Source organism: Chitinophaga sp., from assembly GCF_035761305.1.
In the GTDB taxonomy this organism is placed as follows: Bacteria; Bacteroidota; Bacteroidia; order Chitinophagales; family Chitinophagaceae; genus Chitinophaga.
The window spans coordinates 1-109,568 of sequence record NZ_DASTRI010000050.1; the positions used below are offsets into that span (position 1 = coordinate 1).

101 protein-coding genes, 2 tRNA genes and 1 riboswitch are annotated in these 109,568 nt (G+C 48.7%); of the genes, 61 read left to right on the forward strand and 42 right to left on the reverse strand.

The genetic code is table 11. From position 1 onward, the window contains the following. Positions 1–238: 238 nt before the first annotated feature. A complete protein-coding gene (locus VFS25_RS04725; protein ID WP_326460969.1) occupies positions 239–1,063 on the reverse strand; it encodes a class I SAM-dependent methyltransferase in 825 nt (274 codons plus the stop codon). 440 nt (positions 1,064–1,503) lie between these two features. Between VFS25_RS04725 and VFS25_RS04730 the strand changes: the two genes are divergently transcribed. The 4 genes from VFS25_RS04730 to VFS25_RS04745 all read left to right on the forward strand — a co-directional run bounded on the left by VFS25_RS04730 (position 1,504) and on the right by VFS25_RS04745 (position 10,776). Next, positions 1,504–3,078 (forward strand): hypothetical protein, encoded by a 1,575-nt coding sequence (locus VFS25_RS04730; RefSeq protein WP_326460970.1) that lies wholly within the window; start codon positions 1,504–1,506, stop codon positions 3,076–3,078. A gap of 569 nt (positions 3,079–3,647) precedes the next feature. After that, the gene (locus VFS25_RS04735; RefSeq protein ID WP_326460971.1) at positions 3,648–5,543 is read left to right on the forward strand and encodes an ABC-F family ATP-binding cassette domain-containing protein; all 1,896 of its coding nucleotides are present in this window, start codon (positions 3,648–3,650) and stop codon (positions 5,541–5,543) included. Positions 5,544–5,809: 266 nt separating this feature from the next. Continuing rightward, positions 5,810–6,976, forward strand: coding sequence for a glycoside hydrolase family 2 TIM barrel-domain containing protein (locus tag VFS25_RS04740; protein WP_326460972.1), 1,167 nt, complete (start codon positions 5,810–5,812; stop codon positions 6,974–6,976). 17 nt (positions 6,977–6,993) lie between these two features. Then, positions 6,994–10,776, forward strand: a complete 3,783-nt coding sequence (locus tag VFS25_RS04745) for a glycosyltransferase (protein ID WP_326460973.1) — start codon at positions 6,994–6,996, stop codon at positions 10,774–10,776. A gap of 65 nt (positions 10,777–10,841) precedes the next feature. Here VFS25_RS04745 and VFS25_RS04750 read toward each other — a convergent pair whose 3' ends face one another. After that, positions 10,842–11,165, reverse strand: a complete 324-nt coding sequence (locus VFS25_RS04750; protein ID WP_326460974.1) for a hypothetical protein — start codon at positions 11,163–11,165, stop codon at positions 10,842–10,844. 189 nt (positions 11,166–11,354) lie between these two features. Here VFS25_RS04750 and VFS25_RS04755 point away from each other — a divergent pair, with 189 nt between their 5' ends. Further along, positions 11,355–12,341, forward strand: a complete 987-nt coding sequence (locus VFS25_RS04755; RefSeq protein WP_326460975.1) for a polyprenyl synthetase family protein — start codon at positions 11,355–11,357, stop codon at positions 12,339–12,341. Between the two features lie 22 nt (positions 12,342–12,363). Here VFS25_RS04755 and VFS25_RS04760 read toward each other — a convergent pair whose 3' ends face one another. Continuing rightward, positions 12,364–12,825, reverse strand: coding sequence for an SRPBCC domain-containing protein (locus tag VFS25_RS04760; protein ID WP_326460976.1), 462 nt, complete (start codon positions 12,823–12,825; stop codon positions 12,364–12,366). A 90-nt stretch (positions 12,826–12,915) separates the two neighbouring features. After that, positions 12,916–13,821, reverse strand: a complete 906-nt coding sequence (locus VFS25_RS04765; protein ID WP_326460977.1) for an AraC family transcriptional regulator — start codon at positions 13,819–13,821, stop codon at positions 12,916–12,918. A gap of 115 nt (positions 13,822–13,936) precedes the next feature. Here VFS25_RS04765 and VFS25_RS04770 point away from each other — a divergent pair, with 115 nt between their 5' ends. The 3 genes from VFS25_RS04770 to VFS25_RS04780 all read left to right on the forward strand — a co-directional run bounded on the left by VFS25_RS04770 (position 13,937) and on the right by VFS25_RS04780 (position 16,252). After that, on the forward strand, positions 13,937–14,731 hold the full coding sequence (locus VFS25_RS04770) for a PhzF family phenazine biosynthesis protein (protein ID WP_326460978.1): 795 nt from the start codon (positions 13,937–13,939) through the stop codon (positions 14,729–14,731). A 4-nt stretch (positions 14,732–14,735) separates the two neighbouring features. Then, positions 14,736–15,524, forward strand: a complete 789-nt coding sequence (locus VFS25_RS04775) for a PhzF family phenazine biosynthesis protein (protein ID WP_326460979.1) — start codon at positions 14,736–14,738, stop codon at positions 15,522–15,524. Positions 15,525–15,766: 242 nt separating this feature from the next. Next, the gene (locus VFS25_RS04780; RefSeq protein ID WP_326460980.1) at positions 15,767–16,252 is read left to right on the forward strand and encodes a hypothetical protein; all 486 of its coding nucleotides are present in this window, start codon (positions 15,767–15,769) and stop codon (positions 16,250–16,252) included. Positions 16,253–16,255: 3 nt separating this feature from the next. On the opposite strand, the gene VFS25_RS04785 is transcribed toward VFS25_RS04780, so the two are convergent. Next, positions 16,256–16,834 (reverse strand): TetR/AcrR family transcriptional regulator, encoded by a 579-nt coding sequence (locus tag VFS25_RS04785; protein ID WP_326460981.1) that lies wholly within the window; start codon positions 16,832–16,834, stop codon positions 16,256–16,258. A 230-nt stretch (positions 16,835–17,064) separates the two neighbouring features. On the opposite strand from VFS25_RS04785, the gene VFS25_RS04790 reads away from it, so the two are divergent. Together VFS25_RS04790 and VFS25_RS04795 are read left to right on the forward strand one after the other, a co-directional pair. Continuing rightward, positions 17,065–17,430: a GntR family transcriptional regulator gene (locus VFS25_RS04790; protein WP_326460982.1), complete on the forward strand. Its 366-nt coding sequence runs from the start codon at positions 17,065–17,067 to the stop codon at positions 17,428–17,430. A 4-nt stretch (positions 17,431–17,434) separates the two neighbouring features. Further along, complete coding sequence (locus tag VFS25_RS04795) at positions 17,435–18,310, forward strand: slipin family protein (RefSeq protein ID WP_326460983.1); 876 nt, start codon at positions 17,435–17,437, stop codon at positions 18,308–18,310. Positions 18,311–18,406: 96 nt separating this feature from the next. Here VFS25_RS04795 and VFS25_RS04800 read toward each other — a convergent pair. Both VFS25_RS04800 and VFS25_RS04805 read right to left on the reverse strand, forming a co-directional pair. Then, positions 18,407–18,478, reverse strand: a tRNA-Arg gene (locus VFS25_RS04800). Between the two features lie 85 nt (positions 18,479–18,563). Then, on the reverse strand, positions 18,564–19,133 hold the full coding sequence (locus tag VFS25_RS04805) for a MarC family protein (protein WP_326460984.1): 570 nt from the start codon (positions 19,131–19,133) through the stop codon (positions 18,564–18,566). A 133-nt stretch (positions 19,134–19,266) separates the two neighbouring features. Here VFS25_RS04805 and VFS25_RS04810 point away from each other — a divergent pair, with 133 nt between their 5' ends. The 3 genes from VFS25_RS04810 (at position 19,267) to VFS25_RS04820 (ending at position 21,892) form a co-directional block, all read left to right on the forward strand. Beyond that, entirely contained in the window at positions 19,267–19,851 is a 585-nt protein-coding gene (locus tag VFS25_RS04810; RefSeq protein ID WP_326460985.1) for an XRE family transcriptional regulator, read from the forward strand. Positions 19,852–19,988: 137 nt separating this feature from the next. After that, complete coding sequence (locus VFS25_RS04815) at positions 19,989–20,558, forward strand: phosphonate degradation HD-domain oxygenase (protein ID WP_326460986.1); 570 nt, start codon at positions 19,989–19,991, stop codon at positions 20,556–20,558. 23 nt (positions 20,559–20,581) lie between these two features. After that, positions 20,582–21,892 (forward strand): DUF5690 family protein, encoded by a 1,311-nt coding sequence (locus VFS25_RS04820; protein ID WP_326460987.1) that lies wholly within the window; start codon positions 20,582–20,584, stop codon positions 21,890–21,892. Here the strand turns inward: VFS25_RS04820 and cobC are convergent. The 7 genes from cobC to VFS25_RS04855 form a co-directional block, all read right to left on the reverse strand. Further along, positions 21,875–22,432, reverse strand: coding sequence for an alpha-ribazole phosphatase family protein (gene cobC / locus VFS25_RS04825; protein ID WP_326460988.1), 558 nt, complete (start codon positions 22,430–22,432; stop codon positions 21,875–21,877). The genes VFS25_RS04820 and cobC overlap by 18 nt on opposite strands. Next, a complete protein-coding gene (gene cobS / locus VFS25_RS04830; protein WP_326460989.1) occupies positions 22,417–23,190 on the reverse strand; it encodes an adenosylcobinamide-GDP ribazoletransferase in 774 nt (257 codons plus the stop codon). The genes cobC and cobS overlap by 16 nt, the downstream gene beginning before the upstream one ends. Before the next feature lie 30 nt (positions 23,191–23,220). Then, entirely contained in the window at positions 23,221–24,258 is a 1,038-nt protein-coding gene (gene cobT, locus VFS25_RS04835; protein ID WP_326460990.1) for a nicotinate-nucleotide--dimethylbenzimidazole phosphoribosyltransferase, read from the reverse strand. Positions 24,259–24,287: 29 nt separating this feature from the next. Next, complete coding sequence (locus VFS25_RS04840) at positions 24,288–24,794, reverse strand: bifunctional adenosylcobinamide kinase/adenosylcobinamide-phosphate guanylyltransferase (protein WP_326460991.1); 507 nt, start codon at positions 24,792–24,794, stop codon at positions 24,288–24,290. A gap of 132 nt (positions 24,795–24,926) precedes the next feature. Beyond that, entirely contained in the window at positions 24,927–25,550 is a 624-nt protein-coding gene (locus tag VFS25_RS04845; protein ID WP_326460992.1) for a DUF6580 family putative transport protein, read from the reverse strand. A gap of 83 nt (positions 25,551–25,633) precedes the next feature. Continuing rightward, positions 25,634–27,571 (reverse strand): TonB-dependent receptor plug domain-containing protein, encoded by a 1,938-nt coding sequence (locus VFS25_RS04850; RefSeq protein ID WP_326460993.1) that lies wholly within the window; start codon positions 27,569–27,571, stop codon positions 25,634–25,636. 123 nt (positions 27,572–27,694) lie between these two features. Next, a riboswitch (cobalamin riboswitch) is annotated at positions 27,695–27,898 on the reverse strand. A 210-nt stretch (positions 27,899–28,108) separates the two neighbouring features. Then, the gene (locus tag VFS25_RS04855; RefSeq protein ID WP_326460994.1) at positions 28,109–28,759 is read right to left on the reverse strand and encodes a hypothetical protein; all 651 of its coding nucleotides are present in this window, start codon (positions 28,757–28,759) and stop codon (positions 28,109–28,111) included. A 554-nt stretch (positions 28,760–29,313) separates the two neighbouring features. Here VFS25_RS04855 and VFS25_RS04860 point away from each other — a divergent pair. Both VFS25_RS04860 and VFS25_RS04865 read left to right on the forward strand, forming a co-directional pair. Continuing rightward, positions 29,314–29,994, forward strand: coding sequence for a FadR/GntR family transcriptional regulator (locus tag VFS25_RS04860; protein WP_326460995.1), 681 nt, complete (start codon positions 29,314–29,316; stop codon positions 29,992–29,994). A gap of 32 nt (positions 29,995–30,026) precedes the next feature. Then, the gene (locus VFS25_RS04865) at positions 30,027–31,259 is read left to right on the forward strand and encodes an MFS transporter (RefSeq protein WP_326460996.1); all 1,233 of its coding nucleotides are present in this window, start codon (positions 30,027–30,029) and stop codon (positions 31,257–31,259) included. Between the two features lies 1 nt (position 31,260). Here VFS25_RS04865 and VFS25_RS04870 read toward each other — a convergent pair whose 3' ends face one another. From VFS25_RS04870 to VFS25_RS04885, 4 genes are all read right to left on the reverse strand, one after another. Next, entirely contained in the window at positions 31,261–32,733 is a 1,473-nt protein-coding gene (locus tag VFS25_RS04870) for a sulfatase (RefSeq protein ID WP_326460997.1), read from the reverse strand. After that, positions 32,730–33,266, reverse strand: coding sequence for a DUF488 domain-containing protein (locus VFS25_RS04875; protein ID WP_326460998.1), 537 nt, complete (start codon positions 33,264–33,266; stop codon positions 32,730–32,732). The genes VFS25_RS04870 and VFS25_RS04875 overlap by 4 nt, the downstream gene beginning before the upstream one ends. Positions 33,267–33,583: 317 nt before the next feature. Next, positions 33,584–34,495 (reverse strand): bestrophin family protein, encoded by a 912-nt coding sequence (locus tag VFS25_RS04880; protein ID WP_326460999.1) that lies wholly within the window; start codon positions 34,493–34,495, stop codon positions 33,584–33,586. A gap of 26 nt (positions 34,496–34,521) precedes the next feature. Then, positions 34,522–35,007, reverse strand: coding sequence for a hypothetical protein (locus VFS25_RS04885; RefSeq protein WP_326461000.1), 486 nt, complete (start codon positions 35,005–35,007; stop codon positions 34,522–34,524). A gap of 245 nt (positions 35,008–35,252) precedes the next feature. Between VFS25_RS04885 and VFS25_RS04890 the strand changes: the two genes are divergently transcribed. Then, a complete protein-coding gene (locus tag VFS25_RS04890; RefSeq protein WP_326461001.1) occupies positions 35,253–36,518 on the forward strand; it encodes an ABC transporter permease in 1,266 nt (421 codons plus the stop codon). A gap of 1 nt (position 36,519) precedes the next feature. On the opposite strand, the gene VFS25_RS04895 is transcribed toward VFS25_RS04890, so the two are convergent. Together VFS25_RS04895 and VFS25_RS04900 are read right to left on the reverse strand one after the other, a co-directional pair. Continuing rightward, positions 36,520–37,887, reverse strand: a complete 1,368-nt coding sequence (locus VFS25_RS04895; protein ID WP_326461002.1) for a HAMP domain-containing sensor histidine kinase — start codon at positions 37,885–37,887, stop codon at positions 36,520–36,522. After that, positions 37,871–38,563, reverse strand: a complete 693-nt coding sequence (locus VFS25_RS04900) for a response regulator transcription factor (protein ID WP_326461003.1) — start codon at positions 38,561–38,563, stop codon at positions 37,871–37,873. Before VFS25_RS04900 ends, VFS25_RS04895 begins: the two co-directional genes overlap by 17 nt. Before the next feature lie 291 nt (positions 38,564–38,854). On the opposite strand from VFS25_RS04900, the gene VFS25_RS04905 reads away from it, so the two are divergent. From VFS25_RS04905 to VFS25_RS04915, 3 genes are all read left to right on the forward strand, one after another. Continuing rightward, positions 38,855–39,397: a YceI family protein gene (locus tag VFS25_RS04905; protein ID WP_326461004.1), complete on the forward strand. Its 543-nt coding sequence runs from the start codon at positions 38,855–38,857 to the stop codon at positions 39,395–39,397. A gap of 192 nt (positions 39,398–39,589) precedes the next feature. Beyond that, complete coding sequence (locus VFS25_RS04910; protein ID WP_326461005.1) at positions 39,590–39,895, forward strand: hypothetical protein; 306 nt, start codon at positions 39,590–39,592, stop codon at positions 39,893–39,895. A 122-nt stretch (positions 39,896–40,017) separates the two neighbouring features. Continuing rightward, on the forward strand, positions 40,018–41,346 hold the full coding sequence (locus VFS25_RS04915; protein WP_326461006.1) for a sigma-54 dependent transcriptional regulator: 1,329 nt from the start codon (positions 40,018–40,020) through the stop codon (positions 41,344–41,346). Here VFS25_RS04915 and VFS25_RS04920 read toward each other — a convergent pair. Continuing rightward, a complete protein-coding gene (locus VFS25_RS04920; RefSeq protein WP_326461007.1) occupies positions 41,288–43,939 on the reverse strand; it encodes an ATP-binding protein in 2,652 nt (883 codons plus the stop codon). The genes VFS25_RS04915 and VFS25_RS04920 overlap by 59 nt on opposite strands. A 270-nt stretch (positions 43,940–44,209) precedes the next feature. Here VFS25_RS04920 and VFS25_RS04925 point away from each other — a divergent pair, with 270 nt between their 5' ends. From VFS25_RS04925 to VFS25_RS04935, 3 genes are all read left to right on the forward strand, one after another. After that, the gene (locus VFS25_RS04925; protein ID WP_326461008.1) at positions 44,210–45,082 is read left to right on the forward strand and encodes a hypothetical protein; all 873 of its coding nucleotides are present in this window, start codon (positions 44,210–44,212) and stop codon (positions 45,080–45,082) included. A gap of 180 nt (positions 45,083–45,262) precedes the next feature. Beyond that, positions 45,263–45,937 carry a chitosanase gene (locus tag VFS25_RS04930; protein WP_326461009.1) on the forward strand — a complete coding sequence of 225 codons (675 nt, stop codon included), beginning with the start codon at positions 45,263–45,265 and terminating at the stop codon, positions 45,935–45,937. An 18-nt stretch (positions 45,938–45,955) separates the two neighbouring features. After that, a complete protein-coding gene (locus VFS25_RS04935) occupies positions 45,956–47,197 on the forward strand; it encodes an SGNH/GDSL hydrolase family protein (protein ID WP_326461010.1) in 1,242 nt (413 codons plus the stop codon). 62 nt (positions 47,198–47,259) lie between these two features. Here VFS25_RS04935 and VFS25_RS04940 read toward each other — a convergent pair whose 3' ends face one another. Then, positions 47,260–47,889: an NAD(P)H-dependent oxidoreductase gene (locus tag VFS25_RS04940; protein WP_326461011.1), complete on the reverse strand. Its 630-nt coding sequence runs from the start codon at positions 47,887–47,889 to the stop codon at positions 47,260–47,262. A 106-nt stretch (positions 47,890–47,995) separates the two neighbouring features. Beyond that, positions 47,996–48,688, reverse strand: coding sequence for a DsbA family oxidoreductase (locus VFS25_RS04945; protein ID WP_326461012.1), 693 nt, complete (start codon positions 48,686–48,688; stop codon positions 47,996–47,998). Positions 48,689–48,816: 128 nt separating this feature from the next. Between VFS25_RS04945 and VFS25_RS04950 the strand changes: the two genes are divergently transcribed. From VFS25_RS04950 to VFS25_RS04985, 8 genes are all read left to right on the forward strand, one after another. Further along, a complete protein-coding gene (locus VFS25_RS04950) occupies positions 48,817–49,212 on the forward strand; it encodes a helix-turn-helix domain-containing protein (RefSeq protein ID WP_326461013.1) in 396 nt (131 codons plus the stop codon). A 69-nt stretch (positions 49,213–49,281) separates the two neighbouring features. Continuing rightward, entirely contained in the window at positions 49,282–50,250 is a 969-nt protein-coding gene (locus tag VFS25_RS04955; protein WP_326461014.1) for a GlxA family transcriptional regulator, read from the forward strand. A 66-nt stretch (positions 50,251–50,316) separates the two neighbouring features. Further along, positions 50,317–51,108: a DJ-1/PfpI family protein gene (locus VFS25_RS04960; protein ID WP_326461015.1), complete on the forward strand. Its 792-nt coding sequence runs from the start codon at positions 50,317–50,319 to the stop codon at positions 51,106–51,108. 156 nt (positions 51,109–51,264) lie between these two features. After that, positions 51,265–52,407: an ATP-binding protein gene (locus VFS25_RS04965; protein ID WP_326461016.1), complete on the forward strand. Its 1,143-nt coding sequence runs from the start codon at positions 51,265–51,267 to the stop codon at positions 52,405–52,407. 263 nt (positions 52,408–52,670) lie between these two features. Further along, complete coding sequence (locus VFS25_RS04970) at positions 52,671–52,961, forward strand: hypothetical protein (RefSeq protein WP_326461017.1); 291 nt, start codon at positions 52,671–52,673, stop codon at positions 52,959–52,961. 161 nt (positions 52,962–53,122) lie between these two features. Continuing rightward, positions 53,123–53,323 (forward strand): KTSC domain-containing protein, encoded by a 201-nt coding sequence (locus VFS25_RS04975; RefSeq protein WP_326461018.1) that lies wholly within the window; start codon positions 53,123–53,125, stop codon positions 53,321–53,323. A gap of 64 nt (positions 53,324–53,387) precedes the next feature. Further along, the gene (locus VFS25_RS04980; RefSeq protein WP_326461019.1) at positions 53,388–54,371 is read left to right on the forward strand and encodes a GlxA family transcriptional regulator; all 984 of its coding nucleotides are present in this window, start codon (positions 53,388–53,390) and stop codon (positions 54,369–54,371) included. Between the two features lie 31 nt (positions 54,372–54,402). After that, positions 54,403–55,386 carry a GlxA family transcriptional regulator gene (locus tag VFS25_RS04985; protein ID WP_326461020.1) on the forward strand — a complete coding sequence of 328 codons (984 nt, stop codon included), beginning with the start codon at positions 54,403–54,405 and terminating at the stop codon, positions 55,384–55,386. Between the two features lie 9 nt (positions 55,387–55,395). On the opposite strand, the gene VFS25_RS04990 is transcribed toward VFS25_RS04985, so the two are convergent. Both VFS25_RS04990 and VFS25_RS04995 read right to left on the reverse strand, forming a co-directional pair. Further along, a complete protein-coding gene (locus VFS25_RS04990; protein ID WP_326461021.1) occupies positions 55,396–57,567 on the reverse strand; it encodes a xanthine dehydrogenase family protein molybdopterin-binding subunit in 2,172 nt (723 codons plus the stop codon). 77 nt (positions 57,568–57,644) lie between these two features. Then, a complete protein-coding gene (locus VFS25_RS04995; RefSeq protein WP_326461022.1) occupies positions 57,645–58,418 on the reverse strand; it encodes a helix-turn-helix transcriptional regulator in 774 nt (257 codons plus the stop codon). 332 nt (positions 58,419–58,750) lie between these two features. On the opposite strand from VFS25_RS04995, the gene VFS25_RS05000 reads away from it, so the two are divergent. The 3 genes from VFS25_RS05000 (at position 58,751) to VFS25_RS05010 (ending at position 61,902) form a co-directional block, all read left to right on the forward strand. Further along, a complete protein-coding gene (locus tag VFS25_RS05000; protein WP_326461023.1) occupies positions 58,751–59,782 on the forward strand; it encodes a hypothetical protein in 1,032 nt (343 codons plus the stop codon). A 34-nt stretch (positions 59,783–59,816) separates the two neighbouring features. After that, on the forward strand, positions 59,817–61,265 hold the full coding sequence (locus tag VFS25_RS05005) for an MBOAT family O-acyltransferase (protein ID WP_326461024.1): 1,449 nt from the start codon (positions 59,817–59,819) through the stop codon (positions 61,263–61,265). A gap of 193 nt (positions 61,266–61,458) precedes the next feature. Next, complete coding sequence (locus VFS25_RS05010; protein ID WP_326461025.1) at positions 61,459–61,902, forward strand: VOC family protein; 444 nt, start codon at positions 61,459–61,461, stop codon at positions 61,900–61,902. Here VFS25_RS05010 and VFS25_RS05015 read toward each other — a convergent pair. Beyond that, positions 61,899–62,519, reverse strand: coding sequence for a class I SAM-dependent methyltransferase (locus tag VFS25_RS05015; RefSeq protein WP_326461026.1), 621 nt, complete (start codon positions 62,517–62,519; stop codon positions 61,899–61,901). The two genes, VFS25_RS05010 and VFS25_RS05015, sit on opposite strands and share 4 nt — an antisense overlap. 139 nt (positions 62,520–62,658) lie before the next feature. On the opposite strand from VFS25_RS05015, the gene VFS25_RS05020 reads away from it, so the two are divergent. From VFS25_RS05020 to VFS25_RS05035, 4 genes are all read left to right on the forward strand, one after another. After that, complete coding sequence (locus VFS25_RS05020) at positions 62,659–63,510, forward strand: SMP-30/gluconolactonase/LRE family protein (protein ID WP_326461027.1); 852 nt, start codon at positions 62,659–62,661, stop codon at positions 63,508–63,510. Positions 63,511–63,662: 152 nt separating this feature from the next. Beyond that, positions 63,663–64,217 (forward strand): sigma-70 family RNA polymerase sigma factor, encoded by a 555-nt coding sequence (locus VFS25_RS05025; RefSeq protein ID WP_326461028.1) that lies wholly within the window; start codon positions 63,663–63,665, stop codon positions 64,215–64,217. Further along, a complete protein-coding gene (locus VFS25_RS05030) occupies positions 64,195–64,845 on the forward strand; it encodes a hypothetical protein (RefSeq protein ID WP_326461029.1) in 651 nt (216 codons plus the stop codon). Before VFS25_RS05025 ends, VFS25_RS05030 begins: the two co-directional genes overlap by 23 nt. Positions 64,846–64,849: 4 nt before the next feature. Beyond that, positions 64,850–65,953 (forward strand): hypothetical protein, encoded by a 1,104-nt coding sequence (locus tag VFS25_RS05035; protein ID WP_326461030.1) that lies wholly within the window; start codon positions 64,850–64,852, stop codon positions 65,951–65,953. A 23-nt stretch (positions 65,954–65,976) separates the two neighbouring features. On the opposite strand, the gene VFS25_RS05040 is transcribed toward VFS25_RS05035, so the two are convergent. Next, a complete protein-coding gene (locus VFS25_RS05040; protein ID WP_326461031.1) occupies positions 65,977–66,417 on the reverse strand; it encodes an ester cyclase in 441 nt (146 codons plus the stop codon). Positions 66,418–66,533: 116 nt separating this feature from the next. Between VFS25_RS05040 and VFS25_RS05045 the strand changes: the two genes are divergently transcribed. From VFS25_RS05045 to VFS25_RS05060, 4 genes are all read left to right on the forward strand, one after another. Then, positions 66,534–67,337: a carboxypeptidase-like regulatory domain-containing protein gene (locus tag VFS25_RS05045; protein ID WP_326461032.1), complete on the forward strand. Its 804-nt coding sequence runs from the start codon at positions 66,534–66,536 to the stop codon at positions 67,335–67,337. A gap of 652 nt (positions 67,338–67,989) precedes the next feature. After that, positions 67,990–69,066 (forward strand): efflux RND transporter periplasmic adaptor subunit, encoded by a 1,077-nt coding sequence (locus VFS25_RS05050; RefSeq protein WP_326461033.1) that lies wholly within the window; start codon positions 67,990–67,992, stop codon positions 69,064–69,066. A gap of 40 nt (positions 69,067–69,106) precedes the next feature. Beyond that, on the forward strand, positions 69,107–72,274 hold the full coding sequence (locus tag VFS25_RS05055) for an efflux RND transporter permease subunit (protein WP_326461034.1): 3,168 nt from the start codon (positions 69,107–69,109) through the stop codon (positions 72,272–72,274). Further along, positions 72,267–73,703 carry a TolC family protein gene (locus VFS25_RS05060; protein ID WP_326461035.1) on the forward strand — a complete coding sequence of 479 codons (1,437 nt, stop codon included), beginning with the start codon at positions 72,267–72,269 and terminating at the stop codon, positions 73,701–73,703. The genes VFS25_RS05055 and VFS25_RS05060 overlap by 8 nt, the downstream gene beginning before the upstream one ends. A gap of 135 nt (positions 73,704–73,838) precedes the next feature. On the opposite strand, the gene VFS25_RS05065 is transcribed toward VFS25_RS05060, so the two are convergent. Then, positions 73,839–75,158 (reverse strand): ATP-binding protein, encoded by a 1,320-nt coding sequence (locus VFS25_RS05065; protein WP_326461036.1) that lies wholly within the window; start codon positions 75,156–75,158, stop codon positions 73,839–73,841. 89 nt (positions 75,159–75,247) lie between these two features. Then, positions 75,248–75,919 carry a hypothetical protein gene (locus VFS25_RS05070; protein ID WP_326461037.1) on the reverse strand — a complete coding sequence of 224 codons (672 nt, stop codon included), beginning with the start codon at positions 75,917–75,919 and terminating at the stop codon, positions 75,248–75,250. Positions 75,920–76,218: 299 nt separating this feature from the next. Here VFS25_RS05070 and VFS25_RS05075 point away from each other — a divergent pair, with 299 nt between their 5' ends. Continuing rightward, positions 76,219–79,287 (forward strand): lantibiotic dehydratase, encoded by a 3,069-nt coding sequence (locus tag VFS25_RS05075; protein ID WP_326461038.1) that lies wholly within the window; start codon positions 76,219–76,221, stop codon positions 79,285–79,287. A gap of 63 nt (positions 79,288–79,350) precedes the next feature. Here VFS25_RS05075 and VFS25_RS05080 read toward each other — a convergent pair whose 3' ends face one another. The 3 genes from VFS25_RS05080 to VFS25_RS05090 are packed head-to-tail and all read right to left on the reverse strand — an operon-like array spanning position 79,351 to position 82,635. Next, positions 79,351–79,977 carry a hypothetical protein gene (locus VFS25_RS05080; RefSeq protein ID WP_326461039.1) on the reverse strand — a complete coding sequence of 209 codons (627 nt, stop codon included), beginning with the start codon at positions 79,975–79,977 and terminating at the stop codon, positions 79,351–79,353. 31 nt (positions 79,978–80,008) lie between these two features. Next, the gene (locus VFS25_RS05085) at positions 80,009–82,219 is read right to left on the reverse strand and encodes a TonB-dependent receptor (protein ID WP_326461040.1); all 2,211 of its coding nucleotides are present in this window, start codon (positions 82,217–82,219) and stop codon (positions 80,009–80,011) included. Between the two features lie 38 nt (positions 82,220–82,257). Then, positions 82,258–82,635, reverse strand: a complete 378-nt coding sequence (locus VFS25_RS05090; RefSeq protein WP_326461041.1) for a hypothetical protein — start codon at positions 82,633–82,635, stop codon at positions 82,258–82,260. Positions 82,636–83,149: 514 nt separating this feature from the next. On the opposite strand from VFS25_RS05090, the gene VFS25_RS05095 reads away from it, so the two are divergent. From VFS25_RS05095 to VFS25_RS05170, 16 genes are all read left to right on the forward strand, one after another. Beyond that, on the forward strand, positions 83,150–84,262 hold the full coding sequence (locus VFS25_RS05095) for a sensor histidine kinase (RefSeq protein ID WP_326461042.1): 1,113 nt from the start codon (positions 83,150–83,152) through the stop codon (positions 84,260–84,262). A 2-nt stretch (positions 84,263–84,264) separates the two neighbouring features. After that, entirely contained in the window at positions 84,265–84,996 is a 732-nt protein-coding gene (locus VFS25_RS05100; RefSeq protein WP_326461043.1) for a LytTR family DNA-binding domain-containing protein, read from the forward strand. Positions 84,997–85,249: 253 nt separating this feature from the next. Beyond that, positions 85,250–85,879, forward strand: a complete 630-nt coding sequence (locus tag VFS25_RS05105; protein ID WP_326461044.1) for a hypothetical protein — start codon at positions 85,250–85,252, stop codon at positions 85,877–85,879. Between the two features lie 434 nt (positions 85,880–86,313). Further along, complete coding sequence (locus VFS25_RS05110; protein ID WP_326461045.1) at positions 86,314–86,721, forward strand: hypothetical protein; 408 nt, start codon at positions 86,314–86,316, stop codon at positions 86,719–86,721. Continuing rightward, a complete protein-coding gene (locus VFS25_RS05115) occupies positions 86,714–88,117 on the forward strand; it encodes an AMP-binding protein (protein ID WP_326461046.1) in 1,404 nt (467 codons plus the stop codon). The genes VFS25_RS05110 and VFS25_RS05115 overlap by 8 nt, the downstream gene beginning before the upstream one ends. Then, positions 88,114–88,722, forward strand: coding sequence for a hypothetical protein (locus tag VFS25_RS05120; protein ID WP_326461047.1), 609 nt, complete (start codon positions 88,114–88,116; stop codon positions 88,720–88,722). The genes VFS25_RS05115 and VFS25_RS05120 overlap by 4 nt, the downstream gene beginning before the upstream one ends. Further along, positions 88,719–89,174 (forward strand): 3-hydroxyacyl-ACP dehydratase FabZ family protein, encoded by a 456-nt coding sequence (locus tag VFS25_RS05125; RefSeq protein ID WP_326461048.1) that lies wholly within the window; start codon positions 88,719–88,721, stop codon positions 89,172–89,174. Before VFS25_RS05120 ends, VFS25_RS05125 begins: the two co-directional genes overlap by 4 nt. Then, positions 89,171–90,346 (forward strand): beta-ketoacyl synthase N-terminal-like domain-containing protein, encoded by a 1,176-nt coding sequence (locus VFS25_RS05130; RefSeq protein ID WP_326461049.1) that lies wholly within the window; start codon positions 89,171–89,173, stop codon positions 90,344–90,346. The genes VFS25_RS05125 and VFS25_RS05130 overlap by 4 nt, the downstream gene beginning before the upstream one ends. 10 nt (positions 90,347–90,356) lie before the next feature. After that, positions 90,357–91,106 carry an SDR family NAD(P)-dependent oxidoreductase gene (locus tag VFS25_RS05135; protein ID WP_326461050.1) on the forward strand — a complete coding sequence of 250 codons (750 nt, stop codon included), beginning with the start codon at positions 90,357–90,359 and terminating at the stop codon, positions 91,104–91,106. A 39-nt stretch (positions 91,107–91,145) separates the two neighbouring features. Then, a complete protein-coding gene (locus tag VFS25_RS05140; RefSeq protein ID WP_326461051.1) occupies positions 91,146–92,357 on the forward strand; it encodes a beta-ketoacyl-[acyl-carrier-protein] synthase family protein in 1,212 nt (403 codons plus the stop codon). 14 nt (positions 92,358–92,371) lie between these two features. Continuing rightward, positions 92,372–92,647: a hypothetical protein gene (locus VFS25_RS05145; protein ID WP_326461052.1), complete on the forward strand. Its 276-nt coding sequence runs from the start codon at positions 92,372–92,374 to the stop codon at positions 92,645–92,647. A 38-nt stretch (positions 92,648–92,685) separates the two neighbouring features. Then, the gene (locus VFS25_RS05150; RefSeq protein ID WP_326461053.1) at positions 92,686–92,808 is read left to right on the forward strand and encodes a hypothetical protein; all 123 of its coding nucleotides are present in this window, start codon (positions 92,686–92,688) and stop codon (positions 92,806–92,808) included. A gap of 521 nt (positions 92,809–93,329) precedes the next feature. Further along, positions 93,330–94,550: a M50 family metallopeptidase gene (locus tag VFS25_RS05155; RefSeq protein ID WP_326461054.1), complete on the forward strand. Its 1,221-nt coding sequence runs from the start codon at positions 93,330–93,332 to the stop codon at positions 94,548–94,550. Continuing rightward, a complete protein-coding gene (locus VFS25_RS05160) occupies positions 94,535–95,317 on the forward strand; it encodes an alpha/beta fold hydrolase (protein ID WP_326461055.1) in 783 nt (260 codons plus the stop codon). Before VFS25_RS05155 ends, VFS25_RS05160 begins: the two co-directional genes overlap by 16 nt. Next, positions 95,283–96,419, forward strand: coding sequence for a hypothetical protein (locus tag VFS25_RS05165; RefSeq protein ID WP_326461056.1), 1,137 nt, complete (start codon positions 95,283–95,285; stop codon positions 96,417–96,419). The genes VFS25_RS05160 and VFS25_RS05165 overlap by 35 nt, the downstream gene beginning before the upstream one ends. Before the next feature lie 40 nt (positions 96,420–96,459). Beyond that, on the forward strand, positions 96,460–96,879 hold the full coding sequence (locus VFS25_RS05170; RefSeq protein WP_326461057.1) for a DUF2141 domain-containing protein: 420 nt from the start codon (positions 96,460–96,462) through the stop codon (positions 96,877–96,879). On the opposite strand, the gene VFS25_RS05175 is transcribed toward VFS25_RS05170, so the two are convergent. After that, the gene (locus VFS25_RS05175; RefSeq protein ID WP_326461058.1) at positions 96,863–97,528 is read right to left on the reverse strand and encodes an alpha/beta family hydrolase; all 666 of its coding nucleotides are present in this window, start codon (positions 97,526–97,528) and stop codon (positions 96,863–96,865) included. The two genes, VFS25_RS05170 and VFS25_RS05175, sit on opposite strands and share 17 nt — an antisense overlap. A gap of 75 nt (positions 97,529–97,603) precedes the next feature. Here VFS25_RS05175 and VFS25_RS05180 point away from each other — a divergent pair, with 75 nt between their 5' ends. Both VFS25_RS05180 and VFS25_RS05185 read left to right on the forward strand, forming a co-directional pair. Continuing rightward, positions 97,604–98,554, forward strand: coding sequence for an AraC family transcriptional regulator (locus VFS25_RS05180; RefSeq protein ID WP_326461059.1), 951 nt, complete (start codon positions 97,604–97,606; stop codon positions 98,552–98,554). Positions 98,555–98,616: 62 nt separating this feature from the next. Beyond that, positions 98,617–99,255, forward strand: a complete 639-nt coding sequence (locus tag VFS25_RS05185; RefSeq protein ID WP_326461060.1) for a hypothetical protein — start codon at positions 98,617–98,619, stop codon at positions 99,253–99,255. 40 nt (positions 99,256–99,295) lie between these two features. Here VFS25_RS05185 and VFS25_RS05190 read toward each other — a convergent pair whose 3' ends face one another. The 3 genes from VFS25_RS05190 to VFS25_RS05200 are packed head-to-tail and all read right to left on the reverse strand — an operon-like array spanning position 99,296 to position 102,937. After that, positions 99,296–100,858 (reverse strand): FAD-dependent monooxygenase, encoded by a 1,563-nt coding sequence (locus tag VFS25_RS05190; protein WP_326461061.1) that lies wholly within the window; start codon positions 100,856–100,858, stop codon positions 99,296–99,298. 40 nt (positions 100,859–100,898) lie between these two features. Further along, positions 100,899–101,714, reverse strand: coding sequence for a helix-turn-helix domain-containing protein (locus tag VFS25_RS05195; RefSeq protein ID WP_326461062.1), 816 nt, complete (start codon positions 101,712–101,714; stop codon positions 100,899–100,901). A gap of 26 nt (positions 101,715–101,740) precedes the next feature. Then, positions 101,741–102,937, reverse strand: coding sequence for a hypothetical protein (locus tag VFS25_RS05200; protein ID WP_326461063.1), 1,197 nt, complete (start codon positions 102,935–102,937; stop codon positions 101,741–101,743). A 228-nt stretch (positions 102,938–103,165) separates the two neighbouring features. On the opposite strand from VFS25_RS05200, the gene VFS25_RS05205 reads away from it, so the two are divergent. Beyond that, positions 103,166–104,326 (forward strand): hypothetical protein, encoded by a 1,161-nt coding sequence (locus VFS25_RS05205; protein ID WP_326461064.1) that lies wholly within the window; start codon positions 103,166–103,168, stop codon positions 104,324–104,326. A 105-nt stretch (positions 104,327–104,431) separates the two neighbouring features. Here the strand turns inward: VFS25_RS05205 and VFS25_RS05210 are convergent, their stop codons facing one another. The 6 genes from VFS25_RS05210 to paaN all read right to left on the reverse strand — a co-directional run. After that, complete coding sequence (locus VFS25_RS05210) at positions 104,432–104,659, reverse strand: DUF433 domain-containing protein (protein ID WP_326461065.1); 228 nt, start codon at positions 104,657–104,659, stop codon at positions 104,432–104,434. Between the two features lie 117 nt (positions 104,660–104,776). Then, positions 104,777–104,848 (reverse strand) — tRNA-Arg (locus VFS25_RS05215). A 231-nt stretch (positions 104,849–105,079) separates the two neighbouring features. After that, on the reverse strand, positions 105,080–106,864 hold the full coding sequence (locus VFS25_RS05220) for a long-chain fatty acid--CoA ligase (RefSeq protein ID WP_326461066.1): 1,785 nt from the start codon (positions 106,862–106,864) through the stop codon (positions 105,080–105,082). A gap of 24 nt (positions 106,865–106,888) precedes the next feature. Next, on the reverse strand, positions 106,889–107,179 hold the full coding sequence (locus VFS25_RS05225; protein ID WP_326461067.1) for a 2TM domain-containing protein: 291 nt from the start codon (positions 107,177–107,179) through the stop codon (positions 106,889–106,891). 73 nt (positions 107,180–107,252) lie between these two features. Continuing rightward, the gene (locus VFS25_RS05230) at positions 107,253–107,906 is read right to left on the reverse strand and encodes a YceI family protein (RefSeq protein WP_326461068.1); all 654 of its coding nucleotides are present in this window, start codon (positions 107,904–107,906) and stop codon (positions 107,253–107,255) included. Positions 107,907–107,928: 22 nt separating this feature from the next. After that, positions 107,929–109,568: phenylacetic acid degradation protein PaaN (gene paaN / locus VFS25_RS05235; protein WP_326461069.1), on the reverse strand; the 1,640-nt coding region annotated here is incomplete at its 5' end.

The window sequence follows — 109,568 nt, forward strand, 5'->3', positions numbered from 1 at the left end:
TTATTTTCATTTCAGCAGTAACGCTCGGGAAGTACTAGCCTACACTCAATTCTTAGGACTGCTTTTCCCCTCCTTGGTAGCTGTTGATAACGAACCTGTTCAAATATCTGCAGTAACCTGGCAGGGATCAATTCGAAGAGATAGTGATAAATTTTAACTTCGGAAATATAAATAAGGGGCTGACAGCCCGGTCAGCCCCTTATTTAAGTTAATTTTTTATACTCTGTAGAACCAGAGATTATTGCTTGATAGCTTTTATAACTACCTGCCAGTACATAGGCCTTAAAAAAGGAATATACCACAGTACATTGTCTACAACAGTAAAAGTTTTCATTGCTAATTTGTACAAAAAATTCATTCTTATTAATTTAAAAAAAAGGGAGCCTGCTTTAAGGAATTCAAACTCTCTCTTTTCAATATTCCCAAATATCCTTTTCAATAATCTAATGTCCTTCGGAACTATTGGATGCTCAGTAGGAGTTCTTGAATCTTCATCATTTTTTATAAACCTTCTACCTATCTCAACAAAGGGATTATATTTTTGAGGCTCTACTACTAACAGGAACCCTCCTTTTTTCAGACATCTTTGTGCTTCTTTATAAAATTGTTCCAAATTGGGAAGGTGGTGAATGGTCCTGAAACCAAGAATAATATCGAAGGTATTATCTGCAAATTCCAGTTCACAGGCATTCATTACCCTGAAATCTACATCTAGCTTATTTATCTGAGCCCGGTGTTTACAACCTTCAATCAATTTAGGCGCAATATCAATACTGGTTACAATAGCACCTTTTACTGCGAGGTTAAGGGCCGTATTTCCATGGCCGGAACCTATATCCAGAATCTTCTTTCCTTTGACATCTCCAAGCATCTTTCTGAAATAATCCTCAACAGGCACTCCATACTCATCACGCTCATAGCTAAGTGTTTCGGAAATATTTTCATTCCAGTTAAGCCCTTCAGCGTACCTATCATGAAAATCGCGCTCGATTAATAGAAATTCTTCTTTTGAAAGAGTATTTCTTTTTGCTTCACTATAGGGCTTAATAATTTTTTTATCCATGATTTAATGAAAAATGCTGTAATGAAAAAGAATTCTAAATGTATAACCTGAATTTAGTGGACAAATGTATGAAAAACAGCACTGTTTGGAAAATAAAGTTTAAGGTTAGCTTGGCTAATATTCTCAAAATCTGTTATATTTAATCCCTCATTGGTAAACAAGTTGAGTTAGATCATTTTATAAATGAAAACAGCTTCTGCTAAAATGAGCTTTGAAACTCCCCAATTATATAGCTGCCAGATTACTGTAAACTATCATAAGGCTTATAAAATGTATGTCCGTAATAGCATACTATTCGTCCATCGACTCACGGTGAGTAACACATTTGAAGCAGGGTATTTGTGGACCAGATACCGGTAGTGCCCCTAACCGGTTGGGCCAAAGAATAACCATCCTCCTACTTTTACTATCTTTGCTCCCAATTGTACAATCCTCCAACTATGCTCAAAAAACTCCAGGCATCTGCCCTGCTCCTGCTGGGTGGTCTTACTGCAACACACACCTCAAACGCACAAAGCGCCGGCCGCCAATACTCCATAGGCTTTTACAAACCGGTGGCAGATACCGGCGGTTACAGCTACCACTCCTCCCTGCGGGATTACATGGTACAGCCCACGTTTACCCTGCCGGAAGATACCACCCGTAAAAGAAGCTGGTTCCACCGCAAGCTGTTCCAGGAGCACCTGCTGGAGTATAAAGGGGACGACTATAGCTTTTATGCCAGCTTTTTGCCGGATTTCCAGGTAGGCCATAGTAACTGGAACAGCACTACCTGGCTGAATACACGCGGCGTAATAGCCGGCGGTAAAATAGGCGAGCGGCTTACCTTTTATACGGAGTTTTACGAGAACCAGGGCAAGTTTCCCAAATACATAGATGATTTTGGCCGGGCCAACCAGGTGATACCCGGACAAGGACAATGGAAAAACTTCAGCAACGGCAAAGCCTTCGATTTTGCCTACGCCTCTGCCCTCATTAATTACCACGCCAGCCGGCACTTTGACTTCCAGCTGGGCTACGATAAAAACTTTATCGGCGATGGTTACCGCTCCATGCTCCTGTCGGATGTACCGTTTAACTATCCCTTTTTTAAGATCATTGCCAATGTAGGCCGTATTCAGTATACCACCATGTGGGCCCAGTTCATAGACCTGCAATATCCTAAAGCCTCTTACGATAACGGCTACCGGAAAAAGTGGGGCGTGTTCAATTACCTGGATTGGAACGTCAGCAAAAAAATATCTCTGGGCCTGTTTGGAGCGGTGATCTGGCAGGATTCCGATTCCACCGGCAAGCGCGGGTTTGATGTAAGTTACCTGAATCCTATCATCTTCCTGCGGCCCGTGGAGTTTTCCGTAGGATCGGCAGATAATGCGCTCATGGGGTTGAACGCCAAATACGCCGTAAGCCAAAACAGTACTTTTTACGGGCAGTTCCTGCTGGACGAGTTCAAGCTCAGGGAAATGACAAAAGGCCGTGGGTGGTGGGGCAACAAATTCGGTGGCCAGGTGGGCTTCCGTTCCAATAATATCTTTAATGTAGAAAAGCTGAATGTATTGACTGAAGTGAATGCGGCGCGTCCCTTTACCTATTCGCAGCGAACCACCCTGAATAACTACGGGCATTATAACCAGCCGTTGGCCCACCCCTTTGGCGCTAACTTCGTGGAATGGGTAAGCATAGCGGATTACCAGTACAGGCGCTGGTTTTTCCGGGGAGAGCTGATGCTGGCAAAATATGGACTGGACACCGCCAATACGAATTATGGAAAGAACATATTTAAATCATATGAAACACGTACCCTTGAATACGATAATCATATAGGTCAGGGACTATCTACTCATCTCACCTATCTGCAGGGTACAATTGCCTATCTGCTGAACCCAAAATACAATCTTCGTTTGGAGTTATCCGTAGCCGCCCGCCGGGAAGGAAATGATGTATGGAAGTTTAATGAGTACATTTACCAGGTAGGCCTGCGCAGCACTTTCCGGCAGTTGTATTACGATTTTTAGCAGCGCAATAATCACACGAAATGGTAGGCACAATTTGCCATGAAATAGGTTATCTTAGTAAGGTAGCACATTCAACACGTCAAATTATGCCGATACTCGTCTTACATTGCATCGTAATGGTGGAAATTACCGCGCTGTACATGCTGGTGAACAATGTTATGAAAAAAGCAGGTAAATAAAGTTGTAAACCGATATACACTATTTGCGGCACCTGCTTTTTGAAAGCCACTTAGAAATCTGTTTTCAGCCAGCCAAAAAAAGACAAAAGCGTTTTGGCCCTCCCGTGTGTTTAACGGGAGGGTTTTTTTACGCCCTCAGGGTACATGCTCTAATTGGAAAATAAGAAATGAACCAATGGATAAAGGCCGATCCCGTATAGCCCTGTTAGGATGTAAAACCCCTGACAGCATACACTATACTACAGTCAGAACCTGTGACTTAGCTGGCAAGCTATAGTTCCTAAATCAATATACGGATTTTTTCGGGGATGAAAGCCAATAAAATAGGGCGCTGCAGGCGCCACAGCCCAATTTGCCGCTTATTAGCGGGCCAATTACTATCTTCGCCCCATGCATTACGTAACGGTTGAAGGGATTACAAAATCATACGGCGAAAAACCGCTGTTCAGGAATATTTCTTTTCATATTGAAGAAGGTGATAAAATAGCGTTGGTAGCGCTGAATGGTACCGGCAAATCCACCCTGCTGCGCATACTTTGCGGCAAAGAGTCGGTAGATGAGGGCAAGGTGTGGGTACACAAAGAGGTGACCGTGGTAATGCTGGAACAACAGAATGCCTTTGACCTTAATAAAACCATACTGGCCAATATATTTGCCCAGGACCACCCGGTATTAAACGCCATCCGCGACTACGAGCGGCTAACAGATGAGGACGGTGACCCCGATCCGGCGCTGCTGGCGGCAGCTATTGCTAAAATGGATGAGCTGGGCGCCTGGCATTTCGATGCCAAGGTAAAGCAGATCCTGGGCAAGCTGAATATTCACCGCCTGGATCAGCACATGGGCACCCTCTCCGGCGGACAGCTGAAGCGCGTGGCCCTGGCAAAAGTGCTCATTGATATCGGGTTTGAGCACAAGCATACCCTGCTTATCATGGACGAACCTACCAACCACCTGGACGTTTCCATGATCGAGTGGCTCGAAAGCTTCCTGAACCAGGAAAATGTAACCCTGCTGCTGGTTACCCACGACCGTTACTTCCTCGACAGCGTTTGTAATGAGATCATAGAACTGGATCAGCAGCAGCTGTTCATCTATAAGGGCGATTACGAGAACTACCTGGAAAAAAAGGCTGCCCGGGAAGAAAGTGATAAAGCCAGCGTGGAAAAGGCCCGTAACCAGTACCGTAAAGAGCTGGAATGGATGCGCCGCCAGCCCAAAGCCCGTACCACCAAAGCAAAATCCCGTATAGACGCTTTTTACGATGTAAAGGAAAAAGCCAGTGTACGCATAGAAAAACAACAGCTGGAGCTGAATGTTAAAATGACCCGCCTGGGCGGAAAAATACTGGAGCTCAAAAAAGTGTATAAATCCTTCGGCGACCTTGCCATCCTCAAAGGGTTTGACTATACCTTTAAAAAAGGAGAACGTATAGGCATAGTAGGAAAGAACGGGGTGGGTAAATCTACCTTCCTGAACATGCTGCTGGGCATAGAGCCGCCCGACTCCGGAAAAATTAATGTAGGCGATACCGTAGTATTCGGCAACTACAACCAGCAAGGCCTGGTGCTGAAGGAAGACATGCGCATCATTGAATTTGTGAAAGGCATTGCAGAACATTTTCCCCTGGCCGACGGCACCAAAGTAAGCGCTGCCCAGTTCCTGCAGCTGTTCCTTTTCCCGCCGGAAAAACAATATACCTACGTGTCTAAACTAAGCGGGGGAGAAAAGCGTCGCCTGCACCTGTTAAGTATTTTGTTCCGCAACCCCAACTTCCTGGTGCTGGATGAGCCTACCAACGATCTTGATTTGCCTACCCTGAGCATACTGGAAGATTTTCTGCAGGAATACCAGGGCTGTATTATCATTGTAAGCCACGACCGCTATTTTATGGATAAGCTGGTAGATCACCTGTTTGTATTTGAAGGCGGCGGCGAAGTGCGCGATTTTCCCGGTAACTATACCCAGTACCGGGAATGGGAAAAGGAGGAAAGCCGCAGCCAGAAGCAGGAGGTTGCAGCACCGGCAGCCAATACCAGTAACACTGCAACAGCGCCGGAACCGGCTAAGGCCCGTAAGCTGTCCTATAAAGAAAAGCGGGAGCTGGAGCTGCTGGAAAAAGAGATTGCCCGGCTGGAGGCGGAAAAGAAAGAGATTGATGAAAAATTATCCGGCGGCGCCCTGCCCTACGAGCAGCTGGAACCGCTTACCCGCCGTGTAGGGGAGGTAATGCAGCTGCTGGATGAGAAAGGAATGCGCTGGCTGGAGCTGAGCGAAATGGAATAACAATAAGGGTTGGCCTTAAAAATCCGGATGTTAGCCCCGGGGAACTGTATTTTTTTTCGTAATTTAATACAGGACCACCCTTTATTTTAAAGCACAACGTTATTTAATGAATTAACATGAAAAGCGGGGATGATGTGCGGAGGGCTGCCCGGCTGCCAAAAGCATTAATTAGCTTAATCCTTTTAACTGTTTTTATTCATTGCCGTAATACTACATTCCCTCCTCAGGACCGCAAGGTATTTATTAAAAAAGAAGGCAGGCAGTATGTGCTTTACCGCAATGGGCGGCCTTTTGTAGTAAAGGGCGCATCGGGGTATACACATCTTGAAGTGCTCAGGCAAATGGGAGGTAATACCATACGCACCTGGGACACTTTAAATCTGGCCGCTATACTTAATGAAGCACAGCGCAATAATCTTGCGGTTATTGTGGGTTTGCCCATGCCCGGCAGCAGTTACCTTAGCTACTTTTATAAAGATACGGCTAAGGTAAATGCGCAGTACCGCGCATTACAGCAGGTGGTTGAGCAATATAAACATCATCCCGCGCTGCTGATGTGGTGCCTGGGCAATGAGCTTGAATTCAAGGCCAGCCCTGCCCAGCGGCCCTTTTATAAAGCATTTAATAACCTGCTGGATATGATCCACGCAGCTGACCCTGACCACCCGGTAACCACTACCATGACTAATTTTAGTGTAATACAAGCCATGCTTATGCAATGGCAGCTACACCACCTGGACCTTATTTCCATTAATGCTTTTGGTGAGCTGCAGGTATTGGACAGCAAACTGCAGCACTATGCACGATGGTGGAGCGGACCTTTCCTGGTTACAGAATGGGGAGCCTACGGTCCATGGGAGGTACAGCAAACAGCCTGGGACGCACCCATTGAAAATACAAGCACTAAAAAAGCCGAGCACTACCAGCAGCTATACCGGCAGCTGCCGCTGAAAAATCCCCGGTGCCTGGGCGCATTGGTATTTTACTGGGGGCAAAAGCAGGAAACCACACCTACCTGGTTTAGCCTGTTTGATGAGCAGGGCAGGCGTACCGAAGCGGTAAATGTAATTCAGCAATTGTGGACCGGCCAACCTGCAATGGGCAGCGCACCGGCCGTCCGGTACATGCTGTTGAATAAAAAAGGCGCCGCCGATAATATTATACTAACTCCCCGCAGCCTGCAAACAGCAGAACTGTTGATGGAAAGTCCGCCCCGGGACAGCCTGGTGTTCCAATGGCAGGTGATGCAGGAAGACTGGTTCAGCGAGCTGGGACAAAATCCGCGGCTGCTGCTGGACACTGTTATTACCGGCAATACAGCCTGCTTATTCCGCACACCTGCAAAGGAGGGCCCTTATCGTATATATGTGAAAGTATCAGACGGTCATGGCCAGATTGCAACAGCCAATACACCATTCTATATAGTTAAATAACCTGGGAGAATGTGAATATGCAAATTGCCAAGTATGCACCGGCGCCTACCGGCCTTGAGCTATGGACTTTAAGGGTAATGATATTCATTGGCACTGCGGCAATGGGGTATTTCCTGTATTGCCTGCTGGCCCCCCAGCAGGTGGGGTATGCACCCTTCTACTGGCTGCTGATAGGCGCTACCATTTTTAACTGTTTGCGCGTGCTGCATGAGTGGTACCACTACCTGTTTATAACAGTGCCGCCTACGCCGCCCCTTGAGCGCCATTTTACCGTTGATATACTTACCACCTTTTGCGCGGGTGAACCTTACAGCATGATCATTGAAACGCTGAAAGCCATACAGCGCATACATTACCCGCATACCACGTATTTGTGTGATGAAGAAAATGATCCCTTCCTGAAAAGCGAATGCGAACGGCTGGGAGTACGTCATGTTACGCGCACCAATAAAAAAGATGCAAAGGCAGGTAACATTAATAATGCGCTGCAGCAGGCTACCGGCGAGCTGTGTGTGGTGCTGGACCCCGATCATGTGCCGCTGCCCAACTTCCTGGATCCTGTTATACCGCATTTCAATAACGATAAGGTAGGCTTTGTACAGGTGGTGCAGGCTTATGACAACCTGGGCGAGAGCTTAATTGCCAAGGGCGCCGCACAGCAAACCTTCCAGTTCTATGGTCCTATGATGATGACCATGAACCATTATGGCACTGTGCTGGCCATTGGCGCCAACTGTACCTTCCGGCGGGCAGCCCTGGATTCAATAGGCGGGCATGCAGCCGGCCTTTCGGAAGACATGCATACTGCCATGCAGCTGCATGCCAAAGGCTGGAAGTCGGTATATGTACCGGCAGTGCTCACCTATGGCCTGGCGCCTTCCACCCTGTCGGCCTATTACCGGCAGCAGCTGAAATGGGCCAGGGGCACCTTTGAGCTGCTGGTAACCACCTTCCCGGCGCTGTTTAAAAAATTTACCTGGCGGCAACGGCTGCATTACGGCACCATTCCCTTTCATTACTTTTCCGGTGTTATATTCCTGATCAATTTCCTGGTGCCCATATTGTCGTTAACCCTGGGACTGATTCCCATTCGCATGGACCTGGTTTCCTTTGCGCTGATTGGCATGCCTTTCATCAGCGCTACCCTGGCTATCCGTCATTTTGTGCAGCGCTGGGTAATGGGGGAAGATGAAAGAGGGAACCACGTGGTGGGAGGCCTGTTGCTGATAGGCACCTGGTGGATCTATATATTGGGACTGTTTTATACGATTATCCGTAAAAAGGTGCCTTATATACCTACGCCAAAAGATGATAGCGAACCGGATAACTGGCGGCTTAATATTCCCAATGGCATCATTGCCGTGGCATCTGTGGCTGCTGTTTTTTACGGGCTGCATGTTGACTGGAACCCCTATGCCTGGGTAATGGCGGGCATTGCCGGTATTAACTGCTGCATTATGCTGCTCAACATTGCCATTAGCCGGCAAAAAGACCTGAAGCGCATCAGGGAAAGATTTACACTGATAAAGCGGATGTTCGCCTACTGGCTGGTGTTCAAACAGCAGATGTGGTTTTTCCGGCATGGCCTGTATACCGGTATTCGCCGGTTTGCCTTGCTGCTGATGCTGGGCATATGCTTTACAGTTGTATATCTTTTGGGAGGCGCATCCTGGGGGCCTTTACCGCCTGCAGGCCCCGCCACGGGGCAGCCTGTTTTTTACTCCGGCATATTCAGCCCTGGCACCACTAACGGGCTTACGGAAATGCGGCGGGTGAGCAGTTATCAACAGGCATATCATACGCATTTTGGTATTGTCGCATTGTACATTCCCTGGGGAGATGAAGAGCGTTGTTACCTGCCGCAGGCATTGGTTGACACTATTTACCGGAACGGCTCTTACCCCCTTATTACCTGGGAGCCGTGGACGCATCTTTTCCGCCAGGCGGCAAACAATAAAGCGCTTGGCATGGAAAAGAAGGTGTGCAGCTATATTGTAAAAGGCGCCTTTGATGCTTACCTGGAAAAGTTTGCTGCGCAGCTGCGCGCCCTGCACCGGCCGGTATACCTGCGGTTTGCACACGAGCCGGATAACCCCTTTTACCCCTGGTCGTACAGCGGAGGAAATACCCCGCAGGAATATATAAGCGCCTGGCAATATGTACACGACTTTCTTGCCCGCCGGCATGTACAGCATGTAATATGGGTATGGAACCCCTGGAAGGCGACAGCGGTAAACGACTACTTTCCCGGTACTGCTTATGTTGACTGGCTGGGCGTTACCTGCCTTAATTACGGACCCTATAACAGTAACGGTAAGTGGTATGGGTTTAAGGCATTGTATGCGCCTTTTCATAACCAGCCTGTTTTTCGTGCAGGGCTACCTGTTATGGTGGCAGAAGCAGGCTCCCTGCAAACAGCGGCTAACCAGCAGCAGTGGCTGTCCGGTATGTTTGATGATATTGACAGCTCATTCCGCGAAATAAAGGCTGTTGTGCTGTTTAATTCCGCTGTTGATAAAAATGTGCCTGCCGCCGGGGGCCATGATGTGCTGAACTGGCAGCTGGGTGCTCCGGGCTCCTATTTTACAGCGCTGGCCCGTTATCAGTCTGTAGCCGGCAACAGGGAGGAAAAGCCCGCCGGACCTGTTGCCGCACTGCCGGAAACTGAGAACCTTGCAACCGCAAAACGAAGGCTGGCAGATACGGTAAGAGGCATTAATTACCAGAAGGGACAGGAGTGGTATGGGAACTTTTATGCCCTTACCCGGCGTGAGGTAGCCAGGGATTTCAGCACCATGCGGCAACTGGGCATCAATACTATCAAACGGGCCGGTCCCGGCGTATATGACCGCAACATACTGGCAGTAGCTGAACAGTATAATATGCGTATATACTACAGTTTCTGGATGCCTGCAGTGCATGACATGCTGGATGACCGTCATAAGCTGGATGAGGCGGCGAAAAGGGTACTGGCCACGGTAAAAAAGCTGAAAGATAATAAACGCATTGTGGCCTGGAATTTTAATGATACCCTGTGGCAGGCACTGGGCGAACATTTCTATAAGCCGGCATTGCTGTACCAGCAGCAAGCTTATATTACCTGGCTTAAAAAGCTGGCAGGCCGCATAAGGGCAATTGACCCCGTACGGCCGGTAACAATGGATATAGGAGTAAACGAACGCCTTGCCGTTAATGTGCAGCTATTGCAGCAACAGCTGCCTGAAATAGATGCTTTTGGGCTTATTCTTCACACAGATACTGCCGGTGTATCGCAGATCAGCGGGCTGCGGGCGCCCTGTTTTATAAGCCAGGTGCCGGTAGCGCGCTATGTGCAGCTGACCGGCCTGCACAAAGGCGCCTTTATTACCCGTTGGCAGGATGCCGGGGAGCGTGATTATCTCACCTTTGACGGGCTGCTGGATCATTGGGGCCGTTATAAGCCTTCTTATTACCAGCTGGCGGAAAAATGGAGCCGGTACACCTATGAAAAAACAGTGTTCCCCGAACTGCATATATTACGGCCGGCGAAGCTCACCAAAAAAGATGAACAGCTTACCTACAGGGCCATTGTTAATAATGGTCATGGGTGGACGCTGCAGGTGCAGCCGTCGTTGCATTATGAATGGCACCTGGTAAAAACAGATGCCTGGGGTAATGCGGTGTATATGAAAAAACTTGGCCAGGGGCCGGAGGTAACAGTGCGTATACCGGAAGAAGCTGCCAGGTACAGTTTGTACCTTACTGCCAGTAATGGGAAAGATGTTATCGACGCACGGTCGCCGTTAAATATTCCGCTTTAATTGTAAAGGTTGTTAAAATTATAAAGGCGCCGTTAAGCGCCTTTATAAAACATCATGCGGAACAATTACTCTTCCGGCTTATCCCTTATTTCGGACCGTTTCAGGTAAACTTTTTTACCCTTGTCGTTCACAATGTATTTATGGTCTTGTTTGTCAATATAAACGGTTTCCCCGTTAGGTCCCTGTTTGCCTTTATACACTTTGTCTTTAACTGCCGATGCGCCTTTTACCGCTACAGAAGCGGTTTTTTGTCCTACTTTTTTGCCGGTATGCCCTACTTTTTTAATAACAGTGTCCACCTGCGCGTAGCTGGTGGTAGTGATCAGGGTGCCTGCAATGCCAATGGCAGCTGCAAACAAAAAAGTTCGGATATTTTTTATCGTGCTCATAATTGTGAAGGTTTTACATAGGAGTTCCAAGAATAATGCCAGCACATTCCTTCCAGTTATTGCCTGTAACGGCAGGCATGCGGCTAAGCGGCCGCTGCCGCTGAAGCGTCCATCTTTCACATGCATCCAAACTTCTTACTGCTATGGTATTTCAGGACAGATGGGGTACATTGGTAAAAATCCGAAGCTATGGAACCCCTTCTCCCTGCTGAAAATACAGCTGCGGCTGCTCACTCTTTTGATGTGCTGCAGGCTGCCTTTGAAAACCAGTTCAATGACCACCTTTTTCCTCCAACACCCGCCAACCTGTATAATGCTATTGACTACCAGTTAAAAAGCGGCGGCAAACGCCTGCGTCCGGTATTATGCCTGATGGGCAATTTGCTTACGGAGCCGCTGCACCTGGATGCTTTCCTGGCAGCCAATGCCCTGGAGCTGTTTCATAATTTTACCCTGGCGCATAGTGATATAATGGCCGCCGCTCCGCTCCACCGCCGCAGGCCAGCCCTGCACGTAAAATATAATGTGCCCACCGCCATTCTCACCGGCGATACCTTGCTGCTGTATGCCTATGACTACCTGAACCGCATTCAGGGCCGCTATAAGCCAAAGATCATACAGCTGTTTAATGATGCGGCACATGCTGTTTGTGAAGGTCAGCAAATGAGCTTTGACCAGGAAAACAGGACCTTGAATTCCCTTTCGTATACAGATTACCTGCATAAGGTAATCCTGGAAAATGCCGTTCTGCTCGCCGTTAGCCTGCAAATGGGCGCTATCATCGGCGGTGCAGGTATTGCGGACCAGGAGCATATTTACAGCTTTGGTAAAAATACGGGCGTAGCCTTGCAACTGCAGGAAGATTACCGGCAGGCCTTTGGGGCAACGGAACAGGAGGCGCCTCTTCAATACCCAAAGAACAGCCTCCTGGTAAAAACCTACGAGTGGAGCAACCCGGAGCAACGCAGCCGGCTGCAGGCGCTGCTAACCTTACCGGCAGCAGAAGCAGCAAACGGCCTGGCGCAATTATACAAAGCCTGTAAGGCTGATGCATGGGTATTGAAAGAAATAGCACGGTTACAGCAAATGGCGCGGCAGCACCTGGGCCAGATTTCGGTGCCTGCCGTTAATAAACAGCCTTTGCTTAAGCTTACAGATCTGTTGTTTGATAAATAGGGATGTGCGTACCGCCCGGTTTTCAGCTTACATGCCCTTTCTCCACCAGCTTTTTAATCTCTTCCAATATTGACTGCCAGCCGCCGCCGGCCATGGCCTCCTCATATCTTTTCTGTCCTTCTTTTACTTTGGAATAATCTCCCTGGGTAACGGTAAAGGTGGTAACGCCGTTATTTTCACTCAGTGTATACGTAACCGTTAAATAGTTTTCCGGTACGTCGGCATAGCTGCCGTTAGGATCAATGGTGGTGTACACCAGGCGTTTTTCAGGCTGCAGCTCCAGGATAGCGCCTTTTACGGCCACTATTTCAACACCGTTAAAAACGCCCTTCCACAGCAGCTCGCTGCCCGGTTTCCAGTCAGATACGGTTTCGCAGCCGAACATGTACTTTTTTGTTTGCGCAGGGTTCACCAGCGCGTCCCATACTTTTGCAGCAGGTGCGTGAATGTTGATGGTATTTTTTATGATTAATGGCGTGTTCATAATGTTAAGGTTTAAAATAATAATTGTACGGGTGTCCGGCGCCGTTAACGCTACAATATTAGCAAGATAATACTGCCAGGTAATTGCGTTTTACGGATTATTTCTAACGGAAAAAGGAGTGATGCCGAATTTTTTCTTGAAGGCATTGTTGAAGTGCTGTGGGGTGGCATATCCCAGCTCAAAGGATATTTCGGCGGCAGTCTTTTGTGTGTCGCGCAGGTACTGGTGCGCCAGGTGCAGGCGCTGTTCGGTAAGGTAGCCGAATATGGTGGTATTGAACGTTTCCTTGAAGCCGCGTTTCAGCTTGTATTCATTCATGCCTACGGTTTTGGCAATTTCCGACAGGTTGGGAGGGCAGTGCACGCGCTCATTGATAAGGTCGCGCACGGCAATTATTTTTTCCTGGTCGGTTTTATTCTTCAGGAAAACATTTTTCGGCTTATTGGCGTATATGTAAGACTCTGCGCATAGCACCAGCAGCTCTATGCTTTTAGAAAGCAGGAACAGTTTTTTAAGATCGCCGCGGTATTTACAATGGATAATTTGCTGCAGCACCTGCTGTATGGGCGCATCAATGCTGCCCCAGTTATCGGACAGCATTACATTTTTGTCTTGCATAATACTGGTTGCAAAGCGCTGCAAATGCTCATTGGCATTTTGCGTAAACTGTACAAACAGGGCTTTGGGGAACTGTATGCCAAAGGTTTCCAGCTCCAGGCTTTTATTATGCACTTCAATGTCAAACCCCTTTGAGTACATAATGTTATGATGCCCGCCAATGAGGTCGTAGGTCTGGTTCAGCTGTTTATAGGTAAAGCGGTAATCGCCCTTTATGCCAAAGTGAAAGCGCACTACATCTTCCTGGCTGCTGCCCGGGAAGCTGGTAAGGGCGTTGAACCTGGACACGGCATGTCCCATACGTATGCCGTCAAACGTCCAGATGATACTATCCCTGGTACCATGCTCCGATGTATGTTGCTGTTTTTCCTCCTGCATAAGCCCTGCAATTTACAAAATGTTCCTGCGTCATCTGATCTGGTCAAAATTTACAAAACTGAATCTGTTATGGCATGCTGATTTTACCGAATATTGTGCTTTCAAATCGAACTGCATGAATATTCCGTTTTACCAGGTAGATGCTTTTACCGATAAGCCATTTAAGGGCAACCCGGCTGCCGTGTGCATTGTAGATGATACGGCTACCACAGCGTTAATGCAGCAGGTAGCCGCAGAGAACAACCTGTCTGAAACTGCTTTCGTATACCGGCAGGGGGCGCAGTTTAACCTGCGCTGGTTTACCCCAACGGTAGAAGTGCCTTTATGCGGGCATGCTACGCTGGCCACTGCTCATACCCTTTGGGAGCAAGGGCTGGTGCCGGCTGCAGATACCATTACTTTTAGCACACAAAGCGGGCTGCTTACCGCACAGCAGCAGGATGGCTGGATAGCCCTGAACTTTCCTGCCCTTACCGGCCAGCCGGTGCAACTGCCGCAGGAGCTGCAGGATATTTTACAGGTAAAGCCGGTAAATACCGTGGAGGTTTTTAACCGCTATCTGGTAGAAGTAGCCACTGCAGCGGAAGTGCATGCCGTGGCGCCGGATTTTTCGCGGCTGGCCAAATATCCGAAAGTGATTGTTACCGCCCGGGCAGATGCAGGTAGTGAATATGATTTTATATCCCGTTTTTTTGCCCCGTGCATAGGCATTAATGAAGATCCTGTAACCGGCGCTGCCCATTGCTGCCTTACGCCTTACTGGGCGGCCAGGCTGGGTAAAACAGCCATGCTGGCCTACCAGGCATCTGCCAGAGGCGGCGTATTGAAAGTAAGACTCGAGGGCGACCGTACGGTGCTGGGCGGCCAGGCAGTAACGGTTATTAGCGGTACTTATTTTATAAATCAATGATCGTATGCAGTTACCTGTTTACCAGATAGATGCTTTTACAGACCGGTTGTTTGGCGGTAACCCGGCTTGTGTAGTGCCTTTAACAGCCTGGCCAGGGGATGCGCTGCTGCTGAAAATAGCCCGGGAAAATGCAGTGCCCGAAACCGCCTATTTTGTGCCGGATGGCCGGCAGTTTGAGCTGCGCTGGTTTACTCCTGAAATAGAAATGGACCTTTGCGGGCATGCCACACTGGCTACTGCGCATGTACTTAAAACCATTTTACATTATACAGCAGATACTATTGTATTCAGTTCCAAAAGCGGGCAGCTGCAGGTGCGGGTAAATAAAGACCTGTATACGCTGGACTTTCCCTCCCGCAATCCTGTACAGGCGCCGCTGCCTGAAGTAATTGCCGCGTCGTTAAGCAAGCAGCCACGCGCAGTGCTCAAAGCCAGGGATTATGTGCTCGTGTACGACGATGAGCAGGATGTAAGGAACATCCGCATTAACCGGCAGCTGATAGACCAGGTTAACCTGGACCCAGGCGGTATAATTATTACCGCCAAAGGAAGGGAGTGCGATTTTGTGTCGCGCTTTTTTACCACGCAGGCGGCTATTTTTGAAGACCCGGTTACCGGCTCGGCGCATTGCTCGCTGATCCCCTACTGGAGCGCGCAGCTTAACAAAAAGGAAATGACAGCCATGCAGCTGTCTGAAAGACAGGGCCGGCTGTTTTGTGCCGATGCCGGCGACCGCGTATTTATTTCAGGGCATGCACGCACTTATTCTTCCGGCACTTTATATACTGAATAAAATACCGCCACTTTTTCAGCCGCCATTTTGATCTATATATTGTAAAAGCTCCGCTGTGATAGCGGGGCTTTTGCTTTGTTAATTGCGGCGCTTACTGAACTATTCCGGCTGTTTGTTCAGTAACAAACACCTGCTTTTTTTTTGTTTCTTGGACCTGCCCCCCTTGTACGTTTAGATTTGCAACTGTACAAATGTCCGTAACCGGACTTTGTTTATCCCAGTAAATTTTAAACACAGTGAGTATGTCAACACTTTCAATTCCGGCGCACGGGAAAAGACCTTTAAAAAGATCATTGCTTTGGACTGTTCTTGTTTTTTTGCTTACCGGCTTCCACCATTATTATGGAGGCATAGTGTACCATACGCCGTGGCGGCAGCATGTAGTGCTGGGTGGCGGTATGGCGCTTCTTATTTCCGTGGCGCTGTTTTACCTGTACAGGTACCGGCAGCAGAAAATATTTCTTACACTTTACCTGTTGCTGGTGTTTATAATGTTTGGGTTAGGTATAGCCGTGTTTGAAGGCGGGTATAATCATCTGGTCAAAATCATTTTATATTTCGGGGGGCTGCACCTGCATACCTGGCGAATGTTGTTTCCTGCGCCTGCTTATGAGGTGCCCGGTAATTTTATATTTGAGCTTACCGGTGTGCTGCAGTTTTTTGCAGGGGCAATGCTCTTTTACTTTTTGAAGCAGGTATATAATCTTTACTTTAAAGGGAAAGTGTAGCGCTTATTTTTTAAGCTCCGCCATCATACAGGCGTGCAATATTTCCTTGGCATACCGGATCATGTGTTCTTCCGGCAACGTGGCGCCGTCTGCCAGCCACTTAAAAAGCATACTTACAATACCGCGGGCCGCTGCTTCGGCCTTATATCGCACCGGCTGCAGGTTGGCCTTGCTAACAGCATACCTGGTTTTGTAAGATTTTACAATTTTGGCTGCACATAGTTCGGCAAAGTAATTACTGAGTATGTCAATGCTCCTGGTACCGGCCATGGCTTTTACCAGGTGCATATGTTCCCGGGTGTGATGAAACAGGTAATGCAGGTTAACCCCCATGGGATAATTTTCAGGATCGTTTGGCGTATTTACCAGTGCCTCCTGGAAATTAATGTTGCCGATCAGCAGCTCCTCTTTGCTTTCATAATGGCTGTAAAAGGTGCTGCGGCCTACATTGGCCCGGTCAATAATATCCTGTATGGTAATGGCATCATAGCCTTTTTCAACTATTAGTTCCTTCAGGGCACCGGCAAGGTATTGCCTGGTTTTTTGCGTGCGGCGGTCGTTTTGCAAGGGTTGTTTGGGCATTTTGCGAGTACTTTAAAGCAGTGATCTGTGAACCAGCCCTGGTGCTTAAGCTTCTTTTTTATAAATGTAAACAAATGTTCAGTTTATTACTGTGGTGTGTTTTTTAATACAGCAGTCATTCTTGCCCCATGCACCCCTGTGTTCGCAAATAAAGCCGTTCCAGACAGAATTTTGGAAATCCGGAATAACTTGTATATTTGTACTATAAGTATAGTACAATAAGACATAGTATGATTGATTTTAAATTAGACCCTAAAACAGGTACTCCGTTTTATCGACAAATTATCGATCAGATCAAATTTGGTATTGCAGCAGGAAACCTAAAAGCAGGGGAGCAGCTGCCGACGGTTCGTGCATTGGCGGTGGAACTAAAAGTAAACCTGAATACAATTGCCAAGGCGTACAAAGAGCTGGAAATTCAGCGTGTTTTAGAAACGCAGCAGGGAACCGGTACATTCATAAGCGAGATAAAAATTAAAATCTCCGATAAAGAGAGAAATAGCAAGTTAAAGGATATCTGCAACGAGTTTGCTGCTATTGCCTTCAGCTATGGCTTTTCAACAGATGATATCATTAAACAACTTAAAAAACAATAGTATAATGAAAACAAAAAAGAATTTAAAGTTAGGTCTTAACCCTATTGCGGCAGTAGTCTTTTTTGTGTTGACTGGCGTTTCCGTCGGGCTTTATTACTTAGTGCACATGAATGGTTTAATCCTGGTTTTATCGCTGATCGTTTCTTTGTTCCTTGCCAACTCAATACATATAGCAGACCAGTGGGAAAAGGCAGTTATCCTGAGAATGGGTAAGTATACAGGTTTAAAAGGACCTGGTATATTTTTTATTATCCCCATAGTTGATAAAATAGATAACTATATCGACCAGCGGGTGAGGGTCACTGAATTTAAAGCAGAACAAACGTTAACTAAAGATACTGTGCCGGTAAATGTTGATGCTGTAGTGTACTGGACTGTCTGGGATGTTGAAAAAGCTGCGCTGGAAGTGCAGGACTATGAGGTGGCTATTGCATACATTGCACAAACAGGGCTACGGGATATGATAGGAAAACATGAATTAGCGGAACTGCTGCAGGAAAGAGATAAGGTGGCGGAAGTGCTGCAAAAGATATTGGATGAGCATACCAATCCATGGGGTATCACTTGTCAGAGCGTAGGGGTAAAAGACATTATTATTCCGCAAATACTAGCTGATGCGATGAGCAAGGAAGCGCAGGCAGAAAGGGAGCGCCGGGCAAGGGTAATCCTGGGTACCGCTGAAACAGAAATTGCAGAAAAATTTGCGAAAGCAAGTGAACAGTATATTAATAACCCGGTTGCCCTTCACCTGCGGGCTATGAATATGTTATTTGAAGGGTTAAAAGAGAAAGGGTCTATGGTAATTGTGCCAAGTTCGGCGCTGGATTCAATGAATTTAGGGGCCACGGGCGGTTTAATGTCTTTCGCAAAAGAAAAATGAACGGCAGCAGTATGTTAACTCACGGCAGGAAACGGTACCCCAAAATAAAAAAGCCTTACAAATCATTGATTTATAAGGCATCTTCTCTTTGTCGTGTAGCCTCGACAGGAATCGAACCTGTATCTGGAGCTTCGGAAACTCTTATACTATCCATTGTACTACGAGGCCAAATCCTTTCCGCATATAAAGGTCGGAAAAGGAAGGCAAAACTAAGGTTTTTAAGGCTGAATTACAAAATGCCCTGCTGTTATTTCTACAGGTTTACATTGCTTTTGAATATCTTAACCGCAATAGCCAGCAGAATAACCCCGAAAAATTTACGTACTACCATCAGCCCGGCCTTGCCCAGTATGCGTTCTATCCAGCTCAGGGAGCGCAGCACCACGTAAATAATAACCAGGTTCAGCACAATGCCGGCCAGGATGTTGTACTCCCCGAAGTTGGCTTTCAGCGACATGATAGTGGTAAGCGTACCGGAACCGGCTATCAGCGGAAATGCAATAGGCACCACGCTGCCGGTTTTGTTGTCGGCCTCTGTGCTTTTAAAGAACTCAATGCCCAGGATCATTTCCAGCCCTATCACAAAAATCACAATAGAACCTGCTACCGCAAAAGAGTGCACGTCAACGCTCATCAGCTTCAGGAACGGTTCGCCCACCAGTAAAAAGCCCACCATCAGGAAACCGGAGGCCACTGTAGCCTTTCCGGAGTCGATCTGGCCCAGCTTTTCTTTCAGTGAAATAAGCACCGGTATGGAGCCTACAATATCTATAACGGCAAAAAGGGTAAAGGCAATCGTCAAGATCTGGTCTAAGCTGAACATTGGCTTCACATATTTATACAAATATAATTTATTATAGGAATGGTTATAAGCTTGTTAAAAAGTTTGCTTATTGGCTGGCGTTTCACTTTCTTTGCCAGGTTGCCCACCCTATTTCATGATAATCAAGTAATATATGACTGAAGACATAATTATCCAGATCAGTAACAAGATCAAGGAAAAAAGGAAAGCAAAGGGAATTACCATACAGGAGCTGGCCGACAAGGCTGCCGTGAGCAAAGGACTGATTTCACAGATAGAAAATAACCGTACCGTACCCTCCCTGCTGGTGCTCATTAATATTATCCGTTCCCTGAACCTTGACATGAACGAATTCTTTAACGAAATAGGTGCGCCCCAGCAAAACAGCCGTGTGATTATTAAACAGCAGGCCGACTACCAGCTGTTTGAAAAAGAAGCGGCCCGGGGCTTCCTGTACAAACGCGTGCTCACCAAAAATGTAAAGAACTACCCCGTAGATATAGTGATCCTGGAGCTGAAGAAAGGAGCCCGCCGCAGCCAGATGGTAAAGACCGATGCCTACGAATACAAGTACATTTTACAGGGCACGGTGGAATACCAGATAGAAAATGAAAAGCATATCCTGCAGGAGGGCGACTCCCTCTTTTTCGATGGCCGCCTGGGACACCGGCCTGCCAATGTTGGCGAAGGAGATGCTAAAATACTGGTAGTATACTTTTTCCAGGGCAGTGAAAATTAAAGTAGCTATTAACATAAAGATAGCGGGCATTTTTTGAGAATTTCAACCAGGAAGGTTTACCTTAACTGGCACAGAACAGCATACCGGCTTTCGGCATAGAATATAATGCCGTGATGCAGCTCATAAAATGATTGCATATGTTATTACAGGAAGCACAGCAAACCGTTGATGCCGTATTTGCCCTATACGAGAAATACGGACGGGCTGATTACATCGGGGAACCGGTGTCGCAGCTGGAACATATGTGCCAGGCCGCACAGCTGGCGGAACAGGAAGGCTGCAGTGAAGAGGTGATACTGGCCGCATTCTTCCATGATATTGGCCACCTGTGCGAAATGGAGGATAAAGCTTCGATGGGTGGCTACGGTGTGCAGGACCATGAAAAATGGGGTGGCATTTATTTACAACAGCATGGTTTTTCTGAAACCCTTATCCGGCTGGTAGGCTCGCATGTAGCGGCCAAACGTTACCTTACCTTTAAATACCCCGAATATTATGCGCAGCTGTCAGACGCCAGTAAGCAAACCCTGGCCTTCCAGGGCGGTCCCATGACCGCAACGGAAGCTGCTGCTTTTGAAGCTGACCCGCTGTTTGCCGATATGGTGCGCCTGCGTACCTGGGACGACCAGGCCAAAGCTACCGGACAGCCGCTGCCGGACCTGCAGCGTTACCGGCAAATGGCCCTGCAACATTTAATAGCCCGGTAACATAACTGTTGTAATTTATACCAATGCTGATAAACCTGCACTGTATACAACGCCGGCTCAAACGCACGGACCAGTTTACGTTTTCGCTATACGCCGCACTGGTATCTTTTGGTACTTACTCCTGCATGTACGCCTTCCGGAAGCCTTTTGCTGTGGCCTTGTTTGAGGGGGTACAGTTCTGGGGAATGGATTATAAGGTATGGCTGGTGATTGCGCAAACCCTCGGGTATGCGGCCAGTAAGTTTTACGGCATTCGCTTTATTGCAGAAATGCAAAGCAGCAGGCGGGCCCCCAGCATCCTGGTGCTGATACTTTCTTCCTGGCTGGCGTTACTGCTGTTTGCAGTAGTGCCGGCGCCTTTTAATATTATTTTCCTGTTCCTGAACGGTTTTCCGTTAGGCATGATCTGGGGGCTGGTGTTTGGCTACCTGGAGGGACGGCGCAGCACAGAGTTCATGGGCGCAGTGCTGTCTATCAGCTTTATTTTTTCATCGGGGTTTGTAAAGTCGGCAGGTAAAATGGTGATAGTAGACTGGGGCGTTGCTGAAAAATGGATGCCCTTTGTAACAGGACTGCTGTTTATGCTGCCCCTGCTTATTTTCGTGGCGCTGCTGGAGCAGATACCGCCGCCTACCGCCACAGATGAAGCGTTGCGTACCCGCCGGGAGCCAATGAACAAACAGCAGCGCAGGCAGCAGCTGTTACAGTTTTTGCCTGGTTTGGCGCTGTGCATTACCAGCTATGTAATACTTACGATGCTGCGCGATATGCGCGATAATTTTGCCGCCGACATCTGGCAGGAGCTGGGCATGGGCCGGGAACCGGCCATTTTTACCCAAACAGAAGTACCGGTGTCGCTGGCGGTGCTGGGCATTATGAGCATGCTGGTATTTGTGAAAGATAACTACCGCGCATTCATGCTCAACTACCTGATAGTAATTGCAGGTTTTTTGCTGGCCGCTGCCAGCTCCCTGCTGTTTATGCAGCATTATATAAGCCCTGTTGTTTGGATGACGCTTGGCGGCCTAGGCTTATATATGGGCTATATTCCCTTTAACTGCATTTTTTTTGAAAGGATGATCGCCACCTTTAAATATGTAAGCAATGTGGGCTTCCTGATTTATGTGGCCGACTCATTCGGATATGTAGGCAGCGTAAGCATATTGCTGGTAAAGAACTTCAGCAACTGGCATATTTCCTGGCAGCAGTTTTTTATGCATGCCGTATGGGTACTGTCTTTAGCCGGCGTGGTAATGATGATAGGCTCTTACTGGTACTTTAAAAGAAAATACCGCAATATGCGCGCTTCTTCTTCCTCATTCGTTCACTCCTGACAATGTTATTTTACCACCAGTAACCTGCAGGCGGGCAATACGGCCGTACTCAACCCGCAGCTCAAAAGAATTTTCCAGTGGCGTACCGGTAACATAGGCCAGCAGCGAACGGATTACGCCGCTATGGGTAACCAGGGCGGCGTCCCGGTTGCGGGCAATTACTTCATTGAAAACCTGCAGGCTGCGCTTATAAAGATCTTCATAGCTTTCACCGCCGGGTACGCGGGCATATACATAATTGTCCATCCAGGCCTGCAGGGCATCCGGGCCCAGGTCGTCCCAGCGTTTCATTTCCCAGTCGCCGAAGTTTAGCTCTTTCAGGCGGTCATCTTTAATAACATTATCCCCAAATAGAAAATGTGCCAGCTTGCTGCAGCGTTGTAACGGACTGGCATATACGACAAATGGTTTTCCGGGTAACAATTGCTTAATACGGGTAGCTTCTTCCGTAAAGGTATCTGCCACATCCAGGTTAGCAAAGCCGTAGCAGGTGCCTCTTTCAATAGCCGGTGTAGTATGCCGGATCAGGTATATTTCCATTCCACAAAGCAAAAGCACAAATATACAACTGTTTCCGATAGTTGCTGTACGGCGCCCAGGCAGTCGCCGGTATAGCCGCCTATCCATTTGCGCATCAGGCGCGCCATATAAGCGCGGGCCAGCCAAACCGCGGGCAGGGTTAGCAGCCATAAATACCGGTGCAGCATAAAGGTTGCCAGCAGCAGCGGCAGCAGGCCAAAACATGCGGCCATCAATAGCTCCGGGGCAGTAATGCCTTGGGATATGGGTTTGGCTTTGCTGTTTTCATTTTCCCTTACATAAGACTGGGTATAAATAATAGTAACTGCGGTAAAGCGGCTCAGCGCATGGGCAGTTACAACGGCAATGGCTGCCAGGGTGGGAGTAAGGCTATACAAACAGTAAAATTTCAGCAGCATTAACAGCAGCAGTCCTAACATGCCGTAGGCGCCAATGCGGCTGTCTTTCATAATCAGCAGTATCTTTTCTTTGGTCCAGCCGCCGCCGAAGCCGTCGCACATATCTGCGAAACCGTCTTCATGAAAAGCGCCCGTCATCCAAATGCCGGTAACCAGGCCCAGTATAATGCTTACGGGCCAGGGCGCAATAAAGTGCAGGCCATACATCACCAGGGCTGTGCTGCTGCCCACCAGCCAGCCAATAAACGGGAGATAGCGCGTAGCGCGGCTTAGCCGGTCAAGGCCATGCGGTATATTGCCTACCGGTATACGGGTGTAGAACATGAGCGCAGTACGCAGTAAATACCATTGTTCCCGCATGAGATGTGCTTTTTTGTTTTAGGTCTTATATCAGCTGGTTTTGTCAGATACCCGGGCTGTTTCAAAGCTGGCCATATTTTCCATGAAGGCAACGGCGCATTGTATAACCGGCATGGCCATGGCAGCGCCGGTACCTTCGCCCAGGCGCATATCCAGGTGCAGCAAAGGGGTTGCCTGCAGGTGCTGCAGCATAGCCTGGTGGCCTTTTTCATGAGAGCAGTGCGCAAAAATGCAATAGTCAATAACCGCAGGTTGTAAACGGTGAGCGGCCAGCAGGGCGGCGGTTACAATAAAACCGTCTATTACCACAATCATATTCAGGGCAGCGGCCTGCAAAATAGCGCCGCAAAGCATGGCTATTTCAAAACCGCCATAGGTGGCCAGCGCCTGTTCCGCATCATCCGGCGCGCCATGCCGGTTTAGTGCCTCCTGCAGCAGTAGTGTTTTTTGCATGATCTGCTGCGGAGTACCGCCGGTGCCTGCACCCACGCAATCTGTAACGGGCAAACCGGTAAAGCAGCTCATTAGCAGGGCGGCGGCAGCGCTGTTGCCAATGCCCATTTCACCAAAGCCAATGGTGTTACAGCCCTGTGCATTAATATGCCGTATTATTTCCGCGCCTTTTTCCATGGCCAGGGCACATTGCTGCCGGCTCATGGCCGGTTCATGCAGGTAGTTGCAGGTGCCGTAAGCGATTTTGCAATCATTCAGCATAGGATGCGGTGCAAAGGAGTGGTTAACGCCTGCATCTGCAATCACCAGTGATAGCTGCAGCTGCCGGCACAGGGCATTAATGGCTGCGCCGCCGTTCAGGAAATTATACACCATTTGCGCTGTAACGGCCTGGGGGTAAGGGTTTACACGCCCCTCTGCCGCAATGCCATGATCGCCGGCAAATACGGCAATAGTAGGCTGACTGATTACCGGCGACAATGTTTGCTGTATCAGCCCTGCCTGCAGGGCTATTTGTTCCAGCCTGCCTAATGAGCCGGGCGGCTTGGTTTTCTGGTCTATTTTATCCTGCAATGCGGCGGTTAGCATGCGGGAAAGCGGTGTAATCTCTATCATGTGTAAAGCCGTATATGAACAGGTGCGGATCATTTAACCGGTACCGGTATGCCGGACACCATGAGGATCACTTTTTGCGCGTGGCCGGCAATGTACTGGTTGGCCCAACCCTGCAGGTCGGTAAATTTGCGGCCCGTTTCCGTTGCTGCATGTACTCCCATGCCTATTTCGTTGGTTACAATGATCAATGTAGTATTCTTTTTTTGTAACAGCAGCTGTATTTCATGCTGCAGGCTTTGCAGACAGGCGTCAACCTGCTGCTGGTGCTGCATAAAAAAGTTGGTAAGCCATAAGGTTACACAGTCCACCACGGCCACGCGCCCTTCCAGCGGCAGGGCGCTAACCTGCAGCTGCTCTTCAAAGCTGGTCCATGCGGGGCCCCGGTCCTGCCGGTGCCGGCGCACCCGCTGCTCAAAGTCAGCGTCCCACACTTTGGCAGTGGCCACATATACCGGGTTAGGCGTTAATGATAACGCCAGCTCCTGGGCATAACGGCTTTTACCTGAGCGCGCACCGCCGGTGATCAAGTACAACATGGTTAATTACGAATTATTCAATTAGGAATTACGAATTAGCAGGTGTTCTTTCGCAGGCGGTGTTAAACGGAAAACGCAATGCCTGCAAAGAAACACTTACTCATTCGTAATTATTCATAATCATAATTACTTTCAATGACATTCATGTCCCGTTTTGCGGAATCGTAATTGATAATTCGTAATTGCCTTCTGCGTCAGCTCAAAGCCACCGAACAAAATAGCGCCGTATGCCAGGTTGCCGAAGAACATTGCTTTCATGTATGGTACAGCCATGGCATAGCATTTCAGCAGTCCGGCCATATCTTTCGTATAGGGGCTGCCGGTAGCAGGATCTGTACAGCCACCCAGCCATACACCAAAATCAGTAATCAGCCAGTGCGCTACTGCGGCGGCAACAGACGCCATCACCAGGTTGGGCATATTCACCCTTTTTATGATCAGCTGCCCCGCCAGCACCATAGCGGCAAACCCCAGGTAGGTCCATGCCCAGCCCTGGTACATCAGCCCGCCCTGTGAAAACGCAGGATAAAATACCTGCTGTATAATAACGTCGCTAATAAAGAGCGCCAGCAGCGGGAATATGTAGGATTTCCATTTACTGGTAAAATAAGCGCCGCCGAACAATGCCATGGCGCCTATGGGTGTAATGTTGGAAAAGGGCGTTATTTTTCCCTCACCCAATATCCTTAAAATACAGGCTGCCGCTATAAACAGCAGTAATACGGCGAAACGGGGATTGAGATTTTTAACAGGCATAATCCGGTTTTTTACATAATGTGCCGGCGTACAGGCGTGGTCATACTTACTGCCGGTGCGCCGGCCATTGGTTCATGGATAAATTAGTTGATATTAAATACAAGTCCGGTCGTAAAGTTAAACTTCCTGGCATTATATCCTCTCACATCAAAGTATTGCTGACCGGTGATATTCCTGAAATCGGCATACACCTTCAGCACATTGCCCAGCTTATACTCCGCGTACGCGCCCAGGGTATAATAATCGCCCAGTATATAAGGGGGCGCCATGTAGGCCGGATCAAGGCGGCGGCTAACATAGCGGTATTGTGCACTTACGTATACTTCCGGCGTTACCTGGTAGCCCAGCTCCATGTTCAGCACGTGCCTGGGCCTGCGGTACAGGTTATAGTAGCTGGTGTCCTGCTCTTTAATTTTACCATTTACATAGGTGTAGTTCACACGCAGGTTAAGGCCGCCGGTAATACGCCAGGAGGTTTCTGCTTCACCGCCATATGCATCCTGCTTGCTGGCGTTCCGGTACTGGCCATACGGCGGATCGTTAAGGCTGTAAAAGCTGATAAGGTTTTTGGTTTGCCGGTAAAAGCCTACTACCCGCACATTTATGTTGCTGTTGTATAGCGCGCCCTGGTAACCGGCTTCGTAGCTGATGGTTGATTCGGGCTTCAGGTTTTTATTGCCATACGCGGCGTACAGCTGGTACAGGGTAGGCACCTTGTAGGCCGAAGAAAAGTTAATGAATAGCTTATGCCGGTTGTTAACCAGGTAAGAGGGGTTTACGGAAAAAGTACCGTTGCTGCCGTAAATATTATGGTTATTATAACGGCCGCCTGCTTCCAGGTTAAAGCCACCCATATTATGCAGCAGCAGGGAAGCGTAATAGCTGAACTGCCGCATGTGTGCACTGTCGCCCGACAGCCGCGACGAGTCTTTATAAAATTCGCTGATAAATCGCGTGCTTTGATCCGTACCGGAGGTACGGAAATCGGCGCCGGTGATTAGCTGCAGCTGTTTGGTAAAATCCCAGCTTACATAGGTTTCTGCCTGGTGGGTGTTGGAGCTGAAATCGTTGACGGAGTAGCCTGCATTAGGTACAAACAGGGTATCATCCAGCAGGTTGCGTTTATTCTGCTGGTAGCTGTACACCAGGTTCCAGCTGCCTTTGCCCAGGTTCAGGCGACTGCTTACAGCGTGCAGCATGTACTTGTTGTGCATGGTATAATCACGGTCGTCGGCAAAACCGCCGGCATCCAGGCCGGTGTGGTAATCACTCCAGTTCAGCATGTATTGCAGGCGCCAGCGTTCTGTAGCCTGCAGGCCAACCTTGGCAAACACACTGTTACGTTTAAAGCCATCATTGTCAAAACCGCCTTTACCGGTGCTGTCATAGGCTGCAGAAAACCCGTTGGATTTGGTATGCTGGTAACCAGCAATGTAAGAGAGCCTGCCAATGCCGCCATTCAGGCCTGCACCGCCCTGCCAGGTTTTATAGCTGCCGTAGGAGCCGTTGGCGCTGATGCCAAGCTTATTATCTCCTGGTTTTTTTGTGATGATGTTAATAACGCCGGCCACTGCATCGGACCCGTAAAGGGTTGACTGGCTGCCGCGTAATATCTCAATCCGCTCTATCTGGCTAACAGGAATAAAATTAAGGTCAAAGGCATTGGAGATCTGTGAGGCATCGCTAACAGGTATGTTATCAATTAAAATAAGCGTGTTGCCGGTACTGGCGCCGCGCGTATATACGTCCTGGTTAGTGCCCGGTGCATTTTCTGCGCCGTTAACAACCAGGCCGGCCTGGCTGTTGAGGATAGCCGTAAGGGTTTTACCGCTGTTCTTTTGCAGGTATTGTGAGGTAATCACCGTTACCACCTTACCGGTTTCCCCGGCCTTTTGCGTAACGCGGTTAGCAGTAACCACTACCTGGTTCAGCTGGTTAATGTGTGAAGAGTCCTGGGCATGAGCGGTAACGCCGCCCCCCAGGATGATAGCCGGAAGCAATACGTAAAATTTCCTGCGCATAAAGATGGTCTGTAACGTTTAAAAATGATACAATATGCGCGCTGCGGGAAATATGAAAAAGGAAAGAATACAGGCACCTGGTGGAGGTGCATACATTCCCGGCTTTTCACCCGAAAGCGCCGAATGATGATAATACACCTGGCAGGTCTTCTGACTTTCCTGCTTTCCGGGCCGCCTTCCCATTCCTGGAGCGGAACAGTGGCCTTTTTTACCCTGGAAATAATTGCCGATGCAGGATTACAGCTACGGGGATAGTTCCGGATTTACACCGGATTCCCATTTTAATCACCGGTTATTAGCCGGCGAACCAAATGCAGCGCAAACGTACAAAAAAAAATGTGCAGATATGCAAATGTTCAAATGTGCAGATGAAAGAAAGGGGATAAATGTGCGGATATGGAGATGCGGATGTAGAGATGGAAGGACTGTGACGTATGGATATGCGGGCAGGAAAGTTATAAAATGAAAATGTGCAAATGGCGGCATTCATTCCTGCTCCATTTGCACATCTGCACATTTGCATATCTGCACATCGGATCATCCCGGCATGCGGGAAATATATTTGTCCATCTCTTTTATCTGGTTCACAATCTGCGCGGTGGTAGGCTTCTGGGCCTTGGCGCGGCGGAAGAAATCCTTGGCGGATTTAAAATCGCGGCGGCTCATGGCTATGGAAGCAAGGGTTAACAGGGCCGCGGCGCTGTTCTCTTTATCGGGTAAACCCATTCTAACGGCCTTCTTCAGGTTCTGATCTGCTGTTTTCAGGTCGTTTTTCTGGTAGGCAATGGTGCCCAGCTGGAAATACTGCATGCCCTCATACTCTTTCATCGGGCTTCCGGTTTTAATGCTCTGGCGTATGTTGGCTTCTGCCTTGTCCAGGTCCTGGTCGTACATGGCCAGGTTACTTTGCATAAAATAATATACCGAGCGGATGGGCTTATACAGCAGCTTGGGGAAAGCAATTTTATTCATCAGGGCCATGGCGTGCTCCACATTACCCGCTTCAACGGCTTCCTGCACCAGGCGCATGGGGCCAAACAGGAAATGCGTTACCAGGCATATTACCGCCAGTACCAGTACAATGGTGGCTTCCCACCAGCCAACGGAAAAACCAAGGGCTAATCCGCCTATTAATAACACAATCCCAATGGGTAAACGGTAGAGAATAAAAAAGTTAAGTGCTTTCATCCGGTGTTAATGAGGGTGCAAAGATAAGCGAAAAAAGCACCATAGTCAACGAACGGGGCGGAATGCTTTTATCAGCCCGGTTTAATGCAGCACTCCGGTAAATATCAGGGAAAAGGCAGGGCCACCAAAGCCCTGCAGGAATGCCAACAGGCAGTGCGCTCCCATAAATATCAGGTAAAAAAACAGGGTTGGCTATAATACAAGCACCTGTTTCAACCCCGCTATGAACCTTTCTCCTGTGCGATGTACAACATCTTTGAATGCAAAACGGCCATTCAACCGCTATAAACCCGGTTATCGGTGCAAAAAGAACAGGTTTTGTTACAACAATGGCGTAAAGGACACCCTGCTGTGGCTATTTACACAGCCTGTGGCGTGTGTAAATGTTACGGTGTAAGTAGTGTCTACCTTCGGTCTTACATCCGGTGTTTTTGTTTTGGTAAGGTTGTCTGCAACCCCCGTTCTGCCGCTTTATCCTCCCCCAAATTATCATGCAAAAAAACCGCTTGCATGCGCCCACAATGTTATTTACTTTTGAAACATCATATCATCTGATGATTAGAGAAACGAGAATAAACCGGCATAGCCTGGCCGATGAAGTAGCGCAACGCCTGCAGCAGCAAATATCCCTGGGCCAGTATAAGCCCGATGATAAGCTGCCCACAGAACCGGCGCTTATGCAGGAGTTTGGCGTAGGCCGCTCTACTATCCGTGAAGCTGTACGCATATTGGTAAACGCGGGCGTGGTAAGAGTGCGGCAGGGCCTGGGCACCTTTGTGGAAGCTGCCCGCGGTATTTCGGAACCGCTTTCGCAACGCCTGAAACGTGCAGTATTCAACGACCTGAATGAGGTACGGCAGCTGCTGGAGATGAAAATTGCCCAAAAGGCAGCGCTGCACCGCACAGTAGCAGATATTGAAAAAATGCAGCACTTGCTGCAGCTGCGGGATGAGCAGGCCAAAGCCAATAATGTGGCAGGCACCATACAGGCTGATATTGACTTTCACAAAAGCATAGCAGCTGCCGCCAGCAACGGCATACTGGCCGACCTGTACACTACTGTGGCACAGCATATGAAAGACCATTTCATTACCGTGCACAAAACAACCCGGGCCTTCCTGGACTCACAGGAGCTGCACCAGGAACTTTTGCGGAGCATTATTAACAAGCAGCCCGAACATGCCTGGGAGCTGGTAAAGCGTATAACCGCGCATTCAACTAACCTGGATCACTGATACACTATATTATATTTCTAACAACTACATTTATGGAAGCGGAAGTTAAAGACACAACACCTGCCCTGTCAGAACCGGCGCAAACAGCCGCAGAAAAAACGGTATACTCCATATTGCTGGCCCTCAGCTTTTCCCATTTGCTGAACGATACCATTCAATCGCTGATACCGGCCATTTACCCCCTGGTAAAGGACTCCCTGAAGATCAATTTTACGCAGGTAGGACTTATTACCCTTACCTTCCAGATGACAGCTTCTGTACTGCAGCCGCTGGTAGGTATTTATACAGATAAGCATCCGCAACCTTACTCCCTGGCCATTGGCATGGGCTTTACATTAACCGGGCTGATATGCCTGTCCATGGCTAACAGCTTTTTACTGGTGCTGCTGTCGGTAGGCCTGGTTGGTATGGGGTCTGCCGTGTTTCATCCCGAGTCGTCCAGGCTGGCATATATGGCTTCCGGCGGCCAGCATGGCATGGCGCAATCGCTGTTTCAGCTGGGCGGCAATGCAGGCAGCTCTCTGGGGCCTTTGCTGGCGGCCCTCATTATTGTGCCATACGGGCAGTTTAACGTGATCTGGTTTTCACTGGCCGCCCTGCTGGCTATTGCGGTTATGCTGAACATTGCCGCATGGTATAAGCGGAACAGGAGCCGCGTAAGGGCAAAACGCAAGGCAGCCGGCAATACGGCCGTGCAGCTGCCCCGCGGCCGGGTAGCGGGGGCTCTGGCAGTACTGCTGGTGCTCATTTTCTCCAAATATTTTTACATGGCCAGCATGACCAACTACTATACTTTTTACCTGATCGATAAGTTTCACATATCCGTGCAAAGCGCACAGGTGTACCTGTTCATTTTCCTGTTTGCCCTGGCTGCGGGCACCTTCATTGGCGGGCCGGTAGGCGACCGTATTGGCCGTAAATACGTGATCTGGATCTCCATCCTGGGCGTGGCGCCCTTTACATTGTTGCTGCCGCACGTGGGCCTTTTCTGGACCGCTGTGCTAAGTGTATTCATTGGCGTTATACTGTCATCTGCGTTCTCCGCCATACTGGTATATGCGCAGGAGCTGGTGCCTGGGAAAGTAGGCATGATAGCCGGCTTGTTTTTTGGCCTGGCCTTTGGCATGGCGGGCATTGGATCGGCGGTGCTGGGGCGCCTGGCAGACCATACCAGCATTAACCACGTATTTCACCTGTGCGCCTGGCTACCCTTAATAGGCCTGCTTACCTGGCTGCTGCCCGATGTGGAGCATAAGCGCAGGTAAGCTATTGCCGGGCATTGCTAACCCTGGCAGGGGGGCGGCGCCCGGTGCCCTGCCGGCCGGTAAGCCCATCGCCTAAGTCCTGGCGGTACTTATCGGCCAGCGCTTCCAGCTCTTTCACCACTTCGGGGAAGTGTGCTTTTACATCCAGTGTTTCACCGGGGTCGCGGCGCATATCATACAGCGCCTCCGGCACATCTACATTGGGCTCGGGACCGGGAAAGCCATCGTAGCCCGGCGGGTGTAGCTTGTAGGTACGGGAGCGGTGCGGCAGCACCAGCTTCCACGGGCCTTTGCGGACGGCCTCCAGGTTATTTACGCCATAGTACACCGCCAGCTCATTGCGCGGGTTGGCATCTGGTGCGTTGAATAAAAGGGTTTGAATGTTTACACCGTCAATTTTTTTCCTGGGCAGCTTTGCGCCACAAAAACCGGCAATGGTAGGCAGCAGGTCAATAGTAGCGGCCATTCTATTGCATACGGTGCCGGCAGGTATTTGCCCCGGCCACCGCATAATGCAGGGTACGCGTATGCCGCCTTCGAAAGAAGTGGCTTTGCCTTCCCGCAGGCCCCCTGTGTTGCCGGCATGGTTGCCGTATGAAAGCCAGGGGCCGTTATCGCTGGTGAAAATAACCAGCGTGTTTTTGCTCAACCCTGTTTCGTCCAGTGTTTTCATGATTTGCCCTACAGACCAGTCTACCTCCATGATCATATCTCCAAACAGGCCGTCGTGGCTTTTGCCCGCGTATTTGGATGATACCGCAATAGGTACATGCACCATGCTGTGCGCGAGGTAAAGGAAAAAGGGCTGGTTCCTGTTTTTCCTGATAAAGCGGCACGCCCTTTCCGTATACAGCGTGGTTAGCTGCGCCTGGTCGTCCAGCGACTTAATGATCTTTATCGTTTTATTGCCTTCAATAAGCGGCAGGGGCGGATATTTTGCTTTTGCGCGGCCAATGGTATCGGTGTCTTTATAAGGCACGCCATCATAATGCACCGGCCACATATCGTTGGAGTAGGGCAGGCCCAGGTATTCATCAAACCCCTGCTGCAGCGGCAAAAAGGGCTGTTTGCTGCCCAGGTGCCATTTACCCACCATGCCAGTGCGGTAGCCCTGCTGCTTTAAAACTTCTGCAATGGTTTGCTCGCTGGTGTCCAGCGCTATGGGACTGTTGGGCGCCAGGGCTCCGTGTATGCCTACCCGGTTGGAATAGCAGCCGGTCATCAGCGCGGCCCTGGAGGCCGAGCAAATGGGCTGCGCCACATAAAAATAGGTGAAGCGCATGCCCTGGGCAGCCAGCCGGTTAATATTGGGCGTGTGCCAGGGCGTGCCGGCATAGCATTCCAGGTCGCCGTAGCCCATGTCGTCCATAAAAATGATGACCACATTAGGTTTGTTAACCGGCGGCTGTTTTTTAAAGCTGAAACAAATGGCGGCTATGGCAGCCAGTACCAGCGGAGCAATAAATTTTTTCATCGGGTTTTTCTTTTATGACGTGTGCGGCTGTTAAAATATAAAACATTATCTGCTTCCGGTAATATTGCCGCCTGTGTTTGCAGCTGCCCATGCTCGTCAATGTGCAGCAGCGCTACGCCTTCGCTTATCAGCGCCTGGCCTATCAGCCGGCTGCGGTGGCAGCAGCGCGGATCACTTTCACTGCACATGATGGCCAGCAGCAGCTTTTGGGCATATGCCTTTTTCAAACGCGCTATGCCCTGCTGAAAAAAAGGGGTTGCGCTTACCAGGTCATAGTTCACCCGCCCGCCGGCGTCATACAGGGCCGGATCAGCTGGCCGCCCTCCCAGCATGTCACCCATGTAAACATAGCGGATGTTATGCGCCGCCAGCGCTGCCTGTAAAGCAGGCTGGTTGTACTGGGGGTTAAAACGGGAAAAGGGGGTGGAACGCACATCTGCCAGGTATTGAATACCCGGCGCCCGCAACAGGGAAATAAAATCGGCTACTGGCCTGCGACCGTGGCCAATGGTATATATAGGCGGCTGTTCCATAAATTAAAATTACTAAAAAAATTAGCAAAATAATAAATCATACGGTAAACACCGGTAGGGCCAGGCCGGTGGGTACACAAAGCTACCAACGCCTGCAGCAGCAAAATGGAGGTGCTGGTGAAACAGCGTTCCCGGAGTAAGCGGGCGTTATGCTACATATATGAAACAGCCGGTAACAGGTAACCGCATCGTTTATGTTCCACAAACAAACCACTGCTTAACGTAGTATTGCCAACAGCATAAGCCCCCGGCACCAAAAAGCGCCACCTGCCCGCTGGCAGGTGACGCCTGTTTTTGAATTGATCCGTATCGCCAGTCTATAATATGTAAAACCGTTCTGCCGGCTGGGTTTCAGGCAGCTGCCAGTCCTGCAGTATCTGTTTCAGGTCGCGTTCAATGTTGCGCGAGATGGTGGTTACCGGTGTATCGGTAGGTTTATTTTCAAACGGGTCCTGCAGGTGAATAGCCATTTTTTCTATGAGCAGAAAAGAGGCGGCAATCGCTATCACCAGCGGTACCTGCATAATGCCAAAAAATTCCATTAACCCGAAAGGCAGCAGCACAATAAACAGGTTCAGGGTAAGATGAATATACAGGCTGTAGGTAGCGGGAAAAATGGTGTTCTTGATCCGCTCGCATTTGCCCATGGAGTCGCACAGCCGGGTGAGGGTGCGGTCCAACTCTACCTGCTGGTAGCGGTTAATCCATCCCTGTTTCAAGGCATAGTCCAGGTCGCGGGCATGCAGCTCCAGCAGCGCTACCGGTTTATTGTCGTACCGGCTGATGTAGTCAACCTCCCGCTGGGGAATAAGCCGGTCAAGCCCCTGCAGGGAATTGAGCTTGCGCAGCGATTGTCCCAGTGAATAGCACCAGGCGATCTGCCGCTTTACAAAACGGTCGCGGAAGCTCAGCACCTCATGCGGCGTTTCTACTTCAAAAGCAGTGAAGGTAAGCAGCTGCCGGGTAAGCGTGCGGGAGTCGTTTACGATAGCGCCCCAAACAATGCGCGCCTCCCACCAGCGCTCATAGGCCTGGTTGGAGCGGAAGCCCAGCAGCAGGGAAAGTACGGTGCCCAGTATGGCCGGTATGGCAATGGGAATGGAAATGTGCGATGCATGAAAATTATGGTATACTACTGCAACGGCAATTGCGTAGGCCGAGATCCATATCAGCTCGTACTTTATTTTCCCGAATACGTAAGCAAAGGGTATGTTTTTTTTTAATAGCATAACGTCACGTTTTAATGGTCACGGTTTTACCTGGCAGTAGTAGCAGGGCGAAGTATCTTTATCCGCAGGTTTTCTTCCTGGCTGCCGGTGTTCAGCGGCAGCAGGGCGCAGCCTGATTTTTTGATAATGTTCAGCGGGTCAATGCTGTTCCTGTTCACCTTTACAAAGCGGTAATGCTCATCACAGGCAATCAGCGAAATGCCGTTGCCATGCAGGAAATTTTTGAAAACCGCCAGCGTGCTGCCGTAAAAGCATTCCACCCGTATGCCGTTAATACGCGCGGGGTACTGCTTTTGCAGCTGCGCCATCATGTTCCGGTATTCGGTGCTGATGCGCTCATAGTCCTTCATGCGGCGGGAAAGCAGCATCAGCTCCTGTATGTTGTCCGACATTTTGAAAAAATGCACCAGCAGTATATTCATAGGCGCATGCAACTGTACATGGTTAACAGCGGCTTTTACCATATCCAGGGAGCGTATGCTGAAATCTGTAGGAATTAAAATATTTTTCATGCGCAATGTTTTTGTTGTTTTATTGATAATGCAAAACAACAACACGGAGGTTAGGAGGGTATAAGAGGCATATTAAAATTGAATGAGGATGAGATTAGAATGAAATTAGAAAGCCGGCGCAGCGGTGCATTAATGAACAACCCATGTTCAGAAACGGACATTCCGCATCAACAGAGCTATTGATTGTTAGCGGTTTAACTATCTGGTACATTCTTGGGGCCACCGTACTATAATCTTTTTCTGCCATGTTAAAGAACTATTTCAAAATTGCCTGGCGCAATGTGCGCAAGAACAAGCTGTATGCTATTCTTAACATTACAGGCCTGGCAGCCGGTATGGCCATTGCAATGCTTATAGGACTTTGGGTGGCCGATGAATGGCAGTTTAATAAGCAGTTTGATAACTACCGGCGTATTGGATGGGTATACCAGCATATACAAAACAACGGTGAAACAGGTACTGGCCTGAATATGCCCTTTCCTGTAACAGCCACCTTGCGGAAGGATTTTAGCAGCTATATTAAATACGCTGTTGTTTGCACCTGGGATCAAACGCATGTGCTGTCGCAGGGAGAGAGAAGGCTAACCGCCACCGGCATTTATAGTGAGCCGGACCTGCCCCGGATGTTAACCCTGAAAATGCGGGCTGGCGGCTCCCGGCTTACAGAACCTAATACCATTCTGCTATCGGAGTCCCAGGCCAAAGCCTGCTTTGGCAATGAGGACCCGCTTAATAAAACGTTGATGGTAGATAATAAAACAGCAGTGGTGGTTGCCGGCGTGTATAAGGATATGCCGGCCAATTCCTCTTTTTCCAGTGTAGGGTTTATACTGCCCTGGGCTTTGTATGCCCGGCAGCAGGAGCTGGATAAGAACGATAATCCCTGGCGCAGCAACTCGTACCGCGCGCTGGTGCAGATAGCGGAGCACACTACTATGCAGCAGGTATCTGCCCTTATAAAAGATGTAAAGCTGAAAAACATACATAAAGATGAGCTGAGCTTTCACCCGCAGCTGTTCCTGTTTCCTATGTCGCGCTGGCATTTATACGCGGAGTTTAAGAATGGCGTGAATGTGGGCGGTTTCATAAAATATGTATGGCTGTTCAGCATCAGCGGGGTATTTATATTGCTGCTGGCCTGCATCAATTTTATGAACCTGAGCACCGCCCGGTCAGGGAAGCGCGCCAGGGAAGTAGGCATCCGCAAGGTTATTGGCTCCCAACGCAGCCAGCTGATGTGCCAGTTCTTCAGCGAGTCCTTGCTTAGCCTGTGGCAGCTGCTGTCAAAAGATTTTATAATACTGGTGGTCATTGCCCTGGCTATTGCCTGCCCTGTGGCGTATTATGCAATGGCAATATGGCTGCAGCATTATGCTTATCATACTGCTGTTCCCTGGTGGGTGTTTCCCGCAGCAGGCATTGGCACCTTATGTATTACCCTGTTAACAGTAAGCTGGCAGGCCGTTAAGGCAGCTGTAATGAACCCCGTTAAAAGCCTGCGGTCCGAGTAGCTTAATCCGCCGCTACCGGCAGGTATATTTTTACTACAGTGCCCTGCTGTTCCCTGGCCTGTATATCAATGGAGCCCTTATGCAGGCGAATGATATTAAGTGTAAGCGGCAGGCCAATGCCGTGGCCTTCAAAGCTGCCGGTATTGGATGCGCGGAAAAAAGGCACAAACACCTGCGGCAGCTCTGCTTCGGGGATGCCTATACCCTGGTCTGTTACCGTTACGATCAGTATTTTTTTTGCGGCCTCCAGCTGCACGGTTACCGGCTGGTTGCTGGAGTATTTGCAGGCGTTCAGCACCACGTTGCTCAATGCCAGCCGCAGCAGGGGCAGGTTGCCCTGGGTGGTTAAGTGCGCTTCTTCTTCCGGCAGGTTATTAAAATCCAGGATTACTTTATTGTGCGGGTATATTTGATTGGCGGTAGCCTTTACGGTCCATAGCAGCTCATCCAGCCGTATGGGCTCCCAGGGCAGCTTTTTGCCGTCAAACCCCGTTTGGGCAAGGCTTAGCAGGCTGCTTACCAGCTGGTCAAGGCGGGCTGCTTCCTGTAAAATAACGGAAAAAGAAGCGGCCAGCTCCGGTGCGTTGCCGGCCTTTTGCATGGCTAGCTCCGCCTCTCCGGAAATAACAGTAAGCGGTGTTCTGAACTCGTGAGAGGCATTGCTGATAAAGTTATTCTGCGTTTCAAAAATAGTTTCCAGGCGGGCCAGCATATCGTTAAAGGTAATGGCCAGCTCCGCAATCTCATCCCTGCCATTGCCGGTGTTCAGCCGCAGGTGCAGGTTATTGGCCCTGATGCGTTGTACGTTGTGTATGATGTCCCGCACGGGCCGGAATATTTGCCGGCTGAATAGCTTACCAATAGTAAACACCAGCACCGTAAACACCAGGAAACCGATCAGCAGCACCTGCCGCAGGTTCTTCAGCTCCTCAGCGCCATATACATCCCGCGCAGCGGTAATGATCATAAAATCCGCGTTATCGCCGGGGTACAGGCCGGCATACAGCACGCTGTCTTTTAAAAAACGCGCGCTGCCCCTGGCAAATACATCTTCATAAAATGAGGCAGGCAGGAGCAGGGGCACTTTCCCTGTAAGCTTACCGGTAGCCGGCTGCAGCTGTAAAGTATAATCTTTTTCAAATGGCAGGTTTTCCAGCTGCTCTTCCTTCAGGCGGCGATAAATGTGGGTATGGGTCTTATTCTTGTCGAGCGTAGCCTGCGCCACTATTTTAGCGCGTACCTCCAGGCGGTGAAAAAAATTCTGCGCGTTGCTGCGGGCAGCTAAATAATAAATGAAAAGGTTCAGCAACAGCATAATAGCCGCCGTGATGGCGGTAAACAGGAAGGCTATTTTATTCTGTATTCTCATGTTGTTCGCGCATTACATATCCCATGCCTACTACGGTATGTATCAGCTTGGAGGAACCTTGTTTGTCAATTTTTTTACGCAGGTAGTTCACATACACATCCACCACGTTGGTGCCCAGGTTAAAATCAATATCCCATACATGCTCCAGTATTTCTATGCGGGAAAGCACGCGGCGCTGGTGTTTCATCAGGAACTCCAGCAGCCGGTATTCTGTGGCGGTAAGGTTAATGGGCTTATTGTTACGGCGTACGGTTTTTGAAACCGCGTCCAGCTCCAGGTCGGCAATCTGCAACAGGTTATCTGTGGTAATGCCGCCTTTTACCCGGCGGGTAAGGGTACGTACGCGTGCGCTCAGCTCCGCCAGCTTAAAGGGTTTTACAAGGTAATCATCCGCACCGCTATCCAGGCCGGTTACAATGTTTTCCGTGGTGCCCAGCGCCGTAAGCATAAGTATGGGCACCTGCTCATTCTGCCGGCGTATGTTACGGCATATCTCTACCCCGTTCATGCCCGGCAGCATAATGTCCAGGATAACCAGGTCAAAGTCATGATCATTGCTCATTTGTAAACCGGACCGGCCATCCATGGCTACGCTGATCTCATACCCGTTATCAGCCAGCGCCCGTTTTATGAGCGATACCACATTGGGCTCATCTTCCACTAATAATATCTTCATGCGGTTCCGTTTAGGAATGGAAAATAACAAATTCTGCACGTAACATATTGGTACTGTTATTGAAGCCGGAGGGCGGCGCGGCTGTAATACCGCGTGCTGCTGGTTGAACCGGTATTTTCTAATGAAATGTTAAATGTGTACTATATTATTACAGATGTTAAAAAAGTACACTATTTCCGGCAATTTGTCCACAGCTTTTAAAAGGCGCAACAATTATTTTTATAAAAAGAAAACGGAACGGGGACCAGATACGTATTCGTTAGGAACCTGGGATTAAAAACACTATATATTATGACAACCTGGAAAATCGATGCATCACACAGCGAAGTAGGATTTAAAGTAAAGCACCTGATGATCACCAATGTAAGCGGCCACTTTACCAACTTTGAAGGCACCTTACACACCAACAGCGAGGATTTTCACGATGCACACATTACATTTGAAGCAGACGTTAACAGTGTAACAACCAACAACCGTGAACGGGATGAGCATTTAAGAACCGCCGATTTTTTCGACAGCGTACAATTTCCCAAAATACACTTTGAATCTAGGCAGGTAATAAAGGTAAATGAAGATCATTACCGCCTTATTGGCAACCTTACCATCCGCAATCAAACGCACAGCATAGAGCTGGCCGTTACTTATTACGGCACCACACAGGATCCGTGGGGACAAACAAAAGCCGGTTTTGAGCTGAACGGCCGGCTGCACCGCTCAGACTATGGCCTTCGCTGGAGCGCTACCACAGAAGCCGGCGGCCTTATACTGGGAGATGAGGTAAAGCTGCACATGAACATACAGCTGGTGCGGGAAGTAGCCGTGAAGATCGCGTAACTGCTGACTTTATACTCAACTTTGGGAATACATCCTCAGCGCATCATGCGGGGGATAAGCGCTTTCGCACGCTTAAACAATTCACAATCAATTCAATGGTGCCTTGCCAAACACCAGCTATGAGGGTGGCACGTTTTTCCTGTTCTATAAAGTACTTACAAGCAATTTTCCCACTTTATAAAACACTGAACAATGAAAAACTTGATGCTCTCATTGATGGTCCTGGCACTGTCAGGTGTAGTAACCGTTAATGCCAACACTCACCAGCCTGCTGTTGTAAAAGCACAGCTGCAGGACGAAAAGAAAGAAGTTAAGGTAGAAGAACTGCCTGATGCAGTAAAGGCAACACTGGCTTCTGACGAGTACAAGGAATGGCAGGCACAAAAGGCCTATATGGTAAAACCCGGCACTGGCGCTGAGTATTACGAAATAGAGCTGAAGAAAGGTGAAGAAGCCAAAACCGTTAAGTTAGATAAGGACGGTAAAGTTGTTGCCTGATCCGGAAAGCCCTGGACATGCAGTAGAATACGAATGGGAAGTCCCTCCACGCGGGGGACTTCTCTATTTTTGTTTTATAAGGGATTGTTAACTAATATTACAGTGAAGGAATTTTTGATGCTATGCCCAATATATTGTTAGTTGAGGATGATACTACATTTTCACAGATACTGGAAGGTTTTTTAAAGAAGCACGGCCATGAGGTAGATGCGGTGTATAACGTAAAGAACGGCATCAGGGCGCTGGAGAAAAAGGAATATGACCTGCTGTTGCTGGATTACCGGCTAACAGACGGGAACGGGCTGGAAGTGCTGAACGCCACCAAGGAGCGCGGGATGCATATACCCGCCATTATTATGACCAGCTTTAACGATGTGCGCACCGCTGTACAGGCTATGCGCTCAGGGGCCTTTGACTACATTACCAAACCGGTAAATGCCGATGAGCTGCTGCTGGTGCTCAATGAAGCGTTGAACCGCAAAGCGGATAATGCCCCCGCCACCCAGCAAAATGTATTGTCCGGCTTTATTGAGGGCAACAGTGAAGTTTCCAAAAAGCTATATGAATATATTAAGCTGGTAGCTCCCACAGACATGTCGGTGATCATACTGGGCGAAAGCGGTACCGGCAAGGAATACGTGGCCCGCTCCATCCACAGCCTCAGCAAGCGGGCCGATAAGCCGTTTATTGCGGTGGACTGCGGCGCCCTTTCCAAAGAGCTGGCTGCCAGCGAGCTGTTTGGCCATATAAAAGGCGCTTTTACCGGTGCATTGCAAAACAAGAAAGGCCTGTTTGAAGCAGCCAACGGCGGCACCCTTTTCCTGGATGAGGTAGGGAACCTGAGCTATGAGGTGCAGGTAAAGCTGCTGCGCGCCCTGCAGGAGCGGGTAATACAGCCCATAGGCAGCACCCAGCAGATAAAGGTGGATGTGCGTATTATTACCGCTACGAATGAAGACCTGCCCTCCAGCAACGGCAACTTCCGGGAAGACCTGTACCACCGCCTGAATGAATTTAAAATGGAAGTACCGCCCCTGCGCGAGCGGGAAGAGGACCTGGAAACATTTACCCAGCATTTTATAAAGCTGGCCAACCAGGAGCTGGGCAAGCATGTTAAACGCATTTCCTCCGGCGCCATGACGGTGTTCCGCCAGTACGACTGGCCGGGCAACCTGCGGGAGCTGAAAAATGTAATACGGCGGATGGTGCTGCTTACGGAAACAGAAACGGCCGGTATGGAAAGCCTGCCGGATGAAATGACCTTCTCTGTGAACCAGATGCCCAAAACCCAGAGCACCGACCTCAAAGCCCTGAACGAGGTAAATGAAAAAGAGCTGATAAAAGAAATACTGCGCCAGGTAAAGAACAATAAAAGCAAAGCCGCCCGGCTGCTTAATATTGATCGTAAGACGCTTTATAAAAAGATGGAGAAGTATCAGATTGAGGGATAAACAGGGAGTCTACCTTGTACAACAGCGCCCGCATGGCTACCGCCAGCTGATCTACCGCCGCCACGGCATCTTCCGGTGATACGGTATGCTGCTGCAGCGCTATCTCCAGCATACGGAAACGGGCAGCCAGCTCACCGGCGCCTATCTGGGCTGTTCTGCCGGCCATACGGTGCAGCAGCAGCGATACCTGCTCCATATCATCCCCTTTAGCCGCCATACACAGCTGGTCCAGGTCATAACGGTTATCATTGCTGAAGCGCTCCAGTATTTTCTGGATCATGGTCTTATCCCCGAAGGTGAGCTTTTCCAGCGCCGCCAGGTCTATTTCATTATCCTCCGCCTCATTTTCATAACTTTCAATGTCTTCATCTGCGGGTACATACTGCGCATCCAGCAATGCCAGCAGCTCCGACTCGCGGAAAGGTTTCATCAGCAGCCCGTCAAACCCGCCTTCCTGCAGCACGGCCTCCCTTTCTTCGGGCAGGGCCTGGGCAGTAAGCGCATATATTTTTACATGCTCCGGAATATATTGGCGCAGGCGCCGGCATAGCACTGCTCCGCTGAGGCCCGGCATGCGCATATCGGCCAGTATCAGCGTTACATCGTCATCCCAGGGTGTTTCCAGCATGGCTTCCGGCATATGGAAGCATACATGCGGAATGGCGTGTTTCTCAAAAATAGAGGCGCATAAGTGCAAAATAAAGGGATCATCATCCACCACCCATACCTTCCCGTCAAAATGGCCGTGGAAATGGGCTGCTTCCAAACCTGGCAAATCGTCTTGTATTACTGCTGCGGCAAAGGGGAGCTGTATGGCAAAGCTGGAGCCTTTCCCCGGCTCGCTGGTTACCTCAATGGTGCCGCCCTGCGCTTCTGTAAGCGCTTTTACAATACTCAGCCCCAGGCCGGTGCCGTTCTGGTGAGAGCTGTCGCCCGCCTGCTCAAACTGGTTGAAAATGCGCAGCACATCTTTTTCAGCAATGCCTTTGCCGGTATCTGTTACCGTAAAGATGAGCAGCCGCGTAGCTTCCAGGTCAGAAGGGGTTTCGGCTACCGTAAGGGTCACCTGCCCCTGCTCCGTGAACTTAATGGCATTGCCCATCAGGTTATACAGCAGCTGTTTGAGGCGGAACGGGTCGCCATTTATATAGTTGCTGCCGCTAATAGCGTTGTACAGCTCCAGGCCCAGGTCTTTCTTTTCTGCCTGCGGGCGTATAACAGATAGCACCTCCTCCAGCAGCTGGCGCAGGTCAAAATCGCGGTGCTCAAAAGTAAATTTGCCTGATATGATGCGGCTGTAATCCAGCACTTCATTCACAATATGCAGCAGGTGCTCCGATGAGTGGAAGATGGCGTCCAGGTGCTTTTTGGAAGGCCGGTCCTGCTGCCGCAGCAGGTCGGCGTAGCCGATAATGGATTGCAGCGGGGTACGGATCTCATGGCTCATGTTGGCCAGGAAGCGCTGTTTGGCCATGCCGTGGTATTCTGCTTCTTCCTTGGCTATTTCCAGCTGCTGCCGGTAGGCGTTACTTTTGGTAATGTCGGTCAGTATCAGGTATACCAGTATGGCCATCAGCAGCAGGAACACGCCCATAATAGCGCTGATGCGCCATACGCTGGTGCTTACCACATTACGGGCCTGGTGATTGTTCTGCTCCTCCTGCTTTACCACTTCTTTTTCCACTTCCTGCAGGATGGAGAGCATTTGGCTGGTTAGCACGCTGCTGGCGTTGGCCAGCTCAATTTCCCGGTTCACAAAACGGCTGCTTTGCAGGCGGCGCTCCTTTTCATAGTCCTGCATGGCCTTTTCCACTTCCCACATAATGCTGTCCTGCTTGGCCAGGGCCAGGGTATCTATTTTCACATTCACCTCTTCCTTTACCATGCGGGTAGGCGCCTGCTTTGCCGGCGATGTGCCGGTTGCCGCTGCCTCTGCCGGCTGGTCCTGGTCCTGGTCGGCCTTTTTACGGCCAAACAGGCGGCTGAAAAAGCCGCTTTTTACCGGCGGGGCTTCTTCTACTTTTTCTGTAGCCGCTGCTGCGGAGTCGGAAGGGTAAATAAAGGTGGTGGATATTTTTTTCTCTGTGGTAATAACCGTACTGTCAATCTGTGGTGCGCTGTTCAGGATCAGCTCTGAAAGGGTTTGTATTTGTTTGGTAAGATCGTTATTGTTCACCAGCCCTTGCCGTACCTGCAGGTAGTTCAGGAACAGCTTGTCGCGCTCCAGCAGCAGGTGTTTCATTGAGTCTATACGCTGCTGCTGGTCAGGGTTATCTGCATACAGCTCCTGCAGGCTGTCCATAGAAAGGCGCAGCAGCTTTGACTCGTTCAGAAAGCTTTTGTAGGAGTTGGCTTTCAGCAGCGCCTGTCTTTTCTGAAGCTGATCCAGCTGGGTAATATCACGGAACAGGCTGTTTACGATGCGCAGCTTTTCATTGGGTTCCGACAGGCTTTTTACAGTATGCAGCATTTCGCGGAAGGCCGTGCGGCTAACCACCCACGCCAGCCCAAGGGCAATACAACCCGCTAGGAAGGCAATCACCACCTTCCCTTTTACAGATCGTGTAAAAGAGCTGTTTCCCGGATAATTCATCAATCACCTGCCTTTTATGCTTTTCAATAATACTGCTTTTTGCCTGATAAAGGAAGGGCTTTAGTAGTTTTTTAACAAAGTCCATGATACATAACCAATGGCCCATGGCTGTAAACCTTCGCAATTTACATACCATTCCCGCCGCCTCACCACACAGTAGGTAGTCAAAAAATTTTAACGCCGGGCAACCTTCTGCGCAACTTGCCGTATTAATACATTGAGTGCACTTGAATCCATTATTCATTACCTATTACACAATTAAACATTTTTATGAAATTCAAATTACAAACCCTTTTTGTAGTAGCTGCTGCTATGAGCGCAATGGTTGCCTGCAGTAAAGATGATGATAATAATAACGACAATATGCCTCCGGATAATAATCCCCCCAAAGCCACTATAAACATTACAAACAATGCGCAGCTGGGCCAGGTAATAACAGATAGTCTGGGCAATACCCTGTACTTCTATTCTATGGACTCAAAGCCCGATACTTCTTACTGTAGCGGTGGTTGCCTGGCCGTATGGCCGGCATTTTACAGCGCTAACCTCACGTTGGGCGACAGCAGGCTGCATGCAGACGATTTTGGCACTATTACCCGTGCCGACGGCGCCAAACAAACCACCTACAAAGGATGGCCGTTGTATTACTACGCCAGCGATGCTGCTGCAGGTGATGTAAAGGGTGAGGCTTTTAACAATGTATGGTTTGTAGCAAAGCCGGATTACTCGGTAATGCTGGTGAACAAGCAGCTGGTAGGTAATGATGGAGTGGAGTATAACAGCGCTTATACGCCTGGTAAAGCAATAACACAGTTCCTCACCGACGATTACGGCAGAACACTGTATGCTTTTTCTCCCGACAAATTCAAGAAGAACACCTATACCGACTCACTATTCACCAAAAATCCTACCTGGCCTATTTATGAGGTCAGCGCTGTTAACAGCGTGCCTTCCATACTGGCTAAAACGGATTTTGATACGGTGCATGTGTTCAGCCATGTACAACTGGCATACAAAGGCTGGCCCCTGTACTTCTTTGGTCCGGATGCAATGACCCGCGGCAATACCAAAGGCGTAAGCGTACCTAAACCGGGTGTATGGCCTATTGTGAACCTGGCTTCAGCAGTGGCACCACAACCGTAATTTGCATAGATGAACCATTAGGGGACACACGTAACCTGGCCCCGCCGGAAGCTGCCTGTAAACTGGCATACAGGAGGCCCGGCGGGGCCGGTTATTTAAGCAATGCGTCAAGTCGGGATTTATTCCTAATATTATATCACGTATAACATATTTTAACCCCTTAAACCCCATCTCTGACTTATGATCACCGACGCACAGAAAAAAAAGATCATCCAGGTAGTAAATGTAATGGAAACCGGCGCTCCCGAAGGCCGTTATGACCAGGTAACTTTGCTGGCCGACGGTAAGAAAGGCGAAAAGCAGATCACTTATGGCCGCAGCCAGGCTACGGAACAGGGCAACCTGCGGAATATTATAGAACGCTATGTAAATGCCGGCGGTAAATATGCCCCGCAGTTTACGCCCTACCTGCCGCAAATCGGGAAAACGCCGCTGGTAAATGATGCGGAATTTAAACGCCTGTTAAAGGTAAGCGCCCGGGAAGATCCTATTATGCGGGAGGCGCAGGATGAAACCTTTGAAATATTGTACTATGTGCCGGCTACGCACTTTTTTGTGATGGAGGGTTTTACCCTGCCCTTAAGCCTGTTGGTTATTTACGACAGCTACATTCATTCAGGCGGCATACCTGCGGTAATACGCGCCCGCTTCCCGGAAAAAACGCCTGCCAATGGCGGCAATGAAAAGGCCTGGATCACCGCGTATGTAAAAGCCCGGCAGGAATGGCTGGCCAACCATCCCAAAAAAATTGTACGCCCCACTGTATACCGCACCAAGTCATACCTGGCGGCTATTGAACAAAATAACTGGATGCTGGCACAACCTTTGAACGCACACGGCGTAATTATTCCTTAGCTTTCTTAATTACTGCCAATGACAAGGGTTTTGCTGTTTTGCGCGCTGGCCGCGCTTACTGGCTGGTATGGTAAACATACGGCTGATAATAACACGGCTTTACATGCCCGCCAGGGGTTGCCGCACTTTTTTCAAAAGCTGCACAGCAGCGATACCGTGGTAATTGCCTACCTGGGCGGCAGCATTACCGGCGCACAGGGGTACAGGGTGCAAACGGAGCAATGGTTCCGGCAGCAATACCCCCGTACCCGTTTTAAAACCATTAATGCCGGCGTAGGCGGTACCGGCTCGGACCTGGGCGTGTTCCGCCTGCAGGAAGATGTGCTGCAATACAACCCCGACCTGGTATTTGTGGAGTTTGCCGTGAACGACGGCAGCGACTCGCTGAAAATTGGCAATGCCATGGAAGGCATCGTACGGCAAATAAAACAGCATAATGCCGGTACCGGCATCTGCTTCCTGTATACTATTTCAGCGCCAATGGTAAAAAAGCTGCAGCAGGGCATACAGCCGCCCTCTGTACGGTTCACGGAAATAATAGCCGCGCACTACGGCCTGCCGTCCATTAACCTGGGGGTAGACGTAATGGCGCAGCTGGAAAAGGGCACGCTGGTATTTCACGGGCAAAAGGGAACAGACTATGGCAACAAAACCGTGTTCACCAACGATGGCGTACACCCCGGTACGGCCGGTCACCAGCTGTACACCGCTACTATTACCCGGGCATTCCGTGAAATGGAGCATATGAAGGCGCCGGCAAAAAGCAAGCTGCCTTTGCCGCTGTATGCCGGCAACTTTTCGCAAACAGGCACTTACTCTCCCCGTATATTCCCACACACCGGCGGCTGGAAAAGCGCTGCCCATATGCAGGAAATAAGCGGTTGGCTAAAGGCCATGCCCGATCTTATGTATACAGATAATCCAAACGACAGCTTAACCGTGCGCTTTAAAGGCACTGTAATTGGCGCGCAGGATATAATTGGCCCGCCTTCGGCCAGGGTGCTGATAAGGGTAGACGGTAAGCAAACCATAAGCAAGCTGCGGTTTGACCAGCATGGCAGCTGGTACCGGCGCAGCTTTTATTTCCTGGATCCCCTGCCGGAAGGGGTGCACACCGTAGTGTTTAAACTGGACACAACACCGGTTAACAAAACAAAAATAGTGATCCCCGCAGAGCTGGGCGATACGGCAAAGTACCGCCCCAGCTATTTATACATAGGTAAAATCATGATGGCGGGGAAACCAATTAATAATGAATAATGAAGAATTAATAATAAAAGGCTGGCTAAAGTGTAAGATCATAAATCCCCGTGCTAAGCCTGTTACAGGCTAATGAGGAACCGCTCCGGCGCCCGCCTTACTTTTTTCAGGTTCACCAACCAGTCGTTCTCCGCATCGCGGTAACCCAATGGCAGCAGCGACACGCTTCTTAAACCGTGCTGCTTTAGCTGCAGCAATTCATCCAGCGCGGCGGCATTAAACCCTTCCATGGGCGTAGCATCCACCTCCTGCAGGGCGGCCGCCATTATGGCCATGCCAAAGCCAATGTAAGCCTGGCGGGCGGCGTACTGGAAGTTTACTTCCGGGTCGCGGGAGGGGAACATTTCCAGCATCCGGCTGCGGTAGGCGGCCACTTTTTCTTCGGGTTGCTGCCGCTCCGCTATGAGGTGGTCAAAAACAGCGTTGATCCGGTCGGCGTCAATATGGTCCCATGCTGCAAATACCAGCAGGTGAGAGGCATCTGTTATCTGCGACTGGTTGTTGGCAATGGGCTGTATTTTTTGCAGCAGCTCCCGGTTGGTGACCACTATTACCTGGTAAGGCTGCAGCCCTGCAACGCTGGGCGCCAGGCGCGCCGCTTCAATAATTTTGTCCACTTTCTCCTGCGGTACTTTTTTACCGTTCATTTTCTTGGTGGCATAGCGCCACTGTAAAGCATCTATAAAGTCCATTGTGAAAAATGTTTACCCGGCCGGCAGGTTTAGCTGTGCAGCACCTGCCGGCATTTATAAAATTTATGTATAAGGTTTGAAAACTGTGAAGGCAGCTGTTGGTGTGTTAGCTGCAGTTGCCGTTTATGTCACATGCGTTATTACCGTCGGCGGCAGGCAGCTTTTCCTGTTCTGCAAAAGCATGCTGCAGCGCATGTAAAAAAGTGGCTGCCGGCTGCGCGCCGGAAACAGCGTATTTACGGTCAATTACAAAAAAGGGAACGCCCCGTGCGCCCAGCTGCGCTGCTTCGGTTACATCTGCCTGTACTGCATCGGCAAAAGCATTGCCAGCCAGGGTGGCCTTTACTTCATCCGCATGCAGTCCTATGCCTGCACCCAGCTGCGCCAGCACATTGTGGTCGGCAATGTTTTGCCCGTTTGTAAAGTACGCTTTGAACAGGCTTTCCTCTGCCGCATCGCCAAGGCCATGCTGTGCCGCCAGGTGTGAAAAGCGGTGCGCATCAAAAGAGTTGGCCACCACTGCTTTGTCAAAGTTGTATTGCAACCCCGCTTCAGCCGCCATGGCGCTTACCTGGTTGTTCAGCTGCCTGGCATGGTCAATGGTGAGGCCTTTGCGCTCCGCCAGGTATTCATGTATACTTTTATCTGTATGGGCAGGCATGTCAGCGTCCAGCTGAAAGCTTTTCCATACTACTTTAACATCCTCCTTATGTTCAAACTGCGCCAGCGCCTGCTCAAAGCGGCGTTTGCCTATATAGCAAAAAGGGCACATCACATCTGACCATATTTCTACCTGCATATTGTATTTATTATGAGAGTTTTGTATATTATGTGTTACAACATCAAAATTACGTATATTTGCTTACCAACGGTTAGTCCTTACCACAAGGTTAGTGCTAACCTACAGGTAACTTAAAACACGGGCTTATGTTAGGACCTGAAGGACAATTTGCTACCAAAGAGCAAACAGAAGAATGCCTGGGCGCATTAGGCGCTGTGCAGGATGCATTGTATGTGCTGAATGGTAAGTGGAAGCTTCCCATTATTATTGCGTTGGGAGAGGGGAACAAACGTTTTGGCGAGCTGCAGAAAACCGTAAAGGGCATTTCCGCCAAAGTTTTATCGCACGAGCTGAAGCACCTGGAGCTGAATGAATTTATACGCCGTCATGTATATAATACCATGCCGGTATCTGTAGAATATGAGCTTACCGCTTACAGCGCTACCCTGCACAATGTAATTGAATCGTTACGGGAGTGGGGCATGCAGCACCGCCAACGTATACGTACCCACGCCAAAGAGAAAAAAGCAGTAGGCGTTTAAGCTGTTTCCCTTATAACGGGTGCCTATGCCGCTGTATCAACCGAAAATCAATTTTTCTACCTTCGTTGCATGAAAGCGCTGCAGGCAGTTTTTATCATTCCTCCCAAAGTGCATTTGCTGGACATTGCCGGCCCCGCCCACCTGTTTTACGAAGCAGGCGACTATGGTGTGCAGGTAACCAGTTACTTTGCTGCCATAGACCCTGCTGATACGCAGGTGGAAAGCAGCTGCGCCCTTCATTTTTCCAACCTGGTGGATTATAATAGCCTGCAGCTGCAGCCGGGGGATGTGATCTTTATTCCCGGTATGGAGGCCGCCATTTTGCTGGATGATGCTTTCCTTCGCACCACCGCTGCATTCGGGCAGTGGCTGCGGCAGCAGCATGCAAAAGGTGTAACCATCTGCTCCGTATGTACCGGCGCTTTCCTGCTGGCGGCCGCGGGCCTGCTGGATGGCCGCAGCTGTACCACCCACTGGAAATACATTGACCGCCTGCAGCATAAATACCCCGCCCTGCAGGTACGGGATAACTGCTTGTTTGTGGAGTCGGGCTCCATACTTACCAGCGCCGGCGTGGCCTCCGGCATAGACCTGGCGCTGTATATGATAGAGCAGCTGTGGGGTTCTGTATTGGCTGCCCGGGTAGCGCGGGAGGTAGTGGTGTTTACCCGCCGCACGGCCGGCGATCCGCAGATCAGCATTTTCATGCAGTACCGCAATCACCTGGAAAACCGCATTCATACCGTGCAGGACCTGCTGGCCCAAACCCTGCACCAGCACCTGGATATTGAGGATATAGCTGTAAATGCGCACATGAGCGCGCGTAACCTTACCCGCTTGTTTAAAAGAACCACCGGCATTACCATTGGACAGTATGTAGATAAGCTGCGGGTAGAGCGGGCCACCCAAATGATCGGCGAAGGACATACCATGCAGGCCACTGCCGGCGCCTGCGGCCTCAAAAGCACCAACCAGCTGCGTTTCCTGCTGCGCAAATATGAAACCGCATTACCCCGCCGGCTGGAAAAGATGGCCTGAAACTGCGCCTGTGTGTCCGTTAAAAAAATACGGGCCGTTTTATCTTCGGTAGCAAACATTGCTACTATGACCAGGTTTTTATTGCACACAGCAGGCAGCCTGCTGTTATTGCTAACCTTTATGCAGGCGGCGAATGCGCAGGACACCTATTACTGCCCGCCCTGTAATAATCCCTGTGACGATACTGTGTATAACGCCCCCGGTGTTTGTACCCACTGCCATATGCAGCTGGTTAAGCAAACAGCAGCGGCGCATGCGCGGCAAAAGAATGCCGGCCGTTTAAAAGTGGCTTTTTACCTGCAGGATGGGGTAGAGGTGCTGGATTTTGCCGGTCCGCTGGAAGTATTCAGCTATGCGGGCTTTGAGGTGTTTATTGTATCTAAAACCAAGGCTCCTGTACATGCGCAGGGCGTGGTGAAAATAACACCGGATTATGATATTACCGATGCGCCGCAGGCCGACATACTGGCCTTTTTTGGCGGCAATGCAGGCATTGCCGCCAGCGATACAGCGGTACTAGGCTGGATAAAAAAACAAACCGGGGTGCAGCATTATTTTTCCGTTTGTACCGGCGCATTTATTTTGGGCAGGGCCGGCCTGCTGGATGGCCTTACGGTAACCACCTTTCATGAAAGCATAGCCAGCCTGCAAAAAAGCGTACCCAAAGCCAGGGTATTATCCAATGTACGTTTTGTAGACAATGGCCGGGTGATCACCACAGCAGGCATATCTGCCGGTATTGATGGCGCCCTGCACCTGGTAGCAAAGATCAGGGGCAATGAGGCGGCAAAAAGAACCGCTGCTTACATGGAGTACGATAAATGGGTGCCGGAGCAGGGCATGGTGGTGCAGCGGTAGGATATTGATCATTCGGGTTAAATATTGCAATTTGCAAGTTAAACTTTCAATTAACGTCATTTTACTGTATTTTTGTTGATATTTGAAAGTTTAACTTGCAAATTGCAAATGATACCCCGTAGTCTTGAAAATAAGCTAACTAGTGCTTTGGCAAATATGCCTGTTGTAGCCCTGGTAGGGCCCCGGCAGGTAGGTAAAACAACTTTGGCGCTCCAGTTAGCGCAGCAGAATTTAGACAAAAAGACATCTTACCTTGATTTAGAACTGGACACTGATCTTAGCAAGCTGGACGATGCAGAAAACTATTTACGGCGTTTTGAGAACCAACTTCTTATTATTGATGAAGTGCAACGAAAGCCGGATCTCTTTCGTGTATTACGTGGTTTAGTGGATATTCGCAGGAGGGCAGGAGAAAAGGCCTGCCAATTCCTTTTGCTCGGTTCAGCCTCACGCGATCTTCTGCAACAATCCTCAGAAACATTAGCCGGACGTATTCGTTATTTAGAATTGAGCCCGTTTTCTGTACTGGAGGTTTCTCAAAACGATCCCATGGGTTTCAATCCTGAAAAGCTTTGGTTTAGAGGCGGATTTCCCAATAGTTATCTGGCCGCAACGGATGATGAAAGCTGGGAATGGCGCAATGATTTTATTTCCTCCTATGTAGAGCGCGACATACCCCTGATGGGACCTCATGTACCGGCAACCCGCATGAAAAAATTCTGGACAATGCTGGCACATTATCACGGCCAGCAGGTTGTTCTTTCGGAACTCGGTAAAAGCCTGGAAGTCAGCCACACAACCATCCGCTCTTATTTGGACATCCTCACCGATTTTTATATGGTGCGCCAAGTACAACCCTGGGCGGGCAATACCCGTAAGCGGTTGATTAAGTCCCCTAAGATTTATTTGCGCGATACAGGCCTTCTGCACACGCTTTTGAAAATATCGGATTTTGACAGCTTGCTTGGCCATCCTGTACTGGGTGCAAGCTGGGAAGGTTTTGTTGCTGAAAATATTATCGTAAATCTGTCAAGCAAATGGCAATACAGCTATTATCGCACAACCACGCAAACAGAAGTTGATCTTGTCCTGGAAGGTCCTGGTAAACAGGTATGGGCTATTGAAATCAAGCGATCTTCCGCACCTACCATTGGGAAAGGATTTCATACAGCATGCGAAGACATCGGCGCCACGCATAAATTCGTTATTTATGCAGGCCGTGACCGTTTTCCGATGTCGGAAAAAACAGAAGCCATCGGTCTTGTCGAATTTTTGAATCTGATAAAGAAAGAAGGATAACCTTGCACCGCACCTGCAGCGCTACTGCTGTCCAACTGCGGAAAAACGGGGTTTTCCCTAGGGAGCTATTGCTGCGCCATTGCTGCGCAACTACTCCCCCCTACATAAACCCCTACATCTCTTTTTCCGCAAGTGCTTTTTACTACGTTGCACGGCAGTAACCTGCCATGTTCAATGCTCAGTTTACTATGTAAAAACAGCGTATAAATTGCATTGCGGGTAATGTAATAATCGAGTACTTTTGAAGTACTAAATAAAACAAGATGGCACAGTTACCCAAGTTTATGATCGCCGACGATCCTGTTACAGACCCGGACAATGAGTACATCTTTCACACGCAAAAGCCCCGTTTTTTTGCCAAACGCGTAGAGGAAGATGAAGACACTGCCTACATTGACATTGTGGAAGAGCTGGATAATGTAGACGAGTTCTTCCATAATGAACCGGACAAAAAACAGGAGCTGCTGGAGCAGCTGGAGGATTGGTATTATTCTTACATGGAGTGGCTGGATGAAGATGCCGACGAAGATGAGGACGATGAGGAAGAAGAATAACCCCTGAACCCACCCTGCAATATTACCGGATGTGGGTGCTGGAATGCTGGCCGCTGTTACAACGGCCAGCATTTGCTGTTTATTCCGGCCTGGTCTGTTGCAGCAGCAGGATGCTAAGGCCCTGTTTTTGATAGTGAAAAAGTGTACCAATCCTGTTACACATGCCATCCTCCGTTGTTGCCACCATGAGATATGATGCAGGCAGCGCCACGCTGCGGATCGTTTTTGTGTCCGGCAAAGTGTATGACTATAAGGGCGTGCCCCCGGAGGAGTATGAAGCCATGCGCAGCGCAGGTTCAAAAGGTAAATACCTGAATGAGCATATTAAAAAGCATTACCGGTATGTAAAAGTAAAAGACTAAAAGGGGGCTAAAAACGCCACACATGCGGGCCAATTGTGACATCACGCCTTGCTAATTTTAAGGCATGAAACATATATCCATTCTTGTTCCTGAAAACGCAGTGCTGGGCAGTATCGAAGGTCCGCGCCAGGTATTTACGGAAGTGAACGCATTTCTTGAAAGCATGGGAAAAGCGCCGGTGTTTAAAGTACAGCTGGTATCGGAGGGCAATGCCGTACCGGTATACAACGGTATTTACCAGGTAAGCGCCGTTCCCCTGTCGGCAGTAAGCCGTACCGACCTGGTAATTATTCCCGCGCTTGACGGCGATATGGCGCAAAACCTGGAGCGCAACAAAGGCTTTGTACCCTGGATAGTACAGCAGTATAAAAACGGCGCGGAAGTAGCCAGCCTGTGTGTAGGCGCTTTTCTGCTGGCCGCTACCGGTTTGCTTACAGGCCGCAGCTGCGCTACGCACTGGATGGCCGCCAACGCCTTCCGCGAAATGTTCCCGGATGTAAACCTGCTGGAAGATAAGATCATTACCGACGAGAACGGGCTGTACTCCAGCGGCGGCGCCTTTTCTTACCTGAACCTTATCCTGCACCTGGTAGGTAAGTACACCGGGCGCGATGTAGCGGTGTTCTGCTCCAAAGCATTCCAGATAGATATTGAACGGCAAAGCCAGTCGCCCTTTATCATCTTTAAAGGACAAAAAGCGCATGCAGATGAGCAGGTTAAAAAAGCGCAGGAATTTATCGAACAAAATTTCCAAGATAAAATTACCGTGGATGAATTAGCAGGTATGTTATATCTTGGACGCAGGAATTTTGAGCGCCGTTTTAAAAAGGCCACTGCCAATACTGTAGTAGAATATATGCAACGCGTAAAGGTGGAAGCTGCCAAAAAAAGCTTTGAAACCAGCCGTAAAAGCATCAACGAAGTAATGTACGATGTAGGTTATGCCGATGTAAAAGCTTTCAGGACCATCTTTCGCAAGATCACCGGGCTAACACCCATAGAATACCGGAATAAATATAACAGAGAGGCCATTGCTTTGGAAGCCTGAATACCATTAACCACAACCTTTACCGTTAGTTATGAAACACGTATCCATCCTTGTTCCACGGGGACACACCAGCTTAAGCAACATTGAAGGCACCCAACAGGTGCTGTCGGAAGTGAACAGCTTTCTTGAGTACCGGGGCAATGAGCCGGCATTTGATATACAGCTGGTAGGCCTGGAAAAGAAAACCACACAACGTAACGGTACCTACACCGTTAACCCCGATGTGCTGATAACAGCAGTACCCAAAACAAACCTCATTATTATACCGGCGCTGCATGGCAACCAGCAGGCCTGCCTGGAAGAGAATAAAGAGCTGCTGCCCTGGATCATTGAGCAATACAAGGGCGGGGCGGAGATTGCAGCTTTTTGTATCGGCTCCTTTTTCCTGGCCGGCACCGGCCTTATGCACGGTAAGCGCTGTGCTACGCACTGGCGCTTTGCCAATGAGTTCCGGCAAATGTTCCCTGATGTTGACCTGGTAGATGACAAGATCATTACGGAGGAAGACGGCATTTACACCAGCGGCGGCGCTTATGCTTACCTGAACCTGCTGCTGTACATGATTGAAAAATATACGGACCGCGATACCGCTATTTTTATATCCAAGGCTTTCATGATTGATATAGACCGCCACAGCCAATCGCCTTTTATTATTTTCCAGGGGCAGAAAGCGCATGAGGATGAAGCCGTGAAGAATGCGCAGGATTTTATTGAAAAGAATTTCCAGGAAAAGATAACGGTAGACCAGCTGGCCAGCACCTTTGCCATGGGCCGGCGCAGCCTGGAGCGCCGCTTTAAAAAAGCCACCAGCAATACCGTATCGGAGTACATACAGCGGGTAAAAATGGAGGCCGCCAAAAAGAGCTTTGAAACCAGCCGCAAAAATATAAATGAGGTCATGTACGATGTAGGCTATGCCGATGTAAAGGCCTTCCGCACTATCTTCCGTAAGGTAACGGGTTTATCGCCCATGGAGTACCGCAACAAATACAATAAGGAATTACTGGCCGTATAGGCAGTAGCGTTAGCCCTTCAGCTTTGCGGGTAATATGGGCAGGTCGCGCACCCGTTTGCCGCAGGCGCGGTACACGGCGTTGGCAACAGCTGCGCCGGCAGGGCCCTGTACGGCTTCTCCTGCGCCCAGCGGCGCTTCATCGGGGCGGGGTATAAGCACCACTTCTACTGCCGGTGATTGCTTAAAGTTAAGGATAGGGTAAGAGATCCAGTCTGTACTGGTTACATGCTGCGCATCAAATGCAACCTGCTCACGCAGCGCCCAGCTGCAGGCCTGCACCATGCCGCCTTCTGTCTGGTTCTTAACACCGTCGGGGTTAATAACTTCACCGGCATCCACCACAGCCCACATTTTTTGCGCCTGTATGGTATAATCCGGCTGTACCTGCACCATAGCGGCCACTGCGCAGTAAGCCCCTGAATTTTTATAGCGCGCAAAGGCAATGCCTACACCTATCCCGGGTGTGGAAGGCGCCGGCGGCAGCAGTGTTTTTAGCTTTTGCACTACGGCAATGGCCCGTTCATCATCCAGGTGCGCCAGCCGGAAGGTAAACGGGTCCTGCTGCGCTTTTTCCGCCAGCTCGTCCATAAAAGACTCAATGGCGAAAATATTGGCAAAGGCGCCCAGGCTGCGTAGGGCAGAGGTACGCAGCGGCCCTTTAAAGGCATGCGCCAGTATATGCTGGTTGGGTATGTTATAGTAAGGCTCCGAGTTGCGGATAGCGCCGCCTGCGTAGCCGCCGCCATCGGGGTAAAAAGGTTTGGCAATATAACGCGCCGGCAGCAGGTTGGCGGCTTTACCGCCCGGCCGCGAGCTGTGCGTGTCTGACCGCAGCGCATAATCCCAATGGGTAATCTTTCCTTTATCATCCAGCGTGGCTGCAATGTCCATCAACATGGCGCTGCCGTAAGGCTCCCATCCATGCTCATCCTGCCGCGACCACTGCAGGCGCACCGGTTTGCCCCGCAGGGCCATGGCCAGCAGGGCTGCTTCTGCCGCCACATCATCGGCCCCGTTATGCCCGTAACAGCCGGAACCGGGCACTCCTTTTACATGAATGCGTTCCGCCGGCAGCTGCAGCAGCTCCTGCAGGGCTTCCCGTAAAGGATATACGCCCTGGCTGTGCGTCCATACCTGCAGCTTTTGCTCATTATCGTACAGCGCCACAGCGCAGGAAGGGCCGGTAGCCGCATGCATGATATAGGGCTTAAAGTAACGGGCCCGCACGGTAGTGGTGGTTAGCGCGGCGCCCTTTTCCCGCACCTTTTGCGACTTTACAGGTAAGGTTGCCAGGTGTGCTGCCAGCGCATTGCCGCCTGCCAGCGGTGTGCCTTTGCTCCATTGCGTATGTTGCGCCATCAGCTGCTGCGCCAGCACCGCATCGTATTCACGGGCGGCTATTACACCCAGGAAGCTGCCGTTGGCTACTACCTTCAGCAGGCCGGGTATTTTTGCTTTTACAGCCGCTTCATCATAGTGCTGCAGTACGGCATCATAGGCTGGTGGCCGTACAATGCGGGCATGCACCATGCCGGGCAGCCGCAGGTCATGCACATATACCGGTGCGCCTTTTACCATTTGCGCCACATCACTGCGGTGCACGGGTGTGCCGGAAATACGGTAATCCTGTTTGGGCTTCAGCTTTACAGGCGGCTTAATTTCACCGGTAAGCTTTTGCCCGTTTAACAGCTGCGAAAAAGTAAGCGCGCGGCCGCCGCTTTTCGTTGTGGCCTTCCCGTTATCCAGCCGTAATTGTTCCGGCTGCAGCTGCAACTGTTGGCCCGCCAGCTCCAGCAGTCGTTGCCTGGCGGCTGCAGCTGCATACCGTACGGCCATGGCGCCGTTTTCAACAGAGGTGCTGCCTGCTGTGTAGCCCTCATTGGGCGTTACTGCTGTTTCTGCCAGGGTTACGGTTACTTTTTCCATGGGCAGCTCCAGCTCTTCAGCTGCTACCTGCGCCATGGCGGTGCGAATGCCCTGTCCCAGCTCAATCCTGCCTGTAAGTACGCGTACGCTGCCATTGGCCAGCACTTCCAGCCAGGCATCTATATTAGGGTACCGCCGCAGGCTGCCCGGCAGCTCCTGCAAAGGCAGTGCAGCTGCAAAGGGTAGCCGTGTTAATGAAAACCCGATGGTAAGGCAACCGGTGGTTTTTAGAAAGTTTCTCCTGGAGCGGTCCATGGCTACATTGGATTTATGGAAAGGATGTTGCTAAAAGTAAACAATAAAGCCAGCAATAGCAACGGTCATGACAGCGGTTACCAGAAAGCAGGCGACCGGAAAAAATCCTGCGGAGCCTGACCGGTAAAGGCTTTGAAGTCTTTAATAAAATGGGCCTGGTCAAAATAACCGGCGTCATACGCCTGGGCAGTAAGGGTTTGTTCAGGCGTATACCGGGCAATGAACTTTCTTAACCGTACAATGCCCGCGTATTGCTTGGGAGTAGTGCCTACCTGGCTGCGGAAGCGTTTTTCCAGCGCATCCTGGCTGATGTTCAGCTGGTAGCAAAGGTCTTTTATTTTAAGGGGGGCGGCGGCTGTTGCCAGGTGCTGCACAGCTGCCTGTATGCGCGTGTCGGGCATACGGGTTTGCAGTATAGACAGCAGCCATTGCTCCGCTATGCGAAAGCGTGCCGTATGGTTTGCCGCGGCACACAGCCGTTCTGTAATACTATCCAGCTGCCGGGTGCCTGTAAGTGCATCCAGCGGCATGCTTTGCTCAAAAATTTCATGCAGGGGCGCTTTAAAGAAGGCAGCTGCGCCGGCGCCCCGGAAAGTAATGATGAGCGTACCGGTGTTGGCGGCATATTGCATGACCCGTACGGTTTTACGGATGCCGGAAATACAGGCCGCCGGTAAAATACCGCTGTTACCCGCACTGTTGCTGCTTACCTGCCCTTTAAAGCGGAAGGCCATTACCGCCGCTGTATCTGGCAGTACGCTGTTATCTGTGCCCTGCTCGCTTTCAACAACCAGGAAGTTCCTGATAAAGGGTTGTAAACGCTGTACCGGTATGTAAGTATGAATGTGCATGCAAAACGATGGTCAGCAATAAGGTGCTAACGCCTATATACAAATATACGTGTTACTACGGGCTTTTATGCGTAGCCCCGCCTGTACCTTTGCCCCTCAAATTTACGCATAACAGGAGAGTGACGGCATCCGGCAGTTATCCGGATATGAGGATGCATCACTTTATGGCAGATGATCACAGGCTTTTTGTTGCCCCAGGAAACAATACGTATTACTACGTAATTGTTATTAATCCCAATACCCCAAGGCAACTGTTTGAGCGGCGCTTACATGTACTTATGCGGTAAAGAAGTAACTGTATTGTTTAATGTTTCAAAAAGTTAACTGTTAAAATGTCAAGTAAAAATCTTGTACGGCCTGCGTTATTTATGATCGTAGTGGTAGTAGCTGTAATTGGCAGCTGGGAGTACTATCTGCGTGCAAACGGGTTCATCCTGTCTTATGACGATGCTGCCCCTCAATGGGCGGCGCAGCGGGCCATGGTGTACAACTCCCCAAAGCAAACAACTGTATTCATCGGGTCATCCAGGATCAAATATGACCTGGATATTCCCACCTGGGAAAAGCTGACCGGCCGCAGCGCAGTACAGCTTTCCATTGAAGGTAATTCACCGGTGCCGGTGCTGCTGGACCTTGCCGATGATACTGCATTTCATGGCAAGCTGGTGGTAGATGTAACAGAACCGCTGTTCTTTTCCAACATGCCGGAGTATAGCAAAGAGCCCACCGGCAATATAAATTATTACCGGTCAGAAACACCGGCGCAAAAAGCGGGCTATTACCTGAATAACCTGCTGGAGTCGCAGTTCGTGTTCCTGGATAAACGCTTTCTTTCCCTGAACGCGCAGCTGGATAAGCTGCCTGTGCCGCCCAGGCCCGGCAGGCAGGCCTTTGATGTGCCAATGTTTCCCGCGGATTTTTATAAGGTAAGCGCAAGCCGGCAAACCTATATGGACGACCGTTTTGTGCAGGACACGTTGTTGCAGCATATGGTGCAGAACATCTGGGCCGGTTTTCTGACAATGGGAGCAAAAGCGCCCCCGCCGCCGCCCAACATGGTGCCGGAAGTGCTGAAGGCTGTAGCCACGGCAGTGCATAAAATAAAATCGCGCGGAGGAGAGGTGGTATTTGTGCGCACACCATCCTCCGGTATGTTCTGGCAGGTGGAGCAAAAGGCCTTTCCCCGGGAAAAGCTGTGGGATGTGCTGTTAGCCAGCACCCAATGCCCCGGCATTCATTTTATGGATTACGAAAGCACCCGGCATTTTGTTTGCCCGGAGTGGTCGCACCTGCAGCCCCGCGACGCGCGGGCCTATACAAAGGCTTTGATTTCGCTGCTGCCGCCGTCATTTGTACAACTTTAACGTGATCTTATTAACAGTAACAAATTACCCCATCATGATTTTCAACTCGTATACGTTCATCGTGTTTTTTGTGATTGTGCTTGTTTTACACAACCTGCCGTTTAGCTGGAAAACAAAGAAGGTTAACCTCCTGGCAGCCAGCTATATTTTTTACGCGGCATGGAACCCGCCATTCATCCTGCTGCTATGGCTGTCTACCATTGTAGACTACTTTGTGGGCAAGGCACTATACACCCAAAATAATATACACAAGCGCCGTGGGCTGCTGGTTATCAGCCTTATTGGCAACCTGGGCATGCTATGCTTTTTCAAGTACGGCGGTTTTCTCATGGAAAACTTTGTATCTGTGGTAAATGCTCTGGGCTGGAGCTATCATCCGCCTAAGTCCAACATCATATTGCCCGCCGGCATCTCGTTTTATACATTCACCACGCTGTGCTACACCATAGATATGTATAAAAGGGAAAGCAAGCCTATTCCCACGCTGCTCGACTTTGGCCTGTTCGTAACCTTTTTCCCGCACCTGGTTGCCGGCCCCATTGTGCGCCCGCCGCAGCTGGCCGCCCAGTTTGAGCAACCGCGCACGGCTACACATAAACAGCTGCTGGATGGCTTGTTCCTGCTTTCATTAGGGCTGTTCATGAAAGTAGTGCTGGCCGATGGCATGCTGGCTGCTTCTGCAGATGCCGTGTTCAATACGCCGCAGGCGCTTACTGCCCTGGATGCGTGGATGGGCGTACTGGCCTTTACCGGGCAAATATTCTTTGATTTTGCCGGCTACTCTATGTGTGCGGTAGGCGCAGCCCTGAGCCTGGGCTTTACGCTGCCGCAGAATTTCCAAACCCCTTATGCAGCTACCGGCTTTTCTGATTTCTGGCGGCGCTGGCATATTACACTGTCTGCCTGGCTGCGGGATTATTTATACATACCATTGGGCGGCAACCGCAAAGGAAAGTTCCGTACATATGTTAACCTCATGATTACCATGTTGCTGGGTGGCCTGTGGCATGGCGCCAACTGGACCTTTGTAGCCTGGGGTGGTTTACACGGGCTGTATTTGTGGGTGGAGAAATTTTTTGAGGACAGGAAGAACAGCCGGCTGGCTGCTGCGGCGCCTGCATCCAACCCGCAATTGCCCAAAGCATACCGTGGTATACTTTACGCGCTGCTCACTTTTTTCCTGGTAAATATTACCTGGGTGTTTTTCCGGGCCACCACCTTTGCCGGCGCAGGTAAAATACTCACTGCCATGGCAGGGCTGGCGCAGGGCGCTGTGCCGCTGCTCAGCAGCCTGGCCATCCTGAAAGTAGCGGTGGTAATAGCAGGCATGCTCATTGTGCACTGGGTGCTGCGCAATACAAAGGTGATAGATGCCGCGTATAAACTGCCCTGGTGGATAACCGGCACGGTATGGTCGGCCATGCTTATATTGCTGATATTGAGCCAGGAAAGCAGCAGTACATTCATATATTTCCAGTTTTAAAAACCGGCGTAGCAACCGGGTTTCAGAAAGCTAACGCAGGAACATAAAAGCCCCCGGGAAATAATTCCGGGGGCTTTTTTTTGTATATTAACGTACGGAATTTCAGCACGGCTGGCTGGTTACATTGGCCGCCCTGCAGAAAACATGTTATCGTTACACGAAACCCGTAAAATACCCCTAATATTTTTCAAGTATGAATCAGGATCAACCGGCAAAAAATATTCAGCAAACCGTGCCGTTTTTTGCCGTAGCAGATATGGAGGCCTCCCTTCGCTTTTACGTGGATGGGCTGGGCTTTGAGGTTATTGCCAAGTGGATGCCCGGAGAAAGGATTGAATGGTGTTGTGTGCAGCGCGAAGGCGCTGTGCTTATGCTACAGGAGTACAACGGCGATGGGAACAACGCCTGGACCCCCGACGGACAGGTAGGCATAGGCGTTTCCATTTTCTTTATTTGTGAGGATGCCCTTGCCCTGTACCACGAGTTTGTAGCTAACGGAATGGCGCCAATGGAGCCTTTTGTAGGCAACAACATGTGGGTAATAGGCATACAGGACCCCGATGGCTATGCCCTGAATTTTGAGAGCAGCACCGATGTGCCGGAAGAAACCCGTTACTCGGAGTGGCAGCAGCATTAAGCGGTTTTCTGCGCTATCCACAGGGAGTCGTATTGCCGGTAAAACCGGAAATGCGGTGAAGGCAGCACGTTGTTTTTTATAACATAAGTAGGCCCAAGCTCCGGCCGGTCTGCATAATAGTCATGAAAGGCAATGAGCCCGCCAGCAGGTACTTTGGGCGCATACAGCTCAAAGTCAAGGCTGCACCCGTTAATGGAGTGGTCGCCGTCAATAAACAGCAGGTCAATGGTATTAAACGCCTGGTGAAACTGTTGCGAGTACCCCTGCTTTATCACAATCTTGTTCAGCACATTCCGCTCCTGCATGTTTTGCTTAAACTGCGCCAGCAGGTCGCGGCTGCCTTTCTTTTCCTTATACGCCGCTTCGCTGTCCGTATCTTCCCCGCTGTCTGCATTGAACGGGTCAATAGCATGTAAGGTGCCGGAGCGCAGGCCCATGGCAAGGCAGTAGGTGCTTTTACCCTGCCAGCTGCCTATTTCTGCAATGGTGGCGCCGCGTGGCAGGCTGCGGGCCGCCAGGTAAAGGCCCAGCGCTTCCTGGTCGCTCAGCCAGCCGTCTATTTTACGGAAGCTGTCAATCTTTCTTAAAATGCGTTTTGCTATCAGTTGCCCGAACATAGGTAAACTCCTGGTTGGATAAATATTAAACAAAGGATTGAATATATAACTATTTTATAAATAAAGGAACCGTTCCGCTTTTTATCTAACTTACGGTATGATTACACGTTATCACGTATTGTTAATACTACTGTTAGCCATGCACAATTCCACATTTGCCCAGGACATACCGGTGGTGGCGCCCGGTGCCGTTGTAAAGGAAATATCCAGCCAGTTTAAGTTTACAGAAGGTCCGGCAGTGAATGCACAGGGCGATATTTATTTTACCGACCAGCCTAACGATAAGATATGGAAATACGATGCCAGCGGTCACCTGTCTTTATTCATGGATAAAACCGGCCGGTCCAACGGGTTGTACTTCGACAAAAAAGGCAACATTGTTGCCTGCGCCGATGAAAAAGACGAGCTGTGGTCCATTAGCCCTGATAAAAAAGTAACGGTGCTGCTGGGCGATTATGAAGGCAAGCGCCTGAACGGCCCCAACGATCTTTGGATTGACGACAAAGGCGGTATTTACTTTACCGATCCCTATTACCAGCGCGATTACTGGGACCGCACCCAGCCTGAAATTGAAGAACAAAAAGTATATTATCTACCCCCGGGTGCAAAAGCGGCCGTAGTGGCGGATGATAAGCTGGTAAAACCTAACGGCATTGTAGGCACGCCGGACGGGAAATATTTGTTTGTGGCGGATATAGAAGATGATAAAACGTATAAATACCGGATTAATGAAGATGGCTCCTTAACAGACCGGCAGCTGTTTGTAGCCCAGGGCTCCGATGGCATGACGCTGGACAACGAAGGCAATTTGTACATTACCGGCAACGGCGTAACCATTTATGACAAAACAGGCAAAAAGCTGGGGAACATTCCCATTCCCAGGCACTGGACCGGCAATATCTGTTTTGGCGGCAAAGACCGTCAAACCCTGTTCATTACCGCATCAGAAGCTATTTATACGTTGCAGATGCGGGTGAAAGGAGTAGAATGATTACATCATTTATATACAGCTGAAACGCTCATGAGGGAAGCCTTATGGGCGTTTTTTCATTCCGGCGCAGGGCAGCGGCAAAAAAATGTGTGCCGCGGGGCAACCCTTTGACAGCCGTTTGCATTTATACCTATAGATCATTTAACAATGGAATGGATATACCGGCACTGATAAAAGAAGCAAAGCAGGGCAGCAGTGCTGCCCAGAAGTGCATATTTGACCAGCTGGCAGATAAAATGCTGCTGGTATGCCGCCGGTATGTAAGGAACCAGGAAGATGCGGAAGAGCTGATGCTGGACGGGTTTTACAAATTCTTTAAAGGACTGCAAGCATTTAACTACCAGGGCGATGCGGCATTATATGCCTGGCTTAAGCGCATCATGATCAATGAATGCCTGATGTTCCTGCGAAAGAAGCAAGCCTTTGTGGTGGTGTCGGAAACCGCGGCAGCAGCCATTCCGCTGGAGGAAGAGGTATTGAACAATTTATCAGCAGCAGATATTTTTAACCTGGTGGTGCAGTTGCCAACCGGTTACCGCACGGTTTTTAACCTGCATGTAATTGAAGGCATGCCGCATACGGAAATTGCCGCCTTGCTGGGTATTTCAGAAGGCACATCCAAATCACAGCTAAGCAAAGCCAGGTCGTTATTGCAAAAAATGCTGCTGCAAAAAAACATTACTTATGTCAAACGAAGCACCCAATAAAACCTGGATAAGCAGGCTGGAGGAATTAGACCATGTGCCAGGAGAAGCAGCGCCCAACAAAGCAGCTGCCTGGGATCGCCTGCATGCGCGTATGCAGCACAACAAAAGCAGGCGCAAGGCAGCCTGGTACTGGAGCGCGGCCGCCTGTTTGCTGGCAGCCGGCCTGCTGCCGCTATGGCTAAGGCATACAAAGCATACTGTTGAAATACGTACGCTGCCGGCAGTAGTGTACCGCCATTCAGATACGCCGGCAACCCTTTTGCCGCTAAAAAAACCGGCGCCTGTTGAGCCGGTGCAGGAAAATGCGGGGCTGGTTTCCACCGCAAAGCCGGATATGTTGTCGGCCCATCCCGTTGTTGTTCCGCCGGTTAATCCCATACACCTGCCGCCTGCTGCAGCACAGGACATGGTGCGTACAGCAGATACCATGCTGGCGGCCGCTCCTGCTGCAAAGGCAGCAAAAAAAATGCGGGTGGTGCATATCAATGAGCTGGGTGCAGCCGGGAATACCGACATTGTATACCCAGAGTATAAGCCCTTTACAATAAGAATTAATGGTCCCACAGGGCTAGGCAGCCCCACCATTGCAAACAATACATTAAATATCCGCCTCTCTCAAAAAAATTAACTGTATGAAAAGAACGGTCAGCTTACTGGTGCTGTGCTGCAGCATCGCGGGAATGGTATGTGCGCAGGATAAAACAAACGTAACCAATGAAGACAAAACATTTGAATTGCCGGCAGATAAAATAACCCGGCGCTTCCAGGTTGACCTGGATAAAGGAAATAAAATGGAGGTGGAGCTGATAGATATTGCCGACCTGGAGCGCATAGGCAATGCAGACTCCCTGGTAAGGGATTTCCTGCAAAACCTGGCGCCGCTGAAAGACTCGCTGTCCGATGACCTGCTGTATAAGCGCATTGACTATGTTATTGAAACAGCGCCGGCTAAAAAGATACGCATCCGGCAGGGCCGGCCTAACAGTACCAGCTATGTTATTCAGCAGGGTGAGGCAGCCGCATTAAAGCTGGAGCAGGACACCATTAACCTGGCCGGCAGCACGGGCACCGGTAAAAACAAGGCCGGCCTCTCTTACCGGATCAGTTTTTTCATGAACAGCTGGAGTGAGCTGGGCGCTTATGCAGATGGCCGGCTGAATGAAAAGCTCCGTGCGCTTAAACAAAACTATAGAACCAACTGGACCAGGGGAAAAGACGGCCGTATGCATTTAACAAACGACCCCGCTATTTCAGCTAAGATGGGGCAGGGTTTATTTGATATGCCGGGAGATATGCTTGCATTAACGGCAGCCGCAGGCGCCCAGAACTACAAGAACTATTTTGCGCCGTCGTTCAGCCTGGGGGCTACGGTAACCACCAGTATTATATCCCGTAATTCCAGGATAAAGCGGGAGATTGGTATTTACTGGGAACCCATGTTCTTTTTTGGTAAAAACAGCAATGGAAAATTAACAACCTACCGCAATGATTTCCTGACCCTGAGTTACGGGCAGGGCCCTGAAAAGCGGGTGGGCCGTGAATCTTCCATGCTGTTTATTTTTTCCGTGGGCTACCTGGTACACCGGGAGGGCGATTATGTAGCACCGCACACCATTAGGATCGGAGCGGGGCGGCTGTCCTTATTTGAAGGAAAAACAAAGCTGGAACCCATGCTTTATTTCAACGATTTCTTTAAAGGCGTAACGCCCGGCATAAGGCTGATGCAGTACTTTTAAGGGTGCCGCCTTTAACCGGATTGCTATTGCTGTTTGATAGTGTACAATGTGCCAATGTCCTGCGGCAATACATCCAGCGCCTGCAAAAATCCAAGACGGTCAGTATAAATATTGCTGGCCGTTACTTTACCATCCTTCAGCAAATAAATGCCCATACCTCCGCTCGTAACCATTTTTCCTGTAGGAGCGATATAAGTGAATTGGCCGGTATGCGTGCCCGTCAATTTCCAGCTTACCACCACTTCATCACCTTCTGCTATCAATGTTTCAATGTTCCATTGCATATCCGGGAAGGCATTAATAAGCGGCGCAACAGGCGCCTCAAAGCCGGCTGCTCCTTTTTGTCCCTGCGGCCCGGTGTATTCTTCCGCTATCAGGTCCTGTAATAAATCCAGCCGGCGTTTATTGAGCGCCACGTCGTACAATTTGCGGATCACTGCTTTGTTGCTTTCTGTTACTGACATGTTAACCTCCTTATTTTTTATGCAAAACTACCTGGGACAGGAGCGGGAGAATTGTAAAAAATCATTGATTTTAATATAGCGTAACTGTAAAAGATAATAGTTACATTTAAATACCTATGAGAAAAAAAACATCCCTGGTACTAAGTATTCCTGAACCCTGCACGCAGGCATGGAGCGATATGACGCCTGTGGAAGACGGCCGGTTCTGCCGGCATTGCTGTAAAAAGGTAACAGACTTTTCTGCAATGACGGATGAGGAGATCATATCAGTACTAAGCAATACTTCACAGGTCTGCGGCCGGTTGCTGCCGGCGCAGCTGCATCGTAATCTTGCAGCTGGCAGAAGAAAGTCACCTGCTTTATTTCCCGCTGCCCTGTTAACCTCTTTCATAGCAGCCATTGTACCGGGCGGCAGCAAAGCGCAGGAGCAAATGTCACTTGCGGGCCAGCCTGCCATAACTGCATATGGTCATCCGGTGAAAAATAATGTTCCCATCCGGTTTGAAGGTAAAGTTGTGGACAAATTCCACAATGAGGGCCTGCCCGGTGTAACCATCGCTTTACAGGGCCATGAGGGCATAGGTGGCATTACAGATAAAACAGGCTGTTTTCAGATAAACCTGCCTGCCGGCAATAAGGAGCAGCTGTTCACATTGAAGATCAGCGCGGTTGGCTATGAGGCCAAAGAGATTTCCTTTACGTATGAGCAGCTGGCGGCGCCGCCGGTCATTACCCTGCAGCAGTCTGTTACAGAGCTGAAAGAGCTGGTGGTTACGGGCTACGCCACACAACGGATGTACGCAATAACCGGTGCAATAACCGTTGTAAAGAACGCTACTCTTTCCGCGGAAAAAAAACTAATTGGTGGCGACGAATTACCCAAATTTTCAGGAAGAAATGATAATGATAGTGTTAACTAATATTACACTATTACTGAATGTATATGTCATATTAGCATGAATAGAAAATTTAACCTTTTTTTTACGAATCCGGCTATATGATTGTTTTTTCGCTCTCAAACTTTTACTAATTTTGGCCCCCAAATGAGAGTAGCTATATTTTTCGGATACTTGTGCTTCCTCCTGTTAAAGGGGTATGGTTACATTTATGCCGATTCTCAATATGACTACAATCGCAACACGCTCGCGCATACTATTGCAACAACTGCTCAACAATTAAAATTTACAAATCCCAACCAGAATACCGTTTCAAATGAAGTAGAGGAATACCTCGTTGATGATGATATTGAGGACGCGGATGGTGGCAATAACTTTTTTGCCAGGAAATATAAATTGTTGACGAGGCCTTATGTAACACAGCCCCACACATTCATTTTAACTAATTCCCGGTTTAAAGACCGTCAACCCTTTTGCAGCCATTCTTCGCATAAATGCGTTGTACAACGAGCTTTAAGAATCTGATAGAAATATACATCGGCTACCGAAGGTGTGTGATGTATATTACATGACCCCCTCCTGCATGTAAGTTCAGGTTCCGGCTGCTGATGCCTTTTTCTATCCAAAGGAATTTCTAACCTCCAACCTGCCAACCGCTCATTATCCATTTAATATCATGAATAGAATTGTCGTGTTCACGGGCTTGTTTGCCCTGTTGTGCCAAACAAGCTGCATATCAAAAAAAGAAGAAAAGGAAGCAATCAGCAAGTACACCGTTACCAGTCCGGTAAAGCTAGATACTTCCTTTACCAAAGAGTATGTTTCCCAGATACGTTCTGTAAGGAACATCGAGATCAGGGCCCAGGAAAAAGGCTACCTTCAAAACACCTACGTTGATGAAGGCCAGTTTGTAAAAGCCGGCCAGCTGCTGTTCAGGATCATGCCTAAGATGTATGAGGCTGAATTGCTGAAAGCCCAGGCAGAAGCTAAAGCAGCGGAAGTAGAGCTGCAGAATGCAACCACCCTGGTTGATAAAAACATCATCTCAAAGAACGAGCAAACCGTGGCCCAGGCCAGGCTTGACCAGGCAAAAGCCGAAATAGCGCTGGCAAAGCTCCACCTGTCGTTCACAGAAATCAGGGCGCCCTTTGACGGTACCATCGACCGTATTCCCAAAAAGCTGGGCAGCCTTATTGATGAAGGGGAATTACTTACCAGCCTTTCCGATAACAGCCAGATGTTCGCCTACTTTAATGTATCTGAACCGGAATACCTCGACTATAAAACCGATTCAAAAGTTCACAGCAAGGTAAGCCTGCTGCTGGCGAATAACCGCCCCCTGCCCTATAAGGGAGATGTGGAAACTGTTGAAAGCGAGTTTGATAGTGAAACCGGCAATATAGCCTTCAGGGCAAGGTTTCCCAATCCCGACAGGCTGTTAAAGCACGGCGAAACCGGTAAGGTTTTAATGACCATCCCGGTTAAAGATGCAATCATCATTCCCCAGAAAGCAACGTACGAGATCCAGGATAAAAAATACGTTTTTGTAGTGGACAAAAACAATGTAATAAGATCGAGGAACATTGCTATCAGCGGCGAAATGCCCGACCTGTACGTGGTTCAAAAGGGCATTTCGGAAAATGATAAGATACTGCTCGAAGGCGTGCAAAAGGTAAAAGAGGATGATAAAATCAACTATGAATACCAGTCGCCCAGGGAAGTTATTTCCCACCTGCGGTTAAAAGCGGAATAGTAGTTCAATTCGTAACAGGGAAGTTCAATAGCAAAGCTCAATGTTCAACAAATTTATACAGCGGCCGGTTCTGTCCATCGTAATATCGCTTATTATCGTTTTCCTGGGCGTACTGGCCATTACCCAGCTGCCGGTAACACAGTTTCCTTCCATATCGCCGCCAAAGGTGAATGTTACCGCGGAGTACCCGGGGGCAAACGGTGAATTAATGATCAAATCTGTGGTTATTCCCCTGGAAAGAGCCATCAACGGCGTTCCCGGAATGAAATACATTGCCTCAGATGCAGGTAATGACGGGGAGGCTTCCATACAGGTAGTATTCAACCTGGGAACCGATCCTAACCAGGCATCGTTAAACGTTCAAAACCGCGTGGCATCGGTAGTGAATAAGCTGCCGCCACTGGTGGTACGCGAAGGTGTTAAGATCACCCGTGAGGAGTCTAACATGCTCATGTACATTAACCTTTATAGTACAGATCCCAACACCGACCAGAAATTCCTTTTCAATTTCGCGGATATTAACCTGTTGTCGGAGCTGAAAAGAGTGGATGGTGTTGGATTTGCCGATATTCTTGGTAACCGGGAATACGCCATGAGAATATGGCTGAAACCCGACCGTATGCTGGCTTACAAGATATCCGCCGATGAGGTGATGAAAGCGCTGGATGAGCAAAGCCTGGAAGCTTCACCCGGCAAAACCGGGGAAAGCTCCGGTAAAAGGTCCCAGTCATTTGAATATGTACTGAAGTATTCGGGAAGGTTCAGCTCCAGGGAGCAATATGAAAATGTTATTTTAAGATCCAGCGCCAACGGTGAGATCCTTCGCCTGAAAGACGTGGCAGACGTAGAATTCGGCAGCTCGATGTACGACATTTATTCCAACCTGAACGGACGGCCTTCAGCGGCTATTGTGCTCAAGCAATCATACGGCAGTAATGCCAGTCAGGTAATCAGGGATGTAAAAGCCAAGCTGGCGGAGATCAAGGCAAACGCTTTTCCTAAGGGAATGGATTATGAGATCAGCTATGATGTTTCCAAGTTCCTGGACGCCTCTATTGAAAAAGTGATCCACACGCTGGTAGAAGCCTTTGTGCTGGTGGGATTGGTGGTATTCCTGTTCCTGGGCGACTGGCGGTCCACCCTGATCCCTGCTATGGCGGTGCCGGTGTCACTCATCGGCACATTTGTATTCATGCAGTTCTTCGGCATTACGCTAAACCTCATCACCTTATTCGCATTGGTGCTGGCAATTGGCGTAGTGGTGGATGATGCCATTGTGGTAATTGAGGCCGTGCATGCCAAAATGGAAACGGAGCATCTTTCGCCGCTCAAGGCTACCAAAAGAGCTATGCATGAGATCAGCGGCGCTATTATTGCCATCACATTTTTAATGGCGGCAGTATTTATCCCGGTTGCATTTATGTCCGGCCCCGTAGGTATATTTTACCGGCAGTTCTCTATCACCATGGCAACTGCCATTATCCTTTCAGGTATAGTGGCGCTTACCCTCACACCGGCGCTTTGCGCCATGATATTGAAGAATAACCATGGCAAGCCTAAAAAGAAAACAGTGGTAGATAAATTTCTCGACGGCTTTAACAACTCGTTTTACCGCGCACAGGGTAAGTACCAGCAGCTGCTGGGGCGTATTGTTAGCAGAAGGCTGGTCACCTTTGGAATCCTGCTCGCCTTCTGCGCCGGCATATGGTTCCTGAACAACCATGTTCCTTCGGGCTTTATTCCTAATGAAGACCAGGGTATGTTCTATGCCATTATTCAAACACCGCCGGGATCGTCACTGGAAAGAACAAACAGCGTGGCGGAAAGATTGCAAAAAATTGCAGAAGGTATTGAAGGCGTGCAATCTGTTTCTTCCCTGGCAGGTTACGAGATACTCACGGAAGGCACAGGATCTAACTCCGGCACCTGCCTTATTAACCTGAAAAGCTGGGAAGAACGGAAACATTCTGTTCAGGAGATCATCAAAGAGCTGGAAGAAAAATCCAAAGACATTACAGGCGCCACCATTGAATTTTTTCAACCACCGGCCGTACCAGGTTATGGCGCTGCGGGCGGTTTTGAGCTGCGCCTGCTGGATAAGGCAGGATCAGGGGATTACAAAAAAATGGAAACCGTAAGCCGCGACTTTGTGCAGGAGCTGAGTAAACGCCCCGAGCTGGCATCGGTATTTACCTTTTACAGCGCCAGCTTCCCGCAATACATGCTAAGCGTTGATAACGACATTGCCCAGCAAAAAGGCGTAACCATCGACAACGCCATGAACACGCTTTCTACACTGATAGGAAGTAACTACGAGATCAGCTTTATTAAATACGACCGCCAGTACAAGGTAATAGTGCAGGCATTGCCACAATACAGGGCATTGCCGGAAGATATACTGAAGCTGTATGTGAAGAACGACCGCGATGAAATGGTGCCTTACTCTGCCTTCATGAAAATGGAAAAGGTGTACGGCCTGTCGGAGATCACCCGGCATAACATGTACAACTCATCGGAAATAAGCGGTTCAGCTGCGCCGGGCTACAGCAGCGGTGAAGCGATTAAGGTCATCAGCGAAGTGGCCAAAAAAGCGTTGCCAAGAGGTTTTGGGATAGACTGGGCCGGCATTTCCAAAGATGAAGTAGCGCAGGGTAACCAGGCGATTTACATATTCCTTATTTGTCTTGGTTTCGTGTACCTGATCCTCTCTGCCCAATATGAAAGCTTTATCCTGCCTTTAGCAGTGATCCTTTCCCTGCCGGCAGGCATTTTCGGCGCATTCCTCCTGCTGAAGCTATTTGGTTTGGAGAATAACATTTATGCGCAGGTAGCAATGGTGATGCTGATTGGTTTGCTGGGTAAGAATGCGGTATTGATCGTGGAGTTTGCTGTTCAAAGACACCGGGCGGGAGCCACCGTATTGCAGGCCGCTATGGAAGGCTCAAAGGTGAGGTTCCGCCCCATTCTCATGACCTCCTTTGCATTTATTGCCGGCTTAATCCCATTGGTGTTTGCTACCGGCCCGGGTAAAATTGGCAACAGAACAATCGGTACTGCCGCTGCCGGCGGTATGCTTTTGGGCACTGTTTTCGGCGTGCTGGTAATACCAGGGTTGTACTACATATTCGGCAAAATTGCAGAAAGGCGCATGCTCGTTAAAGATGAAGAAGAAAATCCGTTAACCGAAGAAATAGATCATAATGTATAAGCTTAGGATATATCAATATACAGGCCTGCTGAGTATTTGTGTGGTGATTGCAAGCTGCAAAATCCCGGCTGTTACTTCGGCAAATGAAAACCGGACAGTGCCGGGGGCCTACGACAACAATAGCCAGGACACAACAAATATATCAGCCATCCAATGGCGTAAATTTTTTACAGACCAGTACCTGGTAAACCTGATTGATACAGCGCTGCAAAATAACCAGGAGCTGAAGATCACCCTGCAGGAAATTGAAATTGCAAGGAATGATATACGGTCCAGGCAGGGAGCATTGCTGCCGACCGTAGGCGTAAGGGCCGGTGCGGGCGTTGAAAAAGTAGGGCGGTACACCAGCCAGGGCGCAGGCGACGCGTCTACGGAGATCACGCCCGGCAAGGAAGTACCGGACCCGCTGATGGATTACACCGTTGCAGCTTATGCAAACTGGGAGGTAGACATCTGGAAAAAGCTGCATAATGCAAAAAAGGCGGCTGTTACCCGGTATTTATCAACAGTGGAAGGCAAAAATTTTGTGCTCACCAACCTGATCGCTGAAGTGGCTAATTCGTATTACGAATTACTGGCCCTGGATAACCAGCTGGAAATTGTGAAGCAAAACATTGAGCTGCAGAAAAGCGCGCTGGAGATCGTAAAAATTCAGAAAGAAGCTGCCAGGGCAACGGAGCTGGCCGTTCAGAAGTTCCAGGCGGAAGTGCTGAAATCCCAAAGCCTGGAGTTTGACATCCGGCAACAGATAAAGGAAACTGAAAATAAGATCAACTTCCTGTTAGGCCAGTACCCGCAGGAAATACCCCGGGATAAGAGCGGCTTTTTAAGCCGGGTGCCGCAGATGGTAAGCTCCGGCATTCCTTCGCAGTTACTGGCCAACCGGCCCGACATAAAGCAGGCTGAGCTGGAGCTGGTAGCCGCAAAGCTGGATGTAAAAGTGGCGCGCGCAGAATTTTATCCTTCATTCGGCATATCCGGGGCAGTGGGCTTCCAGGCGTTTAATCCGTCTTACCTGTTCAGGTTTCCCGAGTCGTTGCTTTACTCACTGACCGGCGATCTTGCAGGGCCGCTGATTAACCGCAATGCCATCAAAGCAGAGTTTTACAATGCCAATTCCCGGCAGCTGCAGGCCATGTATAACTATGAGCGAACCATTTTAAATGCATACCTGGAGGTTGCTAACCAACTCTCCAACATCAGTAACCTGGAAAAGAGTTATGCGCTGAAATCACAGCAGGTAGATGCGCTGACCAGGTCCATCAACATTGCCAACGACCTGTTCAAGTCGGCCCGGGCCGATTACTTTGAAGTGCTGATGACGCAGCGGGATGCGCTGGAATCAAAGCTTGAGCTGATAGAAACAAAGAAAGAGCAGCTGAATGCGGTAGTGAATGTTTACCGGGATCTGGGAGGTGGATGGAAGTAAAGGGTGCGCTTATCTGAAGGGCAGGGCGTTATTGGCCGAAGTATTTTATGGACAGATATTCAAATTAAAAGGTGTTCGGTTGAACACCTTTTTTAATGAGCCAACCATGAGCCAATTGAGCCAACTATGAGCCAACTAACCCTTTAATTCATATTTAGAGCTTGAACCCTTCGTTCCTTTATTGATAATCAATCTCTTATGCTCCAAGTATTGTAAATCGCGGGTTGCGGTTGCTTTGGACACAGTGAATATGTGTTGATATAGCGTATTGGTAATGCTTCCATGCTCTGAAATATACTGAACAGCTTTCATTTGACGCTCATTCAACCCCATTTTCTTCAATGCCGTTTCGTTAAACCTTTCTTTAAAAAGAGTCACCAAAATACCTCCATCCTGCTCAATAATTTCCGGATCTGGCAAACCCGCATCACGGCAGGAGTTGATAATTTTAAGTGTACCCCGACCCCAGGCATCAATATAGCCTCCTTTAAAACACACATCTGCAATAAGTGGATTGCGGGGACGTGAAGGGTGTTGTCTTTTTAGCGACTCCAGGGATAACCCTTGTGGCAGCAACCCTTCATTCCAGCTACAGAATCGGTTATCGTACATTCTAATTTGAATGGCACTACCCATATAGTCCCTATGAACCAAAGCATTCAACAACATTTCGCGTAAAGCTGCTACGGGGTATTCGCCTTTTTCGATCCTGGACAGCCCTTCAAAGCTAACTGCCTTTGTGAAAAATTTCCTATTTAAAATGCCCGGAACTTCTTGCAGTAAATGGATCAAATTACCTTCAATCGTTTCCTGGAACTTTAAATCGTCGTCTGAAATGCCAAACCGGCCCATTTTTACAATCATATTGGGATAAAATTTGCCAGGGTCTTTTCCGAAAAGTATAATTGCTGCACGCTTTAACTTCCCTTCTTCTGACAGGCGTAATTTTTCCAATAGTTCCGGCAGAGATATATCTTCAAAAACGGGCAAACGTCCGCTTTTCTCTGAAGCATTTAAATAATAGTTGACAGCATTGGTGTCAATGTCGTTAATCGTTGCTGAAGGCTCTATAATACCATCCCAGGGTTTACCCGTTTTCCGCAATAAAAATTCCATTAAGGCATTGCCTTTTAGCTCTTGTTTAGTACTTCCGCTACGGATATAGTAAACACCGCGTAAAGAAATAGGTACGGCGTAAGGTGGCGTAACAATCTCCAGATAATGCCTGCCTTCGTTTTCATGAAGATTTACATCTACAATAATACCTAATACATCCCGTACCTTGTTAGGTAAATCTTCCATTAGTTTTTTATAATCAGGCACGTCCGTTATATTGCCATGATCATCTTTGCCAATGTAAATAGTACCTCCCTGGCTATTAGCAAAACCTACTACCCATTTCAGATAGTCATCGTGCCAGCTCTGTTTATATTCTATGTTTTGATGTTCGGGCATTGCATATATTTCTCTAATATAGGAAATAGCTGATTACGCCCAAATTATAAGGAAGCTATTTGAGCAGGAGTACTAAACACCATATCTGCTTAATTCTTCTCCGCTACCAGCGAAGGCGCACCGCCCTTTAACTTCGAATTCCAGTACATAATATAGAAGGTGCCTAAAACAGAAGGAAGCATCCAGGTAATAAGGGTTTGTACATGCAGCCCTGCCACAATAAAAGCAGTTATAGAAGCGATCAGCGCAGCAATCATTCTGCCTAAATGGCTCCTGAGCCAGGCATTCTTTTTTTCTTTGAATGTCCTGAAAGTGCGGAAGTCCTTTAAAGTCATATACAGGCCAAAAGCTCCGAAGAAAACAAACAGTAATGCATTGCCGCCGGCATGGGAAATAACCTGGATAATGCCAATTATCAGCATTAGCACCGATGCAGCCAGCATGGTGCCTGATATGGCCTTATCGGTTATGTCTGCGCTGCTTTTTGTTTTGGATCTGAGTGTCAGCGCACGGTTGCCGGCCAGTACAAGATAGATGGTAAATATGCCGATTAAAAACAGGAACAGGTTTTCATGACGGGGCATTCGTGCTATTACCAGCGATACCAGGGAGCTGGCGACCATCGTATAAGAGAAGATTTTTCCGCTGTTCTTATGCAGCCTGCTTCCTTTTCTTACAACAATGCTTGCAACGCCGCTAAACAGCCCTATGCCTCCGAAAAAGGCATGTATGTAAATTAAAACGCTTACCAGCTTTTCCAAGTTTTATCAATTGAGGGACTTACTGTAAATGATACTGTTTGATTTTGGTTGAGTGATGGTTTGGTTTAACTACTGTCTGATGGGTTTTCTGTTCTGCAGATGCATTTATAATACCGGCAAAAAAAGCGCTGGTATTGTAAGTGTATCTTCACTCAAATTAATACCGGTTCTGAATTGAAGAGTCCTCTAAAGATAATAACTTTAGTGGATAATTTAAAATCTACCCCAGCCATATGACTCAATTTGAACCATTTGATTTCTACCTTTTGAGAATGCCGGTGTTACCCTATAACCAGCTCGTGAACCGGCTTCAGTACAACAGTAACATAGCCTGCGAGCTGGAAACATTTGTTGACCGGTCTTTATTCTTTGATGCCGTTTTCCTGGCAAGCGAATCGCTGTATGCTGAAATCCCGAAGCGGTTCGCCGGCGCCGCTGATGCCAAAAAAGGCAAGCTGGATACAGCCATTTATAAGTACCTGCTGCGCATGGCTACCCGCAGCACTCCCTACGGTCTTTTTGCCGGCTGCGCCCTGGGCCGCCTCTCTGACCATCCTACCAGCATAAATCTGTCGGAAAGAACGGCAGAAGAAATGTACAGGATAGATATCAGCTGTATGTCGGCATTAGCGGAAAAGATCCCTTTACTGGATAAAGACATCCGGCAGCATACTATCTTCTTCGCCAATTCCAGCATTTATGAAACCGGCGAAACATTCAGGTACTACGAGTATAAGCTAACGGAAGGCAAGCGCTGGTATCATCTCAGCTCCATTGCGCGAAATGAGTTTACCGAGGCCGTGGTGTCCGCAGCACTGCATGGCGCCAGTTTTGAAAAACTAACCGGGATATTGGTTGAAAAGAATGCTGACCTGATGCTGGCAGAGGGTTTAGTGGAACAGCTGTTGAAATACCAGGTACTGGTTACAGAGTATGTGCCTGCGCTTACCGGTGGCGACCCCCTGGATGACCTGGTAGCCCGGCTGGAAGCAAAGCCGCTACAGGTGCACCAGCATCCTGTTTTGGAGGAAATAACCGGGTTAAAGGCCGCCTTATCCGCTAAGGATGGCGCTGTGAGCAAAGGCGCCGCTATTGAACAGGGCTTAAAAAAGATAATGCCTGATCTGCAGCAAAAAGACTGTATACAGGCCGACCTGTTTTTTAATCTCGAAAGTAACACGCTTAACAAAGCGGCTGTTAATACAATTATTTCGCAGGTTGAGCAGCTGCTGCCATTGAATAACCCTGCTACCTGGAATAACCTGGAACAGTTTAAGCAGCAGTTTTACCAGAAATTTGAAGACCGGGAAATTCCGCTGCTGGAAGCGCTGGATAGTGATATTGGTATTGGTTACGGAGATGTGACCGGCAACGAAGCCTTTTATACACCGGTTATTGACGACCTGGTGCTTGAAGGCGCAACAACGGATGATACGGGAAAATGGGGGCCGCATGAACATTTTGTGCTGGCGCAGTTTATAAAAAGCCAGCAGGCGGGAAGCGCTGTGATAAACATTACCGATGAAGACCTGGAAGCGCTTGCGGCAAAGAAAGATGGAGAAGTGCAACGCCTTCCTGCAACGTTTTCCATACTGGGCAGCATTCTTACCCGCTCACAAAAGGATTTTGACAGCAAAGATTTTTCGTTTCTCCTGAAAAGCTGCGGGGAGAGCAGCGCTATGTCGCTAATGAGCCGTTTCGGCAGCAGGAGTCCCGATATTGCCTGCGCATTAAAGCAGGTGGCGGCTTACGAAAGCAGCCGGTACCCGGGTAAAATACTGGCCGAGATCATTCATCTTCCGGAAGGCCGCGCCGGAAACGTGCTGGCCAGGCCCCGCGCATTTGATTACGAAATACCCTTTTTGGGAAAGGGCGCCGCCGGGCAGGAGTTTATTATAAACATCAGTGATCTTTGGGTGTCAGTAAAAGAAAACCGCATCATCCTCCGCTCGGGCAGGCTGGGAAAAGAAGTGCTGCCCCGGTTAACAAGCGCGCATAATTTCTCAACCGGCCTGCCGGTATACAAGTTTCTTTGCGAGCTGCAGTTCCAGGATGCAGGATTGGCCATTGCCTGGGACTGGGGCGTGCTTAGTAAATTACCCTTTTTGCCCAGGGTGGTTTACAAAAACATTATCCTGAAACGGCGCCGCTGGTTCATCGAGCGCGGAAAGGCCGGTACATCGCCTGCAAACCCCGAAAAGGCCCTGGCGGCATTCCGAGAAGCATACCCGCTGCCCAACCTGGTATTGCTTATCGAAGGAGATAATGAATTATTGCTGGATCTCAGGAACGATATATCAAGGTCTGTGCTCACATCTAAAATGAACAAAGGCGATGTAATCCTGTATGAATTTTTAAACGGTAACGAAGGCGCTTTGCTGGCCGACCAGGAAAAACAGTTTGATAATGAAGTAGTCATACCCGTTAAAAACCGCGCGTTTGTACCCGTACCGGCAAGCAGCAGCCGGTTTAATACTTACGATTTTGATACAACATCTTTCTTCATACCAGGGAGCGAGTGGCTATACCTTAAAATATATGCCGGTTACAAATCAATGGACATGATCCTGTCGCAAATAATCCATCCCCTGGTGCGGCGGTGGGCCGCGAAAGAAAAAATCAGCCAGTGGTTCTTTATCCGTTACCAGGACCCCGACAGCCATCTCCGGTTGAGGTTGCATGTTCAAAAGCCGGCAGCACGCACCCATATTATGAAAGCCATCAATAAGGCCGTTGATGATTTAATGAAAACCCGGCTTATCCACCGCCTGGAGTACGGCACGTATTTCCGTGAAACAGAAAAATATACGCCCTGGGCCATTGATTTGTGCGAGCAGTTTTTTTATGCAGATAGCAGGCTGGTTGCAACTATTGTTGATTATATATGGAGCACTAAAGACGAAGATGCAAGATGGCTGATGGGAATAAAAGGGGTAGACCGCCTGCTTACAGACTTCAATTATACGCTGCCGCAAAAAGCAGCGTTGATGGAGCATTGCTATACTTCTTTTTTCAAAGAGTTTAACGGCGGTAAAGCGCTCTTGCTGCAGTTAAACCAAAAATACAGGAACGAAAAACAAACCTTTCATACTTTGCTGGAAGATCCCCTGGACGGCCTACGGCCCTATTTCATGGAGATGATAGCAGAACGGTCCACAGTGTCGCGCCAGGTACTGGAGTGTTTGCAGGAGCGCATCACGCAGCGGGGAGAAGATCCGGCGGTGATGCAAACAATGGTGCACAACTTTGTTCACCTGTTTATTAACCGGCTGTTTGTTGCCAGCCACCGGCTGCATGAACTTGTTATTTACCACCATCTTTTCAGTTACTATAATTCCTGCCTGTCACGGGAAGCTGCCCGGAAATAAATTACCAGGGCGCCGCCTGTTATCAGAACGGCGCCCTGGCAGATATTATTGAAGAATAGGGAGTTATTTGCACAAAGCCAGCAACCTTTCTGTTTCTTTTAAGCCCCAGTGCGGGTATAAAGGCGCTGTTTTTTCTGCGTGAAAAAGCTGTACGGCCTTTTCAAAAACAGGTTTGGCTTTATCTTTTCCGCCGCCAACATATTCCGGCTTGCTAAATAAAGAGCTGCCTTCCAGGAAATACAGCCTGGGATTATTGGGGTCAAGCTTATACCCTTCCTGCAGCGCTGTGTAGGCTTTTAAACCGTAAGTCTTCCAGCGTTCCATTGGGTTTACCAGCAGCTGGATGGTGGCTGCCATATTATGAATGCTGCATAAGTCGGCATTTTTTTCAATGGCTTCGCCCTTTGCGGCCAGCTCGTTTGCTTTCTGGCCAATGGCGTCCCTGTCTGATTTGGGATCGCTGAAACCGATACGGGTTTGTGCAAGCGCCGCATAATAATACGGGAGCCATTGTGTTTTTTCCGCGTCGCCTATGCGTTCAAATGCCTGTGATACGGCTGTCAGCTGTTCAGGCGTTTTAGCAGAATCAAGCAGCTGCAGGTTTTGCTGCATGGCAGCTGTGTATTTGTCGCTTTGTGCGTGAGCACTGATGGTTGCCAGTAAAATAATGGCCAGGATGCTTTTTTTCATTGTTGTATTTTTAATTGTTTTAAAATGGTTTTCAGAGATTGTCAATGGCATCTTGCCTTCTGTCTATTCCCCAGTTGAGAATAAGCCCGATAAAAAAGTAATGTTTGGCAGGCGGAAGAATAGGCTGCTTAACCAGCCCGTTGTAAGAATAATTGTACCCCGCAATGTTATTGCGGCCGGTGAGGTTTGTAACCGAAGCATAACATATGGCAGCTGCCTTTCCCAGCGTGGTCAGGTGATAAACGCTGAGGTCTAACGTTTGGTAGCCGTTTGTTTTGCCCTGGTCTTTTATATAATAAGCGGTACCGCTGCTGTCAGGCACAAATGCATAGTAGGGCCGGCCGGTTGCAAAAGAGTAGGTGAGGCTGGCGCCGGTAGCTATCTTTTGAAAGAAACGCCTGGCTGAAATAGTGGCGGTATGATGCGCTGCAAAGCCAGGCATCAGCTGCTGCGGGTAATTCAGGTAATCGCGTTTGGTATCAAGGTAAGAGTAGCTAATGCTGTAGTCGAGGTGTTTAAACGTTTTCTTGTCGCGCCAGTATAGCTCAATCCCTTTTGCATACCCGTTTCCGTTGTTATTATACAATGGCCATGTTTTAACCAGGTCTTTATACGTTTTGTAAAACGCCTCCACCCTCAGGAAGGTGCCTTTAACCTGCTTTTGGTAGTTGAGGATATAGTGCGTGGCTTTGGTGTAGCCAAGCGACCGGGTAACCTGCAGGTAATCATTTTCAGGCTTTTGATAAAACTGCCCGAAAGCGGCTGATACAGAAGAGCCTTTGCCCATCCGGTAAGCTAGTGAGGCGCGCGGCGCCAGGTTAGCCTTTTGCAGGATGGAGGAATGCTCTGCGCGTGCGCCAATGGTGGCCACTAACGCGCTGGTAAAATAAAATTCAGCCTCCGCAAAACCAGCCACCAGGTGATCGGGTAAGTTTTCGTTTATGCTGTTATAGTTAAGGTTATACCGGCTGTACCAGTACTCGCCGCCGAAACGGATGGTATTCAGGGTACTGAATTTTTTCTCTGCTACGGCCTTGGCTTGCAGCAGGCTTTCTCTCCGCTGCAGCTGAAAGTTCATAGTGTCCAGCCAGAATTTTGCAAAATATTCCTGCGGCACGTTGCTGGCATTCTGCAGCTGGCTGGTAATATGGTCGCGTGTGAGGCTATAGCTGCCGGACAGTGTTAGCTTCCATCCGTTCGGCAGGTACTCCCGCCAGCTAAGGGCGTTAAACCAGTTATAGTTGCCGAGCGTTACGGCATTTTTCATACTGGCCGAATCAATGTTGGGCGTACGCAACCCCAGCTTGTTGGTGCTGAAGGTGGTGTAATATTTAATAATGCCGTTTTTTGTTTTGATGCGGAAATTGGCGTCGGCATTATGGAACCGCGGCCGGATAAAATAGTCGGGCGTTTGCTTTACCAGAGAATAATACAAACCCGTGTTGGTGTATTGATAATTGAAGCCCCAGGAGGAGTTCCTGTTTTTTGCAAGGTGCTGCATGCCCAGGCTGTTCTGGATAGGTGAAATAAAGGCATTGGCTTCTGATTGTTCCGGAAGATCTATTGTTTCCATAATCAGCACCGATGAGAGGGCCTGCCCGTACAGCGCCGAATAGCCGCCGGTGCTGAATGCAAAGCCTTTGAACAGGGTAGCGGGGTACCTGCTGCGGCTGGGTATGTTAGCCGCGCCCAGGTAGTAAGGCCTGCTTACAAGCGAGCCGTCGATAAACTGCTTTGCTTCGTAGCTGCTGCCGCCCCTTACAAACAATCCCTCCTGGTTACTGATCTGCTGGGCGCCGGGCAAAGTATTTACAGCCTTTGAAATGTCGGCATTGGTGCCTGCGGTAGTTTGTACATCCAGCGCGCTGAGCACCGTAACGCCCTTTTTTCCCATACCGCCGCCAAATGCGCCTGCTGTAACGGTTACCGCATTCAGCTCGCTGATCTTTTCCTTTAAGGTAAAATCGGCCTGCAGCCCTTTGCCGGCCAGGGTAACCGGCTGTTCTTTGGTTTCATAACCGGTGGCAGAAGCTACCAGTATTAAAGCACCTTTTTCCATTGTACTGATACGGAAATACCCGGCAGAATCCGTGATGGCGCCGTCATAAGTATTTTTTAAGGCAATGGATGCATTTGGAATGCCCTGCTTTTTATTGTCGGTAACCCGGCCGGTTATCCGCGTCTGCCCCAGGGCAGCCGAAGTAAAAAGCAGGAGCAATATGATCAGTATCTCTGTACGCATACAGTAAGTATTTGTAGCTTAACAATAGTTATAGTGCTTTAAGAATGGGAAGTATGCAGGTCTTTTATTCTTCCTATTTCTTTCTTGAAGAGAAAAAAGCTCACAGGCTTTTGTAAATAGCCGGTATTGACTAATTGCCTTGGCAGTATATCCAGTATATAATCATGCGGGTATTTTGTTACAAATACATAAACAATGTCCTTCTGGAAAATATCGTCAAACACCAGTTTCTCTATGCCTGCGATGCTGATGTCTATAAAAACAATATCAGGAGCGGCCTTTTTTATCATTGCTATGATTTCCGAAGCTTTACTGGATTTGGCTATGAGTCCGATCCCGTCCGTTTGGCCGATATAATATTCCAGCAAATCAATGCTAAGCGGTTCTTCATCTATAATTACGCATGTCAGTATCATTACCGGGCAGATATAAGATTTAAGATGATGGTTTTAATAACCGCCGCTGCTCGTAAGGCCTGTAGGTATTGTATTAAAAGTCAGCGGTTTCCCCTGGCCGTTTGCATGCTTGCAGGCTGAACCATTCAGGGTTGAAACATTCATCTTGCAGATAATGTCTTTGCAAAGGCTGGGGATGATGTTTTTGCCGTTATTTTGTTTTGCTTTCATAGTGGTTTGTTTTTTTGTGATTACAAGGCAAACTTTCACCTTTTCGCGCCGGGTAAAAACTCTTTTAGACCAAATTCACCGGTTACTATACAAAACGACCTTTCCTCCCGGCATCAGGTTTTGCACTTCAGGGGAAATCCGGGCTGTTCAGGGGCAATGGGGGTGTGCTGGTATCATTTCCGGCATAATTCGGGGCAGAAATGGCTCTTCCGCTCGGAAGAAAGCTGAAAAAAACATATCTTCATTACTGATTGTAATAATGGGCCGTCCGGGAGTATTGATTTTTAATTATTTAGTGGAGGACATGAAAAAGAAACCCTTTAACCTAACCCGCCTCTATACCCCTGAGAATGTTAAATATATACACATAGCGTTGTGGTGTATACTGTTAATGATGTACACCCTCAATATTATGTTCCTTTACTCGACAAACCTGCGGCTTTCGCTCATGTTTGCGCTGAGGAATCTTTTGGGGGCCATGTTCTTCTTCTATTTTATTTTTTACCTGCTTGTTCCGGAGTTCCTCCGGAAAAACCAGCGGGTATTGTTTTTTATTGGGTTGCTGGTTCCCTTCTGGGCATGGGCGGTTATCAATTACTCGTTCATGACCGTGCTGCTTAAATATTTTACCATAAAGGATAAAGAGCTGCTGGCTTCTGTAAAGGTAATAGCCGACAAACCATTCGGGCAAATCATGGCGCCCCAGTCTGTTGTGCAAACAGCCATTGGTGTGCTGATGATCGTTTCTCCGCCCATCATCATAAAACTGGTAATGGAAATATCCATATCAGCTACCAGAACCCTGCGGCTGGAAAGGGATAACCTGAACCTGGAAGTTAGTTTTTTGCGCTCACAGCTAAACCCGCACTTTTTATTCAATACACTCAATAACATCTATTCACTTTCTGTAAGAAATAACCCGCGCGCACCGGTGTTGATTATGCAGCTGTCTGATATGCTGCGCTATACCTTGTATGAATCCAACCAGGAAAAGGTTGACTTATCAAAAGAAGCCGACTTCCTGTATAACTATGTAGAGCTGGAAAGGGCCAGGTATGGGAAAGATGTTGATATACAGTTTTTATACGATCCCGAATCGCTTAAAGGGTACAAAATAGTTCCGCTGCTTACATTCCCGTTTATAGAAAATTCATTTAAGCACGGACTGGCCACCACCACTGCCAACCCCTGGTTAAAAATAACCTTCCAGGTAGCGGACAATACACTCTATTTTGAAATAGCCAACAGTAAAGGAGATGAAAAACTTTTTAAGCACAACCATGAATCCGGAACAGGGGGAATAGGTATTGCCAATACCAGGAAACGCCTTTCTCTTTTATACCAGGATAAACACACCCTGTCAATCAATAATAGTCCCGACTCTCACAGTATAAACCTAAACATAATCCTTACTTAACTATGAAGAAAATAAAATGTATCATCGTTGATGACGAACCCCTATCCCGGGAACTTTTGGAAAATCACATAGAGCGCATTCCCTTTTTAGAACTTGTTAAATCCTGTGCCGATGCTTTTGATGCAATAGATGTACTGCAAACAGATACAATAGAGCTGCTGATAACAGACATACAAATGCCCAGGATAAATGGCCTGGAGCTTATTAAGTCTTTATCCAATCCGCCGTTCCTGATATTTGCCACTGCTTTCTCCAACTATGCCATTGAAGGGTATGACTTAAATGCTGTAGATTTTTTACTAAAGCCCATATCCTTTGAACGCTTTTTAAAAGCAATCAACAAAGCCAAAAAGGATATTGATCAGAAAAACGGGGAGGGCCCGGCGGTAGCAAACAACAAGCAGCAGGTGCAGCATCTTTTTGTAAAGGACGGCCAACGGTTATCCAAAATACTTTTTGAGGATATCCTGTACATTGAAGGAATGAAAGACTATATCAAGATAGTCACCAAACAAAGAAACATCGTTACCTATATGCGTATGAAAAGCATTGAGGAAGTGCTGCCCGAAAGCCAGTTTATCCGCATACATAAATCTTACATTATTCATGTTCCTGCAATTAAGTCGGTGCTTGGCAATTCCATTGAGCTGGTAAATAATGAGTCCATCATTATTTCCAAACAGCATAAACAAATGCTGATTGAGAAATTGGGTATAGACGGTAAAAATAAATAGCAGCAGCTGCGCTGCGCACCTGTTAAATAAGCAATTCCATTTAGCTATATAGCTGTCGGTTAGCATTACCACGTAATACTAAGGGCTTTTTTGTTTCCTGTTATCGCCCCCTCAAAAATCTCCGTTATTCCTTTGTTGGAACAAAAGCTATCATTATAGAAATCCCTTCATGCTCTTTTATGAGCTAAAATGAACAAACTACGTTACCCTTTTATTTATATCTTAATTAAGTACCCTCAACATATCCTATACAATGCCCCTTAATAAAATTGCTACGCACCATCGGCAAAATAACCTGGCAGTTGCCAATAATATCTCCCAAGGCGGAGTATCGATGCCCGCGGTAGATCCTATACAAAAAATAAAATTGTTCTCAGGGGAACCTATTCAACGCGTAATTAATACTTCTACAGATGAAGTAAGTGACAATGTAAAGAATAAACGGGGGCAAAGTGTGGTTAGGGCGTCATGCGCATACGTAGAGTTATATCTTAACGGTGTTAAGAAAGGATTTGGAGCAGCGCAAAGTCAGGATTCCGGAGGAGAGGGGTTTTTGCATGCTGAAAAAATTGCTTTGCAAAAAGCCATTGCGAATGCGGGGATTGCTGATAAAAATTACACAGGCAGCCCGGAAAGCGCAGCCAAAGATATGAGTGGTCAAGTTGATCGAATTGATATTTATTCAGAACTTCCGGCTTGCGGGGTATGTAGTGAGTATTTAGAGAAATTAGATAGCACATTTGGTGGCGCGGTGCCTATAAACTTTATATATTCTGACATGTTCGAGGGGTATTATAATAAGGGTGCAAAAAGGAATAGGATGTGGGAGGCATACTTTTATAGTATTGGCCTGAGGAAAGATCCGCCAACTGCTGAAGACTGATGTAAAATACCTTTAAAAATCTACATCCGACATTTCACAGAACCGAATATATTCATCTCTGACTTACACATAATGCTCATCCCCCTGCGCTTTTTACTAATTGCTGGAATCATGCCTGCCCCTGCCAGCCCCTTTTCCGCAAACGCTTATTACCACCATATCTAAACGAAATAGTATTTCATTGTAGTAAACCTTCACTTTCGTCTAAAAGAGTTTTTCCGGCAAATGCTTTATACGAGTTTTGAGTCATCAAAGCAAGAATGATCATCGTTGAAGAAACAACAGTAACAACAGGAATGATCTTTTTTGACAGATGAAACAAGATCTTATAAAAATGGAATTTGGTTGTGGCGAACAGCAATCTTGTCTAAAAGAATTTTTCAGATCTGCGGTTTGCCGGAATTTCACGAAACAATCGAAAACGAAATATAATCATGGAAATTAAAAATTACAGCACGGTATCTAACTCCTTCTATAAAGTGGTGCATGCCGAAGCAACAATAGAAGAGCTGATCAGCGCCATAAAAGCCGCGGATTTATCTGTGCCGGAAAAATATGCGTACCAGGCTTTTTGTTACGCCATGATGGCAAAGGAAGCTACCGGGTTGTTGCAAAAAGGAAAATACATCCAGCAGTACGGCGAGTTTATCGGTAAATCCATTGTGATTAAAAGTGACTGCTATGAAGCAAGGCTGATGCGCTTTATTGTGGAAAAGAGGCTGACGGAAGTGGAGTTTGTAAGCCATAAGCAGGTAGACATGGAGTTTCTGGCGGCCAATGTGAGTTCAATAAAAGATGATTGTTTAAAGCACATCACCTTAAAAGCCCTGGCAAATGTATAAGGAAGCATTTTTTAGCCCGTTTAAGGAACACCAGCACTCGGTTATTGTTGATGCTACCCAGTCAAAGAACTATACCTACAGAGAAGTGTACGACCAGGTTTCCGGTATTGCCGCCGATATTGAAAAGTTGCGGATTGCAAGGCATACCATCATTGTAATATACGGGTACAAGAATGCGTTCAAATCGCTGCAGTTGTTCTTTTCCTGTTTGAAATGTGATCTTATTCCCTTTATCGTGGAAGCAGGTAACCTGTCTAAAATTACAGATCTGAAGTTCAGCGGAATATTCTCGGAAGCGCCCCTTGCAGACAGCCTGGTTGAAAAAGCAGACGTGCAGGTTATACAGGACGCTTACCTGTACTACAATATACACGACGATGTTTATGTAGGAGATGAAAACGATCTGCTGATCGTTTCGAGTTCAGGAACAACTGCCGGCACGCCTAAGAAAATATTGCTGGGTAAAAAGCAAACCATTGCCAACATACAATCAAACCGGGAGGCACTGGCTATCACGAAGGAGGATGCGACTTTGATACTATTGCCGGTGTCGTACTCTTATGGCCTTATTGCACAGTTTTTAACGCATTTCTTTACAGGCGCCAGGATAGTATTGGGTGAAAGATTATTGGGAGTGTTGCAGCTGCCGCAGCTTTTCCAGCGGCACCAGGTAACAAATGTTTTTATGACGCCGTTGCTGGCCCGGCTGATACTGTACTACTACCAGAAAATACCGAAAATAAAAAATAACCTGCGGTTTATAACACTGGGCGGCGACAAACCGCACCCGCCCACTTTTCAAAAAACATTCAAGCTTTTCAATTGCCCCATATACAGTACTTACGGGTTGGCGGAGGCCGGGCCCAGGGTGGCTACCAATAAGTATGCAGAGGCGCCTTTGCCTGGCAGGGAGTTGTGTATAGGAAGTGTAAATCCCGGCATTACAATTAAGCTGGCTGCAAGCGAAAAATACCAGGAAAAATACAGCGATACGCCCATTGGCTATTTGCAGATAAGCAGCCCCTCTATATACTTGGGGTACATAAAAGGCAATGAGCTGCATAAACCCCCGTCCGATACAGTGCTCACTACAAAGGACATTTGTATAAAAAAAGAGAACCGGGTTTTTGTGCTGGGCAGGGAAGGCGATTTCATAGAATACAAAGACAGGATCATCTGGTTTAACAGCCTGTCGGATGAATTGTACCACGCCCCGGAAATTTTAAAAGTGAGCATCCGGAAAGATAAAGACGATAAGCTGGAGATAGGCATATTCCACAGGAATAAGATCACTGTTCCGGATATACAGCAGGTGCTGAAAGATAAATACGATCTGCATGAAGGCGATAATTATTACCTGAAGCTGATAGAGTTCAATAATACCTATTATAAATGAACCCTCTTGTTTTCATAGCTGAAGTAATGCCGGAAGCCGGCAAAGACAAAATAAACGCGCTGCGCGGTTATTTCAGCGATGAAATAGTGAACAGGCTGGATAAGTCGCCCGGGCCGGGGCACCGGTTAAAACGGGTTACTTCCAGGATGATGCTTGTACGGATATTCAATGAGCTGGGACTGGAAACATCCAGGCTAAAGGGCCTGCATTACAACCCGCATGGGAAACTGGTAACAGACACAGGCAAGCCGCATATATCTATCTCCTATAGCACCAACATAGTGGCCTGCGTGGTAAGCAGCAGTAAAGTAGGTATAGATGTGGAGGACACCTGTTACCAGCCTGCCGCCAGGAGCGTGGATTTGCTTGAAAAGCTGACAAAAAGGAAGATAAAGGATCAACTGGATTTTTTTTCGCTGTGGACACAAATAGAATCCATCGCCAAGCTGTACGACGACAAAGGTCTTGCAAAGATTTTTTACGGCGGTTTGCTATCGGAAAAACATTACACCAGGCAGTTTCTTTTTAAAAATAAATACATGGTATCTATCGCATCTGCAACACGTTTGAATGCAACAGGCCAGGTAAAAACCTTGATGATATGACAACCACAGATTTCGATACATTAAAACCCGCGGCATTACTGCCCCACAAAGCGCCAATGCTGTTGGTAGACCGGGTGCTGCACACAGATTTTAAAGACAGCATTACAACGGAAACAGTAATACGTGAAGATCTCGTTTTTCTGAAAGGGCATTTTCCGGATTACCCGCTGTTGCCCGGGGTATGCATTCTTGAAGCAATGTTCCAGGCCTCCGGCATCCTGACCAGGGTGGCCTCCCTGGACGAGGCAGCGCCGCAGGAGCGAAAGCGGATCGGCAAGGCGGTAAAGGTAAAATCGGCGGTTTTTTACAAAGAAGTGCTGCCGGGAAGCAGGTTGGTCATTACATCTGAACGCATCAATAATATATTAAACTTCAGCGAGTATAAAGTAATCGCTACGGTAAATGGTGAAACGGTATGCAAAGCTGAAATAACCTTATCTATTGGTATATGAAAAGCAATACAAAAATACTGGTAACAGGCCTGGGCAGCATATCAGCCCTGGGCTACGGCGCAGCCGCCGCGTGGCGGAAAATGGTAGCAGGTGAAGATGGGATTACGATAAAGGCCGATTGGGAGCATGCGGGTATACACCCCCAGTTTTTTGGAGAAACACCTGCAGTGGAATTTGACAGTGAGGTAAAATGGGACGACCGCTTTCCGCCGCAACAATACTCAAAGCTTGGCATGCTGGCGTGCAAAAAAGCCATCGACGATGCGGGCATTATGCTGGAGGCGTCGGACAATGAAATAGGATTGGTGATAGAAACCAGCCTTGGCGCCACTGCTTCTGTTGAAGATTACCTGTACGACCTGTACCGCCACGGGCTGCAGAAAATAAGCCCGGTAAAGTTTACAAAAACAGTAGCCAATACAGTGCTGGGCGATATTTCAAGAATATTCAAATTAAACGGTCCCAGCTCGCTGATATATAATTCAAACAGCATTACCTATGGTTTTGACCTGATCAGGAAAGGGGTGGCCGAAATAGTGATATGCGGCGGAGTAGACCACTATACTGAGTATAGGATATTGAGCGAGCAGGAAAGCAACCGCCTGGTACGGGTAGCCTGTCATTCCAATGCACGCAGCGCAGCTGCGGGTGAAACAGACAGGCGGCGGAACATCCTGGGAGATGGTGCGGCCTTCATAGTACTGGAAAGCGAAGCAAGCGCCGTGCGAAGAGGCGCCAGGAAGTATGCGGAGCTGGTAGAATACCACAGCTGTTTCGATTACCGGAATATAGAAGATACCACGCAGCGGTCCGCAGATGTTGTTGAAGGCGCTATTGATGCGCTAAGACCAATACTGCAGCCAAAGGAAAAGGTTGCTTACCTGAGCGCCTATACAACCGCCGGCCAAATGGAAAGTAACGAGCGGCATGTATTGAACCGGCTAAGCAGGAGTAATGAAACCTACAGCCTGCAGCATAAAGCATATACCGGCGACATGAAATCTGCCAGCAGCATAATGGGCGCCAGCATTGCAAGCCAGATACTTTATAACAACCAGTTTCCCGTACAGGAGGCTTTCGGGAATAACCCTTCGGATTTCGGGTATGCGCTGGTAAATACCGCGCACGAAGGCGGCGGCAGCTCTCACCTGTTACTCAGAAAAACACTTTAAATCAGCAAATATGAAAAATATTCTTATCACCGGCGGTTCCAAAGGAATTGGAAAGCAACTGGTAAAAGCATTTGTGGAGCGGGGGCACCAGGTCATATTCACCTATCAATATTCGGCGGAAAGCGCCCATAATTTAGTGGCTTCGCTGAACGCAGCAGGTTTCCCGCATGTAACGGCATTTAAATGTGATATGGGTAATGATGAAGAAGTGAAAGCGCTGTTCAGGGAGCAACGGGATATTTTGAAGGAGGTGGATGTGCTCATCAACAACGCCGGTATCAGGGACAGTAAGCTCAATGCCAATCCCAAGCCGTTTATCATGACGCCATCAAAAGAGTGGTGGGAGGTAATGTACAATAATATGAACGGCGTAATCAATACCTGCCGCGCAGTGCTGCCCTCAATGATAAAAAGAAAAAGCGGGAGGATCATTAATGTAACATCATTGGCGGGAATCAAAGGTAACCCGGGACAGTCGGCCTATGCCGCCTCCAAAGCTGCCATCAACTGTTTTTCAAAATCACTGTCAAAAGAAGTAGGCGGTATGGGCATCATTATCAACTGCGTGGCCCCGGGGTTTATAGAAACAGAAATGGTGGAGAACCTGCCTGATAAATATGTGACCGGCAGGGTAGGTAACAGCTTGCTGAAAAGAATGGGTACAACCGACGAGATCTCCAACCTGATCACATACCTGGCGCTGGAATCGCCCGAATTTTTGATCAACCAGGAAATTGTTATAGACGGAGGCATGAACTAGCGTGTTTCCACCCGATCCAAATAAATAAAACATTAACCGATGAAAAAGAGAGTTGTTGTTACTGGTATAGGCGCCATCTCATCATTAGGCAACAATGTAGCCGAAATGACTGACAGCCTTGAAAATGGCAGGATAAAATATGATACCGTTCCCCAGGACCGGTTTCCCACCAGCCATAAGTTGTTTGCCAACAACAGGGGATTTATGATGGATTACAGCTTGTATAAACACTCCTGGGAGAAAGATGTGTCCATTATGAGCGAAGTAGCGGTTAAATGTATCAGCGAAGCCCTGGAAAGCGCTCACCTGTGCGAAGAGCAGCTGCAGCAGCACATGGCAGGGTTATGCCTGGGAACATCCGTAGGGGCCAGCTTTCCCATATTGCAGCGGATAAAGAAGACGGTAGAGAAAAGTGAAGACGATTACGAGCTGGCGCTGTATTCAACGCCGAAAATATTGGGCAAAATAGCCAGGGCGTTTAAGCTCAGGGGATATGTTTCGGCTATTTCCACCGCCTGTGCATCCGGTACAAATTCAATAGGAAGAGCGTTTGACCTGGTTGAAAACGGGAAAGCGGAAATTATGATAAGCGGGGGCATGGATATTTTCACCGAGCTGACTTATACCGGGTTTAATTCCCTGCTCGCCATCTCAAAAACAAAATGCAAACCTTTCAGCAAAACAAGGGATGGCATGTCGCTGGGCGATGCCTGCGCCATCCTGGTACTGGAAAGCCTTGACTCGGCGCTTGCGAGGGGAGCGCACATCTATGCGGAAATAAAGGGCTACCATATATTAAATGAAGCCTACCACGCTACAGCGCCCCACCCCGAAGGCAAGTATGCGCTCAAGTGCATGAAGCAGGCCCTGGCCTATGGCGGCATGAGCGAAGAGGACGTAGACTACATTAATGCGCATGGAACCGGTACCGGTAAAAACGACGGCGCGGAGCTAAAGGCTTGTGAGGCGCTTTTGCAGGAAAAGAAATCCAGGACCTACGTTGGCTCCACCAAATGCCTTACCGGCCATACCCTGGGCGCAGCAGGCAGCATAGAGGCTGTTATCAGCATTCTTAGCATGCGGCACAGCGCATTGTATGCAAACTACGACGCCACGGATCTGCCGGAGTCAGAAAAAATAGAATTTGTCACGAAAAACAAATCCGGCGTCCCGCTAAACACGGTGCTGTCAAACTCCTTCGGGTTCGGCGGAAACATGGCCAGCATTTTATTAACTAAATATAATAACTAAAAAAACTGATAATCATGGAACGCAATTTAATTGAACAAAAAACTAAGGAAATACTGATTAATGTATTAAACCTTAAACAAACTGTTGAAGAATTATCCAATGAGCAGCCGCTCTTCGGCAACGATGAAAACCCGGGACTGTTTGACGACTCCCTGGCTGTTCTGGAAGTTACCTCCGTACTGATGGCTGAATTTGAGCTGGAAGCTTCAGATTTCGGAGAAGAAAGCTTCAAAACCATCGGAACGCTGGCAGGGCGCATTTATGATGTACTGCACCTGGCAGTGGTATAAGCCTCATCACCATTTTTAACTTTTAAAAACAAATTAACATGCAGGAATTAAGCATTGTGCAGCTGGAGGTACGTCTTGAAATGACTGCCGAAACTGCGGACAACTGCGGCTTCACCGGTTGGGGCGTACCCAACCCGCCGGATGGCACCGTTGTAATGTAACAGCAAATCATCATTCTATTCTATTTCTTAACATTTAAAAAACAAATTACCATGAAAGAGTTAAGCATCGTACAGCTGGAAGCCCGCCTGGAAATGGCTGCTGCCGCCGACATCACCATCAACTGCAACTAAGCAGAACCGCTTACGCACGGTAAGCGCATTAAAACAAGCAATTCATTAACCACTTAAAAACAAAATTACCATGAAAGAGTTAAGCATCGTACAGCTGGAAGCTCGCCTGGAAATGGCAGCCGCTACCGACATCACAGTTAACTGCTAATCAAAAGCAGCCTGTAACCGGCGAAAAACACTCGGAATCTATTTATAACAATCTAAAACCGATTACCATGCAAAAGCAAGGCGTCGCACAAACCGGAGCAATAACCGCTTCTGTTGATAATAGGTGTTATAAGTTGTTGGGAAGAGCTGGTGTCAGTGTATGTTCCCCGGGAATTTATGATCACTAATGTTGGGCATTTCGCATAATGCCCAACATTTTCACCCTTTTAACCTGTTATTATATGAATTTGAATAAATTAAAAACAGCTAATTCCTTGCTGAACTATAATTACACACTCTCCTGTGTGTCCGGCAATGAATTTGTTCTTTCTTATGAAGGAAGGTACTATAAGATAGGCGAATTCATGTACCGGATTTTAAGGGAAGGAAAAAAGGCTGCTCACCTGGAGGAGCTGCTGGCCCGCCTTGGTAATGATGCGGAGCTTAGCCTGGCTACCCTTAAAGAAGTTATAGAAACAAAGGTGCTGCCGGTATTCAATGTTGCGGAAGAAAACGGCAAAGACTTTTCCGGCGGCTTCTGGGTAAAAAAGCAGGTCCTCAGCTCGGGGCAATCTGCCACACTGGCTAAGCCCCTGTCTTTCCTGTTTGGAAGATCGTTTTATCCGCTGTTCATTCTCCTGTCGGGCATAAATATAGCGTTGTACTACCAGGTGAACAGCAAGGTTGCGGGCCGGTTTATCCCGCAGGGTTATGAAATGCTTACCTGGATCGGCTCTTACTTTTCCCTCTTCTTCATCATGTTCCTGCATGAGCTAAGCCACGCAGCGGCTGCCATTAAATCGGGCATAAAAGCCAGGAGCATTGGCCTGGGATTTTACACAATCATGCCCGCTATGTATACCGACCTCACAGATATATGGAAACTGCCCAAAGCCGGCAGGGTAAAGGTTAACCTGGCAGGTATTTTTATTCAGCTCATCATCGGCATTGGTATTGCTGCCGCACTGAACATTGTTGCAAACGGTGTTGTTCAAAGCCTTTTATGGAAAATATATTTTTTCAATACCTGCCTGGTTATTATGAACCTGGTGCCGTTTCTGAAGCTCGATGGTTATTGGGTGCTGTCTGACCTGCTGGGAGTACCTAATTTAATACAAACATCCAACAAGCTGCTATTGGATGCAGTTACCAAAAAAGATCCGTTTGAAGAGCGCAAACATGCTGAAATCAGCTTCAAAAAAATTATCCTTATCGTATTTACCATGTTGCGCGTATTGTTTATTGCCGGCGTTACAGTTTCGGCATTCACCTTCATCTATGTATCTATACTCAAAACAGTTACCCTTATTAAGTACATACCGTACCTGAGCTTTAATTTACAAACAGCCCTGGAGTTGCTTAAACGTGCTGCCTCCATTGTTATTATATCACTGTTTACCCGCAAATACAGGAAGCTATTTTCCAGTGTCATTCTAAAAAGAGTAAGATGGTACAGAGCATAAATAAAAGTGCGGCAGAGTGCCTGGTATTTTTTAATCCGCTCAGTTCCGACAGCCGGTTCTGGAAAAGTACCATACCTAAAAGATTATTGAACCGGTTTGAAGTAGTTTTTTATGAATACCCCGGTTATAATAGTCCTTTTATAAAGCTGAACAGCTTTAATGAGCTTGCCCTGTATGTGAACGACCAGGTACTGAACAAGATTGAAAAGCCCGTTCACCTGATCGGGTATAGTTATGGCGGGCTGCTGGTGCAGCATTTATTAAACCTGAAACCTCATAACGTTAAGTCGGCTATTTTGGTAGCCTGTGCCAATAAAATACTGCCAAGGGATAAGGAGATATTGTCTGTGCTGAAAAAGCTGAGTGAAATTGACATGTATTTGTTTTGCCGGGTACTGACGCTGCTTTCACATGGGTATGCGGACATTAACAGGAACCCGCTGCTGGGACTGCAAAAGTTCTCAAACCTGAGGCTGACAATACCAGACAGCATGCCTGTGCTGCAGCAGATCAACCATATTTTACATACATCAACTATTACCATTCAGCAGCAGGCCACCAGCATATTGTTGCTGTACGGGTCAGAAGACCGGATGATTGACACGGACACGCTGAACAGCTTTAACGAACACCTGGAAAACCTGTGCTGTAAAAAGCTGCACGGTGAAGCGCACATGATGAACCCTGTAAAAATGTTCTACCACATTAATCAATTCCTAAAAAAACAGCAATATGAATCCAACAAAGTTACGGCTGGATATATTTGAAGAGAGCAAACAGGAATTAAGAGCGTCTTTTGAGAAAAAATGGCAGACCAACGACCTGCAAACATTCCAGTTTCTTTCAGCCAACCTGGCTAAGTGCTTGCCCTCCCTGCCGGTTGCACAGCACAAAAGCATTTATTTTGATATTATGTCTTACCGGGTATTACAGCATATCGATACGCAGTTCAGCGCCCAATTCAGCGGGATAGATGATTTCAATGAGTTTGATTATGAAACAATAAAAAAGCACCTGCCGGCTTTGTTTGTTTCTTATCACTCAGGATCATACCGGTCTGCAATAGCATTCCTGGTTAAGTATAATATTAATGTAGTGCTGATTGCCGACCCTATTGCATATAAGCACCACCTGGATAAAATGACGGAACAGTTCCTGCTGGTGAAAAACACTTTTAACTCCACCTCAGAGCTGATCATATACCCGGCTGATAAGTCGGACCTTACCATACAAATCATGGACAAGATGCGGAAAGGGTATTCGGTGCTGGCTTATGTAGATGGCAATGCAGGAGCAAACGGGTATTTTAACCGGGATAACAGCCGGAAGATCCCTTTTTTCGGCCAGCAGATTTTCGTAAGAACAGGGCTGGCAACACTTTCTTTTTACCTGAAAGCTCCCATTATTCCTATGCTGTCTTTTTATGACGGGCAGCTGAAACCCAGGTGGAATATATACGACCCGGTTTTTCCGCCAAAAGGAGAAAGAACGCCCGGTGATTATGTTGAAAAAAGTACGCGGTACCTGTATGCAATACTGGAGAAAGCGCTGGAGAAATATTATGTGCAATGGGAAGGCTGGCTTTTCCTGCACCGTTACCTGGATATTGAATCCTTTAGCGGCATAAGTGCGGATGCCGCGGCTCCCGATGCAGCTGCGGTTGTGATCAATGACAATGTGGGGCTTTTTGTTTTTGACGATAAATATTATGCGCTGAATAAGGAGAACTACAAGCTGCTGGAAATAGGCGCCGATGTTTTTGATCTTTTTGATAAAAGAGATATGAATGCCATTATTGAAAGGCCGGCATCGGATATTCATTTATTATACAAAAACGGGTTTTTAAAAAACAGCACCACTGCTGCCTGACCACCATGAATTTTAATTTTTAAATCAACAATCAATACTTATGCAACATACGTACCTGAAAGCATGTTTTACCGCCGCGTTGATGCTGGTAGCCTGCCAGGCCTTTTCACAGCGGAACTGTACCCTGCGGGTGAATGTGAGAAACGTACTGATTAACAAGGGCAATTTTTATATCGCCCTGTATAACAATGAAAAGGGTTTTTTAAAAACTCCCTATTCAAAGATTAAACTGCCCGCCAGCCGCATCAGGAATACTGTGGTGTTTCCCAGGCTGCCGGCAGGTGAGTATGCAGTTACTATTTTCCAGGATTTAAATGATAACAGAACGCTGGATAAGGTAATGTCGGTACCCGTGGAGCCGTATGGCCTCTCCAATAATGTAAGCGCTTATCCTACCTATGCCAATACAAAGTTTGCATTAACAGGCCAGGCGGCAATAACAATTAGTTTGAGGAATTAATTATTTTCTCCACCCATTTGCTGGTTTCATCTACCAGCAATGACATCACATCTTTTTTCCCTGCCTTAAAGGAGTGATCTGCTCCTTCAAGTTTCACCAGGGTGGCTTTTTTCAAGGATGCACATACGGCTTCAATCAGGTCCCAGGTAGCCAGGGTATCTTTGCTGCCTTGCAAAAAAAGCATGGGTATTTTCAGCGCCTTCAAATGGTCGGCGCGTTCAGTAGCAGGCTTGCCTGAAGGATGAAGCGGGAAACCATAGAAAACAATACCATTAACAGCATTATCGGGGTGGGCGGCAAGATACTGTGAGCTCATTCGTCCTCCGAAGGATTTGCCGGAAGCAAACAGCGGCAGTTTGGGATTGAGCGCGCGTGCCTTTTTAATAGCCGCTTCTATTGTTATGTGGGCAATTGCCGGGGAGTCAGGCCTGCCTTTTTTGTTTTCGGCAAAAGGGAAATTAAACCGCAGGGTGGCAATGCCGGCTCCTGAAAGCGCATTGGCCAGTGTTTCCATAAACAAATGATCCATACCCGCACCTGCGCCATGCGCCAGCGTAAAAATGCACTTAGGCTTTTCAGGAGCAATGTACTTCGCTGAAACAGTGCCTGCTGAAGGTGAAACATCCAGTTTGAAAGATTGAGCGCTCATGGTGAGGTAAAGTTAGAAATTGCCGACGGAAATGTATCATTTACCAGGCACAAAACTTCGTCGTACCTTCCTGTAATGATCTTACATGAATTTCCTGATCTTACCTGGCTGAAGCGCCAGATTGCGCAGGGGTTCAGCAACCGGTTGGGATGGGGCAACCTTCCGCTGGATGTTGAAGGTTTTCCCAGTGTTATCATTCATACAAAGGTGAGTGAATGTTTCCGCCCTGATATTAAAGGACCGTTTTCTTTTTTTCTGAATATACGGGGGAGCGCCTTATGCAGCGTAGACCGGCAAACAACCTGCATCAATGAGGACAACTATTTTGTCAGTAACCGCTCTCAATTGTATACCCTGCAGGTAGAAGAAGGTACCGGCGGCGCTGAAACCTTTAACATTCATTTCGGGGAATTTTTCAGCGAATCTGTTCTTAATTCCCTGGTAACTCCAACAGACAGCATACTGGATGCAGGCACTGAAAAACAATTATCTCCTGTTGTATTCTTTAACCAGCTGCACCGCCGGGATGCAACTTTCAATGCCCTGATCCAGGGAATCATAACTTCGTATACGGAAACAGGATTTAGCATGCTGCGGTTCCAGGAGCAGCTCACAGCCCTTTTATCCTATCATTTGCAGCAGCACCGCCACATTGCTGAAATTGTAAATAACCTGCCGCCTGTGAGGAAGGCCACGCGCGTTGAGCTGTACAAACGCCTTTCCCGCGCTATGGACGTACTTCGTTCGGGCTTTTGCGGAGAGATAAGACTGGACCAGCTTGCAGGGGAAGCCTGTCTTTCCAAGTATCATTTTTTGCGGTTGTTCCGCATGGCCCATGGCATGTCGCCTTATCAATATATTCAGCACCTGCGGATTGAAAAAGCCAGGGCCTTACTGGCAGGTTCAAACATATCCATAACAGATCTTGCGGAGCGGCTGGGATTTGAGAACAGCCAGTCTTTCAGCCGCCTCTTTTACCAGCGGACGGGCCTTTATCCCACCCAATACAGGCTCCGGGCAAAATAGCAACTTTGGTTATCGGATGGTACGCCAGACTTCAGAACTTTGTGCTCTCATACGATCCGACTATGTACAAACCTGTTTTTCGCACAACTGCAATCCTGCTCGCTGCCTGGCTCTTATTGCTCGGCATATTGTCAATACGGGGATTTTTTGCCGATTTTTCCAGTTTGCCTCCACGGCTGATCTTCGCCTTGCTGACGCCTTTACCTGTGGTGCTGCTCTTTATGCGGTCCCGGAGGGGCAAGCAGCTGTTGCATCAAATCCAGCCCCAATGGCTGATCTATCTCCAGTCATTTCGCATCCTGGTTGAAGTAGCCATATGGTTGCTTGTACACAATGGATTGCTACCTGTACAAATGAGTTTTGAAGGGCGTAATTTTGATATGCTTACCGGTTTGTTAGCCTTCCCTGTGGGCTACTATTGTTTTGTAAAGAAAACCTGGCCTCCGGTTGCAGCGCTGTTATACAATATTGCCGGTCTTGCGCTGCTATTAAACATCGTTGCTGTTTCCACCTTATCCATGCCTACCCCGCTGCGTGTTTTTCACAACCAACCCGACAGTTCGCTGCTGACAACATTCCCTTTTATTTACCTGCCGGGCCTGTTGGTGCCCTTAGCGTATACGCTTCATATCCTTTCCCTTTTGCAATGGAGGATGCATCGTAGTTTAGCACAACAGGCAAAATCGGCCGGGGCGCATTAACTTTTATAAATATTAGTGCAACAACAGTCTTTCAACTTTTTTAATGCCCCATCACTGCATTACAAACAAACCAGCGGGCGGCCGCCTTTTGCAGTTCGCTGTAATCAGGGTTGTCGCCTGCAGCCCAGGCAATAATCCCATCGGGGCGTATGAGCGCGGCGCTTAAGCCCAGTTGTTCTTTTGCCCGGCCTGAAATATACTTTACCTGGTTGCCATATTCACCTGCCAAAGTTTTAAGTGAAGCATTGCCGTTGAAATCAAGCAGTATTCCCTGGCCACCGTGCATTAACCCGCCAATTCTTGTACCGTCTTCAAACTCGAAGTTAGGAACGCTGTGCCCTGTGAGCGGGTGGCCGCCACCAAGATGGTAGCGGGTGAAAATGCCCCATACTCTTCCTGCAAAATAAGTGGCGCCATCGCGCGTATGCATAAGGTCGCGGATAATTGCATGCAGCGCGCGGGCATGCGGCGTTGGTTTCATAATTGCCACCTGGGCGCGCGACCAATCCAACACCTGTGCGCCAATTGGGTGCCGTTCAGTATAATAGCTGTCTAACAGGCCTTCCGGCGCTTTCTCCCGGACGGTGGCGGCAAGCTTCCAGCCCAGGTTCATAGCATCCCCCAGTCCAAGGTTAAGGCCCTGGCCTCCGAGCGGTGAATGAATATGCGCGGCATCGCCGGCTAAAAGTACCCGCCCGTTACGGTAGGTTGTGGCCTGCCTTGCACGGTCAGTCCAGGTAGTTGCAACATGCAGCGCGCTGATAGTAACATTGGTGTTTGAAATACGGCGTAGTACCTCCTGCACGTGTTCAAGCGTGACAGGTTTTTCTGAATTATGAAATGCCCCGCCGTCAAAATCCTGGATCATCACATAGCCGGGCTGGGATTGAAGGTACATGCCTGTTGCTGTCATGTTCCGGCCTGGTTTGAGCTTTTCGGGGTCGGCAATGTCGGCCTTAATACTGTAGCCGGTAAATTCCGGCTCTGTGCCGGCGAATTCAAAACCACCCATCTTGCGGACAACGCTACGGCTTCCATCGCAACCTACGAGCCATTTACTTTGAAAAGATTGGTCACCTGCCTGCACTGTCACCCCGTTCCCGGTTTGCTGAAAGCCGGTAACCGCATGCCCGCGCATAATTGTTACGCCCAGTGTTGCTGCGCGGCGGGCCAGCACGGTTTCAAGCTCCTTCATTTCAGATATTAAAATGGCGCCAGTGGAGCTTGGCAGGCGATACTTCCACTGTGAAGCGTCAATATCGCCGTCATGAAATGGAATACCGGCAAAGTGTCCTGCCTGGCGGCGTGGGCCGCTTACTGCATTTGAGTGGGGGTTTTTAAGGTGTTTATGCACCTCCAGCTCTTTTAGTAACCCACGGCGGTAAAGCGCCTCAATGGTAGGAGCTGAGAGTCCCCGTATGCCAAAAGGAAGCTGCTTCAATGGTGAGTGCGGATGCGCTGCCTTTTCCAGTATCAGTACTGAACATTTAGCCAGGGCCAGCTCACAGGCAAGGAACAGGCCTACCGGCCCTGCGCCGGAAATAATTACATCGTGAATAGCATGATTTTGTGCGGATTTTGTGCTTCCGGGTATGGTGTTCATATAGAATAATTGAAGCACAAAATTCCGGAATGCGTCTGCGTCAGGCTTGTATAAATGCGACAAAATCGTTGCTTACAACCCGTTTTCCTTTCTTTGCTTTTCGTGCGAATGCCGCCGGCGTAGTGCCGCTGTAGCGTTTGAACTCCCTGCTCAGGTGGGATTGATCGGTATAGCCCAGCTCATGCGCCAGGCCCGCAATATTGGAATCGGGGTTAAGCCATAATTGGTTCCGCACCTGCTCAAAGCGCATGAGGCCCGACACGTCTTTAACAGTATAGCCGGATGATTGCTTGAAGTTCCTTTCCAGGGTACGAACCGTAGCATGCGCCGCTGCTGCTACCTGGCTTACCGGCATGGTGCCGTTTGCTTTTCTCATCGCCACTCCCGCTTTGAACAGCATACTGTCAACAGCAATATGCGACCGCGCGTCCAGGAAATACGCTTTTACCTGCGCCAGCGCCTCCGCTATCCTGCCAGCCTGCATATACTTATCCAATGTGGATTGCAGTTGCGCAATAGGGTGCTCAAATACGCGTACTCCATCTTTCCCTGATGGTAGTCCCAGTAAATCGAATACGGTCCAGGGAAAGCACCTGATGCCAATGATCTCTAAATAATTTTTCGCGTAAAAAAGAACAGGCTGATTGAGCAGCCCTACCATAAACGGCGATGGCAATGGCTGCAGGCTTCCATTGTAAGCAATGCTGCAGGTGCTCCCGAAATGAAAAATAATTTCCGCGTAGCCATCGGGTAGTACTTCAAAACCCGATTGTTGCGCTCCGAAATTTCTTTTGTCGTACCAGAAGCATTTTATGGTATCGCGTAGCGCTTCAGGAGGTTCAAACTCTTGGTGCATTTTGAAAGATAGGATATTTCTGATGTTTATTGCACACTGGCGGTTAAGTGAATTCCATCCGTATCATCCAAACGCGCAATGATGCCCCATCCGTAAAAATAGTTAGCCAGCGCTATCAATATCTCGTTTTTACCTTGTTTCAACGGCAATTTCACAGTGGCATTTTCGATAGTGCACCGTCCCCTTGGGAATTTCTGATTGGGCGACCCGAACTGGTTCTTATCAACATATAGTGTTTGGCCGTTGATGAACATCCATATCTCGTCGCTGAAGCCAAGGTGCAGCAGGCGTTCCTGCGGCCGGTCGGAGTAGATCGTTGTTTTAAGCCAGGCCAGTCGCCGGCCATTGTTCACTACGCGGCCATATCTCCTGGTGAGGTTTACAATGCCCCTGTTTTCTGCCTTTATAGGGCTCCACCTGGTGGTGCTGTCAGGCAATTCATCTTTTGCGGTTGTGGGTCCCATGTAGGGCAATACCGGCACAACCTCTTTTCCATATGCAAAATCTGTTGCCGGACTTACCAGCCAGTTCCGCAGGTAGCGGGGATCGTTATAGGTAGAGATATATCCGGGCGCCGGATCCAGGTTTTCGACCACACCGGGCCGGATCACCAGGTTTGCCATTGTGACCCGTCCGCCAAAGAAAAAGATACCGCCTTCCGTGGTGCCGGCTTCCAGCTCAGGCACTATCATCGCAGGATGTTCCATATCATTTACGTATGCTTTCATCTGCTTTCCTGATACAACGAGTTTTACGTGGTTCCAGCCGGGAATGTTAAGTTTTGCGCCGGCCTGGTATTCATCCGTCAGATCCCAGAGGCTCATACTATCCAACATAGCAGCGTATTGCAATGTGGTCCGGCTTTCTGGTGAGGTGGCGCCAAAATACCGGAGGTAGAAGTTCTCGCCGGTTTTCCTGTCGTCCGACAAACGGAAGCAAATGCCGGGGAAGCCTTCGCCCAGCGCTACGTCGTACTCGATGGTGCCGTTCGAGAATTGCTGTCCCTTCACGAACAGTGGCGCCCCGTTTTTTATATGCACCGCTTCAACACCCCTGTTTGTGATAAACTCAGCGCCGGCCGTGTCATATTCCCAATATTGTGGCTGCATCGGTATCCTGATCTCAGCGGAAACTTTGGACCTGCTTTTCTGCGAAATGGCAGTTAAAGTAAACAGGGAAAGGCTGGCAAGAAGGAGGGAGGCTTTTTTGATTGTTCGTTTCATAATCTTAGTTTTTTAACTTTAGGTATCAACACAGCCAAGTTACACCGGCGGGTAGTTGCAGCGTTGTACAAGCGTGAGCCAAACCCGTGCAAAGCGGTGCAAGGCTTATTCAAATGAAAAATGGATAATAATAGCGGGGAATATTACCTGTCCCGGTGCCTTGAACGGATCGAAGCAGTATTTGGCCGGGGCGCCAGCGATCAATGGGCAACGTACGACTTCGAGAAATTGTCGGACGCCATCTATGATTGCACAGCGGTGCGCCTGAGCGTAACTACCCTCAAACGTATCTGGGGAAAACTAAAATACGACAGCGCGCCAACGATCACCACCCTTAACGCCCTGGCCCAGTTTGCCGGCTATGCTGATTGGAAGGACCTTACCCAAAGGCTGGACCAGCCGGATGAACCGGAGGCAACGGAAGTTATTGCCCCGCCGGGTAAACCTCCCCGGAAATCAAGGCGCCTGGTCCTGGGACTGGCAGGCGCCCTGGCACTTGCGGCTGTGCTTTGCTTTTTCTTTATGTCTGCCGGGGAGAAAGGCCGGCGTTATAATCCTGGCCAATTCGAGTTCAGCGCCAATAAAGTGATCACGGAAGGGGTGCCTAATTCCGTCATATTTAATTATACCGCCCGGGTGAGGCCGGAGTCTTTGTTTATTGTACAAACCTGGGATATGTCGCGCAAGACGTTGGTGGCAAGCAATAAGCATCAGCATTCTGCCATATACTACTACCCCGGTTACTTCAAAGCCAAGCTGGTCGCCGATGGCCAGATCGTGAAAACACATGACCTGTGGATCACCTCCGGCGGGTGGTTATGCCTTCTTGAAAATGAGCCGGCCCCTGTTTACTTCAAAAAAAAGGAATGTCAGCAAAACGGTGTTGTGGAGGTAAATGCGGCCATGCTCGAACGGCACGGTAACTTACCGGCCGGATCGCGGGTCCGTTTCTTCAACCAGCGTGAGATGCCCGGACTGATGAACGACAATTTTACGTTCGAAACCCAGCTGAAGAATGATTTTGACGATGGCTCCAATGCCTGTCATCATACAGAAGTGCTTATCCAGTGCAAAGACGATATTATCTTCATACCGTTGACCGCGAAGCCTTGCGTTGGCGACCTGCTGCTGTATTGCTGCGGGGCAAGGGTGGAGAGTAAGTCCGCCGACCTGTCGGGTTTCGGATGCGACCTGACGCAGTGGACATCGTTGCGGGTGGAGGCGGTTAATAAAACAGTAACGGTTTTTGTGAATAACAGGAAGGCATATACGTTGACTTTTCCGAATAGCCCGACGGAGATTGTGGGCGTGCAGTACCGGTTCAATGGTGCGGCGGCGGTGAAGGAAACGAGGTTCAGAAGCGGAGGGAAGGTGTGGGAGATGGATTAGGGGGGAGTCGTCATACTGTTTGCTGATTCGCTTACAGAAATAACATCAAAACGGCGTCCCGCAATGTTTTGATAATAAAGCTATGGATATTCTCATCCGCCAGTATCATGCAACCGCTATTACCGTTTCATTAGAAATGGCATCCGAAGCATAGGCTAAAGCAGCTTTAATAGAAATTTCAGTAAGATTTGGGTAAGCTTCAGGCAGGTCCTGTATAGAAGCCCCTTCTGACAGCCTTTGCAATATTAGCCCTACAGTAATCCGGGTGCCTTTGATAACAGGCTTACCTGACATAACACTCGCATTTGATTCTATATGCTCTTTGTAGTCCATAAGGTAATTTTTATCAGGGCAACATCTTCAGATCTACAAAATTTTGAGCGGACCGGCGGAAAAGGAGATAGGAGTAAAAAACAAAGGTCTTGCAATCGGCTGGTTTGCAAGACCTTGTAGCCCCGCCAAGAATCGAACTTGGATCTAAAGTTTAGGAAACTTCTATTCTATCCATTGAACTACAGGGCCATTCCCAATATCCCTCCGGCCAGGCCAAAAAGAAAAGGGAGTGCAAAAGTAAGTTTTTTCATCTCAAAATCCAACTGCCGCCGGTAACCGGCTAACCTATCATTTTAGCTGCCGGCAACCGGGCATAAACAACCAGCCTGATCAGCCTAATGTGCCTGAAAATATTGCTTTTATTGCAGGCGGGAAAAGCTTAGCTATCGCCGGCAGCTCCTTATAATGTAGCCACCACCCTCAATTATATATCCCCTCAATCACCGGCCGGTACTTCTCCAGTATCACCTTCCGTTTCAGCTTCAGGGTAGGGGTTAGCTCGCCGCCATCTACTGTCCATTCACGGGGCAGCAGCTCAAACTTTTTCAGCTGCTCCACATGGCTGAAAAACTGGTTGTACTTTTCCAGCGCCTGCTGGTACAGCTCTTTCACCTCCGGGTTGGCTATCAGCGACTCATTAGTGGTAACGGGAATGCCCCGTTTTTCGCACCAGCTTTTGAGGTTGGTGAACGATGGCACAATCAGGGCAGATGTAAATTTCTGATCTTCACCTACTACCATAATCTGTTCTATGTAGGGCGATTCTTTAAACTTGTTCTCAATAGGCTGCGGCGCTACAAACTTGCCGCCGGATGTTTTGAACAGCTCCTTTTTGCGGTCGGTGATCTTCAGGAACTTATTGTTCACAATCACGCCAATATCGCCGGTATGGAACCAGCCGTCTTTAATGGCGTCGGCGGTCATATCCGGGCGCTTATAATAGCCAATGGTAATGTTCGGGCCTTTACACAGTATTTCCCCGTCTTCCGCAATTTTTACGGTTACATTGCTGATAATAGGGCCTACGGTGCCAAACATCCGGTCGTGCTCTTCCACGCGGTTCACGCTGATCACGGGTGAGGTTTCCGTAAGGCCGTAGCCTTCCAGCACCGGGATGCGGCCGGCTGTGAACACTTTCAGCAGGCGTACCTGGCAGGCAGCTGCGCCGCTCACAATGGCCTGTATGTTACCGCCCAGCGCCTCCCGCCATTTTTTGAACACCAGCGCATTGGCAATGGAAAGCTGCAGGTTGTACCACCAACCCTGGTGCTTATTGATCTCATACTGCTTGCCCAGCTCAATAGCCCAGAAGAACAAAGCCCGTTTAATACCTTTCAGCTCCAGGCCTTTGGCCATGATTTTTTCATACACTTTTTCCAGCAGCCGTGGCACCGTGGTGAAAATGGTGGGCTTTACTTCCTTCAGGTTATCGGCAATGGTGTCCATATTTTCTGCATAGTAAATGGGTACCCCTGCTGTAAGATATACGTAGGTAACCATGCGTTCAAAAATATGGTTCAGGGGCAGAAAGCTGAGCGCGCGGGCGCTGCTGTGCACCGGCAGGTAAGGCGTGCAGGCCGTTACATTGCTCATAATGTTCCGGTGGTTCAGCATTACCCCTTTGGGTACGCCCGTTGTGCCGGAAGTATAAATGATAGTCACCAGCTCTTCGGGGTCAATGCCTTGCTTAATGGCCTCAATGGCAGGGTAATCCTCCTGTTTGGCCATGGCCGGCACTTCGGTCCAGTGACGGATGCCGGGTATTTTATTGTAGGAAAATATCTCTTTCAGGGCAGGCAGCTGATCGCGGATGGCGGTTACCTTATCCAGTATTTCCTGGTCGCCCACGAACAGGATGCGCGCACCGGCGTCATTTAATACAAAGGCCAGCTCATGCTGGCTAATGGTGGGATAGATAGGAGTGAGCACAGCGCCTACCTGCTGGCAGGCCAGATCTGTAAATATCCATTCCGGCCGGTTGGCTGAGATGACAGCTATTTTATCCTTGCCTTCCTGGCTGCCATCGCCGCGGCTAATGCCCAGCTGCAGCAGGCCAGAGCTGAATTGCATAGTAAGATCGGCTACTTCCCTGGTACTGTATTTTTTCCATTGCCCGTTTACCTTGCCTGCCAGCATATCCTCCTTGGGATATTTTTCCAGCTGGAAGGCGATTACGTCAAATAATCGGCTCGGTTGGTCCATCATGCTTTAATTTGCTGTTTGCCATTTTCACAGGCCCCGGCTTTCCCGTTCGTTCTGTAATTTTTCATATTCGCGGATAGTATTTCCATAGGGATCGTTATGATATGCCCCAAAATAATGAAAGGCCAGGCCAATGCCCCAGCCAAAGGCAGGCCATACCGGCCAGGGCGTACCGCCGTGGCCAGGACCAATTGTGATAAACCACAGCGCCCATAGGGCAGCATTCACCACCAGGTAAGTGATCAGGTGCGATTTGAATGCAGTTCTTGCTTTGGCAATGCGCCACAGCCGTTCGTCCCTTTGTTGCGTGCTTTCCATGTGAACAGGTTTTAATGATATAGAGGCATATTAAATTTAAATAATTTTATTTGAATTTGATAGCCTATTCCTGTTACCGGGTAGCGGTAATGATGAACTGTATGTTTACCATGGAATTGATAAGTTTATCCTGCAGGGATTTATCTGCCCGGTAGGTCATGCCCCACAAGGTACGGTCCATGTTAAAATTAGCCGTAGCGGTAATTTTATTTTTCAGCAGTACTATTTTAGCCGGAAAGGTAATGTTCTTGGTGATCTGTTTAATGGTAAGGTTACCCTGTATGGTATGCGTGGCGTCTTTCAGCTGCACTTCATGGCCGTCGGGCATAAAAGGCTGCACACTGGTAACGGCAAACGCCGCCTCCGGAAACTCCTTTACATTAAAGAACATAGGGCCTTTCAGCTCAGTTTCCAGCTTATACCTCATAGCGGTATCGGCCCGCAGGTCCAGGTCTTCCAGGGAGGCCACATTAATTATAAACTGGCCGCCTGTTACAGCGCTGTCTTTCACGTAAAGCGTACCGCTTGTTATTTTAAAGCGGCCGGTATGCTGCCCGGTGGGTTTGGTGCCTATCCACTGCACATAGCTTTTGGTGGTGTCTAAATGGTATGGGGTGCCTTCGCCTTCCTGCACAGATTGCGCGTCTGATATTTTGGCCTTATCTGCTTTGGGCGCCTGCTGGCATGCTGCTGCCAGGCACCCCATTATCAGTAAAATGTATCGCATACGTATAATTGTTTGTTCGCCATCAGCCGCCCATTACCTCCCGGTTTCCTACCCATACAAACCTTTTCACAATGAATTCCTGGTTGGTAAAGCTGGCATTGCCTGCCGGGTTGCCGCCGGTAACATGAAAATCTGAAAAGGCGGCATGCTGGTTCACCCATATAAATCCTGTAAAGTTGAAAGATACCGGGGTGAATACGCTGTTCATTTCATCTGCTATCTTTTCCTTCATTACCGGGTCGTTCGTATAGGCGGCGCAGGTAATAGCCCCATGCTGCCGGGCCATTTGTTTGGCCAGCTGTATGGAATGTTCGGTATCTTTTGTTTTAATGATCAGTATTACCGGTCCAAACAGCTCTTTTTCATAAATATCCTGGTCGGCGCTGGTTACTTCCAGTACTGTGGGAGAGCATACCCGGGCCTGGGGAAATTCCTCATTGGCTACGGGGCCGCCCTGCAGCAGCACTTTGCCGCCCAGCGTACCGGCATCCTGCGCACGGCGCAGTGTAACATCATTCTGTACAGCACCCAGCGTGCCAGCGCCCATTTTAGGATTATTTACCAGGCCGGCAATGGCGTCTTTTATCAGCTGTGCGGTTTCGTTAAAGCTCAGCTGACCATCCGGCGTGGTGATGCCCTGCTCGGGTATAAAAAAGTTTTGCGGGGCAGTACACATTTGCCCGGAATACAGGCTTACGGCAAAAGCCAGGTTTTGCACCACGGCATTTATATCCTGTACGCTGTCCAGTATCACTGAGTTAACGCCGGCCTTTTCAGTGAACACGGTTTTGTGCTTCAGCGATTCCACATACTCGCCAAAGGCAGTGCCGCCGGTATAATCAATGAGCGTAATACGCGGATCTTCACACAACGCTTTGGTAATGGGCTGCTCGCTGCTGTCGGCCGCCAGCTGGCACAGGTGCGGATCAAAGCCGTTTTCCTGCAGCACTTTTTGTATGGCGCCAATAACAATGGCAATGGGCAGCACTGCCCGGGGATGTGGTTTCACGATCACCGGGTTACCGGTAACCAGGTCTGCGTATATACCTGGCAGTGAGTTCCATACCGGGAAGGTAGAACATCCAATTACCAGGCCAATGCCTTTGGGAACTGCCTTAAAAGTTTTCTGCAGCTGCAGGCTGGTTTTGCCCATGGGCTTTTCCCATACCTGTGTGGCCGGAAAACGTTGCAGCTCCTCATATCCCATGGCTATGGCTTCCAGCGCACGGTCACCGGCATGCGGGCCGGATGCCTGAAAGCTCATCATATAGCTTTGACCGGTGGTATGCATGGTGGCATAGGCAATTTCAAAAAAATGATCCCGGATCTTTTCCAGTGTTTCCACCAGCACGTTTGCCCGGTTGGTAACCGGCGTGCTGGCCCATTGTTTGGCAGCAGCGGCTGCATTGCTGATCAGCTCATCAACAGTAAAGGAGGGATAGGTGATGCCGAGCTTTTCCTGCGTGTAGGGAGATACTTCTTCGCCTACACGGCTGCCGGCGCCGGTTTGCAGCAGGCGGTCAAAAGGTTGCTGCAGCATGGCCTTATAGCTGGCTGCGCCCCGGGCAGGCGCTTCCTCTCCATAAGCTTTGGGATGCTCGGGGTACTGCGAATAAAAACGCCGTTCGCGGTTAGCTTTTACCGCGTTGTCGATTGTGTTTT

Coding starts and splice junctions, on each gene's coding strand:
- VFS25_RS05195 (WP_326461062.1), bottom strand. CDS start 101,714: ATGCACCAAGAGTTTGAACCTCCTGAAGCGCTACGCGATACCATAAAA.
- VFS25_RS04895 (WP_326461002.1), bottom strand. CDS start 37,887: ATGAGAATACAGAATAAAATAGCCTTCCTGTTTACCGCCATCACGGCG.
- VFS25_RS05030 (WP_326461029.1), top strand. CDS start 64,195: ATGTCAAACGAAGCACCCAATAAAACCTGGATAAGCAGGCTGGAGGAA.
- VFS25_RS04985 (WP_326461020.1), top strand. CDS start 54,403: ATGAAACACGTATCCATCCTTGTTCCACGGGGACACACCAGCTTAAGC.
- VFS25_RS05165 (WP_326461056.1), top strand. CDS start 95,283: ATGAATCCAACAAAGTTACGGCTGGATATATTTGAAGAGAGCAAACAG.
- VFS25_RS04810 (WP_326460985.1), top strand. CDS start 19,267: ATGACTGAAGACATAATTATCCAGATCAGTAACAAGATCAAGGAAAAA.
- VFS25_RS04970 (WP_326461017.1), top strand. CDS start 52,671: ATGGCACAGTTACCCAAGTTTATGATCGCCGACGATCCTGTTACAGAC.
- VFS25_RS04770 (WP_326460978.1), top strand. CDS start 13,937: ATGAATATTCCGTTTTACCAGGTAGATGCTTTTACCGATAAGCCATTT.
- VFS25_RS05210 (WP_326461065.1), bottom strand. CDS start 104,659: ATGGACTACAAAGAGCATATAGAATCAAATGCGAGTGTTATGTCAGGT.
- VFS25_RS04805 (WP_326460984.1), bottom strand. CDS start 19,133: ATGTTCAGCTTAGACCAGATCTTGACGATTGCCTTTACCCTTTTTGCC.
- VFS25_RS04865 (WP_326460996.1), top strand. CDS start 30,027: ATGGAAGCGGAAGTTAAAGACACAACACCTGCCCTGTCAGAACCGGCG.
- VFS25_RS04870 (WP_326460997.1), bottom strand. CDS start 32,733: ATGAAAAAATTTATTGCTCCGCTGGTACTGGCTGCCATAGCCGCCATT.
- VFS25_RS04935 (WP_326461010.1), top strand. CDS start 45,956: ATGACAAGGGTTTTGCTGTTTTGCGCGCTGGCCGCGCTTACTGGCTGG.
- VFS25_RS04990 (WP_326461021.1), bottom strand. CDS start 57,567: ATGGACCGCTCCAGGAGAAACTTTCTAAAAACCACCGGTTGCCTTACC.
- VFS25_RS05230 (WP_326461068.1), bottom strand. CDS start 107,906: ATGCGATACATTTTACTGATAATGGGGTGCCTGGCAGCAGCATGCCAG.
- VFS25_RS04760 (WP_326460976.1), bottom strand. CDS start 12,825: ATGAACACGCCATTAATCATAAAAAATACCATCAACATTCACGCACCT.
- VFS25_RS04780 (WP_326460980.1), top strand. CDS start 15,767: ATGTCAACACTTTCAATTCCGGCGCACGGGAAAAGACCTTTAAAAAGA.
- VFS25_RS05010 (WP_326461025.1), top strand. CDS start 61,459: ATGAATCAGGATCAACCGGCAAAAAATATTCAGCAAACCGTGCCGTTT.
- VFS25_RS05060 (WP_326461035.1), top strand. CDS start 72,267: ATGTATAAGCTTAGGATATATCAATATACAGGCCTGCTGAGTATTTGT.
- VFS25_RS05085 (WP_326461040.1), bottom strand. CDS start 82,219: ATGCGTACAGAGATACTGATCATATTGCTCCTGCTTTTTACTTCGGCT.
- VFS25_RS04885 (WP_326461000.1), bottom strand. CDS start 35,007: ATGAAAAATATTTTAATTCCTACAGATTTCAGCATACGCTCCCTGGAT.
- VFS25_RS05150 (WP_326461053.1), top strand. CDS start 92,686: ATGCAGGAATTAAGCATTGTGCAGCTGGAGGTACGTCTTGAAATGACT.
- VFS25_RS04850 (WP_326460993.1), bottom strand. CDS start 27,571: ATGCGCAGGAAATTTTACGTATTGCTTCCGGCTATCATCCTGGGGGGC.
- VFS25_RS05080 (WP_326461039.1), bottom strand. CDS start 79,977: ATGAAAAAAAGCATCCTGGCCATTATTTTACTGGCAACCATCAGTGCT.
- VFS25_RS04725 (WP_326460969.1), bottom strand. CDS start 1,063: ATGGATAAAAAAATTATTAAGCCCTATAGTGAAGCAAAAAGAAATACT.
- VFS25_RS05135 (WP_326461050.1), top strand. CDS start 90,357: ATGAAAAATATTCTTATCACCGGCGGTTCCAAAGGAATTGGAAAGCAA.
- VFS25_RS04910 (WP_326461005.1), top strand. CDS start 39,590: ATGAAAAACTTGATGCTCTCATTGATGGTCCTGGCACTGTCAGGTGTA.
- VFS25_RS04785 (WP_326460981.1), bottom strand. CDS start 16,834: ATGCCCAAACAACCCTTGCAAAACGACCGCCGCACGCAAAAAACCAGG.
- VFS25_RS05025 (WP_326461028.1), top strand. CDS start 63,663: ATGGATATACCGGCACTGATAAAAGAAGCAAAGCAGGGCAGCAGTGCT.
- VFS25_RS05000 (WP_326461023.1), top strand. CDS start 58,751: ATGTCAAGTAAAAATCTTGTACGGCCTGCGTTATTTATGATCGTAGTG.
- cobC (WP_326460988.1), bottom strand. CDS start 22,432: ATGGAAATATACCTGATCCGGCATACTACACCGGCTATTGAAAGAGGC.
- VFS25_RS05175 (WP_326461058.1), bottom strand. CDS start 97,528: ATGAGCGCTCAATCTTTCAAACTGGATGTTTCACCTTCAGCAGGCACT.
- VFS25_RS04855 (WP_326460994.1), bottom strand. CDS start 28,759: ATGAAAGCACTTAACTTTTTTATTCTCTACCGTTTACCCATTGGGATT.
- VFS25_RS04750 (WP_326460974.1), bottom strand. CDS start 11,165: ATGAGCACGATAAAAAATATCCGAACTTTTTTGTTTGCAGCTGCCATT.
- VFS25_RS04730 (WP_326460970.1), top strand. CDS start 1,504: ATGCTCAAAAAACTCCAGGCATCTGCCCTGCTCCTGCTGGGTGGTCTT.
- VFS25_RS04900 (WP_326461003.1), bottom strand. CDS start 38,563: ATGAAGATATTATTAGTGGAAGATGAGCCCAATGTGGTATCGCTCATA.
- VFS25_RS05200 (WP_326461063.1), bottom strand. CDS start 102,937: ATGAAACGAACAATCAAAAAAGCCTCCCTCCTTCTTGCCAGCCTTTCC.
- VFS25_RS04815 (WP_326460986.1), top strand. CDS start 19,989: ATGTTATTACAGGAAGCACAGCAAACCGTTGATGCCGTATTTGCCCTA.
- VFS25_RS05225 (WP_326461067.1), bottom strand. CDS start 107,179: ATGGAAAGCACGCAACAAAGGGACGAACGGCTGTGGCGCATTGCCAAA.
- VFS25_RS05100 (WP_326461043.1), top strand. CDS start 84,265: ATGAAGAAAATAAAATGTATCATCGTTGATGACGAACCCCTATCCCGG.
- VFS25_RS04795 (WP_326460983.1), top strand. CDS start 17,435: ATGAAAACAAAAAAGAATTTAAAGTTAGGTCTTAACCCTATTGCGGCA.
- VFS25_RS05185 (WP_326461060.1), top strand. CDS start 98,617: ATGTACAAACCTGTTTTTCGCACAACTGCAATCCTGCTCGCTGCCTGG.
- VFS25_RS04755 (WP_326460975.1), top strand. CDS start 11,355: ATGGAACCCCTTCTCCCTGCTGAAAATACAGCTGCGGCTGCTCACTCT.
- VFS25_RS05145 (WP_326461052.1), top strand. CDS start 92,372: ATGGAACGCAATTTAATTGAACAAAAAACTAAGGAAATACTGATTAAT.
- VFS25_RS05120 (WP_326461047.1), top strand. CDS start 88,114: ATGAACCCTCTTGTTTTCATAGCTGAAGTAATGCCGGAAGCCGGCAAA.
- VFS25_RS04820 (WP_326460987.1), top strand. CDS start 20,582: ATGCTGATAAACCTGCACTGTATACAACGCCGGCTCAAACGCACGGAC.
- VFS25_RS05055 (WP_326461034.1), top strand. CDS start 69,107: ATGTTCAACAAATTTATACAGCGGCCGGTTCTGTCCATCGTAATATCG.
- VFS25_RS04890 (WP_326461001.1), top strand. CDS start 35,253: ATGTTAAAGAACTATTTCAAAATTGCCTGGCGCAATGTGCGCAAGAAC.
- VFS25_RS04915 (WP_326461006.1), top strand. CDS start 40,018: ATGCCCAATATATTGTTAGTTGAGGATGATACTACATTTTCACAGATA.
- VFS25_RS04950 (WP_326461013.1), top strand. CDS start 48,817: ATGTTAGGACCTGAAGGACAATTTGCTACCAAAGAGCAAACAGAAGAA.
- VFS25_RS05220 (WP_326461066.1), bottom strand. CDS start 106,864: ATGATGGACCAACCGAGCCGATTATTTGACGTAATCGCCTTCCAGCTG.
- VFS25_RS05090 (WP_326461041.1), bottom strand. CDS start 82,635: ATGATACTGACATGCGTAATTATAGATGAAGAACCGCTTAGCATTGAT.
- VFS25_RS05065 (WP_326461036.1), bottom strand. CDS start 75,158: ATGCCCGAACATCAAAACATAGAATATAAACAGAGCTGGCACGATGAC.
- VFS25_RS04745 (WP_326460973.1), top strand. CDS start 6,994: ATGCAAATTGCCAAGTATGCACCGGCGCCTACCGGCCTTGAGCTATGG.
- VFS25_RS04765 (WP_326460977.1), bottom strand. CDS start 13,821: ATGCAGGAGGAAAAACAGCAACATACATCGGAGCATGGTACCAGGGAT.
- VFS25_RS04790 (WP_326460982.1), top strand. CDS start 17,065: ATGATTGATTTTAAATTAGACCCTAAAACAGGTACTCCGTTTTATCGA.
- VFS25_RS05115 (WP_326461046.1), top strand. CDS start 86,714: ATGTATAAGGAAGCATTTTTTAGCCCGTTTAAGGAACACCAGCACTCG.
- VFS25_RS05020 (WP_326461027.1), top strand. CDS start 62,659: ATGCACAATTCCACATTTGCCCAGGACATACCGGTGGTGGCGCCCGGT.
- VFS25_RS04955 (WP_326461014.1), top strand. CDS start 49,282: ATGAAAGCGCTGCAGGCAGTTTTTATCATTCCTCCCAAAGTGCATTTG.
- VFS25_RS05190 (WP_326461061.1), bottom strand. CDS start 100,858: ATGAACACCATACCCGGAAGCACAAAATCCGCACAAAATCATGCTATT.
- cobS (WP_326460989.1), bottom strand. CDS start 23,190: ATGCGGGAACAATGGTATTTACTGCGTACTGCGCTCATGTTCTACACC.
- VFS25_RS04945 (WP_326461012.1), bottom strand. CDS start 48,688: ATGCAGGTAGAAATATGGTCAGATGTGATGTGCCCTTTTTGCTATATA.
- VFS25_RS05140 (WP_326461051.1), top strand. CDS start 91,146: ATGAAAAAGAGAGTTGTTGTTACTGGTATAGGCGCCATCTCATCATTA.
- VFS25_RS04965 (WP_326461016.1), top strand. CDS start 51,265: ATGCCTGTTGTAGCCCTGGTAGGGCCCCGGCAGGTAGGTAAAACAACT.
- VFS25_RS05180 (WP_326461059.1), top strand. CDS start 97,604: ATGATCTTACATGAATTTCCTGATCTTACCTGGCTGAAGCGCCAGATT.
- VFS25_RS04920 (WP_326461007.1), bottom strand. CDS start 43,939: ATGAATTATCCGGGAAACAGCTCTTTTACACGATCTGTAAAAGGGAAG.
- VFS25_RS05015 (WP_326461026.1), bottom strand. CDS start 62,519: ATGTTCGGGCAACTGATAGCAAAACGCATTTTAAGAAAGATTGACAGC.
- VFS25_RS05040 (WP_326461031.1), bottom strand. CDS start 66,417: ATGTCAGTAACAGAAAGCAACAAAGCAGTGATCCGCAAATTGTACGAC.
- VFS25_RS05050 (WP_326461033.1), top strand. CDS start 67,990: ATGAATAGAATTGTCGTGTTCACGGGCTTGTTTGCCCTGTTGTGCCAA.
- VFS25_RS04845 (WP_326460992.1), bottom strand. CDS start 25,550: ATGCCTGTTAAAAATCTCAATCCCCGTTTCGCCGTATTACTGCTGTTT.
- VFS25_RS05035 (WP_326461030.1), top strand. CDS start 64,850: ATGAAAAGAACGGTCAGCTTACTGGTGCTGTGCTGCAGCATCGCGGGA.
- VFS25_RS04735 (WP_326460971.1), top strand. CDS start 3,648: ATGCATTACGTAACGGTTGAAGGGATTACAAAATCATACGGCGAAAAA.
- VFS25_RS04940 (WP_326461011.1), bottom strand. CDS start 47,889: ATGGACTTTATAGATGCTTTACAGTGGCGCTATGCCACCAAGAAAATG.
- VFS25_RS05160 (WP_326461055.1), top strand. CDS start 94,535: ATGGTACAGAGCATAAATAAAAGTGCGGCAGAGTGCCTGGTATTTTTT.
- VFS25_RS04975 (WP_326461018.1), top strand. CDS start 53,123: ATGCCATCCTCCGTTGTTGCCACCATGAGATATGATGCAGGCAGCGCC.
- VFS25_RS05110 (WP_326461045.1), top strand. CDS start 86,314: ATGGAAATTAAAAATTACAGCACGGTATCTAACTCCTTCTATAAAGTG.
- VFS25_RS04960 (WP_326461015.1), top strand. CDS start 50,317: ATGACCAGGTTTTTATTGCACACAGCAGGCAGCCTGCTGTTATTGCTA.
- VFS25_RS04775 (WP_326460979.1), top strand. CDS start 14,736: ATGCAGTTACCTGTTTACCAGATAGATGCTTTTACAGACCGGTTGTTT.
- VFS25_RS04995 (WP_326461022.1), bottom strand. CDS start 58,418: ATGCACATTCATACTTACATACCGGTACAGCGTTTACAACCCTTTATC.
- VFS25_RS04875 (WP_326460998.1), bottom strand. CDS start 33,266: ATGGAACAGCCGCCTATATATACCATTGGCCACGGTCGCAGGCCAGTA.
- VFS25_RS05095 (WP_326461042.1), top strand. CDS start 83,150: ATGAAAAAGAAACCCTTTAACCTAACCCGCCTCTATACCCCTGAGAAT.
- VFS25_RS05170 (WP_326461057.1), top strand. CDS start 96,460: ATGCAACATACGTACCTGAAAGCATGTTTTACCGCCGCGTTGATGCTG.
- VFS25_RS05130 (WP_326461049.1), top strand. CDS start 89,171: ATGAAAAGCAATACAAAAATACTGGTAACAGGCCTGGGCAGCATATCA.
- VFS25_RS05125 (WP_326461048.1), top strand. CDS start 88,719: ATGACAACCACAGATTTCGATACATTAAAACCCGCGGCATTACTGCCC.
- VFS25_RS04840 (WP_326460991.1), bottom strand. CDS start 24,794: ATGTTGTACTTGATCACCGGCGGTGCGCGCTCAGGTAAAAGCCGTTAT.
- VFS25_RS04880 (WP_326460999.1), bottom strand. CDS start 34,495: ATGCTATTAAAAAAAAACATACCCTTTGCTTACGTATTCGGGAAAATA.
- VFS25_RS04980 (WP_326461019.1), top strand. CDS start 53,388: ATGAAACATATATCCATTCTTGTTCCTGAAAACGCAGTGCTGGGCAGT.
- VFS25_RS05105 (WP_326461044.1), top strand. CDS start 85,250: ATGCCCCTTAATAAAATTGCTACGCACCATCGGCAAAATAACCTGGCA.
- VFS25_RS04930 (WP_326461009.1), top strand. CDS start 45,263: ATGATCACCGACGCACAGAAAAAAAAGATCATCCAGGTAGTAAATGTA.
- VFS25_RS04925 (WP_326461008.1), top strand. CDS start 44,210: ATGAAATTCAAATTACAAACCCTTTTTGTAGTAGCTGCTGCTATGAGC.
- VFS25_RS05155 (WP_326461054.1), top strand. CDS start 93,330: ATGAATTTGAATAAATTAAAAACAGCTAATTCCTTGCTGAACTATAAT.
- VFS25_RS05045 (WP_326461032.1), top strand. CDS start 66,534: ATGAGAAAAAAAACATCCCTGGTACTAAGTATTCCTGAACCCTGCACG.
- cobT (WP_326460990.1), bottom strand. CDS start 24,258: ATGATAGAGATTACACCGCTTTCCCGCATGCTAACCGCCGCATTGCAG.
- VFS25_RS04905 (WP_326461004.1), top strand. CDS start 38,855: ATGACAACCTGGAAAATCGATGCATCACACAGCGAAGTAGGATTTAAA.
- VFS25_RS05005 (WP_326461024.1), top strand. CDS start 59,817: ATGATTTTCAACTCGTATACGTTCATCGTGTTTTTTGTGATTGTGCTT.
- VFS25_RS04860 (WP_326460995.1), top strand. CDS start 29,314: ATGATTAGAGAAACGAGAATAAACCGGCATAGCCTGGCCGATGAAGTA.